This window comes from Vibrio zhugei (genome assembly GCF_003716875.1).
GTDB lineage: Bacteria > Pseudomonadota > Gammaproteobacteria > Enterobacterales > Vibrionaceae > Vibrio > Vibrio zhugei.
This window is the reverse complement of record NZ_CP033078.1, coordinates 2595216-2710558: the sequence shown is the minus strand read 5'-3', so window position 1 is coordinate 2710558 and position 115343 is coordinate 2595216. Positions and strand designations below refer to the sequence as shown.

General features: G+C 47.0%; 106 protein-coding genes and 1 pseudogene (2 of these 107 cut by a window edge). 55 read left to right on the top strand and 52 right to left on the bottom strand.

Going from position 1 to position 115343, the window contains the following annotated elements; all coding sequences use genetic code 11:
• The 4 genes from typA to EAE30_RS17730 all read left to right on the top strand — a co-directional run.
• Positions 1–54, top strand: partial view of a translational GTPase TypA gene (gene typA / locus EAE30_RS17745; protein WP_123017116.1) — the 3' end only. Its footprint begins 1776 nt before the window's first position; the window shows 54 of its 1830 coding nt (coding positions 1777–1830); the start codon falls outside the window, past its left edge; the stop codon is at positions 52–54.
• Between the two features lie 157 nt (positions 55–211).
• A complete protein-coding gene (locus EAE30_RS17740) occupies positions 212–1120 on the top strand; it encodes a virulence factor BrkB family protein (RefSeq protein ID WP_123017115.1) in 909 nt (302 codons plus the stop codon).
• Positions 1092–1526 carry a D-aminoacyl-tRNA deacylase gene (gene dtd / locus EAE30_RS17735; RefSeq protein WP_123017114.1) on the top strand — a complete coding sequence of 145 codons (435 nt, stop codon included), beginning with the start codon at positions 1092–1094 and terminating at the stop codon, positions 1524–1526. The genes EAE30_RS17740 and dtd overlap by 29 nt, the downstream gene beginning before the upstream one ends.
• 104 nt (positions 1527–1630) lie before the next feature.
• The gene (locus EAE30_RS17730) at positions 1631–2557 is read left to right on the top strand and encodes a bifunctional GNAT family N-acetyltransferase/hotdog fold thioesterase (RefSeq protein WP_164711888.1); all 927 of its coding nucleotides are present in this window, start codon (positions 1631–1633) and stop codon (positions 2555–2557) included.
• Here EAE30_RS17730 and EAE30_RS17725 read toward each other — a convergent pair.
• The 4 genes from EAE30_RS17725 to hslR all read right to left on the bottom strand — a co-directional run bounded on the left by EAE30_RS17725 (position 2554) and on the right by hslR (position 7789).
• Positions 2554–4449: an AsmA family protein gene (locus tag EAE30_RS17725; protein ID WP_164711887.1), complete on the bottom strand. Its 1896-nt coding sequence runs from the start codon at positions 4447–4449 to the stop codon at positions 2554–2556. The two genes, EAE30_RS17730 and EAE30_RS17725, sit on opposite strands and share 4 nt — an antisense overlap.
• Positions 4450–4561: 112 nt before the next feature.
• The gene (pckA, locus tag EAE30_RS17720; protein ID WP_123017111.1) at positions 4562–6190 is read right to left on the bottom strand and encodes a phosphoenolpyruvate carboxykinase (ATP); all 1629 of its coding nucleotides are present in this window, start codon (positions 6188–6190) and stop codon (positions 4562–4564) included.
• A 313-nt stretch (positions 6191–6503) separates the two neighbouring features.
• Complete coding sequence (gene hslO, locus EAE30_RS17715; RefSeq protein ID WP_123017110.1) at positions 6504–7382, bottom strand: Hsp33 family molecular chaperone HslO; 879 nt, start codon at positions 7380–7382, stop codon at positions 6504–6506.
• Between the two features lie 17 nt (positions 7383–7399).
• The gene (gene hslR / locus EAE30_RS17710) at positions 7400–7789 is read right to left on the bottom strand and encodes a ribosome-associated heat shock protein Hsp15 (RefSeq protein WP_123017109.1); all 390 of its coding nucleotides are present in this window, start codon (positions 7787–7789) and stop codon (positions 7400–7402) included.
• Between the two features lie 206 nt (positions 7790–7995).
• On the opposite strand from hslR, the gene gspC reads away from it, so the two are divergent.
• From gspC to EAE30_RS17650, 12 genes are read left to right on the top strand one after another with little or no spacing between them, the layout of a single operon-like run.
• Positions 7996–8904, top strand: coding sequence for a type II secretion system protein GspC (gene gspC, locus EAE30_RS17705; RefSeq protein ID WP_123017108.1), 909 nt, complete (start codon positions 7996–7998; stop codon positions 8902–8904).
• A gap of 29 nt (positions 8905–8933) precedes the next feature.
• Complete coding sequence (gene gspD, locus EAE30_RS17700; protein WP_123017107.1) at positions 8934–10955, top strand: type II secretion system secretin GspD; 2022 nt, start codon at positions 8934–8936, stop codon at positions 10953–10955.
• A complete protein-coding gene (gene gspE / locus EAE30_RS17695) occupies positions 10955–12466 on the top strand; it encodes a type II secretion system ATPase GspE (protein ID WP_123017106.1) in 1512 nt (503 codons plus the stop codon). Before gspD ends, gspE begins: the two co-directional genes overlap by 1 nt.
• Positions 12466–13695 carry a type II secretion system inner membrane protein GspF gene (gspF, locus tag EAE30_RS17690; RefSeq protein WP_123017105.1) on the top strand — a complete coding sequence of 410 codons (1230 nt, stop codon included), beginning with the start codon at positions 12466–12468 and terminating at the stop codon, positions 13693–13695. The genes gspE and gspF overlap by 1 nt, the downstream gene beginning before the upstream one ends.
• 41 nt (positions 13696–13736) lie before the next feature.
• Positions 13737–14183, top strand: a complete 447-nt coding sequence (gene gspG / locus EAE30_RS17685) for a type II secretion system major pseudopilin GspG (RefSeq protein WP_123017104.1) — start codon at positions 13737–13739, stop codon at positions 14181–14183.
• A 37-nt stretch (positions 14184–14220) separates the two neighbouring features.
• Complete coding sequence (gene gspH, locus EAE30_RS17680; RefSeq protein ID WP_123017413.1) at positions 14221–14811, top strand: type II secretion system minor pseudopilin GspH; 591 nt, start codon at positions 14221–14223, stop codon at positions 14809–14811.
• Entirely contained in the window at positions 14804–15163 is a 360-nt protein-coding gene (gene gspI, locus EAE30_RS17675; protein WP_123017103.1) for a type II secretion system minor pseudopilin GspI, read from the top strand. Before gspH ends, gspI begins: the two co-directional genes overlap by 8 nt.
• Positions 15150–15848 carry a type II secretion system minor pseudopilin GspJ gene (gene gspJ, locus EAE30_RS17670; RefSeq protein ID WP_123017102.1) on the top strand — a complete coding sequence of 233 codons (699 nt, stop codon included), beginning with the start codon at positions 15150–15152 and terminating at the stop codon, positions 15846–15848. Before gspI ends, gspJ begins: the two co-directional genes overlap by 14 nt.
• The gene (gene gspK, locus EAE30_RS17665) at positions 15838–16881 is read left to right on the top strand and encodes a type II secretion system minor pseudopilin GspK (RefSeq protein WP_123017101.1); all 1044 of its coding nucleotides are present in this window, start codon (positions 15838–15840) and stop codon (positions 16879–16881) included. Before gspJ ends, gspK begins: the two co-directional genes overlap by 11 nt.
• Positions 16850–18064, top strand: coding sequence for a type II secretion system protein GspL (gspL, locus tag EAE30_RS17660; protein ID WP_123017100.1), 1215 nt, complete (start codon positions 16850–16852; stop codon positions 18062–18064). The genes gspK and gspL overlap by 32 nt, the downstream gene beginning before the upstream one ends.
• Positions 18065–18073: 9 nt before the next feature.
• The gene (locus EAE30_RS17655; RefSeq protein WP_123017099.1) at positions 18074–18583 is read left to right on the top strand and encodes a type II secretion system protein M; all 510 of its coding nucleotides are present in this window, start codon (positions 18074–18076) and stop codon (positions 18581–18583) included.
• Between the two features lies 1 nt (position 18584).
• Positions 18585–19343, top strand: coding sequence for a type II secretion system protein N (locus tag EAE30_RS17650; RefSeq protein ID WP_123017098.1), 759 nt, complete (start codon positions 18585–18587; stop codon positions 19341–19343).
• Between the two features lie 65 nt (positions 19344–19408).
• Here the strand turns inward: EAE30_RS17650 and cysQ are convergent, their stop codons facing one another.
• The 4 genes from cysQ to EAE30_RS17630 form a co-directional block, all read right to left on the bottom strand.
• Positions 19409–20236 (bottom strand): 3'(2'),5'-bisphosphate nucleotidase CysQ, encoded by an 828-nt coding sequence (gene cysQ / locus EAE30_RS17645; RefSeq protein ID WP_123017097.1) that lies wholly within the window; start codon positions 20234–20236, stop codon positions 19409–19411.
• A 28-nt stretch (positions 20237–20264) separates the two neighbouring features.
• Positions 20265–20822 carry an ADP compounds hydrolase NudE gene (nudE, locus tag EAE30_RS17640; RefSeq protein ID WP_123017096.1) on the bottom strand — a complete coding sequence of 186 codons (558 nt, stop codon included), beginning with the start codon at positions 20820–20822 and terminating at the stop codon, positions 20265–20267.
• Between the two features lie 93 nt (positions 20823–20915).
• Entirely contained in the window at positions 20916–21503 is a 588-nt protein-coding gene (nfuA, locus tag EAE30_RS17635) for a Fe-S biogenesis protein NfuA (RefSeq protein WP_164711905.1), read from the bottom strand.
• A gap of 94 nt (positions 21504–21597) precedes the next feature.
• Positions 21598–22317 carry a ComF family protein gene (locus EAE30_RS17630; protein ID WP_241967693.1) on the bottom strand — a complete coding sequence of 240 codons (720 nt, stop codon included), beginning with the start codon at positions 22315–22317 and terminating at the stop codon, positions 21598–21600.
• A gap of 76 nt (positions 22318–22393) precedes the next feature.
• Between EAE30_RS17630 and bioH the strand changes: the two genes are divergently transcribed.
• Together bioH and EAE30_RS17620 are read left to right on the top strand one after the other, a co-directional pair.
• Positions 22394–23164: a pimeloyl-ACP methyl ester esterase BioH gene (gene bioH / locus EAE30_RS17625; protein WP_123017094.1), complete on the top strand. Its 771-nt coding sequence runs from the start codon at positions 22394–22396 to the stop codon at positions 23162–23164.
• Between the two features lie 135 nt (positions 23165–23299).
• Positions 23300–23773, top strand: a complete 474-nt coding sequence (locus EAE30_RS17620; RefSeq protein ID WP_123017093.1) for an ATP-dependent Lon protease — start codon at positions 23300–23302, stop codon at positions 23771–23773.
• Between the two features lie 201 nt (positions 23774–23974).
• Here EAE30_RS17620 and EAE30_RS17615 read toward each other — a convergent pair.
• The 3 genes and pseudogenes from EAE30_RS17615 to EAE30_RS17605 all read right to left on the bottom strand — a co-directional run.
• Positions 23975–26177: pseudogene (locus EAE30_RS17615) on the bottom strand (Tex family protein); the annotation flags it as partial.
• Positions 26178–26428: 251 nt separating this feature from the next.
• The gene (locus EAE30_RS17610; RefSeq protein ID WP_123017091.1) at positions 26429–27796 is read right to left on the bottom strand and encodes a sensor histidine kinase; all 1368 of its coding nucleotides are present in this window, start codon (positions 27794–27796) and stop codon (positions 26429–26431) included.
• Entirely contained in the window at positions 27789–28460 is a 672-nt protein-coding gene (locus tag EAE30_RS17605; protein ID WP_123017090.1) for a response regulator transcription factor, read from the bottom strand. The genes EAE30_RS17610 and EAE30_RS17605 overlap by 8 nt, the downstream gene beginning before the upstream one ends.
• A gap of 133 nt (positions 28461–28593) precedes the next feature.
• Between EAE30_RS17605 and EAE30_RS17600 the strand changes: the two genes are divergently transcribed.
• The 6 genes from EAE30_RS17600 (at position 28594) to envZ (ending at position 34657) form a co-directional block, all read left to right on the top strand.
• The gene (locus EAE30_RS17600; protein ID WP_123017089.1) at positions 28594–29589 is read left to right on the top strand and encodes a Bug family tripartite tricarboxylate transporter substrate binding protein; all 996 of its coding nucleotides are present in this window, start codon (positions 28594–28596) and stop codon (positions 29587–29589) included.
• Positions 29590–29653: 64 nt separating this feature from the next.
• A complete protein-coding gene (locus EAE30_RS17595; RefSeq protein ID WP_123017088.1) occupies positions 29654–30127 on the top strand; it encodes a tripartite tricarboxylate transporter TctB family protein in 474 nt (157 codons plus the stop codon).
• Between the two features lie 9 nt (positions 30128–30136).
• Positions 30137–31657: a tripartite tricarboxylate transporter permease gene (locus EAE30_RS17590; protein WP_123017087.1), complete on the top strand. Its 1521-nt coding sequence runs from the start codon at positions 30137–30139 to the stop codon at positions 31655–31657.
• A 251-nt stretch (positions 31658–31908) separates the two neighbouring features.
• Complete coding sequence (gene greB / locus EAE30_RS17585; protein WP_123017086.1) at positions 31909–32394, top strand: transcription elongation factor GreB; 486 nt, start codon at positions 31909–31911, stop codon at positions 32392–32394.
• Between the two features lie 153 nt (positions 32395–32547).
• Positions 32548–33267: an osmolarity response regulator transcription factor OmpR gene (gene ompR, locus EAE30_RS17580; protein WP_123017085.1), complete on the top strand. Its 720-nt coding sequence runs from the start codon at positions 32548–32550 to the stop codon at positions 33265–33267.
• 70 nt (positions 33268–33337) lie between these two features.
• Positions 33338–34657: a two-component system sensor histidine kinase EnvZ gene (gene envZ, locus EAE30_RS17575; protein ID WP_123017411.1), complete on the top strand. Its 1320-nt coding sequence runs from the start codon at positions 33338–33340 to the stop codon at positions 34655–34657.
• Between the two features lie 32 nt (positions 34658–34689).
• On the opposite strand, the gene EAE30_RS17570 is transcribed toward envZ, so the two are convergent.
• The 7 genes from EAE30_RS17570 to gmk form a co-directional block, all read right to left on the bottom strand.
• Positions 34690–36063 carry a uracil-xanthine permease family protein gene (locus EAE30_RS17570; RefSeq protein ID WP_123017084.1) on the bottom strand — a complete coding sequence of 458 codons (1374 nt, stop codon included), beginning with the start codon at positions 36061–36063 and terminating at the stop codon, positions 34690–34692.
• Between the two features lie 275 nt (positions 36064–36338).
• Positions 36339–36905 carry a hypothetical protein gene (locus EAE30_RS17565; RefSeq protein WP_123017083.1) on the bottom strand — a complete coding sequence of 189 codons (567 nt, stop codon included), beginning with the start codon at positions 36903–36905 and terminating at the stop codon, positions 36339–36341.
• Between the two features lie 96 nt (positions 36906–37001).
• A complete protein-coding gene (recG, locus tag EAE30_RS17560; protein WP_123017082.1) occupies positions 37002–39080 on the bottom strand; it encodes an ATP-dependent DNA helicase RecG in 2079 nt (692 codons plus the stop codon).
• A gap of 130 nt (positions 39081–39210) precedes the next feature.
• Positions 39211–39897, bottom strand: a complete 687-nt coding sequence (trmH, locus tag EAE30_RS17555) for a tRNA (guanosine(18)-2'-O)-methyltransferase TrmH (protein WP_123017081.1) — start codon at positions 39895–39897, stop codon at positions 39211–39213.
• A gap of 56 nt (positions 39898–39953) precedes the next feature.
• Positions 39954–42080, bottom strand: a complete 2127-nt coding sequence (gene spoT, locus EAE30_RS17550; protein WP_123017080.1) for a bifunctional GTP diphosphokinase/guanosine-3',5'-bis pyrophosphate 3'-pyrophosphohydrolase — start codon at positions 42078–42080, stop codon at positions 39954–39956.
• A gap of 36 nt (positions 42081–42116) precedes the next feature.
• The gene (gene rpoZ, locus EAE30_RS17545) at positions 42117–42389 is read right to left on the bottom strand and encodes a DNA-directed RNA polymerase subunit omega (protein ID WP_123017079.1); all 273 of its coding nucleotides are present in this window, start codon (positions 42387–42389) and stop codon (positions 42117–42119) included.
• Between the two features lie 119 nt (positions 42390–42508).
• On the bottom strand, positions 42509–43132 hold the full coding sequence (gene gmk / locus EAE30_RS17540) for a guanylate kinase (protein WP_123017410.1): 624 nt from the start codon (positions 43130–43132) through the stop codon (positions 42509–42511).
• Between the two features lie 406 nt (positions 43133–43538).
• On the opposite strand from gmk, the gene EAE30_RS17535 reads away from it, so the two are divergent.
• Positions 43539–44210 carry a 7-cyano-7-deazaguanine/7-aminomethyl-7-deazaguanine transporter gene (locus EAE30_RS17535; RefSeq protein ID WP_123017078.1) on the top strand — a complete coding sequence of 224 codons (672 nt, stop codon included), beginning with the start codon at positions 43539–43541 and terminating at the stop codon, positions 44208–44210.
• A gap of 13 nt (positions 44211–44223) precedes the next feature.
• On the opposite strand, the gene EAE30_RS17530 is transcribed toward EAE30_RS17535, so the two are convergent.
• The 5 genes from EAE30_RS17530 to EAE30_RS17510 all read right to left on the bottom strand — a co-directional run bounded on the left by EAE30_RS17530 (position 44224) and on the right by EAE30_RS17510 (position 51760).
• The gene (locus tag EAE30_RS17530; protein ID WP_123017077.1) at positions 44224–44853 is read right to left on the bottom strand and encodes a response regulator transcription factor; all 630 of its coding nucleotides are present in this window, start codon (positions 44851–44853) and stop codon (positions 44224–44226) included.
• 146 nt (positions 44854–44999) lie between these two features.
• Positions 45000–46787, bottom strand: a complete 1788-nt coding sequence (locus tag EAE30_RS17525) for a protein-disulfide reductase DsbD (RefSeq protein ID WP_123017076.1) — start codon at positions 46785–46787, stop codon at positions 45000–45002.
• A gap of 188 nt (positions 46788–46975) precedes the next feature.
• Positions 46976–48415, bottom strand: coding sequence for an aspartate ammonia-lyase (gene aspA, locus EAE30_RS17520; protein WP_390258059.1), 1440 nt, complete (start codon positions 48413–48415; stop codon positions 46976–46978).
• Between the two features lie 24 nt (positions 48416–48439).
• A protein-coding gene (locus EAE30_RS17515) for an IS3 family transposase (protein ID WP_123017074.1) occupies positions 48440–49599 on the bottom strand; the annotation gives its coding sequence in 2 pieces (ribosomal slippage) (positions 48440–49341 and positions 49341–49599; 1161 coding nt in all).
• Positions 49600–49855: 256 nt separating this feature from the next.
• Positions 49856–51760 carry a sensor domain-containing diguanylate cyclase gene (locus EAE30_RS17510; protein WP_123017073.1) on the bottom strand — a complete coding sequence of 635 codons (1905 nt, stop codon included), beginning with the start codon at positions 51758–51760 and terminating at the stop codon, positions 49856–49858.
• Positions 51761–51960: 200 nt separating this feature from the next.
• Here EAE30_RS17510 and EAE30_RS17505 point away from each other — a divergent pair, with 200 nt between their 5' ends.
• Complete coding sequence (locus EAE30_RS17505; protein WP_123017072.1) at positions 51961–52446, top strand: FxsA family protein; 486 nt, start codon at positions 51961–51963, stop codon at positions 52444–52446.
• Positions 52447–52477: 31 nt separating this feature from the next.
• On the opposite strand, the gene EAE30_RS17500 is transcribed toward EAE30_RS17505, so the two are convergent.
• From EAE30_RS17500 to EAE30_RS17485, 4 genes are all read right to left on the bottom strand, one after another.
• Positions 52478–52954 carry a tRNA (cytidine(34)-2'-O)-methyltransferase gene (locus tag EAE30_RS17500; protein WP_123017071.1) on the bottom strand — a complete coding sequence of 159 codons (477 nt, stop codon included), beginning with the start codon at positions 52952–52954 and terminating at the stop codon, positions 52478–52480.
• Positions 52955–53071: 117 nt separating this feature from the next.
• Complete coding sequence (locus EAE30_RS17495; protein WP_123017070.1) at positions 53072–53677, bottom strand: superoxide dismutase; 606 nt, start codon at positions 53675–53677, stop codon at positions 53072–53074.
• A gap of 77 nt (positions 53678–53754) precedes the next feature.
• Positions 53755–55134 (bottom strand): envelope stress sensor histidine kinase CpxA, encoded by a 1380-nt coding sequence (gene cpxA / locus EAE30_RS17490; RefSeq protein ID WP_123017069.1) that lies wholly within the window; start codon positions 55132–55134, stop codon positions 53755–53757.
• Positions 55135–55138: 4 nt separating this feature from the next.
• Positions 55139–55828 carry a response regulator gene (locus tag EAE30_RS17485; RefSeq protein WP_123017068.1) on the bottom strand — a complete coding sequence of 230 codons (690 nt, stop codon included), beginning with the start codon at positions 55826–55828 and terminating at the stop codon, positions 55139–55141.
• A 179-nt stretch (positions 55829–56007) separates the two neighbouring features.
• Between EAE30_RS17485 and fieF the strand changes: the two genes are divergently transcribed.
• Entirely contained in the window at positions 56008–56937 is a 930-nt protein-coding gene (gene fieF / locus EAE30_RS17480; RefSeq protein WP_123017067.1) for a CDF family cation-efflux transporter FieF, read from the top strand.
• Positions 56938–57149: 212 nt separating this feature from the next.
• On the top strand, positions 57150–58112 hold the full coding sequence (gene pfkA / locus EAE30_RS17475) for a 6-phosphofructokinase (RefSeq protein ID WP_123017066.1): 963 nt from the start codon (positions 57150–57152) through the stop codon (positions 58110–58112).
• A gap of 50 nt (positions 58113–58162) precedes the next feature.
• On the opposite strand, the gene glpX is transcribed toward pfkA, so the two are convergent.
• Entirely contained in the window at positions 58163–59170 is a 1008-nt protein-coding gene (glpX, locus tag EAE30_RS17470; RefSeq protein ID WP_123017065.1) for a class II fructose-bisphosphatase, read from the bottom strand.
• 316 nt (positions 59171–59486) lie between these two features.
• Between glpX and zapB the strand changes: the two genes are divergently transcribed.
• A complete protein-coding gene (gene zapB, locus EAE30_RS17465) occupies positions 59487–59729 on the top strand; it encodes a cell division protein ZapB (RefSeq protein WP_123017064.1) in 243 nt (80 codons plus the stop codon).
• 93 nt (positions 59730–59822) lie between these two features.
• On the opposite strand, the gene EAE30_RS17460 is transcribed toward zapB, so the two are convergent.
• Positions 59823–62234 (bottom strand): bifunctional aspartate kinase/homoserine dehydrogenase II, encoded by a 2412-nt coding sequence (locus EAE30_RS17460; RefSeq protein WP_123017063.1) that lies wholly within the window; start codon positions 62232–62234, stop codon positions 59823–59825.
• Positions 62235–63401 (bottom strand): O-succinylhomoserine (thiol)-lyase, encoded by a 1167-nt coding sequence (locus tag EAE30_RS17455; RefSeq protein ID WP_123017062.1) that lies wholly within the window; start codon positions 63399–63401, stop codon positions 62235–62237. It lies immediately after the preceding gene.
• A gap of 198 nt (positions 63402–63599) precedes the next feature.
• On the opposite strand from EAE30_RS17455, the gene metJ reads away from it, so the two are divergent.
• Positions 63600–63917 (top strand): met regulon transcriptional regulator MetJ, encoded by a 318-nt coding sequence (metJ, locus tag EAE30_RS17450; protein ID WP_077315144.1) that lies wholly within the window; start codon positions 63600–63602, stop codon positions 63915–63917.
• 84 nt (positions 63918–64001) lie between these two features.
• Here metJ and EAE30_RS17445 read toward each other — a convergent pair whose 3' ends face one another.
• Both EAE30_RS17445 and rpmE read right to left on the bottom strand, forming a co-directional pair.
• Positions 64002–65270, bottom strand: a complete 1269-nt coding sequence (locus EAE30_RS17445) for a malic enzyme-like NAD(P)-binding protein (RefSeq protein ID WP_123017061.1) — start codon at positions 65268–65270, stop codon at positions 64002–64004.
• Between the two features lie 298 nt (positions 65271–65568).
• On the bottom strand, positions 65569–65784 hold the full coding sequence (gene rpmE / locus EAE30_RS17440; RefSeq protein WP_123017060.1) for a 50S ribosomal protein L31: 216 nt from the start codon (positions 65782–65784) through the stop codon (positions 65569–65571).
• Between the two features lie 306 nt (positions 65785–66090).
• Between rpmE and priA the strand changes: the two genes are divergently transcribed.
• The 7 genes from priA to rraA all read left to right on the top strand — a co-directional run bounded on the left by priA (position 66091) and on the right by rraA (position 73974).
• Positions 66091–68295, top strand: a complete 2205-nt coding sequence (gene priA / locus EAE30_RS17435) for a primosomal protein N' (protein ID WP_123017059.1) — start codon at positions 66091–66093, stop codon at positions 68293–68295.
• A 262-nt stretch (positions 68296–68557) separates the two neighbouring features.
• Entirely contained in the window at positions 68558–69604 is a 1047-nt protein-coding gene (gene cytR / locus EAE30_RS17430) for a DNA-binding transcriptional regulator CytR (protein WP_261809166.1), read from the top strand.
• A 117-nt stretch (positions 69605–69721) separates the two neighbouring features.
• Complete coding sequence (locus EAE30_RS17425) at positions 69722–70276, top strand: SPOR domain-containing protein (RefSeq protein WP_123017057.1); 555 nt, start codon at positions 69722–69724, stop codon at positions 70274–70276.
• A 119-nt stretch (positions 70277–70395) separates the two neighbouring features.
• Positions 70396–70959 (top strand): ATP-dependent protease subunit HslV, encoded by a 564-nt coding sequence (gene hslV, locus EAE30_RS17420; RefSeq protein ID WP_123017056.1) that lies wholly within the window; start codon positions 70396–70398, stop codon positions 70957–70959.
• A 45-nt stretch (positions 70960–71004) separates the two neighbouring features.
• The gene (gene hslU / locus EAE30_RS17415) at positions 71005–72339 is read left to right on the top strand and encodes an HslU--HslV peptidase ATPase subunit (protein WP_123017055.1); all 1335 of its coding nucleotides are present in this window, start codon (positions 71005–71007) and stop codon (positions 72337–72339) included.
• Between the two features lie 104 nt (positions 72340–72443).
• Complete coding sequence (locus EAE30_RS17410; protein ID WP_123017054.1) at positions 72444–73361, top strand: 1,4-dihydroxy-2-naphthoate polyprenyltransferase; 918 nt, start codon at positions 72444–72446, stop codon at positions 73359–73361.
• A 73-nt stretch (positions 73362–73434) separates the two neighbouring features.
• The gene (gene rraA, locus EAE30_RS17405; protein ID WP_123017053.1) at positions 73435–73974 is read left to right on the top strand and encodes a ribonuclease E activity regulator RraA; all 540 of its coding nucleotides are present in this window, start codon (positions 73435–73437) and stop codon (positions 73972–73974) included.
• Positions 73975–74045: 71 nt separating this feature from the next.
• On the opposite strand, the gene EAE30_RS17400 is transcribed toward rraA, so the two are convergent.
• Positions 74046–75401: an MATE family efflux transporter gene (locus EAE30_RS17400; RefSeq protein WP_123017052.1), complete on the bottom strand. Its 1356-nt coding sequence runs from the start codon at positions 75399–75401 to the stop codon at positions 74046–74048.
• Between the two features lie 145 nt (positions 75402–75546).
• A complete protein-coding gene (gene tpiA, locus EAE30_RS17395; RefSeq protein ID WP_123017051.1) occupies positions 75547–76320 on the bottom strand; it encodes a triose-phosphate isomerase in 774 nt (257 codons plus the stop codon).
• 217 nt (positions 76321–76537) lie between these two features.
• Between tpiA and EAE30_RS17390 the strand changes: the two genes are divergently transcribed.
• Together EAE30_RS17390 and EAE30_RS17385 are read left to right on the top strand one after the other, a co-directional pair.
• Complete coding sequence (locus EAE30_RS17390; protein WP_123017050.1) at positions 76538–76891, top strand: 5-carboxymethyl-2-hydroxymuconate Delta-isomerase; 354 nt, start codon at positions 76538–76540, stop codon at positions 76889–76891.
• 9 nt (positions 76892–76900) lie between these two features.
• Positions 76901–77368: a DUF805 domain-containing protein gene (locus tag EAE30_RS17385; protein WP_123017049.1), complete on the top strand. Its 468-nt coding sequence runs from the start codon at positions 76901–76903 to the stop codon at positions 77366–77368.
• Positions 77369–77457: 89 nt separating this feature from the next.
• On the opposite strand, the gene EAE30_RS17380 is transcribed toward EAE30_RS17385, so the two are convergent.
• A complete protein-coding gene (locus tag EAE30_RS17380) occupies positions 77458–78078 on the bottom strand; it encodes a helix-turn-helix transcriptional regulator (protein ID WP_123017048.1) in 621 nt (206 codons plus the stop codon).
• Between the two features lie 300 nt (positions 78079–78378).
• Between EAE30_RS17380 and EAE30_RS17375 the strand changes: the two genes are divergently transcribed.
• Both EAE30_RS17375 and groL read left to right on the top strand, forming a co-directional pair.
• Positions 78379–78669, top strand: a complete 291-nt coding sequence (locus EAE30_RS17375; protein ID WP_123017047.1) for a co-chaperone GroES — start codon at positions 78379–78381, stop codon at positions 78667–78669.
• A 51-nt stretch (positions 78670–78720) separates the two neighbouring features.
• Positions 78721–80367, top strand: coding sequence for a chaperonin GroEL (gene groL, locus EAE30_RS17370; protein ID WP_123017046.1), 1647 nt, complete (start codon positions 78721–78723; stop codon positions 80365–80367).
• 354 nt (positions 80368–80721) lie between these two features.
• Here groL and ppsR read toward each other — a convergent pair whose 3' ends face one another.
• A complete protein-coding gene (gene ppsR / locus EAE30_RS17365) occupies positions 80722–81555 on the bottom strand; it encodes a posphoenolpyruvate synthetase regulatory kinase/phosphorylase PpsR (RefSeq protein ID WP_123017045.1) in 834 nt (277 codons plus the stop codon).
• A gap of 171 nt (positions 81556–81726) precedes the next feature.
• Here ppsR and ppsA point away from each other — a divergent pair, with 171 nt between their 5' ends.
• Both ppsA and EAE30_RS17355 read left to right on the top strand, forming a co-directional pair.
• Positions 81727–84108 (top strand): phosphoenolpyruvate synthase, encoded by a 2382-nt coding sequence (ppsA, locus tag EAE30_RS17360; protein WP_241967692.1) that lies wholly within the window; start codon positions 81727–81729, stop codon positions 84106–84108.
• A gap of 62 nt (positions 84109–84170) precedes the next feature.
• Positions 84171–85282 (top strand): IS3 family transposase gene (locus tag EAE30_RS17355; RefSeq protein ID WP_241967546.1). Its coding sequence is split into 2 segments (ribosomal slippage): positions 84171–84432 and positions 84432–85282, totalling 1113 coding nucleotides; the frame shifts between segments, so codons are not numbered across the junction.
• A gap of 393 nt (positions 85283–85675) precedes the next feature.
• On the opposite strand, the gene EAE30_RS17350 is transcribed toward EAE30_RS17355, so the two are convergent.
• From EAE30_RS17350 to EAE30_RS17340, 3 genes are all read right to left on the bottom strand, one after another.
• Positions 85676–86623: an IS30 family transposase gene (locus tag EAE30_RS17350; RefSeq protein ID WP_123014135.1), complete on the bottom strand. Its 948-nt coding sequence runs from the start codon at positions 86621–86623 to the stop codon at positions 85676–85678.
• Between the two features lie 274 nt (positions 86624–86897).
• Positions 86898–87335 carry a hypothetical protein gene (locus EAE30_RS17345; protein WP_123017044.1) on the bottom strand — a complete coding sequence of 146 codons (438 nt, stop codon included), beginning with the start codon at positions 87333–87335 and terminating at the stop codon, positions 86898–86900.
• Positions 87325–87645, bottom strand: coding sequence for a hypothetical protein (locus EAE30_RS17340; RefSeq protein ID WP_123017043.1), 321 nt, complete (start codon positions 87643–87645; stop codon positions 87325–87327). The genes EAE30_RS17345 and EAE30_RS17340 overlap by 11 nt, the downstream gene beginning before the upstream one ends.
• A gap of 396 nt (positions 87646–88041) precedes the next feature.
• Here EAE30_RS17340 and EAE30_RS17335 point away from each other — a divergent pair, with 396 nt between their 5' ends.
• Complete coding sequence (locus tag EAE30_RS17335) at positions 88042–88989, top strand: IS30 family transposase (RefSeq protein ID WP_123014135.1); 948 nt, start codon at positions 88042–88044, stop codon at positions 88987–88989.
• 315 nt (positions 88990–89304) lie between these two features.
• Positions 89305–90753, top strand: coding sequence for an ATP-binding cassette domain-containing protein (locus EAE30_RS17330; protein WP_123017042.1), 1449 nt, complete (start codon positions 89305–89307; stop codon positions 90751–90753).
• Between the two features lie 18 nt (positions 90754–90771).
• On the opposite strand, the gene EAE30_RS17325 is transcribed toward EAE30_RS17330, so the two are convergent.
• Together EAE30_RS17325 and epmB are read right to left on the bottom strand one after the other, a co-directional pair.
• Positions 90772–91260 carry an MgtC/SapB family protein gene (locus tag EAE30_RS17325; RefSeq protein ID WP_123017041.1) on the bottom strand — a complete coding sequence of 163 codons (489 nt, stop codon included), beginning with the start codon at positions 91258–91260 and terminating at the stop codon, positions 90772–90774.
• 104 nt (positions 91261–91364) lie between these two features.
• Complete coding sequence (epmB, locus tag EAE30_RS17320) at positions 91365–92387, bottom strand: EF-P beta-lysylation protein EpmB (protein ID WP_123017040.1); 1023 nt, start codon at positions 92385–92387, stop codon at positions 91365–91367.
• Between the two features lie 32 nt (positions 92388–92419).
• On the opposite strand from epmB, the gene efp reads away from it, so the two are divergent.
• Entirely contained in the window at positions 92420–92986 is a 567-nt protein-coding gene (gene efp, locus EAE30_RS17315; protein ID WP_123017039.1) for an elongation factor P, read from the top strand.
• A gap of 71 nt (positions 92987–93057) precedes the next feature.
• On the opposite strand, the gene EAE30_RS17310 is transcribed toward efp, so the two are convergent.
• The 5 genes from EAE30_RS17310 to frdA form a co-directional block, all read right to left on the bottom strand.
• Complete coding sequence (locus EAE30_RS17310; RefSeq protein WP_123017038.1) at positions 93058–94506, bottom strand: DASS family sodium-coupled anion symporter; 1449 nt, start codon at positions 94504–94506, stop codon at positions 93058–93060.
• Between the two features lie 146 nt (positions 94507–94652).
• Entirely contained in the window at positions 94653–95018 is a 366-nt protein-coding gene (frdD, locus tag EAE30_RS17305; RefSeq protein ID WP_123017037.1) for a fumarate reductase subunit FrdD, read from the bottom strand.
• A gap of 10 nt (positions 95019–95028) precedes the next feature.
• Complete coding sequence (gene frdC, locus EAE30_RS17300; RefSeq protein WP_123017408.1) at positions 95029–95412, bottom strand: fumarate reductase subunit FrdC; 384 nt, start codon at positions 95410–95412, stop codon at positions 95029–95031.
• Positions 95413–95415: 3 nt separating this feature from the next.
• Positions 95416–96150: a succinate dehydrogenase/fumarate reductase iron-sulfur subunit gene (locus tag EAE30_RS17295; RefSeq protein WP_123017036.1), complete on the bottom strand. Its 735-nt coding sequence runs from the start codon at positions 96148–96150 to the stop codon at positions 95416–95418.
• Position 96151: 1 nt separating this feature from the next.
• Positions 96152–97945: a fumarate reductase (quinol) flavoprotein subunit gene (frdA, locus tag EAE30_RS17290; RefSeq protein ID WP_123017035.1), complete on the bottom strand. Its 1794-nt coding sequence runs from the start codon at positions 97943–97945 to the stop codon at positions 96152–96154.
• A gap of 319 nt (positions 97946–98264) precedes the next feature.
• Here frdA and epmA point away from each other — a divergent pair, with 319 nt between their 5' ends.
• From epmA to cysE, 5 genes are all read left to right on the top strand, one after another.
• Entirely contained in the window at positions 98265–99248 is a 984-nt protein-coding gene (epmA, locus tag EAE30_RS17285) for an elongation factor P--(R)-beta-lysine ligase (protein WP_123017034.1), read from the top strand.
• A 129-nt stretch (positions 99249–99377) separates the two neighbouring features.
• Positions 99378–99812 (top strand): rhodanese-like domain-containing protein, encoded by a 435-nt coding sequence (locus tag EAE30_RS17280; protein WP_123017033.1) that lies wholly within the window; start codon positions 99378–99380, stop codon positions 99810–99812.
• A 161-nt stretch (positions 99813–99973) separates the two neighbouring features.
• Entirely contained in the window at positions 99974–100438 is a 465-nt protein-coding gene (gene secB, locus EAE30_RS17275) for a protein-export chaperone SecB (protein ID WP_390258212.1), read from the top strand.
• Between the two features lie 116 nt (positions 100439–100554).
• A complete protein-coding gene (gpsA, locus tag EAE30_RS17270) occupies positions 100555–101592 on the top strand; it encodes an NAD(P)H-dependent glycerol-3-phosphate dehydrogenase (RefSeq protein WP_123017031.1) in 1038 nt (345 codons plus the stop codon).
• 81 nt (positions 101593–101673) lie between these two features.
• Entirely contained in the window at positions 101674–102495 is an 822-nt protein-coding gene (cysE, locus tag EAE30_RS17265; RefSeq protein ID WP_123017030.1) for a serine O-acetyltransferase, read from the top strand.
• A gap of 111 nt (positions 102496–102606) precedes the next feature.
• Here cysE and EAE30_RS17260 read toward each other — a convergent pair whose 3' ends face one another.
• The 3 genes from EAE30_RS17260 to argE form a co-directional block, all read right to left on the bottom strand.
• Positions 102607–103146: a PadR family transcriptional regulator gene (locus tag EAE30_RS17260; RefSeq protein ID WP_123017029.1), complete on the bottom strand. Its 540-nt coding sequence runs from the start codon at positions 103144–103146 to the stop codon at positions 102607–102609.
• A 335-nt stretch (positions 103147–103481) separates the two neighbouring features.
• Entirely contained in the window at positions 103482–106115 is a 2634-nt protein-coding gene (gene ppc / locus EAE30_RS17255) for a phosphoenolpyruvate carboxylase (RefSeq protein ID WP_123017028.1), read from the bottom strand.
• 208 nt (positions 106116–106323) lie between these two features.
• Positions 106324–107463 (bottom strand): acetylornithine deacetylase, encoded by a 1140-nt coding sequence (gene argE / locus EAE30_RS17250; RefSeq protein WP_123017027.1) that lies wholly within the window; start codon positions 107461–107463, stop codon positions 106324–106326.
• Positions 107464–107619: 156 nt separating this feature from the next.
• Between argE and argC the strand changes: the two genes are divergently transcribed.
• The 4 genes from argC (at position 107620) to argH (ending at position 112727) form a co-directional block, all read left to right on the top strand.
• The gene (gene argC / locus EAE30_RS17245) at positions 107620–108624 is read left to right on the top strand and encodes an N-acetyl-gamma-glutamyl-phosphate reductase (protein WP_123017026.1); all 1005 of its coding nucleotides are present in this window, start codon (positions 107620–107622) and stop codon (positions 108622–108624) included.
• A gap of 9 nt (positions 108625–108633) precedes the next feature.
• On the top strand, positions 108634–109425 hold the full coding sequence (gene argB, locus EAE30_RS17240) for an acetylglutamate kinase (protein WP_123017025.1): 792 nt from the start codon (positions 108634–108636) through the stop codon (positions 109423–109425).
• A 66-nt stretch (positions 109426–109491) separates the two neighbouring features.
• Positions 109492–110706: an argininosuccinate synthase gene (locus tag EAE30_RS17235; RefSeq protein WP_123017024.1), complete on the top strand. Its 1215-nt coding sequence runs from the start codon at positions 109492–109494 to the stop codon at positions 110704–110706.
• Positions 110707–110852: 146 nt separating this feature from the next.
• Entirely contained in the window at positions 110853–112727 is a 1875-nt protein-coding gene (gene argH, locus EAE30_RS17230; protein WP_123017023.1) for an argininosuccinate lyase, read from the top strand.
• A 140-nt stretch (positions 112728–112867) separates the two neighbouring features.
• Here argH and EAE30_RS17225 read toward each other — a convergent pair whose 3' ends face one another.
• The 3 genes from EAE30_RS17225 to EAE30_RS17210 form a co-directional block, all read right to left on the bottom strand.
• Positions 112868–113125: a DUF3624 domain-containing protein gene (locus tag EAE30_RS17225; protein ID WP_123017022.1), complete on the bottom strand. Its 258-nt coding sequence runs from the start codon at positions 113123–113125 to the stop codon at positions 112868–112870.
• A gap of 169 nt (positions 113126–113294) precedes the next feature.
• Positions 113295–114752, bottom strand: coding sequence for a dihydrolipoyl dehydrogenase (locus EAE30_RS17215; RefSeq protein ID WP_123017020.1), 1458 nt, complete (start codon positions 114750–114752; stop codon positions 113295–113297).
• A 120-nt stretch (positions 114753–114872) separates the two neighbouring features.
• Positions 114873–115343, bottom strand: the 3' portion of a protein-coding gene (locus EAE30_RS17210) for a glutathione peroxidase (RefSeq protein ID WP_123017019.1). 258 nt of this gene lie beyond the right edge of the window; only the last 471 of its 729 coding nucleotides appear in the window; the start codon falls outside the window, past its right edge; it ends in the stop codon at positions 114873–114875.

The following is a 115343-nucleotide window of genomic DNA, read 5'->3' as shown; positions in this document are numbered from 1 at the left end:
AAGAAATTCTTAACTGAAAACGATCGCAAACGTGCTTACCGTGGTGGCAAATAAGCCTTAACCACGTTGCTATAAAAAAGAATATAAAGCCTTTGGATATCCAAAGGCTTTTTTTTATCTTTGATTCATGGTGTTATTAATCCGGTGACGATTTTAGCAAGGACGTTAACAATCGCTTAGACTAAGGGAACCTCCTATTTGAGTAAGTACTATGCCTAATTATCAACAGCTATCAAAAGAGAGCATGAACTTTGTCCGCTATGTCTCTCATCGCATGAATCAGGATCGCGTGAATGTCACGGCAGGATACTTGGCGTATATTACGTTGATTTCTCTTGTGCCAATGCTGACGGTATTGGTCTCTATTCTGTCTTCTTTTACGGTGTTTAAGGATGTGAGTGACGTGATTCAAGATTTTGTCATCACACATTTCGTGCCCACAGCAGGCGATGCCGTCAGTGGTGCGTTAAGACAATTTGTTGCCAACACTGGGAAAATGACCATTGTGGGCAGTATTTTCTTGTTCGTTGCGGCCATCACATTGATCTCGAATGTGGACCGCAGCCTGAACTTCATATGGCGAGTGCGCAATAAGCGACGTTTCGTGTTTTCCTTATCGATGTATTGGATGTTTCTGACTTTGGGGCCTTTATTGATTGGGGCGAGTATCGCGTTGAGTTCTTATATTACCTCGCTAACCGTGATCGATAATGAAACACTGACTGGAGCGTATAATCTCTTTTTACGATGGTTACCTGTTTTGTTATCGTTTCTTGCTTTCACGGTGCTGTATTTACTGGTGCCCAATAAAAAAGTGAAGCTACAACATGCCTTCATTGGCGCTGTGGCTGCGGCGATATTGTTTGAATTCAGTAAAAAAGGGTTTGCCTTTTATATTACTAACTTTCCGTCTTATCAGCTCATTTATGGCGCGTTAGCGGCGATCCCTATCTTATTTGTTTGGGTCTATTTATGCTGGTTGATAGTATTGTTTGGGGCTGAAGTCACCGCCGCTCTCGGTGAAGAGGTGCAGTGGCGTGCCCGGTATCAAGAGGCAATAGAGAAAGTGACACAACCAGAGGACAGTAAGAGTGATAGCGCTAATACAAAGAGTGAGTGAAGCATCAGTACGTGTTGAGGGCGAAACGGTTGGCGCCATTGAGCAAGGGCTGTTGGTGTTGCTTGGTGTCGAAAAAGGCGATGATGATGCCAAAGCTCAGCGCTTAATGGAGCGGGTAACGCAATATCGAGTGTTTGAAGATGACGCTGGGAAAATGAACCTGAGTGTGAAAGATATTGGCGGCAGCGTGCTGGTGGTTTCTCAATTTACACTCCCGGCGGACACCAAAAAAGGCACGCGAGCGGGCTTTTCCAAGGGCGCTGCGCCTGATGACGCGCGTCGTTTGTATGAGCGATTTACCCAATTATGTGCCGATCAGCTACCGACAGAAAGCGGGCGCTTTGCTGCAGATATGCAAGTGTCTTTAACCAATGATGGTCCTGTGACGTTTTGGTTGCAAACGTGATTTATTGCATCGTAAAACTGTGCTAAGCAAAGAGTAGGCGTCGTTATTATTCTAGGATAGGATCGACATTATCGAGTTAAAAGGATACTTAACCGGAAATTTGTATGTTTAAACTGATTACACCGCGAACGGAAAAGCAAATCAAAAAGTATTATCAGTTCCGCTGGCAGATGTTACGCGAACCTTGGCAAATGCCGCTCGGCTCGGAAAGAGATGAATACGATGGTATGAGTCATCATCGCATGATTGTCGATGGTCGTGGACGTCCGATTGCGATAGGAAGGCTGTACATCACGCCAGACTGCGAAGGCCAGATTCGCTATATGGCAGTGAAAGCAAACCGTCGTGGTAAAGGGATGGGATCATTGCTACTCGTTGCGCTCGAGTCGTTTGCTCGCCAAGAAGGGGCAAAACGATTGGTCTGTCGAGCCCGTGAAGCGGCCATACCGTTTTATCAAAGTAATGGGTTTGAATGCCGAGGTGAGCTGGTTAGTGGGCGTGGTCCGTTACTGCACCAACAGATGGTGAAGCCTCTCGATGTGCGCGCAACGGTACTCCGTAAACCTGAGTGGTGTGCGGAGTTGCAAGATCGTTGGCAGGAGCAAATTCCCATTTGTGAAAAGATGGGCATTAAAATTCAAGAATACACTGGCTATCAATTCCAGTGTAGTGCGCCGTTAAACCCCAACCTGAACCCACATAATACGATGTTTGCCGGTTCGGCATTTACTTTGGCGACATTAACAGGCTGGGGGATGGCGTGGCTACTCATGAAGGAGCGTGATTTATCCGGCGATATTGTCTTGGTTGATAGTCATATTCGTTACCATCAACCGTTATTCTCTAACCCGCTGGCCTCTACTTCGATGGATGGTATCAGTGGCGATTTAGACCGTTTAGCCGCTGGCAGAAAAGCGCGTATTGTCGTGCAAGTGTCGATTACCAGCGATGGTCATGATGCGGTCGATTTCTTTGGCACTTATATGCTAATGCCTGACTACAAAGCCACGTTAGAGAGTATGCCGCACTAAGGTGATTGTGGCGTTGTTGTCTTTTCCTCTGGTGTGGTGTCTTTAGGGTGCAGCAAGTCATACACCGTGGTTTTGCCATGAGCGGTCTCGCGGATTTCTAGCTTTCCTGTTTTTAAGTCCACTAAGTCTAAGTCGCCAAATAGGATGGCATTGAGCGTGGTCCCTTGAATGGTCGTCTCGGGAAGAGAAATCTTTCCGCGATCGGCCGTAACGTCAATCCCATTGATAGCAAAGGGTTGGATCGTTGTCGTATTGTCTTGTTGCATGGTCATGACACCACGATAGACACTGCCCTGTGCCTGACCACTGAGAGTGTGCTTCATGATCGTTGGGCTGCCCGCCATTCCATTTAAAGACAGGTTCGCTTCAGCGAATCCACTGAGCGATATGGGTAACGACACCCACTGAGTCAGTGGCTCTAAGGGTAAGCCATCGCTTTGTACGTGCAAGGACCATGGCGCCTCATTGCTGTCTATCGGCCAAGAGCCTTGTGCTTTGAGGTAGCCATATTTGAGTGGTAGGAAAGCTCGGGTGAGCGACCACGTGTGTGCGTCACTTGTCATTTCTATAATCGCTTGACTGGTATGCAGTTTCCCAATACTGGCACTATTCGCACTGACACTGAGTTGCCCTTGCCATAAACCCCATTGATTATTGTGACGTAGCGTTAGGTCCGTTCCGCTGACGTTAAGTCCGGTCAGTTGCCAGAAAGGACGGTGTTTGAGTTGGATTATTTGAGTATTGCTGATATCCAGTTGATCTATCGCAATGGTTGGCCAATGGAGATCCGTGAATGAGAAGGTCGGGAAATCGTCGTCCTGCTCGCCGTACCAGCGAACACCGTTGAGGCTAAGGTTGGAAAGGTGTAACGAGTCTGGGGTGAGTGCACCACTCAGCTGTAATCTTCCTTGCCAAATGTCCGCGAGAAAATCATTGATGGTAATTTTCCCAGGAGTGAGAGACACCGTGACATCTGGGTTTACCCACTGGAGATGCTTCCACTGCGCATTATCGGCATGCAGAGAAATGGACCCTTGGTTTTGCCATAATGACGTGACATCCATATTTTCAATCGACACATCAGCATTGTTGAGAGTAACAGCACCGATCTGCAGATTGCTATTAAGGATATCGAGGCTATTGATATGTTGGATCATCTTGGTTTGAGGTGTGTCCGACCACTTGTAACGCAGTTGAGCAATCACGTCTTGAGTTAAAGACAAATGATTCATGGTGACGTTAACCAGAGACCAACCTTGCGGATAACGTTCTGCTTGTCCGGAGATTAGTCCATTGCGCCAATGAAAAGAAAAACCATTGATTCGGCTGTCAGTGAGTTGATGATCGGCATCAACTAAGAGTTGAGTCATGGTTTCGCCTTGCCATTGCAAAGACTCTGCAGAAAGCTGAATGGTGCCATAGGGTAACCATTGCTCATCTCGATACCAGTGGGGATCTTTTATTTGTACATTGAGCGCGGTGGCACTGACCTCGTCAGTCTCCAGTGACAAGTTGTGGATGGCGAGCTGGTGGATATGAAAGGTCGATGGCTCTGAAAAGTGCGGTAGCGTGTTATCAATGGTGACCCCATCAAACAGCGCGCTCTCTATTTGCCATTGGTCATGATCATAAATTGACGGATTGAACCACAAATCCAAATGCCGAAAGGTGAGTGAGGTATGGTTCAATTGGATGGTTGGCTGAGTAAAGCGCAGGTGCAACGGGTAATCATATTCGACGTGTTTGAATGAGAGCCGTTCATCACCGATGAGCTGATTTATCCATTGTGCTATTGGTGTGGCATAAGAGGTGTTGAGTAACCCAAACAGAGTGGCCAGTGTGATAACCGCCAATAACAACGCAGAGATAATAAAAGTAAGCAGCTTTTTCATAGGAAATTCAGAACCGTAGTCAACCTCAGCATAGAGTGTAGTAAATCTATGCGGCATTCAACCTATATAGCAAAAAAAGCCCCTGAAAGTAGGGGCTTTTTGAGTCTTGGTTTTACTTGATTTGTGGTCCGGCGCTGACTAACGCTTGGCCTTCTTCGGTATCGGTATATTTATCGAAGTTATCAATAAACCGTTTCGCAAGATCGTAGGCTTTGCTTTCCCACTGCAATGGGTCCACATAGGTATCACGAGGATCCAAAATCTCGTTATCCACATCGTGCAATTGCGTTGGAATCTCGAAGTTAAATATCGGCACGGTTTTGGTTGGGGCTTGTTCAATCGATCCATCTAAAATGGCATCGATGATGGCCCGCGTATCTTGAATGGATATCCGTTTTCCTGTGCCATTCCAACCCGTATTCACGAGGTAGGCCTGAGCCCCAGCTGCTTCCATGCGTTTAACCAGCACTTCTGCATATTTGGTGGGGTGCAAAGTCAAAAACGCGGCGCCAAAACACGCTGAGAATGTTGGGGTCGGTTCGGTGATCCCACGCTCTGTTCCCGCTAGTTTGGCTGTGAAACCGGACAAAAAGTGATACTTGGTTTGCTCGGGGGTTAACTTCGACACTGGCGGTAAGACGCCAAAAGCATCCGCTGATAGGAAGATCACTTTTTTCGCATGGCCGCCTTTCGAGACCGGCTTAACAATATTATCGATATGATAAATTGGGTAGGAGACACGCGTGTTTTCGGTTTTTGAACTGTCATCAAAATCAATCACACCCTGCGCATTCACCACGACATTCTCAAGTAACGCGTCACGGCGAATCGCGTTGTAAATGTCCGGTTCCGCCTCTTTGGATAACTTAATGGTTTTGGCGTAGCACCCTCCTTCAAAGTTAAAGACACCTTCGTCGTCCCAACCATGTTCGTCATCACCAATGAGGGCACGTTTAGGATCGGTCGATAAGGTGGTTTTACCCGTACCGGATAAGCCAAAGAAGATTGCCACGTCCCCTTCTATTCCTTGATTTGCCGAGCAGTGCATCGCGGCAATATCTTGCAAAGGAAGGAAGTAATTCATCATGGCAAAAATGCCTTTTTTCATTTCGCCGCCATACCATGTGCCACCAATGAGTTGCATTTTTTCGGTGAGATGGAAGGCGGTAAAGTTTTCTGAATTCAGACCATGTTGTTGCCAGTTCGGGTTGGTGCATTTGGCGGCGTTCATCACGACAAAATCTGGCGTAAAGTGTTGCAGCTCGTCTTCTGATGGTCGAATAAACATATTCTTCACAAAATGCGCTTGCCAAGCGACCTCAGTAATAAAACGCACGCAAAGACGAGTTTCTGGATTGGCCCCACAAAATCCATCGACCACAAACAACCGCTTATTGGACAGCTGTTTGGCTACTGTTGCTTTCAGATCATCCCACACTGCTTGCGACATGGGTTTATTGTCATTCTTCGCTTGTGGCGAGGTCCACCACAGTGTATCTCGCGTCGTCTCATCTTCGACAATGTACTTATCTTTCGGCGAGCGCCCCGTAAAAATACCAGTATCGACCGCTACAGCACCAAGCTCAGTTACGATCCCTTTTTCATACCCCGCGAGGGTCGAATCGGTTTCTTCTTCAAAGAGTTGTTCATAACTGGGATTATGCAGAATTTCTGTTACGCCAGAAATACCGTATTCAGAGAGTTCTAAGTTTGCAACCATGGCATGGTCCGCAGTGGTCATAAGGTGCTCCTCATAGAATATTGTAGGGTTTTTTGTCGAGATGTTAGTTATTTTTATAATATTGATGGTAGCAATGGAATAAAAATAAAACAGGGTGTGTGTTCAAAAAAAACACAAAAAACCAGAGAGGAAAAGAGCGTCATTGAAAAGTGAGAAGTCAGGCCTGGCTTATATTCACGTAACTGATACGGACTGGGGGATGAGGTAATGAGAATCGCGGGATGAAAACGTGCTTTGGCTGTTCAAGGGGTAGCAAACATAAAAAAGCCAGCATCATATTATGCTGGCTTAATCGAATCGACGGACACATTCATTAATGTGTCTGTTGGCTACCTTGTTGGTTTGCCTGAACAAACAGTTCGGCCACTTCCATTGGATCGAATGTATAGTTGGTACCACAGTAGTCGCAGTGCAGAGAAATATGACCTTCTTCTGCTAGGATGTTCTCGACTTCTTGACGATTTAACGTAATGATTGCGGCGGCGCTGCGCTCATGTGAGCAGCTACAGAAAAACGTGATAGGCTTAGGTTCATACAGCTTAACCGTTTCTTGGTTGTATAAACGGTACAACAGTTCATTCGCTTCTAAGGTAAATAACTCTTCATTTTTGATGGTGTCCGTTAACTGCTCTAAACGCTCAAAATCTTCGGCAGAACCGGTGCCATCAGGCATCACCTGGATCAGCATACCGGCAGCGTGCGCTTGGCCGTTGTGTTCTCCAACACGTAACCACATACGTGTTTTCAGTTGTTCAGAACGTGCAAAGTAGTTTTCAATGATTTCTGAGAGGTCGTTACCTTCTAGGCCCACGACACCTTGATAGCGCTCACCATCTTTCGGTTCGATAGTAATCACGATATGCCCTTTACCCAGCATGTCATGAATAGAGGCATCGTCTGGAATATCATCGCTGCAGCGCGCGACACCACGTACGTTGTGATTGTTATCGCCATTAATCACCGCGAGGGTCAACGGACCATCACCTTGCAGTTGTACTGTGATCGAGCCTTCAAATTTTAATGTTGCAGTTAACAAAGAAGTGGCGACAACCAATTCGCCAAGTAGGCGTTGAACGGCAGTTGGGTATTCCTTACTGGTAATAATTTTCTGGTACGTTTCATCCAGTTGTACCAGCTCGCCACGCACTGATAAGTTCTCGAAGAGATAGCGATTAAGCATGTTATTTGCCATGGAGGACATTCCGCCTTTTAATTTTGGTTTTTGAATCTAATAATATCTCGTCGCTGTTTTTTATCTGGGCGACGATCTGGGCTAGGGTTTTGCGCATTGAGTTTGCGTGCTAATGCATTACGCTCACGTTTTGCGATACTCTCTGCCGTTTCACTGTATAGTGTTTGTGCTTCTGGGGCGCCACGTCGTTGAGCGGAGATATTTTCAATCACCACTGTTTTCTCTTCGTGACCTTGGCGAAGCGTAATATGGGCTCCTAGCTCTACCACTTTACTCGGCTTGCTACGTTGGCCATTATAATGGACTTTACCGCCGTCGACCATATTCCTTGCGACAGAGCGTGTTTTATAAAATCGAGCAGCCCACAGCCATTTATCTAGCCTAACTGCCTCAGAATTGGAACTCATGTCGGCAAATTTCCTCTAACATTTGTTTTGTTTTACTTATTAGTGGTAACAATGGAGTCTGGGGTACGTGTTTTCAAGCAGCACTGGCGAATTAATCACCTCACATGAATATGTCATGAGGCTATGCTATATTATTTTGCCTTGTCACATTTCAAGTTGCTTTGATTTCCTATTATTGATTTCCCCCTCATAAGGATATTTGGTTCGTGGAGCGGATAGATTTGAATTTGTTTTCATCGACTCGCCTAAATACGGCGATGACTTACCTAAAAGGACCTCGCTGGCATCGTTCAGTGAGCTTAGGGTGTAGTGTGGTTTTCATCGCGGGTTGTGCATGGGTGTTAGGAGAAACCGTGTGGTTTTTTCCTGATAAAGATCATAGCGTACCAGCCTGGACCGCTAGCCATGTTGTGGTTAATCAACCGTCATCAGGCCTCAATATTAATGACCTAAAGCAAGCGAATTTGTTTGGGCGTTATACTGAGAAGCCCTCGGATGATGAGCTTCAGTCCGTTGCGGTCGATGCCCCTAAAACGCGTCTCAACCTTAATTTGGTCGGAGTGGTAGCAAGTTCCAGCTCCCGTTCCAGTCTTGCCGTCATTTCTCATCAAGGGTCACAAGATACCTATGGTATTGGTGAAACCGTCGATGGCACAAGCGTGAAACTCAAAGCCGTTTTGCCGGATCGGGTGATTATTGACAATGCCGGACGCGATGAAACACTCATGCTCAGTGGATTAGATTACAGCAAACCGAGATTGAATCGTGCAAGTCGCGTCCCCGAGCAAGAGTCTCCGACTGAGATTCAGCAACAATGGCGTGCCATTCGCGATGAAATTAAGCAAAGTCCTAGCGCCATTTTGAAGTACGTTCATGTCTCACGCATAAAAAATGATGCGAACGTGAAAGGATTTCGACTGACTTCTGGCAAAAATAAAGTCTTGTTCACATCTTTAGGTCTGCAATCCGGTGATATTGCTACTAAAATCAATGGCATTGATTTGACTGCACCCGATGCACTGACGAGAGTCATGAGTGTATTATCGAATAATAAAGACATTAATCTTATCGTCGAACGTAATAACCAAGTACGTACTATTAAGTTCGAGTTATAAATCTGATGCATCAAGTTTAGGAGTAATCAGTGAAGCATTGGCTCAAGAAAAGCACGTGGCTACTAGTCGCGGCCACTATGTTTGCGCCTGCCGTATCGGCAAGCGAGTTTAGTGCCAGTTTTAAAGGGACAGATATTCAAGAGTTTATCAACATTGTTGGCCGTAACCTTGATAAGACGATCATTGTTGATCCCTCGGTGCGTGGCAAGATCGATGTACGCAGTTACGATACGTTGGACGATAAACAGTATTACAGTTTTTTCCTTAATGTCTTGCAGGTATACGGCTTCGCGGTTGTGCCGATGGATAATGGCATTCTGAAAGTCGTGAAATCAAAAGATGCGAAAACGGGAGCGATTCCAGTATTGGGGGATGGCCAGCATGCCTCTGGCGATAATGTGATTACTCAAGTGGTGTCGGTAAAAAATGTCTCCGTACGTGAACTGTCTCCTTTGCTGCGCCAACTGATTGATAATGCAGGTGCTGGTAATGTGGTGCATTACGATCCCGCGAATATCATTTTGCTGACTGGCCGTGCAGCGGTGGTGAATCGACTCGCGGATATTATTCATCGCGTTGATCAAGTGGGTGACAAAGACGTTGATGTTGTGGAGTTGAAGAATGCATCGGCCTCTGAAATGGTTCGCATTGTTCAGTCTCTTAGTAAAAACAATGAACGTAAGAACACGCCCGAATATTTGCAGCCTAAGTTTGTTGCCGATGAACGTACGAACTCTATTTTGGTTTCTGGTGATCCGAAAGTTCGCCAAAGAATGATCAAATTGATTAAAAAGCTCGATGTCGAAATGGCGGTTAAGGGCAACAGTCGAGTCGTGTATCTTAAGTACGCCAAAGCCAAAGATTTAGTGGATGTGCTTAAAGGGGTGTCAGACAGCATGTTGAAGAGTAAAGGGGATGGTAAAAAGTCGTCTAGCTCACGTAACGATGTGGTGATCGCCGCGCACAAAGAAACCAACTCTCTTGTCATCAGCGCTCCTAAAGACATCATGAAGTCTCTACTCAATATTATCGATCAGTTAGATATTCGTCGTGCGCAGGTATTGATTGAAGCTCTGATTGTGGAAATGTCAGAAAGTGATGGGATTAAGCTTGGGGTGCAGTGGGGCTCTTTAGAAAGTGGCTCTGCGATTCAGTATAACAATACTGGCGCTTCTATTGGCAAAGTGATGGTGGGTCTAGAAGAAGCCAAAGATACCGAAACGACCACTTATTATAATGATGCGAATGGGATTCGACGCGCACAAACCAATAAAGAATCTGGGGATTATGACACATTAGCCTCTGCGCTTTCAGGCATTAATGGTGCGGCGGTCAGTATTATGATGGGTGACTGGACAGCGCTGATTAATGCGGTAGCGAGTGATTCCAGTACCAATATTCTGTCTTCACCAAGCATTACCGTGATGGATAACGGGGAAGCCTCATTCATTGTCGGCGAAGAAGTCCCTGTGATCACCGGTTCAACGGCGGGCGCTAACAATGATAACCCATTCCAAACGGTTGACCGTAAGGAAGTGGGGATCAAGCTGAAAGTGGTACCGCAAATCAACGAAGGTGATTCCGTACAGTTACACATTGAGCAAGAAGTCTCGAATGTACTCGGCGCTAATGGTGCCGTTGATGTGCGCTTTGCTAAACGTCAGCTTAATACCTCGGTGATGGTCAAAGATGGACAAATGCTTGTCCTCGGTGGTCTGATTGATAACCGTACCGCTGAAAGTGAATCGAAAGTGCCGTTATTAGGTGATATTCCGATCATCGGGCAATTGTTCCGCTCGACCAGTTCACAGTCAGAAAAGAAAAACTTGATGGTCTTTATTAAGCCGACGATTTTGCGTAATGGCATGACGGCGGATGGCGTGACTCAGCGTAAGTACAACTATATTCGAGCTGAGCAGTTATATAAGTCGCAGAAAGGCATGAAGCTGATGGACGATGCGAATATTCCGGTGCTACCGAAGTTTGGCGATGATCGTCAGCATGCGGCAGAACTGCAAGCCTTTATTGATCAAATGGAAGAGAATAAATAATGAGTGATAGAGTCGCAGACGACGTCACTCAACCAGTGTTACGTCGTTTACCATTCAGTTTTGCCAATCGCTTTAATGTGGTTTTAGAGTGGGATGCGGATTTCTCTCAGTGCCATCTCTATTACGTGCCGCCGATTCCGATTGCGGCATTGATGGAGGTAAAACGGGTCGCCAAAACAGCGTTTGTATTACATGAGCTATCCAGTGACGAGTTTGAAACGAAACTGACCGTGGTGTATCAACGAGATTCTTCAGAAGCTCGTCAGTTGATGGAAACCATTGGTATTGAAAGCGATGACTTTTTCTCGTTAGCCGAAGAGCTGCCGCAAAGCGAAGATTTGCTCGAGTCGGAAGACGATGCGCCGATTATCAAACTGATCAATGCCATGCTTGGCGAAGCGATCAAAGAGGGCGCGTCTGATATTCATATTGAGACGTTTGAGAAAGTCCTATCGATCCGCTTCCGGGTGGATGGTGTATTACGTGAAGTGCTGGAACCGAGCCGCAAACTTGCCCCGTTATTGGTGTCGCGCGTCAAAGTCATGTCGAAAATGGATATCGCGGAAAAACGCGTTCCTCAAGATGGCCGGATTTCACTGCGCATCGGTGGGCGAGCGGTCGATGTGCGTGTGTCGACAATGCCTTCCTCTCATGGTGAGCGTGTGGTGATGCGTTTATTGGATAAAAATGCCACCCAACTGGATTTATACAGTTTAGGGATGAATGAGGTTGTGCATCAGCGTTTTCAACAATTAATCAGCCGGCCACATGGCGTGTTGTTGGTGACCGGCCCCACCGGCTCTGGTAAATCCACGACGCTCTATGCGGGACTTCAGGAATTGAACAGCTCAGAGCGCAACATTCTGACGGTCGAAGACCCTATTGAATTTGATATTGCTGGCATTGGGCAAACGCAGGTCAACCCCAAAGTCGATATGACGTTTGCGCGAGGTTTGCGGGCCATTTTACGTCAAGACCCCGATGTGGTTATGGTTGGGGAAATTCGGGATTTAGAGACCGCGCAAATTGCGGTGCAAGCCTCGTTAACCGGCCACTTGGTGATGTCTACGCTGCATACCAATACGGCGATTGGTGCGATAACGCGAATGCGCGATATGGGGATTGAACCGTTTTTAATTTCTTCGTCGCTATTGGGTGTTTTGGCGCAACGGTTGGTGCGCACACTCTGTGTTCATTGTCGTGAGCCCTATGAGGCCAATAGTGAACAGAAAAAATATTTTGGCTTGAGCGAAGACGATGCGTGTACCTTGTATCGTCCTAAGGGATGCGAACATTGTAGCCAAAAAGGGTATCAAGGACGTACCGGCATCCACGAGCTACTTGTCGTCGATGACAATGTACAAACGCTGATTCACAAAGAAGCGGGCGAGCAAGATATTGAACATGCCATTCGAGCACACACTCCGAGTATTCGCCAAGATGGACTGGATAAAGTACGCCAGGGCATTACGTCACTTGAAGAAGTGATGCGCGTGACTAAGGAGTCGTAATGGCGGCATTTGATTATAAAGCACTGGATAAATCCGGGCGCCAGAAAAAAGGGGTGATTGAAGGGGATAATGCTCGTCAAGTGAGGCAACGCTTGAAAGAGCAAGGTTTGATTCCCATCGATGTGATTGAGAATCGCGGCAAGCGTTCGGCTGGTGCTGGCGCGGCGCAACCTGCGTTTACCTTGCAGCGTGGTATCAGTACGCCGGATTTAGCGCTGATCACACGTCAGCTTTCCACTCTAGTTCAATCCGGGATGCCGTTAGAAGAGTGTTTACGAGCCGTGTCTGAACAATCGGAAAAGCCTCGTATTCGTTCAATGATCGCCGCAGTGCGCTCGAAAGTGACAGAAGGGTATACCTTAGCGGACAGCTTTGGCGATTATCCGCACATCTTCGATGAGCTGTTTCGTTCGATGGTGTCGGCAGGCGAAAAGTCCGGACACCTTGATACCGTATTAGCTCGCTTAGCTGATTACGCGGAAAATCGTCAGAAAATGCGCTCTAAGTTATTACAAGCGATGATTTATCCGGTAGTGCTGGTGGTATTTGCTGTCGCGATTGTTTCGTTTTTGTTGGCGGCTGTGGTGCCAAAAATTGTCGGCCAATTTGTGCAGATGGGACAGGAACTGCCACAATCAACAGAAATTCTCTTAGCGGCCAGCGGATTTATTCAGCAGTGGGGCATTGCGATTTTAGTTGTGTTCATCGTCGGCACTTTTGTTATCCGGCGTTTACTCAGCCAGCCGAATGTACGTTTGAAGTGGGATGAAAAAATCATCTATCTACCGATTATCGGCAAAATAGCGCGTGGGTTAAATACATCGCGTTTTGCACGAACGTTGGCCATTTGTACTTCAAGCGCCATTCCTATCCTAGATGGCATGCATGTCGCTGTCGACGTGATGACGAATCGCTTTGTTAAACAAAAAGTGCGAGAGGCGGCAGAGAACATTCGTGAAGGCGCAAGTTTACGTAAGTCGCTTGATCAAACGCGTCTTTTCCCCCCAATGATGCTGCATATGATTGCCAGTGGTGAGCAAAGTGGAGAGTTGGAAGCGATGCTGACCCGAGCCGCCGATAACCAAGATGAAAATTTTGAGTCGGCCATCAATATTGCTTTGGGAGTGTTTACCCCAGCGTTAATCGCGTTAATGGCGGGGTTGGTGTTGTTTATCGTTATGGCAACATTGATGCCCATTTTAGAAATGAATAACTTAGTAAGTCAGTAAGTGTGCTTGAATCGTTCAAGGCGCGTATTAATGGAGTGATTATGAAACAAAGAACAGCAGTGAAGCAATCCGGTTTTACCCTTCTAGAAGTCATGGTTGTCGTGGTTATTTTGGGTATTTTAGCCAGTGTGGTTGTACCTAACCTTTTAGGAAATAAAGAGAAAGCTGACCAACAAAAAGCCATTACTGACATTGTTGCCCTAGAAAATGCATTGGATATGTACAAACTTGATAACAGTGTCTATCCGACTACCGACCAAGGGTTGGATGCGTTGGTGAAAAAACCAAGCAGCCCTGAACCTCGTAACTACCGCTCTGGTGGTTATATTAAGCGTCTTCCGCAAGACCCATGGGGTAATGATTATCAATATTTAAGCCCTGGTGATAAAGGGACCATCGATGTGTTTACATTGGGGGCCGATGGGCAAGAAGGCGGTGATGGCGTTAATGCCGATATTGGTAACTGGAATATTCAAGATTATCAATAATTGGCAGGGGCGAGCACGGTTCGCCCCCACGATGACGATGCACTCAACACGCGGATTTACACTCATTGAAATTATGCTGGTTCTGGTGCTGTTGGCACTGGGATCCGTCGCCGTGATTTCAACGCTTCCCAGTAATCAAAGCGATTTAGCGGAAAAAACCGCCCGACGTTTTTACCAGCGAGTGCAACTCATGAATGAAGAATCGGTGCTCTCCGGTGTGGATTATGGTTTGCGAGTGGAGGCATCGGCGACTCCCGCGACGTTAACGTTTTTAGAGTTAACGGAGAAAGGGTGGCAAAAGGTCCAGCGTCAGCAGTTTCGTGCTCGCTTAACGTTAGATGACCGCCTGAGTATGGATTTTCAGGTGGGAAGTAGTGCTTGGCAGAAAGATGATGATCGCTTGTTTGAAGACAAGCCGCTCTTTGACGAAAATATGTTTGCCAAAGAAGAAAAGAAAACCCATCAACAGCCAGCTCCGCAAGTCGATATTCTTTCCAGCGGAGAAACGACCCCGTTTACCGTGCATTTTTATCTGACGGATCAAGACGTTCAACAGGCGTGGAGTGTTCAAGTTAAAGAAAACGGGCAGATAGTACTCGAGCCACCGGGAGACAGTCGTCATGAATAAGCGATGCGGCCGTGGTTTTACGTTGTTAGAAGTGCTGGTGGCATTAGCGATTTTTGCTATAGCAGCGATCAGCATTATGCGCTCGGTGACCCAACACATTAATACGCTGAATTATCTAGAAGAAAAAATGTTTGCATCGATGGTCGCGGATAACCAAATGGCGAACACGTTACTGCGTGAGCCGCCCTTAACCGCCCGTACAGGAACGACCAAGATGGCCCATCAGCAATGGTATTGGCAGGTGAAACCGGTGAAGACCGCCAATGACGCCTTACAAGCGTTCGATGTTATGGTCGCGAAAGACAAAAAATCTAGCCCTATCGTTACGGTACGCAGTTATGTTGCCCAGTAGATCGCAGTTAGCTCGTTGCTCGGTATTACGCCTTGCTCGTAAGCACTCGGGATTTACCTTGATCGAAGTGCTGGTGGCGATGGCTATTTTTGCCAGTATGAGTATCGCCGCTTATCAAGTGCTCAATCAGGTGCAGCGCAGTAATGAAGCGTCGCAACAGCGTACCGAGCGGGTGAGCCGATTACAGCGGGCCATTGTGATTATGGATGCGGACTTTAGGCAAATGGCGAATCGACGCTTTCGTACCAATGGTCAAGCGCCGAATCAAAGCCCGCTCATTTATCAAAACTATCTCTTGGACTCAGACAGTTACGGAGTGATGTTCACTCGGCTTGGTTGGGCGAACCCGCAGCAGAGGTTTCCACGAGGGCAAGTGGCAAAAATTGGCTATCGCTTAAAAGAAGAGGTTTTAGAGCGCGTTTGGTGGCGCTATCCCGATACCGTAAGAGGCGATGCAGGCGTGTCTCAACCCCTGCTGACCGGTGTGACGTCTTGGTCAATGAGCTTTTATACCAAGAAAAAGTGGATAGATGAGTGGGAGGATCAAACTGGCCTGCCGCAAGCGGTAAAAGTAACGTTGGTCTTAAAAGATTATGGAAAAATTAGCCGAACGTATCTGATTGCGCACGAAGCGGCTAAGCAAAAAGACGTTCGTGCGGTTTCGGGAGACGGCAATGAGAAATAAACGTTCTCAGCAAGGTGTGGCGTTGATCGTCATACTGTTGATTGTCGCTATTATGGTGTCTCTGGCGGCAACGATGTCTGCGCGTATGTTTACCCAATTTCAGCGAGCCACGCATCAAATCAATTACCAGCAAGCCTACTGGCATAGCATCGGGGTCGAAGAATTGGCGACGTCGCTGTTAAAACAGACACGTAAACAAGACAGTAAGACCATTAATTTGAGCCAAGTGTGGGCAATGAAAGATCGCACCTTTCCTTTGGATTATGGCAGCGTGTCTGGACAGATTTACGATAAACAAGCGTGTTTTAACGTCAATGTATTTGCGGGGCTTGTGAGCGCGCCTGGAGTGTCGGTATCCCCCTATTCGGCGCAAGTGTTCACTAACTTATTGCAATATTTGAATGTGGATAGCAACAAAGCCAGTGTGATTACCGATTCCCTGTGGGAGTTTGTGGATACCAACGATACCGTGACCACCACCAATGGTATGGAAGATAGCTATTATGATTCGTTGTCTCCGGCTTATTTGCCTGCCAATGGCATGATGATTGATACCAGTGAATTACGCGCGGTACAAGGTATGAGTGGGAAAGTGATGCAGCAGCTCAAACCGTTTGTGTGTGCTATACCAACCGCAGAGTGGAAGGTGAATATCAATACCCTTACCCAAAAACAGGCGTTGTTGCTGGTGGCGATGTTTAGTCCGAATTTAACGGAAGGTGGCGCGAAAGCGCTGATAAAAAATCGTCCGGAAAAAGGGTGGAGTAATGTGGCCGATTTTATGAGTGAACCTCAGTTGGCGCAAAGTAGCCAAGCAAATCGGCAGTCCAACTCCCAATCAGGGGCGGAGAATGCCCGCCAACATTTAACGGTGAATAGCCACTATTTTGAATTAGATGCGCAAGTACTTGTTGATAAATCACGAGTCAGAGTGCGCAGTTTGATCCACAACGAAGATAAAAGTCACGCTACGGTTATTCGCCGTCGCTATGGAGGAATCAGTGAACGAATTTCTGACCGTTCGACTGAGTAGTCAACTGGACGCGCCGATCGAATGGTTGGTGTGGTCTACAGAACAGCAAGACATCATCGCTAGCGGTGAGCTATCGTCTCGCCACGAGCTGGCAGACCTTGCGCCTTATGCTCATCAAAGGACGACCATTGTCTTGTTATCCGCGAGTGATTTGGTTTTGACTCAGGTTGAGATTCCAGCTGGCGGTGCTCGTCAGTTTGAAGCCATGTTACCGTATTTACTGGAAGATGAAATTGCCCAAGATGTGGATGATCTGCACTTTACCGTGTTGAACAAGCAAAATGGCTTAGCACATGTTGTGGGCGTTGACCGTCAGTGGTTCGAACAATGTTTAGCGGATTTCCATCACGCAGGTATCGAGATCAAACGGGTGATGCCTGATGTTTTCGCCTTGCCCACGGCAGAAACCCCCTTGGTTGCCGCTCAACTCGGTGCCCATTGGTTAGTCCGTAAGGGGCTGTGGAGTGGTATGGTGATGGAAGCGGATTGGTTGCCATTACTGGTGGAGTCAGATTGGGTTCGTGAAGGGGACGAGTTTTTAGCGTTGACGGCGTATACACCACTACCCGCGTTAACGCTAAAAGACGACCAGCATTGGGGCGTACAGCCCGCCAATATGGTGATGCAGTTACTGGCACAAGGCGCGATTGCTTCACGTTTGACACTGCTGACAGGGAGCTTTAAACCAAGCTCATCTTGGCTCAAGTATTGGAAAGTGTGGCGGTTACCGGTGTATTCCGCAGTCGCCTTCTTGGTGTTATCTTTGCTGTACAGTACCTTGCAGGCTAATCAGTATGAAGAGCAGGCACAGGCGTACCGACAAGAGAGTAAACGTATTTTTCGGACGGTGTTCCCTGATAAACATCGTATTCCGACCGTCAGTTATCTCAAGCGTCAATTTACCAGTGAATTGAATATTTTGGCTGGAAGCAATAATCAAGATGGCGTGTTGACTTGGTTGAATCAGCTGCCAACGACGATAGGTACGATTGAGGATATGACGATCACCAGTCTCAAGTATGATGAGAATAAGAAACAGCTTAGAGTGGACGCCGTCAGTAAGGATTTCCAAAGCTTTGAGAAAGCGCGAGTCAAGCTTGAGCAGTCTTTTCGTGTCGAGCAGGGTCAATTAAACAAAGACGGAGAAACGGTTCTCGGCTCTTTTGTGCTGAAAGCGAAGTAGGAGCAACGGATGGCAAATATAATCGGACCGTTAAAAGGACAATTGAAACAGTGGTGGAATTCCATTACACAACGAGAACAACGGCTTGTAATTGTAGCGGTTATCTGTCTGGTTGTTGGGATTCTTTACTGGGGATTTTATCAGCCCCTCAATCAACGTATTGCATCTGCACAAGCCCGTGTCCACTCTGAAAAACAGCTTTTAGCTTGGGTGGCAGATAAAGCCGATCACATTGTTGCGCTGCGCAAACAAGGAGGGCGAAGTGCAAGGTTAGAACCTTTAAATCGTGTCGTGGCTAATTCATCAGGGGAATTTAAAATTCGTTTGATCCGCGTTCAACCGCGTGGGGAAGATAAAATGCAGGTGTGGGTTCAGCCGCTACCGTTTTCACAATTGCTCAATTGGATTGCCTTCTTGAAAGAGAAGCAAGGCATCTCGGTTGAATATCTCGATATCGATAAAGGCTCTGTGCCAGGCATGGTGGAAGTGAAACGTTTACAGTTGAAGCGGGGAGTTTAGAATGAGATTAAAACTCCTTGGGAGCGTCCTATTTGTTGCTGTGTTCATGGTGAGTGTGATTGTTCACCTTCCGGCCGCGTTTGTGCTCAAGCATGTGCCCCTGCCAAGAGCACTCCAAATTGACGGTGTGAGCGGCAGTTTATGGAAGGGCCGAGCGACACAGGTTCATTGGCATAATCAAGGATTCGGCGCGCTGAGTTGGCGCATGAACACCGTTGCGTTATTGACGGGTCGTATTGAAGCGGATATCCGAATCGGCCGCGGCAGCGCAATGCAGTTGCATGGGAGAGGAGTTGTCGGTTATGGATTGGATGGCGTGTATGCCAATAACGTCATTGCGTCATTGCCAGCAAGTCAAATACTGCAATATAGTCCTCAGCCGCTACCGGTTGCGGTCAAGGGGCAAGTTGAACTGTCGTTAAAACAATTTCAGTATGCTCAGCCGTGGTGTCAAAGTGCGAAGGGGAGTCTTGTGTGGTCAAAAGCGTCATTGGAGACGCCAGCCAGCCCACTGCAATTAGATCAGGTCCTGGCTCAGGTCGATTGCCTTGATAACAACCTTTCTATTGAGGGGCAGCAGAAAAGCGCTCAAGTGAGTAGCGAATTCTCCGCTACGGTGTATAAGGCCTATCACTATAAAGTGACGTCATGGTTTCATCCTGAGGCGCAATTTCCGGCTGAGTTAGGGCAATGGCTGGATCGCTTGCCGACACCGGATAGTAAAGGGCGTTATCATTTTTCCCCTTCAGGGCAACTCTAACGCGCGCTTCAAACTAGCGAGACAAAAGGCAAGCCAATGGGCTTGCCTTTTTTATACTTCAGCGTTTAAGTGGCGCGATTTAATATTTCGCTCCAAGGAAGAGAGTGATCGCCTAAGACAATGAAATTGGGGTTTTCGAGGGTATCCCGTTCGTTATAAGAGAGCGGGCTAAGATAAGTATTTAAAATTTTGCCCCCGGCTTCTTCAACAATGCATTGTGTGGCCGCGGTATCCCACTCTCCTGTCGGTCCTAAGCGCAGATAACAATCTACGGCGCCTTCTGCAACGAGGCAGGCTTTAAGGGCCGCGGAGCCAAGTGGGACTAAATCATAATTCCAGCTGTCACTGAGTTTATTGGTAATACGGTTGATATTTTGGCGACGACTGATGGCAATCGCAATGGATTGGTTCGGTGTTTCATGCTGGTGAGTTTGAATGCGAATATTGTCTGACATGTCTGGTATTTTCCATGCCCCTTTCCCCGCATACGCATAATAGGTCACACCAGACACGGGACCATAAACGACGCCCATCACTGGCTGATTATGCTCAACTAAGGCAATAACTGTCGCAAAATCACCGCTTCGCGCAATAAACTCTTGCGTACCGTCCAACGGATCGACCAACCAATAGCGATCCCATGTTTCTCGGGTGGCGAGATCAATATTGGCCGCCTCTTCTGACAACACCGGAATATCGGGCGTCAGTGCGTGAAGCTTTTCAACAATGAGTTTATGGGCGGCATAGTCGGCAGTGGTGACGGGGGTATCGTCGCTTTTTACAAATGCTTCGTAATCGTGATTTTCATAAATGTCGAGAATGACTTGCCCGGCAGATCGCGCTATCGCAATAACATCAGGAAGCAAATGAGAAAGATCTTTTGCAGTCGGCATACCAAGAGATTCCTATTTATGTCAGAGATTAAGCCTCAGGAGTGTTGAGAACTCTTAAAGCCAGCAATAAGGCGGTAATACAGCGAGCTTCACTAAAATCAAGGTGGTTGAGTAGCTCTTCTGCTTGGCTTAATGGCCAGCGAACAATATCGAGTGGCTCTGGCTCATCGCCTTCTAACTTTTCTGAGTATAGATCTTCTGCAATGAAAAGTGTCATGCGACTGGAAAAATACGAAGGGGCAAGAATCACTTCTTTTAGCATGGTCAGTTGATTGGCACCAAAACCAATTTCTTCTTTCAGTTCGCGAACCGCAGCGAGTTCCGGAGTCTCTCCAGGATCGATTAACCCTTTGGGAAAACCAAGCTCGTAGTTTTCTGTGCCGGCGGCATATTCACGAACCAACAACAAATCCCCGTCTGAGGTGACGGGCACCATCATGACAGCATTACGTCCACTCGGCTTCATTCGTTCGTACGTACGTTCAACACCATTCGAAAAACATAAATCGAGTGATTCAATGGCAAAGAGTCTTGAGCGTGCCACGGTGTCTTTAGCAAGGATTTTGGGAGGATGTTTCACGGCCATAGCGGTATCCTGATCGAATTGGTATTAGCGGAATGCACAAAGCTGCGGAGAATAAAAAAGCTGATGATAACACATCAGCTTTTTTGAGCGATTTTAGAAGTAAGAGTGATCGCCACGCGCATGTTCAGTGGAGTCTTTAATCGCGCTAAGCTCTCCTGCGAACTGTTCAAGTAGCTGTTTTTCGATACCATCTTTCAACGTGATATCGACTTGAGAACACCCATTACAACCCCCACCAAATTGAATGATCGCCACGCCATCATCGGTAATTTCTAGCAAACTGATGTGGCCACCATGGCTTGCCAATTGCGGGTTGACTTGAGTTTGGATCGCATACTCCAAACGCTCAAGTAGTGGTGCATCATCAGCGACTTTACGCATTTTGGCGTTAGGCGCTTTCAATGTAAGCTGAGATCCAAGCTTGTCGGTGACGAAGTCAATGACGGCTTCTTCAAGGAAGGGCAAGCTTAACTCATCCACATACGCAGAGAATTGTTCAAACCGGATCTCAGTGTCAGAGGCTTCGACAGCTTCTGGTGGACAGTAAGAGACACCGCACTCGGCATTTTGTGTTCCTGGATTCACCACAAACACACGAATGTTAGTTCCTTCTGGCTGTTGTCCCAGTAGTTTCCCAAAGTGATTGTGGGCTTCTTCTGTAATAGTAATAATTTCTGACACGACGAATACCTGAGTAAATTTGTAGGCTATTGGTCGATATTGTACTCTTGTCTTACGCATGATCCAGTCCTTTTTCGCGCACTTTTGTCGGCGATCAAGCTTCACGGGGCTCAGGCGTCCTGCATAAGCAATAGATATCAATCTGGGTCACTCCAATGGCAGTGAGCAGGTGACACAACGGTTTTAAAGTGCTCCCCGTCGTCACGACATCGTCGACTATCGCAACATGAGAGCCTAGCGTATGAATGGGCGTGGTAAAGTGAAACGCCCCCGCCAAATTGTGTCGGCGTTGGCTTTTATGGAGACCCTTTTGCGGAATCGTGGCTCGTCGGCGATGAAATAACGACGGCCAGTATTGGACGTGTAATTCAGACGCAAGTTGTTGTGCTAATTGATCACTTTGGTTGAAACCGCGCCATAGATAGCGTCGCCAGTGCATGGGGACGGCACACAATAGCGGAGCCGGCTCAGTGATGGTGGTGGCTAATTGCTGGGCTAACGGTTGGGCGAGCCAAAATTGGCGCTGATATTTGAGCTGATGGATGTAGTGATCGAGCGGATAGCGATAGTCACCGATGCAATACAGGGCGTGCCAAGGGGGAGGCTGTTTAAGGCAACGACCACATTCACGCATCGGCGATAGGGTTGTTAATCCGCAGCGTTGACAACGAGGCTGCGGAGTGAGCGCTAACTGACAGGCCGCACACAGTGTCATGATGCTATCACTATCCAGCGATAATCCGCACAGGTCACAACATTGCGGTATTTGTCTTTTAATGTTTTTTTGCCACCAATTCGCTAACATAATCATCATGTTTATCATCCGCATCGTCATAGTATGCGTGCATATTCCTTAAATAAGGGATGAAAAAAGTTGGAGAGGTTGTGACATGTCTTCACCATTATATTGGCAAACGATTGGGGCCGGACCGGATGTAGTGCTTCTGCATGGCTGGGGAATGAATGGGGCGATTTGGCAACAAACGGCCGAACACTTAAGTGCCGACTTTCGTGTGCATATGGTCGATTTGCCCGGCTATGGATACAGCCAGGAAGTCAGTGCCAGCGGGTTATCTGCGATGGTCGACTGTTTGCTCGCTCAAGCACCGCAAAAAGCGGTGTGGATCGGGTGGTCGTTAGGTGGATTGATCGCTTCTCATTTGGCGGCGACTCATCCGCAGCGAGTCACTCAATTAATTACCGTTGCTTCGTCTCCCAAGTTTGCCGCGGAACGTCCATGGCGAGGGATTCAGCCCAAGGTGTTAGCCAGTTTTACTCAACAACTGCAAGAAGATTTTGAAAAAACCATTGAACAGTTTATGGCGTTGCAGGTGATGGGGAGCCCGTCGGCACGTGAGGATGTCAAAAGGTTAAAACACGCCATTTTATCTCGGCCCTTCCCGAATCAACAGGCTCTGCATGAGGGGCTCAATCTATTGGCTGACTGCGATTTAAGACAAGAGTTAAGCGTCATTCAACCCCCCTTTTTACGAATCTACGGGCGTTTAGATGGATTAGTGCCAGTGAAAGTGGCGCAGGATCTTGATAGTCATTTGCCCGCCAGTGCGAGTGTCATCATGACGCAATCCGCTCATGCTCCGTTTATCACTGAACCACAGCGATTTTGTCAGGAAGTGAGCGACTTTATTCGGGATTCTTAGCCCAATAGCACAAATTGACACATTATTTACCGATTGAGGCTTATTTTTTTAGCGACTTGGCCGATACAACTCATACCTCAATAGACTTAGACGCTCCAAGTTTATTGAGTTGGGCGAAACTTGGAGGATATTGCCATGGTTGTGTCACCGACCAATGTCAGTGTGCCACTGATCGCCCCGTCAGTGAATGTGCAAACAGAGCAAGTTGCACGAGATAATCGTGTTAAGGAGCCTGTGACGGCCACTGAAGAAATGGCCAGAGCAGCCGCCGAACGTAAGCTGAAAGAAGATGATAAACGTCGTCAACAATCCGCTTGGGATCCGTCTGAGCATCCGGGTTATGACCATACGCATGACGAGTCAGCGTATGAAAAGTCGGATCAAGATCCTCAGGTTAGTGACCTAGAGCGGCTGTTTGAGTTGTTATCTTTGGCGTCTTACAGTGAAAGTCAGGGGAAAGGGTATGCGATGCGTTTCCGTCTTCCTCGGCGCATTATTGATGCGGTGATCTCAGAGGGGGAAATGGCGCATAGAAGAACCGTGATTAAATTTCATTATGGTCATGCTATTGCTCCTAACACGCCTTCTGAAGTGATAGCCATCTTGTAGCAGTCTTAAGAGGTCAGCCTCCTTAGATAAAGACGGCCAATAAAAACCCCCACAGCGATGTGGGGGATTTTTTTATCACAGATTACCGTTTCGCTTTGGCAAATGCGGCCGCAAATGCGCCGCCCATCGCACCGTTGGTCTCCTCGGTTTTTTGCGAGGAACGCTTACCTTTAGGGTGTGCGGCCGGTTTATGGGAGGTTTGGCTGCGGCTTGCGCGGTTGTCCTGTCCTGGCTCATCCGATAAACGCATGGATAAACCAATACGTTTGCGCTGAATATCCACTTCCATGACTTTGACTTTGACAATGTCACCGGCCTTAACCACTTCTCGTGGATCGGACACAAAGCGATCGGTGAGCGCTGAAATATGCACTAAACCATCTTGGTGGACCCCAATATCGACAAAGGCGCCGAAATTGGCCACGTTAGAGACCACGCCTTCTAAAATCATCCCGGGCTCAAGATCAGACACTTCGGTAATGCCATCGGCAAATGTCGCCGTTTTAAATTCTGGACGAGGGTCGCGACCTGGCTTATCCAATTCTTTAATGATGTCCGTGACCGTTGGGACACCGAAGTGTTCATCGGTGTAGTCTGAGGCTTGCAAACCACGTAAGAACTCTGTATTGCCAATGAGGGTTTGAATCTGTTGCTGATTCTTCTCTGCAATGATTTTAACGACAGGGTACGCTTCAGGGTGCACGGCGGAGGCGTCGAGTGGATTCTTACCATCCATGATGCGCAGGAAGCCGGCACATTGTTCAAATGCTTTGGGACCTAAGCGTGCCACTTTCTTCAGCTCGGTTCGTGCGTTAAAACGACCGTTTTCATCGCGGTATTTGACGATGTTGTCGGCTAATGTGGTGGAGAGCCCTGCAACACGAGTCAATAGCGCGGCAGACGCGGTATTGAGATCGACCCCGACCGCATTCACACAGTCTTCTACCACCGCATCAAGGCGTTTGGATAACCAAGATTGGCTGACATCGTGTTGGTATTGACCCACACCAATAGATTTCGGGTCAATCTTCACTAGCTCAGCCAATGGATCTTGGAGGCGACGAGCGATCGAAACCGCACCACGCAATGACACATCCATATTAGGAAATTCGTTGGCAGCCAGCTCGGACGCTGAGTATACCGAGGCTCCAGCCTCGCTGACGGTGATTTTCTGCACATTCAGATGGGCACGTTTGATTAAGTCTGCGGCAAAGGCATCGGTTTCTCGTGACGCGGTGCCATTACCAATGGCAATCAAATCGACATTATGGCGTTTGATAAGCGCTGTCACCGAATGCATGGCTTTATCATATTGCTTTTGCGGCTGGTGAGGATAAATCGTATCGGTGGCCAGCACTTTCCCAGTCGCATCAACCACTGCGACTTTGCATCCGGTGCGTAATCCGGGATCTAAACCGAGTGTGGCCTTCGGCCCAGCCGGCGCCGCCATCAGCAAATCTTTTAAATTCGTGGCAAAGACATCAATCGCTTCGATTTCGGCGCGTTCTTTCATCGCGCTCATCAACTCCGTTTCCATGTGCATGGCAATCTTAATACGCCATGCCCAACTGATGACTTGCTGACGCCACCCATCTGCAGGGGCGTTGTTGAGATGAATGCGATAGTGATCGGTGATCAGTGTTTCACAGTGTGATTGGCGCACTGACTCTTCTTGACCCGGGTCGGCATTCAGGCTTAAAGATAAAAACCCTTCATTGCGACCACGCAGCATCGCGAGCGCGCGATGCGATGGCACTTTCGCGATGGCTTCATTGTGCTCGAAGTAGTCTTTAAATTTTTCGCCTGCCACTTCTTTACCGGCAATCACTCGGGAAACCAGCTCTGCGTTGCGATTGAGGTAGTGACGAATTTTTTCGAGCAGATCGGCATCTTCTGCAATACGCTCCATCATAATAGAACGTGCACCGTCCAGAGCGGCTTTGGTGTCGTCAATCTTGTGTTCAGGGTTGAGATAACGCTGTGCTTCGCTATCTGGGTCTGTGTCGGGTGTTTGCCATAACGTCAATGCGAGCGGCTCTAAGCCGGCTTCGATAGCAATTTGCCCCTTGGTTCGGCGCTTCGGCTTGTAGGGTAAGTAAAGATCTTCAAGACGCGTTTTGCTATCAGCGGTTTGAATGGCTGCGGTTAACTCTGGGGTTAACTTTCCTTGATCATCAATGGATTTTAGAATCGTCTGACGACGTTCGTCCAATTCCCGCAAATACGTTAAACGACTATCCAAGGCACGTAATTGGGTGTCATCAAGACCGCCGGTTACTTCTTTACGATAACGTGCGATAAACGGAACGGTATTTCCGTCATCAATTAAGGTTACGGCTGCATTGACTTGCTCGGTGCGAACATTCAGTTCTTGGGCAATCAACTGACAGATAGCTTTGCTCATCCGTGTCACTCTTTATTTTTTGAAATTCAGCTCTATTTATGGGGGGGATAAGCGCGATTTTCTAGAGCAGACCCGCGACTTTCTACGATTTTGTGGGCTTAGACCCAAATTTTGATGGTTTTACTAGGACTTAACCGACGTGAAATGTCGCCATCAGGCCTTGGATGTGGCTCATAACGTTATCGATCCTCGCTTGGCTAGCGCATGGTGTCGCTTCACCATCCGTTAAAGCGATATAATACCACTGGGCGTTAATCTTCGCAGAGGATGTGCAAACCGCTGAGCGTGACTTTTAATCCTCTAGGGAGCGCATTGACGATGTGCAACTGTCCACCATGCATTTCCACGACCTGCTTGACGATGGCTAAGCCAAGGCCAAACCCCTGCTTGGAGCGATCCAAGCGGACTTTTCTTTCTAGCATTGACTGGAGTGCTTGTTGGTTGACCCCATGACCTTGGTCGGTGATTGAGATCGATACGGTTTGGTTATCGCGAGTTAATCGCATGATGATTTCCCCCTCGCGATGGGTTGGACTGCCATACTTGAGCGAGTTTTCAATCAGGTTCAGTAACGCGCTTTCTAGTAAGGTTTCATCGATGTGACATTGCACTGATGCCACGGTGGTTTCAAAGGCGATCGATTGGCCTCGATTAAACACCATAGGTGCATGTTTTTGGCAGAAATGTCGGCAGAACGCAACAATATCAACGTTCGTCCAATATTCACTCGACACAGTACGGTTCTGTATTTTGGCGTAATGAAGCATTTGTTCGGTCAACCGAGTCATTAAGGCAATATTACGTTCCAATCCGTTGAGATCCTCGGTTTGCGGGGAGCGATGATACATATCAAGTTGCATTTTCATTTCAGCTAGTGGGGTTCTCAATTGATGAGAGAGATCGGAATTAAAGTTGTGGCTGATCTCGATACTTTTTTGCAGCCTTGCCATCAGGTTGTTGAGAGATTGAACCAGCGCTTCCACTTCGGGTGGGACGTTGGTATCAATGGGATTTAAGTTGGTTTCTGACCGCAAACGAATTTCTTGCTGCAGTTGATTAAGAGGCTTGAGTCCTTTACGTACAATGAACGCGACCAGGATGAGCGTACCAATGCAGGTGAATAAAGCGACCAAAATGATTTGGCGCTTTAATCCCGACAGGGTCGCATGGCGTCCGTGCTTCGATTCCGCAATCACAATAATGGCATCGCCGATGAGGGTGCGCGCCGTATACTGAGCCGCGCGTAAGGGGGTTCCAGAGTAGACGGTGTTGTAGAGTACGATGGATTGCTCTTTTGGTTTAGGGGCGAGAGGAAGCCCTTCGAACCCCGCCAGCAGATCACCATTCGGTGCAATGATGCGATAGAAAATCTTTTCACTTCTTACATCACTTAACGTATCGATGGAGAAGTAATCCATATCCAGATGTATTTTGTTATTTTTAACGACCAACTTATCATCGATTTTTTTGGTGACGGCAATCAACATATTGTCGTAAAGGCGTTCAGACTTTTCTTCCAATACCCAAGTGCTGATAAAAAAGATGAATAACGTGAGTAAGATCAGCGCACTGGCGATCGCAAAATATAAACGCTGTGACAGCGATTGCAGATTAATCACTGTTCGGCTTTCCCAGCATATACCCTAATCCTCTGACAGTCCGAATATTAAGATCGGGCATGAATTTTTTGCGTAAACGTGAAATGTAGGTCTCGATGGCGGTTTCACTGAGTTCGTCCTCAAAAGAGGAGATATGTTGCACAATTTGTGGTTTGCTCACCACGCGCTCGACATTGGCGAGCAAATATTCCAATACCGAAATCTCACGACGATGCAGCACCACATCTTGGCCATGAAACGTGATTTTTTTGCTCTCCATATCCAAGGTCAGTGGACCATGTTCGATAACGTTACTGGCTCGTGATGTCGCCCGTCGCAGTAATGCATGGACTCTCGCCACCACTTCTTCGGGCTCAAAGGGTTTACACAGGTAATCATCTGCGCCTTCATTCAGACCTAAAATCCGTTCCTCGAGCGACGCTCGCGCTGAAATGATCAAGACGGGTAGATTTCTCTTAGCCTGCCGAAAGTCACGAAGAATTTGCAGCCCGTCACAGTCTGGCAGCCCTAAGTCGAGCAGTAAGAGGTCAAACTGCTGGGTTTGGATAGCATGCAAAGCTTGTTCACCAGAATGAAACAAATCGACTGCAAACCCTTTACTTGAAAGGATTTTTTTTAAACCTTCAGCGATAACAACACTGTCTTCGACGATTAATATGCGCATGACTTACTTCAAAAATTTGATTTAAAAACGCGAGCCTGTCAGCGGTGCAAGGTTAATGACAGGGAGTATGGTTAGGGTACAAAGTGTAAACAAAAGGTTAATACAAATATAATTAAAACTAAGGAATGGTAAAATGAATATGCTTAACAAGACAATCCTACGGCTCTCAGCTGTGACAGGGCTAACACTCTCTATACTGCTCCCACATACCGCGCTAGCGGATAATTATCCCAAAAAACCAGTGAACATTGTCGTTGGTTTAGGGGTGGGTGGAAGCGCTGACCGTATGACGCGAACGATGTCGACCTATTTAGCCGAAGAGCTCGGTCAACCGGTTAAGATCATTAACAAAAAAGGGGCGGGTACACAGATTGCGGCGAACTATGTTCTGAATCGCCGTGATGATGGTTATACAATCTTTGCCTCTACGTTTGCCCCTTATCTGTCCAATACAATTTTAAAAGGTAACGCGAGTTATACCATCAATGACTTTTCTTATATTAATTTTCAATGGTTTGACTTTGAGTTGATTGCAGTAAACAAAGACAGCGCTTACCAAGATTTGCCAAGCTTATTAACGGCGATTAAGGAAAAACCCAAGTCCATTAAAGCCGCGGTTGTACAAGGTTCAGGCGGACATTTAATGGCAAAACTGTTGCTCAATAACTATGACATCCCACAAGAAAACCTGAACCTCGTGACTTTCAATAGTGGTGGTAAAGCGCGCTCTGCCGTCGCGGGCGGACAGGTGGATTTTATCATTATTAGCGCGCAGGGCAGCGAAGGGATTCGAGAGTTTATCCGACCACTTGCTGTCGTTCGCGATAAGCGCAGCGAGCGTTGGGATGTGCCGACTGTCAATGAGGCGCTTAAACCATTAGACGTTAAAGTACCGGTGTTAACTGGCTCCATGCGAGGTTTTGCGGTCACTCATGCTTTCAAGGAAAAATACCCAGAACGCTACGCCAAACTGACGCAAGCATTCGAAAATACTTTGGCTCGGCATGATGTACAAAAGCTACTGAAAAGTAATGAGATTGGTGGCGTATGGGTCGGTCCTGAGCGCTCTAAAAAATTGATGAAAGAGAATTACGAGACTTTCAACAAGTACAAGAATCTTCTCAACTAATCCTTTCCATCGCTGACTAGCGCGTCACGAGGCTAGTCAGCCATTTCAGATTTTGGAGTTCTTTATGAGATTGTTCAATCAACGATCGGCCGACGCCTGCGTGGTGATCGTCTTGGCCTTGTTTGTGGGTTGGTATTCTTGGGATGCTTACCAAGCGTCACCTGCCATTGAAAACCTGATTCTCATTGCGCCTGTCGCACTGATTGCGTTGACCTTGTGTCTTATCGAGCTGATTCGCCAAGTGATTGCGAAACCGGAAGTGGTCATCCAAGAGGATGTTGTCCCGAAGGAGGTGCATAGCATCAAATCCGAACTGCCCATCATCGGTTTGTTTACGGTGTATGTGTTGTCTCTGGAAACCATTGGATTTGATATCGCAACGGCCTTGTTTGTGGGGGTGTTCCTGTGGGTACAAAAGGAACGCCGCTTTGTATGGTTGATTGGTTATAGCATTGCGTTTGCTCTGTTGATGTCGACATTCTTCGCGCAGATGCTGCCATATCCTATGCCAATGACCTTACTTCCCACTGAATACTAGGAGAACAGAATGTTAGATTTTTCCGCAATTACTGCCGGAGCGGATTTGCTTTTCTCTTCGGTAGGACCGTGGTTGTACGTCTTCCCCGGCATTATTATTGGTTTGGTATTTGGTGCCATTCCTGGCTTACAGATCTCGATGGCGATGGCGATATTTTTGCCTGCTACTCTCTACATGAGCTTTTTAGAAGCGATGTTGTTTTTAACGGCCATTTTTACTGGTGGTTCTTTTGGGAGTGGGATCCCAGCTATTTTAATGAACATACCCGGCACATCTTCGGCGATCGCAACGGCGTTTGATGGCTATCCGATGGCAAGAAAAGGGCAACATAATAAGGCACTGGGTATCGCTCTGGGGTCTTCTTGTTTCGGTGTGCTGTTTGGCTACATTATCCTGTTCTTACTCATTCAACCGATTTCAGTGCTTGTCTTGAAATTAGGACCATCTGAAATGCTGATGGTCATTTTTTGGGGAATCACGCTGATTGCCAGTCTTAGAGGTGACGCGATGCTTAAAGGGTTGATCTCTGGCATGGTGGGGTTGCTTATCGGGACCATCGGTTTTAGTGAAGTTGGTGTGGCGAGAGGGACATTGGGCAATGAATATTTGCTCGATGGTGTGCCAGTTATCCCAGCAATGATGGGGATGTTCGCCGCTTCTGAGCTCTTCAAACTCGTTAATACCAATTATTTAGTGGCAGATGAATCGGCGCGTAAAGTGAGTATTCGAGAGATTCTTGGCGGGGTAACCCATGCGTTTAAGCATCCCAAAGTGATGTTACGCGGCAGCTTAATTGGCGTGTTTGTCGGAGCGGTGCCAGGGGTTGGCTCATCGGTTTCGAACCTGTTGTCTTACATTGAAACGAAGCGTCGCGACAAGGATCCGCAAAGTTATGGCAAAGGCAATCCCAAAGGCGTGGTGGCGGCCGAGTCGGCCAACTCAACCTCCGAAGCGGGGTCGATGGCTACGCTACTGGCCTTAGGGATTCCTGGTGGCGGGGCTACCGCTGTGATGCTCGCTGCCTTCGCGATGCATAACATTACCGGTGGGCCTCAATTCATTCGTGAACAGACGGATATCGTCTATGCCATCATTCTGGCGAACTTTGGTCAGGTGGTGTTACTCATCGCACTTGGATTGATGTTTATTCCGTTATTGGCGAATGTGGTCAAAGTTCCGATGAACATTTTGATTCCATCGGTCCTGTCGATGGCCGTGTTCGGTTCGTTCGGTTTAACCGGTAATATTGCGGGTCCTGTTGCTGTGCTCGTTTTCGCGATTGTTGGCTGGGTGTTTACTCATCTTCATTATTCCGTTCCTGCTGCGGTGATTGGCATTTTATTAGGGGGAATGGCGGAGAGTAACTTCCTGCACACCTATCAGATCAGTGGCGGGGAAATCAGCTACATTTTTGAACGTCCGATCACGTTACTGATTATCGGTTTACTGCTGCTGTCATTGTTCGGTTCGAAAGTGACGGGGATGCTGAATCGTACCGCAGTCAAAACGTCCAGTGATTCGTCGTCGTAAATGGCATTTACAACGGCTTATGCAAACGCCTTTCCTGTTGGAAGGGCGTTTTTCGTTAAGCCCGCCCGAGAAACCGAGTACAGCATGGGTGAGTGGGCTGCTTTGCCCAACGAAAAGCCATGGTGATTTCACAAAAGGTGAGCATTGATAGGGTGTTATCGATGGTTTCCTTTTATCATGACTAGAAAATACGCCATAAAAACGCTATTTTCGTCGCTTAACTATCGTGATCATCATCGTGGAGTATTGCAGTGAAAACAAAGCTGATTACGCGAGAAGGCTATCAACAGCTTAAAGAAGAGCATGATTACCTGTGGAATGAGCGTCGCCCCGAAGTCACTAAAATTGTTACTTGGGCTGCCAGCCTAGGGGATCGCTCGGAAAACGCGGATTATACGTTTAATAAGCGCCTATTACGGCAAATTGACCGCCGAGTGCGCTACTTACGCAAGTTATTACCCGAATTGACCATTGTCGACTATTCGCCGCAACAAGATGGCAAAGTGTTTTTTGGCGCTTGGGTTGAGATTGAAAACGAAGAGGGGGAAACCAAGCGTTTTCGCATTGTCGGCCCCGAAGAAATTTATGGGGATAAAAAAGAGTATATTTCGATTGATTCCCCGATGGCACGAGCGCTCTTGAAGCGAGAAGTCGATGACGATGTCGAAGTGGTGACGCCTTCAGGTAAGAAAACGTGGTTCATTAACCGTATCGAGTATCGTAGCAGTTCATCTTAGCGGTGGCGTCTCATCGCGGTGAACTGCGCCATGCATCGGCTGGCTGGTTTGGTAGGAAACAAACGTTAACAATTGTTTATTACCCTGCGGTGCGCTTGGTGATACATTGATACTCATAGAAAAAGAGATTGGCGTGAGTCAATGAGGGATATCATGCAAGAAAGTTATAAAGTTCTGGTGGTTGATGATGATGCGCGTTTGCGCTCTTTGTTAGAACGTTACCTCTCCGAACAAGGATTTCAAGTTCGTAGTGTGGCCAATGGCGAACAAATGGATCGCTTGTTAACTCGTGAAAACTTTCACCTGATGGTGTTGGATTTAATGTTACCCGGCGAAGATGGACTCTCGATATGTCGTCGGCTGCGTAACGCCAATAATATGTTGCCCATTTTGATGCTGACGGCAAAAGGGGATGAGATTGACCGCATTGTCGGATTGGAAGTGGGCGCGGATGATTATCTGCCTAAACCTTTTAATCCACGTGAATTGTTAGCTCGGATCAAAGCGGTATTGCGACGCCAAGTCATTGAAGCCCCTGGTGCACCAAGCTCGGAAGAGTCGATGGTTGAGTTCGGCGAATTTCGTCTGAATTTGGGGACTCGTGAGATGTATCGTAATGACGAGCCAATGCCGTTGACCTCGGGCGAGTTTGCGGTGTTGAAGGCGCTAGTCTTAAATGCGCGTGAACCCTTGTCGCGTGACAAGTTGATGAATATGGCGCGCGGTCGTGAGTACTCGGCAATGGAGCGTTCCATTGATGTGCAGATCTCGCGTTTACGCCGCATGTTAGAAGAAGATCCCAGCAAACCCCGCTATATTCAAACCGTGTGGGGGCTCGGCTATGTTTTCGTTCCCGACGGTAAATTAAAATAGTCAGCGATGACGAGCAGTGTATGAGCACTGCTCGTGTTTTATTCTCAGATATTAAAGAGTACTTATGCGCATTAAAATTCGCAGTACCTTCACCCAGTCCATTCTCCTTTTTCTGTCATTATTGATTGCGAGTCAGCTGTATTCCTTTTATGCGGTGTTTAACTACGCTTTAATGCCAAGTTTGCAGCAGTTTAATAAAATTCTCGGACATGAAATCAACCTGATGTTGGATGATTCGATTCGCCACAACCACATTGCTCTTGATGCGCCGCAACGCCAGCGAGTATTAGAACAGCTCGGTGTCACCATCCATTCCGATCACAGTCCGGCTGCACAAGAGTTTCAGCGTGGCGTGAGTATTGATTTGATGAGTGAGGAAATGACTCAAGATTTAGGCTCGCCCACCGAAGTGCGTATGGCGTTAGGTAAAGAAAGCTATGTTTTGTGGATTCGCATTGCCGAGCTACCTGGCCAATTGATCCGCATTCCGTTATCTGAGCTGCAAGAAAAAGATTTTGCGCCGTTATTTAGAAACAGCATCATTATGGCCTTTTTGATTGTGGCGGGAGGGTGGTTATTCATTCGTTTACAAAATCGACCGTTATTGGCGTTGGAAAAAGCGGCCAAGCGAGTAGGACAGGGCGAATTTCCAGCGGCATTACCCGAAAAAGGAGCCACTGAAATTCGTTCGGTGACGCGCTCTTTTAATCAAATGTCGCGAGGCATTCAAGCATTAGAAGAAGACCGTGCATTGCTGATGGCCGGCATTAGTCATGACTTAAGAACGCCATTAACACGAATTCGTTTAGCGACCGAAATGATGTCACCCGAAGACAGTTATCTTGCGGAAGGCATCATCAGCGATACGGAAGAATGCAATGAAATCATCAGTCAGTTCATGGATTATTTGAAACCGATGAATGTGGATGCCTTTGAAGCGGTCGATCTCAATGAGATTGCCAGTGACATTGCGACAGCAGAAGCCTTTGCGGGAGAAAATAAGGTCGAATGGTCTCTCAACGATGCCATATTGCCTGCACGGGGTAACCCGATCGGTATTAAGCGCGCGGTCACCAATTTGGTGGTTAATGCTTATCGCTATGGTAATGGCTGGGTGCGATTATCATCGGGTATGACTGCCGATTGTAAAATGGTGTGGTTGACGGTCGAGGATGATGGTCCGGGAATTCCCGCAGACCAAGTGGCGACCTTGTTTGAACCGTTTACACGTGGTGACCGAGCGCGAGGCAGCGAAGGTACCGGGTTAGGCTTGGCGATTGTCAAACGGATTGTGACGCAGCATCAAGGGCGAGTTGCCATGACCAACCGCAGCACTGGCGGACTGAAAGTACAACTGAGTTTTCCCGTTGCGACAAAAACGGGAAGCTGAGCTTCCCGTGATGGCGTGAGACGAAAGTGCGCTTACGCCTCTTCTTCATGATGATGGACAGGTAAAATCAGGTTCATCACGATGGCTGTGATCCCACCGGCTGCAATGCCTGTAGAGAATAAGTTTTTCACAAATTCTGGCATAAATTGCAGAATTTCGGGTTTTTGAGCAATGCCTAATCCCATGGAAAAAGACAGAGCCATAATCAATACCGCACGGCGATCCAACTCAACACGAGAAATAATGCGGACTCCAGCCGCCGCAATCGTACCGAACATGACGATGGTTGCCCCGCCTAATACGGGTTCTGGGATCATTTGGACAAAGTTCGCGACGCCAGGGAAAAGCCCCAGTAACACCAACATAGCGGCAATAAAGTACCCCACATAACGACTGGCGACTCCCGTCAGCATGATAATGCCATTATTCTGGCTGAACGTTGAGTTGGGGAAGCTGTTCAGACAAGCGGCTAAGGCCGAGTTGATGCCATCGGCTAATACGCCGCCTTTAATTCTTTTGAGGTAAAGGGGACCTTTCACTGGTTCACCGGAGACTTCAGACGTCGCGGTAATATCCCCAATTGCTTCAAGGGCGGTAATCAAGAAGATCAATACCAAAGGAATGAACAGTGACCAATCGAAGCTCAAGCCAAATTGCATCGGAATCGGCAAGGCGATCCAATGACTTTTTGAGGTCGTCGAGGTCTCTACCATGCCCATCATGTACGCCATGACATAACCGACCAGCATGGCGATGACAATTGAAGATACTCGGATATAGGGGTTACGAGAGCGGTTTAAGAGGACAATTAACCCCAATACTACTCCTGCTAGAGCCAGATTCGATAGACTACCAAAGGTATGCTGGCTCATGGCAGAGTACCCCCCACCCATCGAAACCAATCCTACTTGAATGAGGGTCAGACCAATCAAGGTCACCACGATGCCAGAGACCAGCGGCGTGATGATTTTTTGTGCGTATTGCAAGACGCGCGAAAGCAAAATTTCAGCCAGTGAGGCGACCAAAATGGTGCCAAAGATGGCAGACATCATGGTGGGCACATCCGCGCCTCCGGCTTTTAATGACATGCCGGCACCAATGATCGGGCCTAGAAAGTTAAAGCTGGTCCCTTGAATGGAAAGTAGCCCTGAACCGATGGGACCAATGGTGCGAATTTGGATGAATGACGACACGCCCGATGCGAATAACGACATACTGATGATGACATTGGTTTGCTCTGCCGGAACGCCGAGCGACTGACAAATGATCAGCGATGGGGTAATGACTGCCACAAACATGGCCAATAAATGCTGAAGCGCAGCAAAGAGCGTTTGTGGAAGTGGCGGCTTATCATTCAATTGATAGACCAACTCAGTTTTTCGTGGCGTGGTATTCGTTGTTGTCATGTTCTGTGTGTCCTACCGGTCATAGTGATCACTTTGTCGACGCTGAATGGGTAAACAAAGTCGAGCAGACACAGTCTCTGTGATTGCTGTTAGTCAGAGTCTGCTCAGGATTGGTTTTTGGCGAAGTCGCAACCAAATAAGGGCGAGATTATAGAGGCTTTACACGGAAAAGCAATCGTTTGCTAATCAGAGGTAACGTTGGCGTGAACTCAGAGGGGGCGTCTGCATGAGAACTCGCCATGCCGTTCTGTCATGACGAGTAGTCGTTTGAGGAATTAATCGAGGCGATAATGGCTGTTGGCGGTTTGTTTGACCGAACCGGTTAACGATACGGCTGGAAAAAGTAAGGCTCGCACATACAGACAATAGCTCAGGAGTGCGAGTGCCGCTAACAGGCCGACAACAATGCCCCATGACCATGAGATGGCATGTTGTTGCATGGTGATGATGGTCATCACAATAAAGAGAAAGCCAAAGGTTAAAAAGTTCGTAAACGCATGCAGGCGTAGCCGCCACATTCCAATGCCATTAATGACGGGAAAGAGTAGACCAATACAGGCGGTAAAAAACCACTCAAGAGGGCCGCGTTGTTGTTGAATGTCGGTGACAAAGTAATGAGCTAACCACATCATTGGAATGGTTAACAGGAACACTAAGCCAATCAGGTTGCGGTGCGCTAGGCGATGCTGAGCAGCACGTTCAGGAGACACCACCGAGGCGATCATCAAGGCTAAGCGATGTTCTTTATCGACACGGGAGCGCAGATGGGCAAAAATCGCCTCTTTACTCTCTCCTTGAGCCATGCGTTGTTTGATCTCATTAATCAGTGTAGGCGTATTCATAGCATCCTTAATTGGTCATTATACGTGGTTGTGTACGTCATGTTATCTCCACCTCGGGTAAGCATTGGTTAACAATCATAATCATAAAAGAGGGGATCAAGCATGCGAATAATGTTCTCGACTGCCAAGCCAACGGTCGATAATCGCTTGGGCATTCGTTGGGTAGTGATCGTGAAGATAACGCGCAATTCGTTGCACTTCTGGAATGAGCGATTGATCTCTGAGTAAATCGGCGATTTTAAAATCCGCAATCCCAGTTTGTTTCGTGCCCAGCAGTTCTCCGGGGCCGCGAATATCCAAATCGCGCTGCGCAATGACAAAACCATCATTACTTTCGCGTAAGACACCCAGCCGTTTTTGCGCGGTTTTAGACAGGGGTGCATGATAGAGCAAGACACAATGACTGGCGACGGAGCCTCGGCCGACTCGGCCACGTAATTGGTGTAACTGCGCCAGCCCTAAGCGTTCTGGGTTTTCAATGATCATTAAGCTGGCATTGGGCACATCCACACCGACTTCAATCACAGTGGTGGCCACCAATAAATTGAGTTCGTTGTCTTTAAACGCTTTCATGACGGCTTGCTTGTCTGAGGCTTTCATCCGTCCATGTACAAGACCTATTTTCACATCTGGCAGTGCGGTTTGCAGTTCTTCGGCGATGTCGGCGGCGGCTTGAGCTTCTAATACTTCCGATTCATCGATTAATGTACACACCCAATACGCTTGTTTGCCTTCGGTAAGGCAGGCATGCCTGACGCGTTCAATAATCGTATCGCGCTTGGTATCCGGAATCGCCACCGTTTGTATCGGAGTACGCCCAGGTGGCAGCTCGTCAATGATGGAGGTTTCGAGATCGGCATAGGCGGTCATTGCCAGTGTTCGAGGGATCGGGGTGGCCGTCATAATTAATTGATGAGGAAAAGCCCCTTGTTGAACGCCTTTCTCACGTAGCTCTAAACGCTGGTGGACACCAAAGCGATGTTGTTCATCGATAATGACTAATGCGAGATTATGGAATGTCACATGTTGTTGAAATAGCGCGTGCGTCCCCACTACCATCTGCGCTTCACCACTGGCAATACGTGCTAATTCACTTTCTCTGGCTTTGCCTTTTAACTTTCCCGCTAACCAACCAACTTGGATATTCATCGACTCAAACCAGCCCGCGAAGTTGATGGCATGTTGTTCGGCGAGTAATTCCGTGGGCGCCATGAGAGCCACTTGGTAGCCACTCGCAATGGCATGAACGGCGGCTAAAGCGGCCACAAGAGTCTTGCCCGATCCCACATCTCCTTGGACTAAACGCATCATTGGGTAGGGTTGGCTTAAATCCGCTTCAATCTCTTTGACTACGCGATCTTGCGCGTTCGTTGGGGTAAAGGGCAGTTGATTTAATAGGTCCGTTTTCCATTCAACCGACGTTGCAATCGGTAAGGCTTTATCTTGTTGGCCTTGGCTACGCACAGCCAGCATGGATAGATTCTGAGCCAGTAATTCTTCCATAATCAGGCGAATTTGCGCCGGATGGCGACCGTCATCAAACAAAGAGAGATCGATATCTGTCGATGGACGATGAATGATATGCAGTGCTTCTCCCATCGTCATTTGATGATCATAGAGACCCGCTGGCAATAATTCTTGAACGGCGGCCTTATCCAATAGCGCTAAGGCTTGATCGGTCAGGTTACGTAGAGTGTTTTGTCTTAAACCATCAGTGGTTGGATAGACGGGTGTCAGGTTGGGTTCGACATCGGGTTGGGTGGCTGGTGTGAAAAATTTATACTCAGGGTGCACAATTTCAAGGCCATATTGCCCGCGCTTTATTTCGCCATAGGCGTACACCAATCGCCCTTCGGTAAAGGTGTTTTTCATGCCTGCGGTAAAGTTGAAAAAGCGTAGTGTGATTGAGCCATTGCCATCACTGAGGCGAACTGCCAACATTTTACGCCGCCCAAAGACGGTATCCACGCTCATCACCTTACCTTGTACCGCAACCCAAATACCGGGGTGAAGTTTGTTGATCGGGTAGATTCTGGTTCTATCTTCGTAACGTAGCGGCAGATGAAATAGCAGATCTTGTACCGTGACTAAGCCGACTTTTTCTAGTTTTTCAGCCACTTTGGCGCCGACACCAGATAAAGAGGTTAGAGGAACAGCAGAAAGCAATTGAGACATAAGGTTGAGCTCTTTACGCACTATACTGCCATTTATTCAAACACTAGACTGTATTTTTGTACAGGGAAAAACCGGACTAATTGCGAGAAATAGCACAGTTATGCGTCTTTTTTCGGCATTGGTGTTGGAGTTAAGCGCGTTGCATTTCTGCCCACCAAGCAGGATCGGCGACAATCTGTCCTTGGTCATCCAATTTGGGGTAGGCCAATCCTTTCCGTTTGGCGACTTTCGCTAATACGGGGTGACCGCGCTCAAAGAGAATACGCTGAATGGTCTCGGGGGGCAGCGGACTGTGTGTCCGTTGATACATTCCCGCTAACTGACGTTGGCGCTGCGCTTCATATAAAATGAGGGCGCTGGCAACGGATACGTTCAGCGATTGCACCATCCCGACCATAGGAATCACGATGTCTTGATCGGCAAGCGCGAGTGCTTCTGGGGTGATGCCGGTTTTTTCGCTGCCGAGAATGATCGCGGTGGGTTGGGTATAATCAACGTCGCGAAAATCGACCGCGGTGTCGGACAGGTGGGTAACGAGTACCTGCATCCCTTGGCTTTTTATTTCAGTCAGCGCCTCTTGAATGGTGTCGTGAGTGTCGACTTCGACCCAGTTACGAGCGCCTGCCGAGGTATGTGCCAGTGTTTTCATTTGTTTATTAGGCCACACAGCATGAATGCGGTGTAATCCAGTGGCATCAGCGCTGCGAATGATCGCCGAAACGTTATTCGGCTTATGCACTTCTTCTAAACACAGGGTTAGATCGGGTTGGCGTGCGCGCAGCACAGTTTGAATTCGGGCGTAACGTTCTGGGTTCATAACACTGGCGTTCCTGATGGAGCGTTCCCTGCTATGCGCAGGGAACCGGGGACGAATTAATGTTTTTTACGTCTGACTTTGAGGGCATTCGGCATTGCGCGAATGCGGCGCATGATACTCGCCAAATGTACGCGGTGTTGCGTCGTGAGCAGAATCGTTACGGTATAAAGTCTACCGTCGCGCTCCTCAGTGGACAAACCTTGAATATTGGAGCCGGTCTGAGAAATGACGTTCGTCAGTTCCGCAAGAACGCCTTGGCGATTAAGAATATCGACGGTGAGCTCTGCAATAAACTCTTGCTCATAATCTTGACTCCATTCCACCGCCATGTACTTCTCTGGTTCGCGCTGATAGCCACGAATATTAGGGCAGGTTTCACGGTGTACCACGAGGCCACGGCCAGGTGACACATGAGCAATGATCGAATCATCTGGGATAGGATGACAACAGTTCGCAAAGGTCAATAAGATCCCTTCAGCACCACGGATTGGCATCTTGCGTTTTGAGGCAACGGCATTTTTGTCGACCGTGTGATTCGCGAGTTCTTCCGTATCGCCTAATAAGCGCCGTGCAATCACAATGCTCATCAGCTCACCCAAACCAATGGAAGCCAGCATATCATCAATTGAGGCGACTTTGAGCCCAGACAGTACCTGCTGGATCGTATCATCATTGATGTCATCTAATGAGTAGTCACCGAGAGCGTGATTCAATAGGCGGCGCCCCAGCATCACGGAATCTTCACGTCGCATGGTTTTGAGCACTTGGCGAATCTTAGTGCGAGCACGCGAGGTTACAACATAGTTCAACCAGGCTGCATTCGGCCTGGCGCCTGGCGCATTAATCACTTCAACGGCTTGGCCACTTTTCAGCGGTTTACTCAATGGATAAGGCAGCCGATCAACACGGGCGCCAACGCAAGAGTTACCGATATCGGTATGCACCGCGTAAGCAAAATCGACCGCGGTTGCACCCACCGGTAATTCTACGATGCGACCTTTGGGGGTAAAGACAAAGATTTCGTCAGGGAACAGATCGGATTTAACGTTTTCGATAAACTCAAACGAGTTACCGGCGCTTTGTTGTAATTCGAGTAAGCTTTGCATCCAGCGCTGTGCTTTGATCTGCGCAGTGGTTCCGCCGCGTTCGCCATCGGATTTATACGACCAGTGAGCCGCGACACCTTTGTCGGCCATTTGGTCCATATCTTCGGTACGAATTTGTACTTCGACGGGGACGCCGTGTGGGCCAACCATTGAGGTATGAATCGATTGATAACCGTTGGCTTTTGGTACCGCGATGTAATCTTTCATCCGGCCTGGGCGTGGTTTGTATAAGCTGTGGACTTGACCGAGAGCGCGATAACACGTATCGGCTGTATCAACGATGACTCGGAACGCGTAGATATCCATAATGGTATGGAAACGTTGTTCCTTGGTCTTCATCTTGTTGTAGATGGAGTATAAATTCTTCTCACGTCCAACGACACGCGCTTGGAGTCCCGCTTCTTCAATGCGGCCTTCAATTTCATCGTGAATACGCTGAATCATTTCTTTGCGGTTACCGCGAGCGGCTTTCACGACTCGTTTAATCACGCGATAGCGGTTCGGATACAATGCTTCAAAGCCCAGCTCTTCGAGTTCGGTTTTGATGTTATGAATACCTAAGCGGTGCGCGAGGGGAGCATAGATTTCTAGGGTTTCTCTGGCAATACGACGGCGTTTGTCTGGACGCAGAGCGCCTAGCGTACGCATATTATGAGTACGATCGGACAATTTAATAAGAATGACGCGGATATCCTGAACCATCGCCAGTATCATTTTACGAAAGTTTTCCGCTTGTGCTTCTTTGCGATCGCGAAATTTTAACTTATCGAGTTTGGATACCCCATCGACGAGCTCGGCCACAGCATGTCCAAACTCACCTTCGAGTTCTTCCTTACTGACGTCAGTATCTTCGATGACATCATGCAACAAAGCGGCTTGCAGTGTTTCCAAATCCAAACGCATTTCTGCGAGAAGCCGTGCAACCGCAACGGGATGGATGATGTATGGTTCTCCGCTTGAGCGGTTTTGCCCTTCATGGGCATCTCTTGCTACCTGATAAGAGCGACGTAGAGCCTCAACTTGAGGCTCTGTCAGATACTCTTGGGCAACATCCTTGAGACTATCAAATAGATACAAATTTCAGGCCCGAGTGTTAATTGATGCCGTACAGAATTAACGGTTGTGAACGATGCTGCTTACAGCGGCCAATTCTGCTGCTTCTTGTTCTTGCTGCTCTTGGCGTTCACGTGCATCAAGCACGTCTTTTGTGATAAGACCTTCTTCAATCTCACGTAGAGAGATAACGGTTGGCTTATCGTTTTCTTCTGGCACTAATGCATCTTTGCCGCCAGTTTGAATTTGACGTGCGCGGCGAGCCGCAATAAGAACTAAGTCGAAACGGTTACCGACTTTTTCAACAGCGTCTTGAACAGTTACGCGTGCCATGGGAACTCCAAATATATAGTTAACTAAAATATTGAATGACGAGAAAGTATACAGTCTAAACTAACGATATACTAGCATCACACTGTGTGTATTTTTAATGGGGACTCAACAAAAAAGGTTCAGTCCGCCAAAAGAGCAGCAAACATAGCACTATATTTAGCAGCTTGTTTATCTTGCTTCAATCTTTCCGCACGTAGAATGGCTTTAAAATCCATAATCGCGAGGTCAAAGTCATCATTGATGATGACATAGTCGTACTCATCATAGTGTGAAATCTCAGCTTGAGCTTTGCTCATGCGTGCACTAATGATGTCTTGGCTATCTTGGCCGCGTGCGGTGAGGCGACGCTGCAGTTCTTCACGGGATGGTGGAAGAATAAAGAGGCTTTTGGCATGTGGCATCTGTTTACGAATTTGGCGAGCCCCCTGCCAATCAATGTCTAAAAACACATCGACACCTTGCTCTAAGGTCTCTTCAATCCAAACGCGTGATGTCCCATAGTAATTACCAAAGACTTCGGCGTATTCTAGGAATTCGCCTTTCGCAATTAAGGATTCAAAATGCGCTTTTTCTACAAAGTGATAATGTTTGCCATCTTGCTCACCAGGTCGCATATCACGTGTGGTATGTGATACAGAAACTTTCATTGCATAAGTTGGGTTACGCTCCAACAAAGCGGCAATTAAACTCGATTTACCAGCACCACTCGGCGCTGAAACGATATAAAGCGTGCCTTTGCTCATCTGTTCGGTTCCACGTTGGTTGTGATTGCGTGTCATAAAGTGATTTATCACACCCTAAAGATAGCACTGACTCCATAAAAGCGTCGAAGAGGGCCTTACGGAAGTCAGAAAAATGGAGGCGAAGATTAGCACGATCCGAAGGATCTTCTCAAGAAAAAGCGTGTTAAACGTAAGGGAAATTAGCACACGACATTGTCGAATAAATCCGCACACGACGTCAGCAAACACACCAGTAAAAAAGTGGGTAAGGGAACCGTTTGCTATTGCAACGTGTATTGAACCTTGATGATAGACGCGTATAATTCGCCTGCTTAGCTAATATCCGGTCATCGAATGACGTGATATTGGAACAATTTATTCTATTTTTGGGTTCCCTCGCCCCCAAATCAAACTAAAAAGGTTCATAATGACTTCTTTTACTGCTGTTCAACAGCGCAAAGCGCTGACCTATCTTGTTCTCTTCCATTTGTTGGTGATTGCATCGAGTAACTATCTCGTGCAGATCCCATTTACCGTGTTTTCTCTGCATACCACGTGGGGAGCTTTTACCTTTCCGTTTATCTTTTTAGCAACGGACCTGACGGTGCGGATCTATGGGCCCAAGTTGGCGCGTCGCATCATCTTTTTTGTCATGCTACCCGCGTTAATGATCTCGTATGTCTTGTCGGTGGTGTTTGCGCAAGGCAGCTATCAAGGGTTTGCCGATATGAGCACCTTTAATGTCTTTGTTGCACGTATTGCGGCAGCAAGCTTTATGGCGTATCTATTGGGGCAGATCATGGATATCCATGTGTTTAACCGCTTACGTCAGATGAAGCAATGGTGGGTGGCTCCTACCGCGTCGACATTATTTGGTAATGCGCTTGATACGATCGCTTTTTTCAGTATTGCTTTTTATCAAAGCCCCGATAGTTTTATGGCTGAACACTGGACTGAAATTGCGCTTGTCGATTACAGCGTTAAGCTGATCATTAGTTTGGGGTTATTTGTACCAATGTACGGTGTGTTATTGAACTTCTTAATTCGTAAGCTCACCACCGTGAATGGTCAGGCGTTCGTCGCCAGTGCGAGATCATAGGCATGGCTTGCCATTAGCTGTGGTGTTCTTGGAGTAAAATGACGGCTTGTGTGCGATTTTTTACGTCTAATTTACGGAAAATCGCAGTTAAATGCGCTTTGATGGTGGCTTCCGAGACATGCAATTCATGAGCGATTTGTTTATTGAGCAGGCCGTCAGAGAGCATGTTGAGGACTTTGTATTGCTGTGGGGTGAGAGAAGCAATACGTTCCGAGACATCATCGAACGCATGGCCATTGTTTAACATCTCTTCTGGAAAATAAGGCGCGCCTTCCAATACCTGACGTAAAGCGGCAATGAGGGTTTTCATGTCGCTTGATTTGGGGATAAACCCAAAAGCACCATAGTGTTTCACTTGCGATACGATAGCGCTCTCTTCACTGGCTGAAATCACCACAATCGGTAAATCTGGATATTCCGCACGCAACTGAATTAACCCAGACATCCCATTGGTGCCCGGCATCTTTAAATCCAATAGCACCAAATCAATCTCTTCTTCTTGGTTTAATAAACGTACCAACGTATGCAGTGAATCCGCTTCCAGCAGACGGGTGTGCGTGAACGCCATTTGAATGGATTGTAATAAGGCATTGCGAAACAGCGGATGGTCATCGGCAATGAGAATAGAGTAGGTTGCGTTCATGGTGTGCGGTACTGGTTACTTAATCCTTGGTGTTCCAGTATGTTGCGGTTTTGGGTTGTGAACAATATATGAGTTTGAAAAGTCTGCACTAGCTCTGATTTTGTGCGGCGTGCCCCATCAAGTTGAGAGATCACACCGCCTACTTTTTATAAAGCATGTTGCTGCAGATGCTGTATGAAATGCTCAGCATTTTTAAACCCACTGATGCGAGCGTCGGGTAGCGCTTGGCCCTCGGCATCCCAAAAGTCGAGGGTGGGTAAGCCGAGGACATGTAAATGCTTGAGTAAGGCGATATCGGTTGGGGTGTTGCCCGTGACATCCGCCTGCAGCACGACGAAGTCGTTCAAATGTTCAATGACCTGACGGTCTTGGAACGTGTATTTTTCAAATTCTTTGCAGGCGACACACCAATCTGCATACAGGTCGAGCATCACGGGTTTGCCTTGCTGCTGGGCGAGCGCCAGCTGTTGTTTGAGTTCCGCGAGGTTGTGGACTTTGTGTTTAGTGAGTTTCATCACTGGCGCATTGGCATTTTGCTGAGTCGCAAGAGGCATCACCTGCATGAGAATTGGCAAGGCTGAGCCACACAGACCAATGATGGCGATAATCGCCAGTACGCTATTTTTCCATGTGTTCGTCGCTGTTGCATTGTGCACATGATAAAGCCAACCAAAACTGACCAGACCGAGCGCAGACCACAGCCACATGATCCATTCTGTCGGCAGGATACGTTCAAGTAATAATAAAGGCGCCGCCAATAAAATGAAGCCAAATAGCGTTTTAACATGGGTCATCCATTGGCCTGCTTGTGGCAGTAATTTTTGTCCGAATACGGCGACTAAAATTAAGGGAATTCCCATACCGAGCGACAGGGCATAAAGCGTGACCGCACCGGTCAGCAAGTCACCCGTTTGCGACACATACAACAATGCACCCGATAACGGCGCAGTGGTACAGGGCGAGCAGACCAACCCTGAAATCGCCCCCATCACAAAAACGCCTAGGCTATGCCCACCCCGTTGCCCATCACTCCATTGATTGAGGCGAGTTTGCAATGAGCTTGGAAGCTGTAAGGTATACAGACCAAACATTGAGGCCGCCAACACCACAAAGACAAGACTGGTGGTGATCAGAATCGCTGGTTGCTGCAACGCGGCTTGAAATTGCATGCCGGCTGATGCGACTAATAATCCTAAGAGGGTGTAAGTCAGAGCCATACCTTGTACATACAGCAAGCTCAGTCCCCATGTCCGCTTGGTACTTTGTTGGCGGTTACCCAAGACGATACTGGTTAGAATTGGGTACATAGGCAGAACACAGGGAGTGAATGCCAAGCCAATCCCAAGGAGCAGGAATAAGATGGGGGTCCACCAATGCTCAACCAGCTGCTCCGTCAGAGAGGCGGTATTCTTCGGTGGTGGGGCGCTGGCCTGACTGGACGTCGCTTGGCCCGAGGTCTGCACGGTTGATGGTGGTGTACCGCTCTGAGAGAGGGGCTTAACGTCAATGGTGCGAGTCTCGGGGGGATAACAAAATCCGGCTTCGGCACAGCCTTGATAGGTAATGGTGAGGCTGGCTTGGTTACCGACCTTTTTGAGCGGGAGACGCAGCGAGGTCGGCTCGGTATAAATGTGGACATCCCCCATGAACTCATCATGATGCGGCGTCGCTTGAGGGAGCGAATAATCGCCGAGTGTTAACTGCTTGCCTTGTAGGTTGATGCGTTCTTGATAGAGGTAGTAGCCAGACTGAATTTGCCAGTCAAGATAGATTTGGTCGCCTTGCTGATAAGAGCTAAACGCAAAGGCCTGATCAACAGGAAGAAACGCGTTATTGTGCGAAGATAAGGAAAATGAGCTTTTGGAGAGAGCAGCATGCGCAGGGCTCAGGTAGAGCAGCGCCCAAACGAGAATCGCTAAACAACGTATGATCATGGTAGTTAACAGGCCTTGGTAGTAATAACATCATGGCTCATGAATAGGTCGGTGTACGGTCGACCGACATTCACGATGGCGTTTCACTGAGTTAAGCATAGTTAAAAAAGCACCGTCAATAAAAAGCTCCCTTACGGAAGCTTTTCATGGCAGTCTTTGATGCGAGCTCTCAAGTCCGCGATTCAGACTTAATTGTAACGCTTTCCTTTATACGACGGATTCATTAAGTTACTGGAAGAGAAAATCTCATCAAGTTGCTCACTGGTCAGCAACCCACGTTCCAGTACAACTTCGCGAACGCTTTTGCCTGTTTCCGCACAAATCTTACCAACAATATCGCCTTCATGGTGACCGATGTAAGGATTCAAATACGTCACGATACCAATCGAGTTAAAGACATAACCCTCACAGACTTCTTTATTGGCTGTGATGCCGTGAATGCATTTATCACGCAGATTAATACAGGCATTAGAAAGCAACGAAATCGATTCAAACATACATTGCGCGATAACCGGTTCCATCACATTCAGCTGTAATTGGCCGCCTTCGGCTGCAATAGAGATGGTGTTGTCATTGCCCATGACTTTAAAGCACACTTGGTTGACCACCTCGGGTACCACAGGGTTAACTTTTGCAGGCATAATCGATGAACCCGCTTGTAATTCCGGTAGGTTTAACTCATTCAAGCCTGCGCGTGGGCCTGAAGACAGTAACCGCAAGTCATTACAAAGCTTCGACATTTTTACCGCAAGGCGTTTTAGCGCACCGTGAGCCATCACATACGCGCCACAGTCAGACGTTGCTTCAATTAAGTCTTCTGCTGGTACCACGGGCAAGTGGGTGACTTCGGCTAAATGGCGGACGGCCATTTGCTGATAACCCGGAGCCGCGTTCAAGCCTGTCCCAATAGCGGTTGCCCCTAAGTTCACTTCTAGCAACAGCTTTGAGGTGTATTCTAAAGCACGAATTTCTTCGTTTAAGGTGACAGACCAAGCGTGAAACTCTTGTCCCACGGTCATAGGAACGGCGTCTTGTAGCTGAGTCCGACCCATTTTTAAAATATGGTCAAACTCTTCACTCTTAGCGGTAAATTCCGCTTTTAAATAATTGATAGAGTGAATCAACTGCTTAATGCTGTTATACACGGCAATACGAAACCCAGTCGGATAAGCACAGTTGGTTGATTGGCTGCGGTTCACATGATCGTTAGGGTTGATAATATCGTAACGACCTTTTTCATGACCCATAATCTCCAGTGCCAAATTAGCAATGACTTCGTTAGTATTCATATTGACCGAGGTACCCGCTCCCCCCTGAAACACATCAGAAGGAAACTGATCCATGCACTTTCCTGTGGTTAAAATACAATCACAGGCTTGAATGATCGCTGTCGCCACATCTTTAGGGAGCACGCCAAGTTCTTGGTTGGCGAGCGCCGCCGCTTTTTTCGTCATGACCATGCCACGAATAAATTCTGGAACATCTGAAATGGTCACACTAGAAATTTGAAAGTTTTCCATCGCACGGAGCGTGTGAATGCCATAATACGCGTTGGCAGGCACTTCACGTTGACCCAGCAAGTCTTCTTCTAGTCGCATTGGAGTTTGATGAGCAGGAGCTGTCATCATTTCGATAGTCATTGAGTGTAGTGGTCAATAAATTCCGGACACAGATTTAAGCCGATTTTCGGCATTTACTGGAGACATCCCATCGTTCGCTTGATGAGGCCGTTGCCGATTATAGTAGGCCATCAAGTAGTAGCTGATATCTTTCTTCGCTTGAGTCTGAGTCAAATAGCCTGTTGCTGGTACCCATTCCGTTTTCAGGCTTCTAAAGAGCCTTTCCATTGGAGCATTATCCCAACAGTTACCTCGACGACTCATACTTTGAGTTATGCGATATCGCCAAAGTCTCTGTCTAAATTTACGACTGCTGTACTGGCATCCTTGGTCTGAGTGGAACATCACGTTCATAGGACTTCCTCGTTGCTCCCAAGCCATATCAAGGGCTTTAGACGCTAACTCAGCATCAGGCTTATCCGATAGAGACCAACCCACGACACGTCGACTAAATAGATCAAGCACTACAGCTAGATAACTCCACTTCGAGCCTGCCCAAATATACGTGATATCACCGCACCATACTCGATTCGGAGTAGTGACAGAGAATTCACGCTTCAACAGATTCGGAATATCCGGCCGCTCTGATTTTGCATGCTTATATCGATGAGAGCCCGGCTGTTTGCTCATTAGACCGGCTTCTTGCATTATTTTTCGTACTTTAAATCGACCGATTTCGATGTTTTTTGAACGCAACATAGAGACCAGAGTACGACTGCCAGCAGAGCCTCGGCTCATGTTGAAGAGTTCTTTAATTCGGATGGCTAGCCGAATGCGATTCGCATCCGGCTTTCTATGCTTAAATTCGTAGTAACAGGACGAAGCCACATTGAACAGCTTGCAAAGTACCTTGACCGATTCACACTCCCTCAGTTGGTCAATTAACGAGAACGTTCGAGTTCGTCCGACATTAAGAGAGCGGTAGCCTTTTTTAGTATGGATTTCTCTCTTTCCAAACGACTAATTCGGGCTTCTAATTCCTGGATTTTCTGTTGTTCAGGAGTGATTGCTTTGGTTGCCGGAGTCGCACCACCACGCTCAATCTTGAGCTGGTCGACCCATCGTCGTAAAACGGTTTCACTAATATCCATGGAACGTGCTGCTTCTGGTATTGAATATCCTTGGTCAAGAACCAAGCTTGCAGCATCCATTTTGAATTCAGCAGAAAATGTACGTCGTTGTCGTTTTGTCATTGAACACCTCATTTATGGTGGAGATTTTACCACCTAATTTGGTGTCCGGGATCATTAAACCACTACAGAGGATCCTTCATTAGTCGATTGCTAATATTTAGAACTCCGTTGAGCCAGAATAAGAGAAGCATACTCTCCCACTGAGGCGCAGACGGTCCTAAATGTGTCGTATCGAATCATACTCAACATCAGTGATGAAAATAAGTAGGCGGATCAACTTTTTACTATTAAGTGATGTGGACGTTTGTTTACATGTTTAGGTCGGCGTTCCTCGCTCATCATGGGTAGAAATGCAGTTGCGACCTTTACGTTTGGCACGATACAAAGCTTTGTCCGCGTTGGTGAAACTACTGACAGGGTCATTAGACAGCGCCGCGATACCAATACTGATACTGACGTTGTACTCTGGCCAGCTGGCAACCGCCACACGCACTCGATTCATCATATGGCATACGGTACTCATGTCTTTACTTTGAGTGATGATGGCGAATTCATCCCCCCCAATACGGGCAATAAAATCCGATTGTCTGAGCAAGGTGGTCATTTGGATGGCGATATACATAATGGCCTCATCGCCAACTCGGTGTCCGTGCGTATCATTGAGCGTCTTAAAACAATCAATATCGACGATAGCGAGGAAGTTGTGATTAAGTTCATCGTCATCGTCTGAGGGTTGATGGCGTGCCATAATTTCCAGTATTTCTTCGAATTTTGGTTTGTTCCAGAGTGATGTCATCGGATCGCGATGATTTTTATCGGTTAATGCATCGATAACATGATGATGGTTTGATACATCGGCAAGCGAGTAAACATAATTTTCCACCCGTTTGTTACGAGAATCCATATGCGCTTGAATGGAGGTTTGACAAACCAGTTGCTCGCCATTCGGGGATAGAAAAGCCAGATCGCCAGACCATCCTTGATGCGTGTTTAAGGCGGTGATGACGTTCTCTTGATCTCTTGGATCCGAGATAAAATGGAGTAAGTGTTTGCCGATTAAGTGCTTCGGTTCAATTAAGAATAATTCACTAAATTTATGATTACATTGAATTATGTCATGATTTTTATTGGTAATTGCGGCGGCCATACCATTTTCCAGCACAAAACTCGCAAACTTTTTGCTTTGTTTATTGGCTTGAATGTGTTCCCAGCCGAGACTACCAAGAATGCTCACCAAGCCGAAAATGAGCCAGAGAATCACACTTTGTGCGAAAATAATGCTATTGCGTGTGTTCAGCATGGCATCAAGTTCTGCATGAGAAAAATGCGAGACCATGAGTAAGGGGCCAGCGTTGGCGAAAACGCGATTAATAAAAGGTTGATAAAAAAACAGGCCTTGTTCGGTTAAGACGACATTTTTACGATTCGGATATTCGGACATCACTTTCCACAGATCAGGGTACTCTGCTGGAATGTTATACTGTGCTCGCTCTGAAATGATATCTCCGAACAATTTAGAAGGATCACTACTGATGACATAGAAACCGCTGCGGTCGACAAAATCGACCAGCAAATTTTGTTTGTTTTCGGTAATCCGTTTGATGATGGGGAGCACATCTAAGTTGGCGACAAAATACCCGAACCGCTCTTGGTCTGCATGGATCGGAACAATGATACGTAGTCCAGGTTTATAGGGAATAATCGGTTTCTTATGTTCATATTCGAGATCAATCCCAAACTGGCCCTGTTCACCGTTTTTGAGTGTGGTCGCATACTGAAAGTAGTCGCGCTCACTTTTATTTTGTAATTGGCTATCTGGAACGATTTCCGGGAGTTTTTGCTTTTTTGTATCGTAATTGATGCGGATACGCTCTTCGCCATGCACATCAATATAACGAAGTTGATAAAACAGTTGTGAGGTAAAAGCGGTAATCAACCACTGATCCTCGATGTACTTTTTGAGTTGCGGTTGAGCGTGTTGGGCATAGTGATTGAGCAACGTTGAGTGGCTAAGTTGGTCAACGCTTTGCTGAAGGCGTGCGGCGGCATCATGTGCCTGACTTTCGACGAACGATAAAAACTGAAAGCCTTGTGCCTCCATTTGCTCATAGACAAACTCGGATACCTTGTTTGTTTGATAAGCATAATAGCTTAAGGGGATGAGGGAGCAGAGAATCCATGCAATAACGCCTTTGGACAAGGTTTTACTTAAGCGTTTCATGTTGGACTCCCCTCCGTGTAATAAACTACTTTAAAACGTAGTGTATAAGTCCTCGTTTTGCCAATGGATTTCTATGGCATATTCCGTTGGTTTTATCATATGGTAATGGATTGCAACATTTATCATTGGCTGGGTTTTACCGGATATCTTGCACCTCTGAAGACGAGAGGCTATGGTGGGTATCTGACTGAGGAGGGCGTGTGTTCCCAATTATCTTATTATTATTTATTGCAGTGCCTATTATTGAAATCGGTTTGTTTATTCAAGTCGGTGGTTTTATTGGTTTGTGGCCAACCATTGGTCTCGTTTTGGTGACGGCTTTTGTGGGGGCATCTCTAGTGCGTAGCCAAGGCTTACAAACATTGATGTCAGTGCAGCAGCGCGTCAAGCAAGGCGAAATCCCCGCGCAACAGATTCTGGAAGGGGTGTTATTAGCGGTGGCTGGCGTGTTATTACTCACCCCTGGTTTTATGACCGACATTCTCGGGATGACGGTATTGTTACCCGCACCACGCAGAAAGCTCGCTGCCTATTTATTGACAAAAGTGGTGGTCAAAACAGGCGGTCAGTTTCAAGGTGGATATCATCAAGATGGGGCAGGGCGAGGCCGAACGTTTGATGGGGAGTTTGAAGAAAAAGACAGCGATGATGACCAAGATAAACATGATCATCACCGCTTGCGCTAACTCTTCGCTTCATTCTCCGCGATAAGGTGGGCTATTGCCCGCCTTGAAAATCTAACTGGCGCCATGCTTCATAGGCAATAATTGCCACCGAGTTGGATAAGTTTAAGCTACGGGCATCGGGCATCATCGGAATTCGAATCCGTTGTGACATTGGCAGCGACTCAATCAAGTCCGCTGGTAATCCACGGGTTTCTGGCCCGAAGAGCAAGACATCACCACGTTGATAGCTTGCATCAACATGATGGCCGGTTGTTTTGGTGGTGCAGGCAAAAATTCGATAGTGCTCGCGCTCTGTTTCGAGGTATTGAATAAACGCTGAGTAGTCTTTGTGGCGCGTCACTCGGGCGAGGTCATGATAATCTAAGCCAGCACGGCGAACTTTTTTCTCTTCTAAATCAAATCCTAATGGCTCAATTAAGTGTAGATTCGCACCACAGTTTGCGCTGAGGCGAATAATATTACCTGTATTCGGTGCGATTTCTGGTTCGTATAACGCGATATCAAACATAACGTGTGAGCTTCCTTAAAGAGATAGGGCTCAAAGTATACCGAGATAGGGGGCCGTGTACAGAGGTGTCGAAGGGTGAAAAGTCAGGCATTACGCTGACGTAATGCCTTTTTTACCTTATTGGGCGCGCTGGAAATGGTTGGCAACACTTGGCCAATCGACGACATTCCACCAAGCTTGGATATAATCGGGGCGACGATTGCGATAACTTAAATAGTAAGCATGTTCCCAGACATCCAAGGCAAGGATAGGAGTGCCGTTAACCGAACAGACATCCATCAACGGATTATCCTGATTACTGGTAGAGACAATCTTGAGCTCTCCATTAGCCACGACTAACCAGACAAAGCCTGAACCAAACGTGTTGATCGCTGCTTGAGTAAAGGCGTCTTGGAACTGATCAAAACTGCCAAACGTTTCATTGATCGCTTGTGCCAGTTCCCCCTCAGGCTCGCCACCGCCATTAGGGCTCATGCACTCCCAATAGAGTGTATGATTATAATATCCGCCACCATTGTTACGAATGGCTGGTGGCCTTTCTGACACATTGGCAAATAGTGTTTCTAAGGACGTATTTTCGTATTCAGTGCCGGCAATGGCGGCCATGAATTTATCAAAATAGGTGCGATGATGCTTGCTGTAGTGAACTTCCATCGTTTGTGCATCGATGTAAGGTTCGAGTGCATTATACGCATACGGTAACTCTGGAAATGAATGTGACATAATCTAACCCTCCTTGAGAAGAGTTTAAATATTATTGTAAATCATTCTCATTATCAACTGTAGTCTTTGTGTGGTTTTTAAGCATCGATTGGTAACGTAAAGGTGATAAGTAACCCGCCAAGTTGACTTTCTTTCGCGACAATTTGTCCATTGTGCTGGCGAATGGCGCTTTCCGTAATGGCGAGACCAAGACCCGTGCCGCCGCTGTCACGATCACGCGCTTCGGATACGCGATAAAATGGACGGAATATCTGGCGAAGTTGTAATGAAGGCACGCCCGGCCCGTCATCTTCTACGGTCACCGTTAGGGCTAAATCTTCCAGTTGAAAGTGCACTTGCACTTGCGAGTGCCCATATTTGATGGCGTTGCGTACAATATTTTCTAAGGCACTCATTAACAGTTTTGGGCTGCCAGTAATCGGTACGTCCGGTATGGCATTAAAAGATAAGGTCTTATTGAGCTGTTCGGCCTCGAACTGTGCATCGTCGAGCAACTCTTCCCACAAACTGGTTAGGGGTTGCGTTTCTCGTTGCAGGTGGCTGTCGGTTTGCACTCGTGAGAGTTCTAATAGCTCGCTGATCATTTGTTCCAAGCGTTGTGCTTCGGTATCAATGCGTTCAAGTTCAGAGCTTGACCCTTGTTTACGTACCGCAAGACCGGTCGCCATCCGTAATCGAGTGAGCGGGGAACGCAGTTCATGGGAGATATCGGAAAGTAACCGTTGTTGTCCTGAAATCATCGTATTCACCGCTTGCACCATCTGGTTGAAACTTCGTCCTGCGACCCGAAATTCATCGGGCCCTTTTTCCAACTCTGGCTCCGGAATAAAGTTACCGCGGGCGACTCGGTTCGCGGCTTGAGCTAAATATTGGGCGGGTTTACTTAACGCCCATGCCAGCCAAAGTAACAGCGGTGTACTGATCAGCATGATCACAAGGAGCAATTGGATGGGGTGGTCGAGTAGGTGAATCACAAAAGGAGGGGGACCATTCCAATCAAAACCGACAAATAACAACAAGGGTTGCTGCGCTAAGATAATCGGAATAGGGCCTGAAATGCGATATTTTCCATACGCTCTTTGCGTCGGTTCATCCGAATAATCAATGCTAGAGGTAAAGTTTTTTAGGGCGCGATAGGTTTCTGATGAGGCGATGCGACCGGAGAGGATTTTGCCACTTTGTGTGGTAATAAAAAAATCTGGACGATTACGATCGCGATGTGGTTGAATACGATGCCGATCCAGATCCTGCAAGATAAACGTCAGGTTGCGGTCGTATGCATAGCGATTTTCAATCATATCACGAGCATCGAGCATGCTTTGGTACATGTCCGATGGAATCTCTTTTGACTTACGTGGATCCAGGTTGGGAATGGCCAATACCCCCACCACGATGATGGCAATGGTCAGCCAAAAAATAGCGAAAATGCGGGCATACAGACTGTTGAATTTCGGCACAGGCTTAACTCTCTAGTAACAACATGTAGCCACGACCGCGTAGCGTTTTAATTCGTGGTTTATCATCGGCACGAGGTGGCAGTTTTTTTCTTAAGTTGGATACATGCATATCGATAGCACGATCAAACGCCGAGAGATGTTTGCCCAGCACATCCATACTTAACGTTTCTTTTGATAACGTGCTGCCCGGGTTTTCAATGAAGTGAGTCAGCAGTGCGAATTCAGTCGTCGTGAGTTCCAATAATTCGCCTTGGCAATAGGCTTCTTGTTTGCCTGTGTTGATTTGGATATCGCCGTATTCTAAGAATCGATTGCCTTTATTGGTGTCAGTTGTGCTCTGTGTACGACGTAAAATGGCTCGAATGCGTGCGAGCAATTCTCTATCACTAAACGGTTTCGGTAAATAGTCGTCTGCGCCTAATTCTAGTCCAATCACCCGATCGACTTCTTCCCCTTTGGCGGTCAGCATGAGTACCGGAGTTTGCCACTGCTCTCGCAATTTTTTGAGCGTTTCTGTGCCATTGAGGTTAGGCATCATCACGTCTAACAAAATGAGGTCGATGGTTTCGTCAATGATCGCCAGTCCAGTTTGCCCGTCATGGGCTTCAGAGACAGTGAAGCCTTCGTAGCTGAGGACTTCCTTGAGTAGCGAAGTTAGCTCATTATCATCATCAATTACTAGAATATGGGGCATAGGATTCTCACTTTTCGTCGTGTTCTATCGTTATTTTATCTTGATTACGCTGATGTCCTTAGTACTAATTTTCGTATTTACGTTCATTTACGCAGCACTGTGATTGTCTTGTCGAACTGGGCGACTACTGCAATAATGCAGTCAACGCCATCGATTCTATTTTTTATCAGGGAAAGACAATGAAACATGACTATGCACGTTTGGTCACCGCCGCCGCTTGGCTTGCTACAGGAGTGGCAAGTGTCTTGCTAATTATTAAAGTCGTGGCTTGGTGGATGACCGGTTCGGTGAGCTTATTGGCTTCCCTGATTGATTCTATGATTGATATCGCAGCGTCGGTTGTCAATCTGATTGTCTTAAAATATGCCTTACAACCTGCTGATAAAGAGCATAAATTCGGTCATGGGAAAGCTGAGTCGTTAGCCGCTTTAGCACAAGCGATGTTTATTTCTGGCTCTGCACTGTTTTTGATATTAAATGGGGTGCAACGCTTTTTCCACCCGCAGGCGTTGGTTGCGCCGCAATGGGGGGTCTATGTCAGCCTTTTCGCCATTGTGGTGACCTTAGGATTAGTGCAGTTTCAAAAATACGTAGTAAAGAAAACCGGAAGTCAGGCCATTGCGGCGGATTCGTTACATTATCAAACCGATTTGTACATGAATATTGCCATTGCCTTTGCGCTAGGCTTGAGTTGGTTTGGTATTGGTCAGGCGGATGCGGTCTTTGCTATCGTGATTGGGGTGTACATTTCGTATAGCGCGATAAAAATGGCCAATACGGCGGTACAAACGTTGTTGGACCGTTCGTTACCGGAAGAAGATAACCAACGCATTATTGATATTGTTTTGTCAGTGGATGGCGTCATGGGGATGCATCAGTTACGTACTCGGATGTCAGGGCCAGTGCGATTTATCCAATTACACATTGAATTGCAAGATGAGATGCCATTGCTGCAAGCCCATGAGCTTTCTGACATTGTCGAGGCCAAACTCATGGAAGCGTTCCCTGATTCGGACATTTTGATCCATCAAGACCCGTTATCTGTGGTATTGAATGCTCAAGATGATCTCAAACCTCAGGATTGGTATGGCACCTCGGTCATCAGTTGAGAATAACTGGCTTGATTCTGATGTGTATCAACAATCACCGCGATTATGAGTGACATACTTTCGTTTCATCATACCATCATGAAAGTGGTTTTATAGTAGTATTCTGGTTGAAGACAGGTAACATAGATCAACAATAAGAATTTTATTGCTTGGCAACAGTTTCAAGCAACGTAGAAATATTTGGATGAGTTCCCAACATGTAGAGGGTGAGCATGATTAAAAAAATCGGGGTTTTGACCAGTGGCGGTGATGCACCTGGCATGAATGCAGCGATTCGTGGTGTGGTAAGAACCGCATTAGGCGCGGATCTAGAAGTGTATGGCGTGTATGACGGTTACTTAGGTCTGTATGAAGATCGTATTGTTAAACTCGACCGTTCCAGTGTCTCGGATGTGATTAACCGTGGTGGTACGTTTCTAGGTTCAGCACGTTTCCCAGAATTCAAAGAAGAAGCGGTTCGTAAAGTTGCCATTGAAAATCTGCAAAAGCATGGCATTGATGCATTAGTGGTTATTGGCGGCGATGGTTCTTACATGGGCGCAAAAAAACTGACCGAGATGGGCTATCCATGTATTGGTCTGCCAGGCACGATCGATAATGACATTGCTGGGACGGACTATACGATTGGCTACTTCACGGCATTGAATACGGTTATTGAAGCCATCGACCGCTTGCGTGATACGTCTTCTTCACATCAGCGTATCTCGATTGTTGAAATTATGGGCCGTCACTGTGGTGATTTGACCTTAATGTCGGCTGTGGCGGGCGGTTGTGAATATGTGATTTCTCCAGAAACGGGATTGAATATGGACGAGCTCATTAAGAGTTTGCAAAATGATATCCGCAGAGGGAAAAAGCATGCCATTATCACGTTGACGGAATTGATGATGGACGCCAATGAGCTTGCGAAGAAAATTGAAGAAGCGACGGAACGTGAAACTCGCGCGACCGTATTAGGCCATATTCAACGTGGTGGTTGCCCAACGGCTTTCGACCGCATTCTTGCATCGCGTATGGGTAACTATGCCGTTCATCTACTGATGGAAGGCTATGGCGGTCGTTGTGTCGGGACGCAAAGAGAAGAATTGGTTCATCACGATATTATCGATGCGATTGAAAATATGCGCCGTCCTGTACGTAAAGAGCTGTATAAAGTGGCTGACGAGTTATCGTAAGCGGCTGTCTGCATGAGATAAAAAAGACCGCATCAGCGGTCTTTTTTATCTTAGATAATCAGTTCACGCACGGATGCGTCTTTCTTGTCTAAGTAATGCGTCGATTTGATCCGACGAATGGTCCGGCAATGACCACGAACCAGTAAGGTTTCCGTCGTGGCCATATTCCCTTGGCGGCTAATCCCCTCCACTAGGTCTCCTTTGGTGATCCCTGTTGCGGAGAAGATGACATTGTCGCTACTGACCATGTCATCGAGCGTGAGTACGGTATTCGCGCTGACGCCCATTTCTTGGCAACGCTGCAGTTCTCGCGCTCCCCAGATGCGATTGTCCTCGGTTTCTCCTTTCACTTGATGACGCGGTAGCAAGCGACCTTGCATGTCGCCATTCAGTGCGCGAATCACGGCGGCAGAAATCACGCCTTCAGGGGCGCCACCAATACAGTACATCATGTCCACATCGCTATCTGGCATGCAAGTCAAGATCGATGCGGCAACATCACCATCAGGCAGTGCATAGACACGAATCCCCATTGCTTGCATTTCTGCAATAATGGCGTCATGACGAGGTTTAGCCAGTGTGACGACAACCAATTCAGACAGTGGTTTATTAAGCGCTTGGGCGACATTGGATAGATTGACGGCCAATGGTTGCTCCAAGTCAATACTGCCTTTGGCTTGTGGTCCGACGACCAGTTTTTCCATATACATATCCGGCGCTTTCAAAAAGCTGCCTTTTTCGCCCGCAGCAAGCACGGCAATCGCATTGGATTGTCCCATCGCGGTCATACGGGTACCTTCGATCGGATCCACGGCGATATCCACGCCGTCTCCACCTTGGCCAACTTGCTCTCCGATATAGAGCATAGGCGCTTCGTCGATTTCTCCTTCACCGATAACAATCTCACCGGAAATATCCGTACTATTGAGTAGGAGCCGCATTGCTTCTACTGCTGCATTATCAGCGGCATTTTTATCACCGCGTCCGAGCCATTTGTGTCCTGCTAAGGCGGCACCTTCTGTCACTCGAGAGAACGCTAAAGCCAAATCCCGTTTCATGTTTACTCCAAACAAACGATTAAAGAGGGCGAAAAGTCTGAGAGGAATTCTAACATAATCCATTCTATGACAGGGTTTTCACATGAGTGAGATTTGTACTTGATCAAAAGCGGCTCAGAAATTAGGGTAGGCGTTAGCACAATTCACACGACAAAGCGCCGAAAAGCGAACTTTTTGTCAATAAAAGGTTTTTTTTTAACCGAATAGCGCAATTTCTCTAATATAGAGAGTGTTTATCGACGCGTGGCTGAGTAGAATGGGACGCATACAGTGACCGCTTGAGTCACGCTAAACGATTCATTAAAGGGTAAACAACATGTCTTTTGAAGTACTAGAACAACTAGAAGCAAAAATTCAGACTGCGGTCGACACCATTGCATTACTACAGATGGAAGTAGAAGAGTTAAAAGAATCAAAGCAGCAAGTTGAAAGTGAAAATAGCCAGCTAAAAGAAGAGCGTGCAGCCTTGGAGCAAAAAGCCGTTCAAGTTCAACAAGAACACGAAGCTTGGCAAGAGCGTATTCGTAACTTGCTTGGCAAAATGGATGACGTTGAGTAAATTCATGTCGTCGATTAAAAAAAGCGCTGGTATCTTACCAGCGTTTTTTTGTTGCCTGTATGCCCGAGGGGCCTAAGCGAGGGCCCAGAGTGATTACAGCAGGTGTGATAAGAGATTGAGATCCGACTGAATGGCGCCCGCCGTGACTTCACGTCCAGCACCAGGCCCACGAATCACCAATGGATTATCCTTATACCAACGGCTTTCAATAGCAAAAATATTATCGCATGGCAGTAAATTCGCTAAGGCATGCTCTTTATCTAATGCTTCAATACCGACCGAGGCTTGACCATTTTTTTCCAACCGAGCGACATAACGCAGTACTTTCCCCTCAAGTTGGGCTTTTTCAAGGCGCTCAGCGAGTAACGCATTGAGCTCATCACTTTGATCAAGAAACGCATCTAAAGACACTTCCGCCAAGGAGTCTGAGACCAGTGACTCGACTTTGATGCTTTCTGGTTCGATATGAAATCCTGCTTCTCTTGCTAAGATAACCAGTTTGCGCATGACATCCGAGCCATCCAGATCATGGCGAGGATCGGGCTCAGTTAACCCTTGTTGCCAAGCCAGATCGACCAAATGACTGAAGGGAACACTGCCATCATACTGTTGGAATAACCACGAGAGCGTGCCGGAGAAAATCCCAGATAACGCGGTGATGTCATCGCCACTTTCACGCAAGTCTCTGACGGTATGATTGATCGGTAAGCCTGCGCCAACGGTGGCATTGTAGAACCATTGACGTCCAATTTTGGCAAAGGCTTCTTTGACTTGATAGTAATATTCACTCGGTGCGGAACCAGCGACTTTATTAGCCGAAATCAGGTGCATACCATGCTGGGCAAAATCGAGGTATTGATTGGCAACAAAAGAACTGGCGGTGACATCCAGCACGACGATATCATCGTAATGTTGTAAGTCATTGACCGTGGTTAACCAGCTGTGTCCATCATGGCTGATGGCATCATCTTTATAGCGTTCTACGACGTCTTGCTCGCTAAGCCCAGCCTCATTAAACAGGTAACGCTGGCTATCGACAACCGCGACGAGTTCGAAATTCATGCCGCGCCGTTTTTCCAATTCGGCTTTTTGTTGATAGAACAACCGTAACCAGCTTGAGCCGATGTTGCCCTTGCCACACAACACGAGCGCGATGCGTTTTTGGGCTTGAAAAAGTTGGGTATGAATATTGTGCACTAATGGCGGTAAATCGGTATGGCGTAATACTGCCACCAAACTTAGTCCCGATTCTGTTGTGGAGATAAACTCGACCGGTTGGGCTTTTAATTGCTGATAGAACCCAAAATTATGATTGGCATTGTTACTGACCCCCGCACCGACGGCCGCCACTAATTGGAAGCCTTCTTTGAGTTTGATTTCCGCTTCGACTGCCGCATCCTGCAGACATTCCAACGCGCCTGAGGTGATTTCCTCGGTATAGGCTAAGCGCAGCAGGCCTTGATCTTCTAACGCTTCATAAGCCAGCGGTTCCAATTGCATGCGTTTCAAACGTTGCAACGTTTCTCGCTGAATCTGTTTGAAGGCATGATGACGACCGAAGGTCAGCTCAATTAATAACACATCATCAAGCGAGGTAATGATCTTGGCGCCTCGCCCTGAGGCAAGCACGCGTTCGATGCGAGTCGAGCCCGCTTCCGGCTGATAGCTGCAACGTAAGTGTAAGTCCATGGTACTTTGTGTGACAGGCTGCAGCGTGCGGCTATGCAATACTGGCGCGGCCAAACGGGCCAGTTCATTGGCTTCATCTAAACGCAGTAAGGGTAACAAACACGCCTCACCGACTAAGCGCGGGTCGGCGCTGAAGACGCCCGCGACATCACTCCAAATGGTCACACGATTGACATGCGCTAATGCGCCAATAATGGTGGCTGAGTAATCCGAACCATTTCGGCCCAACAGGACGGTATTCCCGGCTTTGTCTTGCGCCATAAAACCGGTGATGACCAAGCGTTTATTGGGATGTTGCGCCAGAATATTATCCAACAGTGGTTGGGAGGCGGCACGGTCAATTTCAGGTTGGATTCCCGCCTCTGCTCGCAGAAAAGCGCGCGCATCTAGCATGGCACAATCAAGCTGTAATTGGGTGAGTACCGCCGCCAGCAAACGGGCGGACCACATTTCACCGTGACCGAGTATATAGGCTCGTTTGTCGCTCGTGATGGGCGCGGTGATCTCGCCAAGTTCACTCATTTCTGCCATTAATTGCGTGAGGAGATGATCCGCCGTTTCGCCGTCCAGCAAAGTGGTAATTAATTCACTTTGATATTGTCTTAGGCTTAATAAGGTCTCATGCGCCACACGCCCATCTTTACTTAATGCGTCAATGAATGTGATTAAACGATTGGTCGTTTTGCCTGCTGCGGATACGACAATCAAATCACTGGGCTGGGAATAATCACACAGGATCTGCGCAACCCGCTGATAGCAATCAGCATCAGCAAGGCTGCTACCACCAAATTTATGTAATTGGCGCGGTGTTGTCATTTAACAACTCTCCTTCGCGGTAGTAAATGCTTGTTCTAAGTCAGCGATGAGATCGTCTGCCGATTCTAATCCAACAGAGACTCGCAGTAATAACGGGGAAATGCCAGCAGCGGCCAGCGCGTCTTCACCCATCGCTCGGTGTGTCATGGAGGCAGGGTGGCAAATCAGGCTTTCCACCCCACCAAGTGATTCAGCCAAAGAGAATAACTTCAGTGAGCTGACAAAAACTTTTAATTGTTCAAAGGTGGCATTGACCTCAAAACTTAACATGCTGCCAAAGCCACGCTGTTGCTGCTTGGCAATCTCATGTCCTGGATGATTGGGTAAACTAGGGTGATAAATGGTTCCAACCAGCTCTTGTTCACTTAAGTAATCCAGTAGTGCGGCGGCGCTTTCTTCGTGTTGGCGCATACGTACGCTCAATGTGCGCAAACCGCGCAATGTTAAATAGCTATCAAACGGTGTACCTGTTGCACCAATACAATTTCCCCACCAAGCGACGTGTTCTGCATGTGTTTTTTCTGAACTGATGAGCACGCCACCAATCACATCAGAATGACCATTAATGTATTTGGTGGTTGAATGAATCACAAAGTCCGCGCCCAGTGTAAGGGGTTGCTGATAAATGGGTGTCAAAAACGTGTTATCAACGGCGACTAACGTTCCGTGTTGTTTGGCTTGCTTGCACACCTTATTGATATCGACTACGCGAATCAGTGGGTTGGATGGGGTTTCAATCAAGAGTAATTTGGGTTGCTTGTTCAACGCGTTTTGCAGTTGTTGCTCATCACTTTGATCAATGAATTGAACGTTGAAATCGCCTTTTTGAGCGCGTGTGTTCAGTAAACGATACGTCCCACCGTAGCAGTCGTGCGGCGCGATAATCAGGTCATTAGGCCCAAGAAAAGCCGTGATCCATAAGTTAATCGCGGCCGTACCGCAGTTGGTAATCGTGGCGCCAGCCCCAGATTCTAACTCCGCCAGTGCTTCTTCTAATAAGCTACGATTCGGATTCCCTGAGCGAGTATAGTCGTAGGTAGGGACTTCCCCGAATGAGGGAAAACCATAGTTCGTGGATAAATAAATCGGCGGAACAACCGCATGATGTTGTGAATCAGATTCAATTCCAGTTCGAACGGCTATGGTGTCGGGGTTATATTGGCTCATAATGTATCCTTTCTTGAACGCAGAGGGTGGCTGTACCAAACTTATCGCCAAGGCAAATGTTTATCAATGTACTTTACTTTGTGTTTTTGTGGACGTCAACACATCTAGCCATCTATATGTCTTTGCTTGTAGCAGTAAATACCGTTAAAATTACCAGATTACTGATTTATTTTCTGAATGACTGAACGAAGGTGTGCAATGGCAGATTGGAGCGGCGACTATATAAGCCCTTATGCGGAACATGGTAAAAAAAGTGAACAGGTGAAAAAAATCACCGTATCCATTCCACTTAAGGTATTAAAAGTATTAACGGACGAGCGTACTCGTCGCCAGATTAATAATCTACGACATGCCACAAATAGTGAACTATTGTGCGAAGCATTTTTGCACGCGTATACCGGGCAGCCATTACCGACTGATGAAGATTTACGAAAAGATGGACCGGATGATATTCCCGTAGAAGCCAAAGAAATGATGACACGGATGGGGATTGAGTTTGAGTCGTTTGACGACTAGATCTTCGTGATTGTTATAGGAAGATAAGTGATACAAAAAAACCCAACCAAGCTGGGTTTTTGTATTTTGCACAGTCTGAATGTGTTATTCAGCCATGTAATTCTCAGGCATGTCGATGCGCGCAACACCAGAGTCAACTGCCGCTTGAGCAACCGCGCGGGCAACGCGAGGTAACAGACGAGCGTCCATTGGTTTTGGAATGATGTACGCCGGACCAAATTCAAGCTTATCAACGCCAGCGGCTTTCAATACGTTCTCAGGAACACTTTCTTTTGCTAATTGACGAATCGCATCCACTGCGGCCAATTTCATCTCAATGTTGATTTCGCTGGCACGCACATCTAAGGCACCGCGGAAGATGAATGGGAAACACAATACATTGTTTACTTGGTTAGGGTAGTCACTGCGTCCAGTACCCATGATCAAATCGCTACGCGTGTTGTGCGCTGTTTCTGGATTGATTTCTGGATCAGGGTTGGAACAAGCAAAAACAACAGGCTTGTCAGCCATTAATGCAAGTTGCTCGCTGCTCAACAGATCCGGTCCGGATACACCTAAAAATAGGTCAGCGCCTTCAATCACATCTTCAAGTGTGCGTTTATCGGTGTTATTGGCAAAACGTTGCTTATACTCATTAATATCGTCGCGACGTGTATGAATCACACCTTTACGATCCAGCATGTAGATTTTTTCACGCATCGCGCCACATTGGATCAACAGTTCCATACAAGCAATGGCGGCCGCACCCGCACCTAAACATACGATGGTACAGTCTTCGAGCTTTTTGCCTTGCAGTTCAATGGCATTGAGCATGCCCGCCGCAGTCACAATGGCAGTACCGTGCTGATCGTCATGGAATACTGGTACATCACAGCGTTCAATCAATTGACGTTCAATTTCAAAACAATCGGGCGCTTTAATATCTTCTAGGTTAATACCACCGAATGTATCAGCGATACTCGCAACAGTGTTAATGAACTCTTCCGTTGTACGGTGTTTTACTTCAATATCGATAGAATCCAAGCCAGCAAAACGTTTGAACAGTAAGGCCTTACCTTCCATCACAGGCTTAGACGCTTGGGGTCCTAAGTTACCTAAACCTAGTATCGCTGTGCCGTTTGAAATCACAGCAACCGTATTACCTTTGCCGGTGTATTTATAAATGTTGTCAGGGTTTTGCGCGATTTCACGAACAGGTTCAGCCACACCAGGGCTGTAAGCTAAGGCGAGATCATGTGCGGAATCAGCGGGTTTGGTTAGGGAAACGGCAATTTTGCCAGGTGTTGGGTAGGCGTGGTATTTCAGGGCTTCTTGGCGAAACGCTTCTTTGATGTTTGCTTGGTTATCAGACATTGGAGACTCTCTATTGTTTTTTTAGGAGTAGAAAGGCGGACATTTTAGAACAGGATGTGATGAGTGCCTAGTTGGCGACAGTCAATATAGCGAAGTTTTAATGGCTTTAATTGCTGATAAGACCAGATGCCATTCGCGCAAAGGTTTGCCTGATTTTTCTCTCTCAGGTGTGCTTTGGCAGCGTGTTGCCAATGAACGTCGGGCGTATAAAAAAGGGAAGAGGGGCGCCCAACCGCCAAGATCAAAAAAGGACGCTAAATAGCGCCCTTTTATTTCAGTAGTTACAACACAAATAGGCTTATTTGCTTGTAAGGTTACCGAAACGCTTGTTGAAGCGATCAACACGACCACCGGTATCAACGATACGTTGTTTACCTGTGTAGAATGGGTGACATTTGTCACACACGTCTAGGTGTAGAGTATCTTTGCTTAGTGTTGATTTGAAAGTGAAAGTGTTGCCACAAGAGCAGTTCGCGTTCACTTCATTGTATTCTGGGTGGATACCAGTCTTCATGGGATAACCTCAATATTAGGCCGTGTCGCTATCCAAATCTAAGTTGGACACCACACGTAAGTTAATGGTAAAAAAACGTTATGGTCTTTATAATCAAAGGCCAGACCGTTAAGGCGCGCTATGATAAAGAATCCACGTCTTACGATCAACTGGTTTGTTGTTATTTTAGTCGAATTCTAGCGGATTAGCCGTGGTTGGTTTGCTTTTGAACATGGAATATACCTAGCCCTATACGATTCATTCGAATTTATGCCTTTCATCCAGTAGACTAGCTACTAATAACGAGTGCCTCTAACGACAGTATTTATGCTCCCATCGATTGCCCGAGTGGCGTTACCCGTCCCTTTAGATAAACAGTTTGATTATATCATTCCAAGCCACCTGTTCCCGATTATTGGTGGGCGAGTCTCAGTCCCTTTTGGTCGGCAAACATTAGTCGGTGTTGTCACGGCGTTAGTGAGCCAATCTGACTTTCCGGTGGAACAACTGAAACCCATCTACCAAGTATTAGATAGCCAGCCAGTGTGGTCGGAATCTTTATATCAATTATTATCTTGGTGCAGCCAATTTTATCATCATCCATTGGGTGACACCCTAGCCAATGCGATGCCAACCGCGATTCGCCAAGGGAAAGCCGCGAGTTTTAGTCCGTATCGCGAATGGTCTTTGACAGAGGAAGGGCGCAATCAGTTTATGGTGGGATTGCCGTCGCGTGCGGTTCAGCAAAATCGCGTCATGCACCGTTTAGAGAACGGCCCGGTTTCTCACTCCATGCTACTGGATGAAGACATCACTTCGACCACATTAAAAGCCTTAGAAAAAAAAGGCTGGGTGACCATGGAAGAGCGGCAGCCTTCGGTTAAACCTTGGCCGGCTCAAGTTGAGGCGGATGTTGATAAGCCCACACTCAATGAAGAACAAGCGATCGCGATTGCTGCAGTAAATAGTGACCCCAATTTTGCCTGTTATTTATTGCAGGGCGTAACCGGTTCTGGCAAAACCGAAGTGTATCTGAATATGATTAAGCCCATTTTAGAACAAGGCAAGCAAGCGCTTGTGCTGGTCCCTGAAATTGGCTTAACCCCACAAACCATTAATCGGTTCAAACGCCGTTTTCAAGTGCCCATCGAAGTGATGCATTCGGGTCTCAATGATACTGAGCGATTGAATGCGTGGTTAAGTGCGCGTGATAAGGCCGCGGGGATCATTATTGGTACCCGTTCCGCTTTGCTCGCCCCGTTTGCCGATTTAGGCATTATCATCGTCGATGAAGAGCATGATGCCTCTTATAAACAGCAAGACAGCTTACGTTATCACGCGCGAGATGTGGCGGTGATGCGCGCTGCGAAAGAGAACATTCCGATTGTGCTCGGCTCGGCCACCCCAGCGCTGGAAACCTTACACAATGCCTTGTCAGGGAAATACCATCATCTGCACCTGACTCAGCGCGCGGGATTGTCGACGCCGACGACGAATCATGTTCTCGATGTCAAGGGCCTGTTTTTGGAAAGCGGTTTGTCGGCCCCTTTGATTGCACAGATGCGTCGCCATTTGCAAGCCGGCAACCAAGTTTTACTGTTTTTAAATCGCCGTGGCTTCTCGCCAGCATTAATGTGTCATGAGTGTGGGTGGATTGCCGATTGTCGACGTTGTGATGCCTACTATACCTACCACCAAAATAGCCGTGAAATGCGCTGTCATCATTGTGGCTCTCAACATCCGGTATTGCATCAATGTGGGGCGTGTGGTTCAACGCACCTCGTGACGGTGGGGGTCGGGACTGAACAATTAGAAACACAGTTAGGGGAATTATTTCCCGACTATAAATCGATTCGCATTGACCGAGACAGTACTCGTCGCAAAGGCAGTTTAGAAGCGGCTTTGCAAGCCATTCGAAAGGGTGAATATCAAATCCTGATCGGTACGCAAATGCTGGCGAAAGGCCATCATTTTCCGGATGTGACCATGGTGGGGCTTTTGGATGTGGATGGCTCTTTGTACAGTAGCGATTTTCGAGCCGCAGAACGATTTGCCCAGCTTTTTACTCAAGTCTCAGGGCGAGCAGGGCGCGCGAGTAAACCGGGCGAAGTCTTCTTACAAACGCACCACCCTGAGCACGCCTTATTGCAAGCGTTATTAACCAAAGGGTACAACGATTTTGCGATCACGGCTTTGCAAGAACGTAAAATGGCCGCGTTACCGCCATACAGTTATCTCACTTTGGTACGAGCAGAAGCGAACGATGCTCAGCAAGTCGAAGACTTTCTTCGCCAGATGCGTCATACCCTAGAAACCCATCCGCAATTTGATGAAACCTGCTTAGTATTGGGGCCGACACCGGCGCCACTTGCCAAGCGTGCCGGGAAGTTTCGTTGGCAACTTTTACTGCAGGTCGAGTCACGTTCATTGATGCAAAAGCTACTGCGCAGTGCGAAGCCTGCCATCCACTTATTGCCGTTAGCCAAGAAGGTCCGATGGACTTTAGATATTGAACCACAAGATCTTTCATGAAAAATCATAAATCTTTGCTAGGCTTAAGAAATACAATTTAACAAAGTGTGATTAATATCACTCTACTCATGTATAATTTGTTATGTTAAGCGTTATACAGTTGAAGTGAAATGCATAAACTGAGAAACACACATTGTGAAGCGCGTATCTGCGTGATGACTTCATCCAGCCATAACAATGGATAGTTTAGAGTCTATGTTATCTCAATCTGTTGCGGCCAATGCTGAGAACCTTATTGGATGATGCAAATGAGTATGTGTGAATTAACTATCCAGATTTTAATAAGAGGGTTTTTTGTATGGCGACAATGAAGAACGTTGCCCAGCTTGCCGGTGTATCAACTGCCACGGTCTCTCGTGCATTGATGAACCCGGAAAAAGTCTCTTCTTCGACACGCAAACGTGTGGAAGAAGCGGTTTTAGAAGCGGGTTACTCTCCAAATTCTTTAGCGAGAAACTTACGCCGAAATGAATCGAAGACGATCGTCGCGATCGTGCCTGATATCTGTGATCCTTATTTCTCTGAAATCATTCGTGGCATCGAAGATGCAGCGATGGAGCACGGGTATTTAGTTTTACTTGGTGATAGTGGACAACAAAAGAAGCGGGAACATTCATTCGTCAACCTTGTGTTTACGAAACAAGCCGATGGTATGTTATTGCTCGGTACGGATCTGCCGTTTGATGTTAGCAAACCTGAGCAGAAAAATTTGCCGCCGATGGTGATGGCGTGCGAGTTTGCTCCTGAGCTGGAATTACCCACCGTTCATATTGATAACTTAACGTCGGCCTTTGAAGCGGTGAACTATTTAACGCAAATGGGTCACAAGCGTATTGCTGAAATCGCGGGACCTAAGAGTGCGGCCTTGTGTTCTTTTCGCCACCAAGGTTATCAGCAAGCTTTGCGCCGAGCGGGTCTTACCATGAATGATGATTACTGTATGCACGGTGATTTTTCGTTTGATGCAGGCGCGCACATCGTGACGCAGTTGCTCGCGTTGCCTCAAGCGCCCACCGCCATTTTTTGTCACAATGACATGATGGCGATTGGTGCTATCCAAAAAGCCAAACGTCTTGGTTTGCGTGTGCCGCAGGATTTATCCGTGGTTGGATTTGATGACATCCAATTTGCTCAATTTTGCGATCCACCATTGACGACGATTTCGCAACCTCGTTATGAAATTGGCCGTCAGGCGATGCTTATGATGTTAGATGTCTTGCGTGGGCATGATGTTCAAGCCGGATCAAGACTGCTTGATACCGCTTTGGTAGTCAGAGAAAGTACCGCGCCGCCGCGCTCTGTGCAGTGATTTACCTCGTAAGTTCATGGTCAAATGTGCATTTCTGGATGAGTTTGTGTATCAATACTGTTCTATCTAAAGAAACTGCTTTACCATGTCCCATAAATTGTTAACGCTAGAATTCCTGTGGCTAATAAAGATTATGTAAGACGTGGTCGTAGTCAAAGTAAGCCGACCAAAAAAAATACGCCAAAGCGTAAGCCTTGGCGCAGTGGGCTCATTGCCTTGGTAGCGGTGGGCGCGTTTGGGTATGGGTTGTATATTTTAAACTCGGATCCCGCGCCTAAGCCCGAACCCAAGGTTAGGTCTGTGGCGAAACCGGTGACGCAAAAAGTCGTCAAAGAGGAAAGCAACTTACCGCCGCCGCCTACGGAAAAGTGGCATTACGTGGATTCTCTCCCCAGCCGAGAGATTGAAGTGGTGCCCAAAGAACTTAAAGTGTCAAAAATTCCGTATGTGATGCAATGTGGCGCGTTTAAAACGATGCAGCAAGCGCAACAACGTAAAGCGAATATTGCTTTCCAAGGGTTGAGCAGCATGATTCGTAAACGTGAAAATAGTAGCTGGTATAGAATTGTACTTGGTCCGTATAAATTTAAACGCGAAGCCGAGAGTGATCGACACAAACTGCAGCGCGCGAAAATTGAACCTTGTATCATCCTCAAAGATAATCAACAGTAATGAAACAATGCAATGTCGGGACTCTTGACGTTGCATTGTTTTTTCTCCCCTTGAATTCCTGCATCATGACCCTTATATAGATTCTAACTCCATAGAGAAAAAAGATAAGAGGCTCTGACGTGACTACCATCGTTTCTGTACGCCGTAATAATAAAGTTGTCATCGCAGGTGATGGACAAGTATCACTGGGTAATACCGTGATGAAAGGCAACGCGAAAAAAATTCGCCGTTTATACAATAACAAAGTACTGGCTGGTTTCGCGGGTGGTACGGCGGATGCATTTACTTTGTTTGAACGCTTTGAAAGCAAATTACAAATGCACCAAGGGCATTTGACCAAAGCCGCGGTCGAAATGGCGAAAGAATGGCGAAGTGACCGAGCATTGCGACGCTTGGAAGCGATTCTTGCCGTTGCTGACGAAACTGCTTCTCTCATCATTACTGGTAATGGCGATGTACTTCAGCCTGAACACGACCTGATTGCTATTGGCTCGGGGGGCAACTTTGCCCAGTCCGCTGCGATTGCCTTATTAGAAAATACGGATTTAGATGCGCGTACTATCTGTGAGAAATCGTTAAATATCGCAGGTGATATTTGTGTCTTTACTAACCATAATCACACTATCGAAGAACTAGAATATACCGATGATGGCCAGCCGATCGCCGCGCTACCAAACGGGTAATAAACAAAAGATAGTGATTTGTCACCGAATAAAAGGATTCTGTATATGTCTGAAATGACACCTCGTGAAATTGTTGACGAACTCAACCGTCACATCATTGGTCAAGATACCGCGAAACGCTCAGTGGCATTAGCACTGCGTAACCGTTGGCGCCGTATGCAGCTTGATGAAAGCTTGCGCTCAGAAGTCACGCCAAAAAATATTCTGATGATTGGTCCAACGGGTGTGGGTAAAACCGAAATTGCCCGCCGCTTGGCGAAGCTGGCGAATGCGCCGTTCATCAAGGTCGAAGCGACTAAGTTCACTGAAGTGGGCTATGTTGGTAAAGAAGTCGACACGATTATTCGTGATCTGACGGAAGTCGCGGTGAAAATGACTCGCGAGCAAGAAATGGAAAAAATGAAGTTTCGCGCCGAAGAGTTGGCCGAAGATCGCATTCTGGATGTGTTGATTCCACCGGCACGTGATGGATGGGGACAAGCGGATGAGAAAGAGCCGCAAGAGTCTTCTGCTCGTCAGGCATTCCGTAAGAAGCTTCGTGAAGGTCAATTAGACGATAAAGAAATTGAAATCGATGTGGCGGCCCCGCAAATGGGTGTTGAGATCATGGCGCCTCCTGGTATGGAAGAAATGACCAACCAGCTACAAGGTCTGTTCCAGAACATGGGCAATGACACCACGAAGAAACGTAAGTTAACCATCAAAGAAGCCTTTAAAGCTTTGACCGAAGAAGAAGCGGCCAAGCTGGTCAATACCGAAGATCTGAAAGAGCAGGCGATCTTCAATGTGGAAAACCACGGTATTGTCTTCATTGATGAAGTGGATAAAATTTGTAAGAGCGGCCAAGGTTCGGGTCCAGATGTCTCTCGCGAAGGGGTTCAGCGTGACTTACTGCCATTGATTGAAGGCAGCACGGTCACGACAAAACACGGTATGGTTCATACTGACCATATTTTGTTTATTACCTCAGGGGCATTCCAAGTGTCGAAACCCTCGGATCTTATCCCAGAGTTGCAAGGTCGTTTACCGATTCGTGTGGAATTGGATGCGTTATCGAGCAATGATTTCCGCCGTATTCTGACTGAACCAAAAGCGTCATTAACGGAGCAATACATTGCGTTGATGAAAACCGAAGACGTGGATGTGACCTTTACCGAAGATGGCATTAAGAAAATTGCAGAAGCGGCATGGCAGGTGAATGAAACCACCGAGAATATTGGTGCTCGCCGTCTGCATACGGTGATGGAACGCTTAATGGATGATATCTCCTTCGCCGCGACGGAAAATCCAGGTCAACGTTTTGAAGTGGATGCGGAGTATGTGACCTCTCGTCTGGGTGAATTGATTGAAGATGAAGATTTAAGCCGTTTTATTCTTTAATAAATTGATCAAAAACAAAGCTTTGAAGCCTGCCGCATCGGCAGGCTTTTTTATGTGTATCGTTCCGCATATACTGGCGACATGGTAACCAACTTATCGCCTATATGAATAATTCTTTGCAGATTTGGTTTGATGCGGCACGACCAAAAACATTGCCGCTTGCATTTGTTTCCATTTTAACCGGAAGCGCTTTGGCGTTTTCTACCGGACATTTCTCATGGCTGGTCGCATTATTGGCCTTGCTCACAGCGACGCTACTGCAAATCCTTTCCAACCTTGCCAATGATTACGGTGATGCCGTGAAGGGCACTGATAATGACAAACGACTCGGTCCGATGCGGGCACTGCAATCCGGAGCGGTGAGTTTGCAAGATATGAAGTACGCGATTTATCTTAATATCGCGTTGACCGTCATGATGGGGCTCGGTTTATTGCTGTTTGCACTCAATAGTGTGCAAAGTATTTTGGTGTTCATCGGGTTAGGACTGCTGGCGATGGCCGCCGCAATTGCCTACACCGTGGGTAATAAGCCTTACGGCTATGTTGGGTTAGGGGATCTTTCGGTCTTCACCTTTTTTGGTTTGTTAGGCGTGTCGGGCACGTATTTTTTACACACAGGTACAATTGATATGTCGTTGATTTTGCCTTCATTAGGCTGCGGTTTCTTAGCCGTCGCCGTTTTGAATGTGAATAATATGCGCGATATTGAAAATGATGAACAGTGTGGCAAGTTGACCATGGCGGTTCGCTTAGGGCAAGAAATGGCGAAGCGTTACCACTATTTATTATTGTTTGGTGCCGTGGTCGCTTTCAGTGGGTATCTGCTGATGCAAGGCAAGCCGGTATGGATCAGCGTGCCCTTTTTATTAAGTCTGGTGTCTGTGGTAAAACACAGCCGTGAGCTGTGGTTTACGCGTCAGCCTGCTGAGATTGCTCCAATGCTGCCAGTGATCGTGAAATGCTCGGTCATTACTAACTTATTGTTTGTTACGGTCGTCATTGTGCAAACTCTGACAAGTTAATTTGCTTAGAGTCATTGCAATGGCCTAGTGACTCGATATACTCGTATAAGGCTTTCACAAAGAGAACTCAGCTATGGAATACAACACCTCTGCACTATGTGATGTTTATCTTGATCAAGTAGATGTCGTGGAACCTCTTTTCAGTAATTTTGGAGGCAGTGCATCCTTTGCCGGACAAATCACCACAGTCAAATGTTTTGAAGATAACGGTTTGATTCGCACGACATTAGAGCAAGATGGTGTCGGACGTGTTTTATTGGTCGATGGCGGCGGTTCCTTGCGCCGAGCACTGATTGATGCTGAGTTAGCTGCATTAGCAGAAGAAAATGAATGGGAAGGCATTGTCGTTTATGGCAGTGTGCGTGAAGTCGATGATTTAGAAGAAATGAGCATCGGCATTCAGGCGATGGCTTCGATTCCAGTAGCCGCGGCTGGCCTCGCAACAGGGGAAGTCGATGTGGCCGTGAATTTCGGTGGCGTGACCTTCTTACCGGAAGATTATGTGTACGCGGATAATACCGGTATTATTCTGTCGCAAGAGCCATTAAATATGGACACGGTGGATGATGGTGAAGAAGACGATAGCGTGTTTGATGAGCTAGAGACGGTATAGCCTTTATCCCCAACAGACTGCCAGAAAAAGAAAAGTCGCACTAAGCTGCGGCTTTTTTTATGGCGATAATTCTACTCGGGTGCTGCATCACGCTGGAATGTATGATGATGTTTGAGCTTCAGTGCATAGAGATAACCCAACACCCCACCTAATACATTTCCGATTGCCGTACCGGCAAAGAGTCCCTCAGCATCATACAGATATGAGCCTAACCATGCGCATGGCAGCGACAACACAAACAAACGAATGACACTCCATATCAGAGCACGATTTGGCTGGTGCAGGGCATTCAATGCACAAATCAGCATCATGACAACACCTTGAAAACCGTAGCTTAATGGAACCAATACCAGATATTGGCTCAGATGATGCTGGACTTGATGATCGTCAGAGAACAGAGCCGCTAAGCCAGTAGCCACGGGCAGTAGTAGAATGCATAGCCCTAGCTGAAACAGCAAACTAAAACGCATGCTGAGAAACAGCCCCGCAAAGCTGCGTTGTGGATTGTGGGCACCGAAGTTTTGCGACATGAACGGGGTCAAGGCCGAGGTTAACGACATGGTGACCAAAATCAGAATCGATTCAATGCGTTGAGCAGCGCCATAGGCCGCTACCGCCGCATTGCCATGCTGGGAGAGTATGCTCATGATGATCGCGCCAAATAGAGGGGTCATGGCGGTTGAGCACCCAGCGGGGGTACCTATTTTTAAAATACAGCGCCAATGCCGAATGAGCGATGCGCTTTGCGGGCGGCATAATAGGTATTTGCGAGTGATTAACACAAACATGATGCCTAAAAACGCAAAAAGCCAGGCAATACTGCTCGCGATCGCCGCGCCTTGAATGCCTAACTTAGGAAAAGGCCCATATCCAAAAATAAGCAGTGGGTCGAGCGCCCCATTGATGAGTCCTGAGCCGATCATAATGATCGCAGGGGCTTTGGTATCGCCACTGGAGCGAATGGCGCTGCTCCCCACCATAGGAACAATCAGCAAGGGGATGGTGACATACCAGATTGACATGTATTGCTCTATCAGAGGAAGCAGTGTGGTGTTCGCACCGAGCAACGAGAACAGTGGCTCAATAGTGAGGCGTCCGAGTAAAGAAGTGAGAGCAATAAGCGTGAAAGTCAGTAATAGACCGTGAGTGGTCAACAGTGCGGCTTGGCGGTGCTGACCTTTGCCAAGCAACCGACCAACATGCGTAGAGACGCCCACACCTAACCCCATACCGATGCAGTTCAGTGCGAAAGTGATGGGAAAGGTAAAACTGACCGCGGCTAGTGGTGCGGTGCCTAATAGCGAGATAAAAAAGGTATCGACCAGATTGAACATCAATATTGCTAACATTCCAAGCGAGGTTGGAACCGCCATCTTACGTAATACAACACTGATGGGGGCGGATAGGAGTCCGTGTTTATCTAACATAGAAAATGCAATCTGAGGGAGTAAGGTGGCACAGGATACTTGATTCTCTGGTTAGCCTCTAGATACGTCGACATGTTTTTACAATAAAAAAGCGAGCTCGTAAGCTCGCTTTTGCGATAGAAATGGTTATCTATTCATTAAACCATTACGCTTTTTTCGCTTCAGCCGCAGCAGCAGCGATAGCTGCAAAGCTGTCTGCTTTAAGAGACGCACCACCGACCAAAGCACCATCGATATCTGGGTTTTGGAAGTAAGATTGTGCGTTTTCAGGTTTAACCGAGCCACCGTATTGGATGATCAGTTGCTCAGCAACTGCAGCATCGTGTTTTGCGATGTGAGAACGGATGAAGGCATGGATACGCTGTGCATCATCGGCAGTTGCGGCTTTACCAGTACCGATTGCCCAGATAGGTTCGTACGCGACGATCGCACCGTTGAATGCTTCAATACCACAATGATTGATGACGGCATCAATTTGGCGAGAAACTACAGCTTCGGTTTCGCCAGCTTCGTTTTGTGCGTCTGATTCACCGATACATAGTACAGGCGTTAGACCATTGTCTTTTAGGAAAGCAAATTTCTTGGCAACGAATTCATCAGATTCTTCGTGGTACTCACGACGCTCTGAGTGGCCAATGATGATATGAGTTGCGCCAAAATCTTTCAGCATTTCAGGAGACATATCTCCAGTGAACGCACCGCTGTTGTTGATGTCAGTATTTTGTGCACCAAGAATGAGCTTATTACCGCCTTCTTTAATCAAACGCTCTGCTTGATCAATATAAAGCGCGGGTGGAGCAACCACGATATCAACACCATCAATATCGGCAGTTGCAGTGTTTAGTCCGTTAAGAAGTTCAGTAACCATTGCTTTGTTACCGTTTAGTTTCCAGTTACCCATCACTACAGGACGACGCATAGGAATATCTCCGCTTGTCATTAATTAAAAAAATACTGGTTTTGAATATACCAGATAAAATGGGTCAGATCATGATGAGAGTCATGTCTTTCTCTGTTTAGCGCTACGCAGTGTGATGTGATGAAAAAAGAGCGGCTAAGTCTAATGTAGCTCTCGGCTTTTATTGTCACGATTGACTATAGTGGATCGTATGATAAGAGAAAGAGGGATAGGGAACATGCCGAATTTAATTATGGAGTACACAGATTCTGTCGAAGAGCGCGTTAATGTACCCAAACTATTAGAAGATTTGCATCTGTTAACACTCAAGAGCGGGTTATTTGCGAAAGAGGACGTCAAATCGCGTGCGATACGTTGCCATGATTGGCTGTTGGGAGAAGAGCAAGATTCACAAGATTTTATTCATATCACGTTGGAAATGTTAAGTGGCCGAACCGAGGAGCAAAAGCGGGCGCTGCTTGAGCCACTGATGGCCGTGCTCCAACAGGAAGCGAGTCAAATTCGTAGTTTGAGTATTAATATGCGCGATATGGATAAACAGACGTTTATGAAAACAACCAACGAGTTGTGAGGACAAGTTATGAAGGTAAAGTGGCTGCTTTTTTCATTTGAAGGCCGGGTGCCAAGGCAGATTTTTTGGATATGGAATGCGGTCTATTATGGGGTGATTATCTTCAGTTTGACGTTTGTCTCGCCTTTTATTCCGACGATGTCCGCTTATGTGATGCCCGTGGTTTTACTGGTGTTATTGATTCCCGATTTAGCGGTGACGGCGAAGCGCTGGCATGATCGTAATAAGAGCAACAAGTGGTTATTACTCAGCATGCCTTTGATCATCAGCCGCTTAATGATGCCGGGACAAATGGTGGATGACGCGTCAATGGCGGTTGGCCCTTCGACCGCGACGCAACTCTTGTCATTTTTTAGTTTGCTGTGCGGATTGGTGATTTTAATTGAATGTGGTTTACGCAAAGGGAACCCATTAGAGAATCGTTATGGTGAGCCTTACGAGCACGAACAGAATCATGAAAAAGAGCCCTCCATTTGATGGAAGGCTCACCGTTCGAGTCGCGGCCGTTTTCAGTGAGAACAAGGCTTTGAAGAGGAGCGGCTGGCTGGCCTTTGCATGAAACGCGATCAGTCACGCACGATAATGTGATAGGCACATCGTCTGTGACCATCAATGATGTGCTCGGTACGAGTCACTAGGCACTCCTCGCCCAGCAAGGTTTGGAAAATGGTCAATTCAGACTCGCACAAATTTCGACAGGTCTTGGCCGCTTTGCAGATAGGGCAGTGATTCTCATACAGCATGTAACCGTCTTCTGTGGCTTCATATTCCGCCATGTACCCTTCGCTTTCGCGCAGTTCCACCAATCGACGGAGTTTACTGTCGATTGAGTCACAAGACTGCATCGCTTGTCGGTAGGTGTGTAAGGTTTTCGCTTCTCGCTCGGCGGTCACTTTAGCAAGCCCGTCGGCGCCAAATAATTGTTCCACCGCCTCAATCACTTGAATGGTCAATTCGCTGTGTCTATCGGCGAATTTATCATGGCCAACTTGCGTTAAAGACCAGTGACGGGTTGGGCGACCCACTTTCGCTTTGACATCATGGAACGCTAACACGCCTTCTTCTTCTAAACTTTGTAAATGCTGACGAGCGCCCATGGTGGTGATATTCAGATCGTCGGCAAGTTGTTTTGCGGTGACTACACCTTCACGTTTAATCGTGTGCAAAATTTTGTCAACGGTTTTCATGCGAGTCCTCTATTGGGTGGAGAGATTGGAATACGCCTCGTTGGTTTAATTAGCAGTATTACCCAGTATTATGAAGTATCCCTACCGCTTGTTAAAGAGATGTCTGACCTTCGTTGGTACAAGGTAGGAGTGGGCGGGAGCGATGATAGAACTATTGAAGCTTTTTGTTAAATAAATCACACTTTTTTTTACTTGCCCCCTTGGGTTAATCCAATTTATCCCCCACATATCAAACACAAGCTGAGCGATCAGCGTTTCATTAACTACAAGACGTAAAATCTTAATCAGGAGAGACGACAGATGAACATTCGTCCATTACATGACAGAGTTATCGTTGAACGCAAAGAAGTTGAATCAAAATCGGCTGGCGGCATTGTTTTAACAGGCTCTGCGGCAGAAAAATCGACCCGTGGTGAAGTTATCGCAGTCGGTAAAGGTCGTATTCTAGAAAACGGTACAGTGTTACCTCTGGATGTAAAAGTCGGTGATACGGTTATCTTCAGTGAAGGCTACGGTACTAAATCAGAAAAAATTGAAGGCAAGGATGTCTTGATTTTGTCAGAAAACGATATTCTGGCGATCGTTGAGTAATTGCTCTGAAAAACGAACCAACAAAAACGAATTTAAAAGAGGAAATACAAAATGGCTGCTAAAGACGTAAGATTTGGTAATGATGCACGCATAAAAATGCTAGAAGGTGTCAATGTTCTAGCGGACGCAGTAAAAGTAACGTTAGGTCCAAAAGGACGCAATGTTGTGCTCGATAAATCTTTCGGCGCTCCAACGATTACGAAAGACGGTGTGTCTGTTGCGCGTGAAATTGAACTGGAAGACAAATTCCAGAACATGGGCGCACAAATGGTGAAAGAAGTCGCTTCTCAAGCCAACGATGCTGCGGGTGACGGTACCACAACCGCAACTGTACTTGCACAAGCTATCGTCAGTGAAGGTCTGAAAGCCGTTGCGGCGGGCATGAACCCAATGGATCTCAAACGTGGTATCGAAAAAGCGGTAACACACGCGGTTGAAGAATTGAAAAAACTGTCTGTTGATTGTACTGAATCAAGCGCAATTGCACAGGTAGGGACTATCTCTGCAAACTCTGACTCAACAGTCGGTGCACTGATTGCAGAAGCGATGGATAAAGTGGGTCGTGATGGTGTTATCACGGTAGAAGAAGGTCAAGGTCTGCAAGACGAACTTGATGTTGTTGAAGGTATGCAGTTCGATCGCGGTTACCTATCTCCTTACTTCATCAATAACCAAGAATCTGGCTCTGTCGATCTAGAAAGCCCATTCATCCTATTGGTTGATAAGAAAGTGTCGAACATTCGTGAACTTCTTCCTGTATTGGAAGCGGTAGCGAAAACGTCTCGTCCTCTACTTATCATTGCTGAAGATGTGGAAGGCGAAGCACTGGCAACGCTGGTTGTGAACAACATGCGTGGCATCGTGAAAGTCGCTGCAGTGAAAGCACCTGGTTTTGGCGACCGTCGTAAAGCGATGCTGCAAGACATCGCGATTCTTACTGGTGGTACGGTTATCTCTGAAGAAATCGGCCTAGAAGTAGAAAAAGCGGCACTTGAAGATCTTGGTCAAGCGAAACGTGTCACCATTACGAAAGAAAGCAGCACGATTATCAACGGTGCTGGCGAACAAGACATGATCGAAGGTCGTGTTGTGCAAATTCGTCAACAAATCGAAGATGCAACGTCTGACTACGATAAAGAAAAACTGCAAGAGCGTGTTGCCAAATTGGCTGGCGGTGTTGCGGTTATCAAAGTAGGCGCAGCCACTGAAGTTGAAATGAAAGAGAAAAAAGACCGTGTTGAAGATGCGCTACATGCCACTCGCGCGGCCGTAGAAGAAGGTGTTGTTGCTGGTGGTGGTGTGGCACTTATCCGTGCGGCGTCTAAGCTTGCAGACCTAACTGGCGATAACGAAGAGCAAAATGTTGGTATTCGCGTTGCACTGCGTGCGATGGAATCCCCAATCCGTCAAATCGTTAAGAACGCGGGTGACGAAGAGTCAGTAGTTGCCAATAACGTGAAAGCGGGCGAAGGTAACTACGGTTACAACGCAGCAACTGGTGAATACGGCGACATGATCGCAATGGGTATCTTGGATCCAACTAAAGTAACCCGTAGCGCACTACAATTTGCTTCTTCTGTTGCAGCTCTAATGATTACAACTGAAGCGATGGTGACTGACTTACCACAAAAAGATGCCGGTGCAGCCCCTGATATGGGCGGTATGGGTGGCATGGGCGGAATGGGCGGCATGATGTAATGCTCCCATTGCCAGAGAGAGTTCATTTGAACCGTCTCTGAGCACTATGCTCAAAAAGCCCCGTGATTCGTCACGGGGCTTTTTTAATGCCTGTTTTTATGAGCTGAGTATTGTTTCGTTGCTTGGTTGGTCATGGCAGTGTCAATGAAAGTGTATTAAGCTCAATAACTAACCCGTATATCGGTCAGAATAACGCGCTGCGGAAAAATTGTTAGCTTAAATCATTAACAAGAATGGGGAATGAAAAATAAAAAATGGATATTGTCGGCAATGATACTTATTGGTGGACCTTCACTCATGGTATTTAGCTTAGAAGTGCTCTCTCTGATATCAAGTGGCGCTAGATCAAGGGCGTCAGAATAAACGGCGTTTGAGGCCGGATTTTTCTAGAATACGGGCAGAAATTTCTTCAACCGACAGTGATGACGTATTGATGTAGGGAACGGCTTCACGCCGGAACAGGCTCTCTACGGTGGCGAGTTCAGTCTGGCACTGCTGAGTACTGGCATAGGTACTGCCCGCCATGCGATTTTCACGAATCTCGGTTAAACGCTCAGCGTCAATCGTCAGGCCAAACAGTTTGTGGCGATGCATTTCAAATTCAGGCAGCAAACGCAGAGCTCGGATATCATCAGCAATGAACGGATAGTTGACCACACGCAGACCAAACTGCATGGCCATGTAGAGGCTAGTTGGGGTTTTACCGCTGCGGGATACGCCGAGCAGAATAATATCCGCCTGTTCCAGACCTTTGAGAGACACCCCGTCATCATGCGCCAATGTATATTCGATCGCGGCAATGCGATCAAAATAGGTATTGGTGTCTTTGCCGACACTGCGTGAACGTTGCAGTTGCGGCACAGGATCCATTTGCGTGTCAGCTTGAATGTTCTGCACTATGCTGCCTAATACATCGTAACAGTATGCGGGGGCATTTTGCAGACGTTCACGCAGCTCAGGCACCACCATAGAAAAAAATACCAGCGGACGGACGCCATGACGCGCAAAAGATTGCTCAATTTGCCTGATAAGCTCGCTCAGTTTGTCGTTGGATTCAATAAACGGGAAGGTTTGTTCGTTGGCGCGAAATGGGAATTGCCCAAGCACAACGTGACCGACGGTTTCGCAAGTGATGGCCGTTCCATCGGAAACGTAGAATACATCACGACTTTGACTTTCTGTCTGCATTTTTGTTTAAAACTTAAAAATAACCTGATTAGATAATAGCCATGATACCGACAATAAAACCCGGCATACCATTACGCCCCCCACAGCTTTGAAAATTTCTTGCGGATTTTTGTCAAGTTGATGCGTGATTGAGTGCCACCCTACAAAGCTGCACTGTTTCTGGAGAAAGACATGCAAAATAACACGCTCTGGTATAATGGCCTGTCCATGGAAGATGTCGACAAAGTCGGCGGAAAAAACGCATCACTTGGCGAAATGGTGTCCAATCTCGCTAACGCTGGTGTTTCTGTCCCGAATGGTTTTGCGACCACCTCATACGCATTCAATCAGTTTCTCGACTTTGAAGGCTTAGACAAGCGCATACATCAGTTGCTTGATGATTTGGATACCAACGATTTGGATGCCTTGCGCAAAACAGGGGCAACCATTCGTCAATGGGTTCTGGATGCGCCTTTCCCTGACGATTTGGAACGCGATATCCGCGATAATTACGAAAAGCTGGTGGAAGGCAACCCTGAATTGTCAGTCGCGGTGCGCTCTTCGGCAACGGCAGAAGATCTGCCAGATGCCTCATTCGCCGGTCAGCAGGAAACTTTCCTGAACGTGAAAGGGATTGAGGCGGTGCTGGAAGCGACCAAACACGTGTACGCGTCGCTGTTTAACGACCGTGCGATTTCTTATCGTGTGCATCAGGGGTTTGACCACCGCGGTATCGCGCTCTCGGCCGGTATCCAGCGTATGGTACGTTCGGATAAAGCCGCTTCTGGTGTCATGTTCACGCTTGATACCGAATCGGGTTTCGATCAAGTCGTCTTCATCACATCCGCTTGGGGGCTGGGCGAGATGGTGGTGCAGGGGGCGGTTAACCCAGATGAGTTTTACGTGCACAAGCCGCTGCTTGAGACTAGCCAATCTCCCATCGTGAAGAAAACCTTCGGCTCAAAACACATTAAAATGATTTACTCTGCAAGCCAAGAAATTGGTAAGCAGGTCGAGATTGTGGATACCTCAGAGCAAGAGCGCAGCGAGTTTTCACTGACTGACGAAGAAATCAAAGAACTGGCCAAACAGGCGATGATCATCGAGAAGCACTACCAGCGTCCGATGGACATTGAGTGGGCCAAAGATGGCGTGGATGGCAAAATGTACATTGTTCAGGCGCGCCCAGAGACGATTTGCTCGCAAAATGCACAAAACGTTATCGAACGTTACGAGCTAAACAGCAAAGCTGAAGTTTTGATTGAAGGGCGTGCTATCGGTCAGCGTATCGGCAGCGGCACGGTGCGTTTGGTCGATTCGCTGGAGCAGATGTCACTGGTGCAAAAAGGCGACATTTTGGTCACCGACATGACCGATCCAGATTGGGAGCCGGTCATGAAAATCGCCTCGGCGATCGTCACTAACCGTGGCGGTCGTACCTGTCACGCCGCCATCATCGCCCGTGAATTAGGCATTCCGGCTATCGTTGGTTGCGGCAATGCCACCAGTACGTTAACCGATGGGGCCACGGTTACCGTGTCGTGTTCAGAAGGTGAAACCGGCTATGTGTATGATGGGTTGCTCGATTTTGACGTGCGCCGCTCTTCCGTTGATGAACTGCCATTGCTGCCAACCAAAGTCATGATGAACGTAGGTAACCCCGACCGCGCCTTCGATTTTGCGCAAATTCCCAATGAAGGAGTAGGGCTGGCACGTTTGGAATTTATCATCAACAAGATGATTGGTATTCACCCGAAAGCATTGCTGAACTTCGACGCGCAGAGCGATGAACTCAAAGCCGAGATCACCCAGCGCATTCGCGGTTACAAAGATCCGATCGATTTCTACGTCAGCAAACTGACCGAAGGCATCGCGACCATCGCCGCGGCTTTCTGGCCAAAACGTGTCATCGTACGTATGTCCGATTTCAAATCAAACGAATACAGTAATTTGGTCGGGGGAAGTCACTACGAACCACACGAAGAAAATCCTATGTTGGGATTCCGGGGTGCCTCGCGTTACATTTCGCCCGTGTTTGAGGAATGTTTCGAACTTGAAACTCAGGCGGTGAAGCGTGTGCGTAACGACATGGGACTGAAAAACGTGGAAGTTATGATTCCGTTTGTGCGAACACCAAGCGAAGCCGCATCGGTTATTGATCTGCTTGCTAAATTTGGTCTGCGCCGCGGCGATCAAGGACTGAAAGTGATCATGATGTGTGAACTGCCATCCAATGCGGTATTGGCGGATGAGTTCCTCAAATACTTTGATGGCTTCTCTATTGGCTCCAACGATATGACTCAGTTGACCCTTGGTCTTGACCGGGATTCCGGCGATGTGGCGCATCTGTTTGATGAGCGCAACCCAGCGGTGAAAGTGATGCTCAAGATGGCGATCGAGGCGGCCACCAAAGCCGGTAAATACATTGGCATCTGTGGCCAAGGCCCCTCAGATCATGAAGATCTGGCTGAATGGCTGATGGAACAGGGTATCAGTTCGGTGTCCCTCAACCCAGATACTGTGATTGATACGTGGATCAAACTGGGCCAAGTTGCCAATGTAATCATCCCCTAAAATAGTGGCATACCATTTTGGAGTTCTTCAGCATACACTGAATGAATCAGGGAGAACTCGCTATGAAAAAATCACGCTATACCGAAACACAGATCGTGAAAATTTTGAAAGAAGTCGAAGGTGGTCGCCTTATCAAGGAAGTCTGCCGAGAATACGGAATATCTGATGCCACTTATTACAACTGGAAATCTAAATATGGTGGTATGGAAGCATCGGACGTTAAACGGTTAAAAGAGCTGGAAGACGAAAATCGTCGTCTTAAATCGATGTTTGCCGAGCTGAGCTTAGAGCACCGAATTCTCAAAGATATCATCGAAAAAAAGCTGTAAAGCCAGCGATAAGACGTGAACTGGTTGACTATGTACGCCAGGTACACAAAGTCAGTTTGCGTCTAGCATGTCGCGCAGTTGGCATCAGTGATTCGGTTTATCGATATCAGCCTAAAGCGAGCGATGACCAAGAAGTGATAAGTGCATTACAACAAGCCGTTGAGCGCTATCCAGCATACGGCTTTGGTTTATTACTCAAGATCCTTCGTCGCTGGGGTAAGACATGGAATCATAAGAGGATTTATCGGATTTACTGCGAGTTGAAACTCAATAAACGCCGTAAAGGGAAAAAGCGTCTGCCAAATCGTCACCCAGAGCCACTGAGTGTACCGTTGTCAGAGAACCGGTGCTGGTCAATCGATTTTATGAGTGACAGCTTACAATGTGGACGTCGATTCCGAACCTTCAATGTGGTGGATGATTTTAATCGAGAAGCGTTGGCCATCGACGTTGATCTGAGTTTACCCACTCAGCGAGTAGTTCGAGTGCTTGAACGAGTCATTGCTTGGCGAGGCTACCCTGAGAAACTACGAATGGACAACGGCCCTGAGTTTATCTCCACAACATTAGCAACGTGGGCAGAAAAGCACGATGTTCAGTTGGAATTTATCCAACCAGGAAAACCCACTCAAAACTCGTACATTGAACGATTTAATCGCACATACCGCACTGAAATTCTGGATATGTACGTCTTCAAAACACTAACGGAAGTTCGAGAATTAACGGAAGACTGGATCAGAGAATACAACGAAGAGCGTCCTCATGGTGCACTGAATGATCTGACCCCATGGGAATATTTAATGAAATATGAACGGGTTGAAAACTCTAATTATGAGTGTAACTAATTAGGGGAGGTTTACACCAACAAATAATCATGGCGTAACGGAATAAAAGCGTTGGTCATGACCAGCGCTTTTTTATTCGAACGAGCCGCCAATCACAGAGTAAATAGGGCGGAAATATTATAAATATTAGCTATTTATTCTATACATAGCTTATGTTGGATCGTCGCTATACAGGCAGTAAAGTACTATGTCGTATTATCCTTATCCTAATGTTCATAGCGACATTTTTATTTGTGAGTATCAATTTGATTTATCTAGTTTTTCTTCCTCTTGCACTGACACTACTTAGTTGGCAAAGGCATCGTTACTATGATTGGCTATTTATTGTATATTATTTCATCTATGCCGTTAGTTTAGCCCGAATTCAACTGCGAAGTGCGACACTCTCCAATATCAAGAAGCTAAAGCCATCTCCTCAAATATAATGGCTGCCTGCTTGAAGCCTAAACACTTTCTCGGACGGTAATTTATCCGCGATAAAGCGAACTCTATATCGATGTCCGTCACTGTCGTTAGATCGGTTCCTTTCTTCACATATTGCCTTAAAAGACCGTTCGCATTCTCATTAGCACCACGCTCCCAAGAACTGTACGGATGAGCAAAGTACACATCAGCCTTTAATTCTTTTGCGATGGTTTCATGACCTGCAAACTCTCGCCCGTTATCTGCCGTAATGGTATGGACATGTTTCTTATAGGGCTTCAGTAGCTCTATTGTCGCTTTGGTGACATCATCCGCTGACTTAGATGGCACTTTCTTTACCACGTAAAATCGAGTCTTACGCTCTAAAATAGTCACCATTGCACCTGTACCATGCTTACCTAGCACAGTGTCGATTTCCCAGTCACCAAACCGCTCCTTACTGTCAACGATGCTTGGTCTATCATCAATCGAAACGGCATTTTTTATCGCTGGAGCTTTCTCTTGTTTACCTCGGCGATACCGCTTATGACCTTGTCTCAAGTGACGATATAACTTACCGCCCAAGCGTTTATCTTGAGCAACAAAGCGATAGATCCACTCATGACTGACAGATGCACCAATTTTCGTTAATACATTAGAAATCTGCTCTGGACTCCAATCTGTTTCTAAAAGAAGGCGGATAAAATCGACACGTTCCTTTGGTATTCGGTATTTACGTGCTGTTTTGCGCTTTTTGGTAGACGACATCTGGGCTTCGTTAGGGCAATAATGCTCTCCCTTCCGACCGCGTTTAAGCTCACGGTATACCGTCGAGCGGTGGCACTGAACTGTTTTAGCTATTTCAGGAACCGAAATTCCCCGTTCCAAAAGAGCAGAAATCTGGTATCTTCTGCCTTCGGTCAACTGTTGATAATTCATGGTAGTACTGCTTGTTTCTTTGGCGAGAAGAGCGTACCACTTTCAGCAGTTGGCTTCCTCTTCTACATATTTCCATGAATGTCGCACTTATTATCTGAAATCGGGAGTGACAAGTAATGACATTGGGCATAGCTCTAGACTCGGGGCTTTTTATCTAGGCGTTCCTGCCGTTTGCTATGTTCTATTCCTATTCCCTGAGTTAGTAGATAACGGCGAAGAAAAAACAATTAAAATTATGTGTTTATTAGGTATATCTATAGCCTTTGGGACAATGTTATTCATTTTTTAGACTATCCATTAATTTTAATATTTTAATTTCTAAGTTTTTGTTTTTAAATGATTTTTCTAAAGTATCCAGTTCTTTTTTTTCTTTATCACTAAGCGTGTTTAAACGGTGTTTATTATAAATGGATAGATATCTATCGCGTAAGTTTTTTGTATTAATAACATCATCTTTTAAACTCAACTCATCTACTAATGCCTGCATTTCCTCTTTATACGAGCATTTTTGTATTCTTAGATTTTTTAAAATAGATAGATATTTATAAATTTTTTCATATTCAATATGCTTTACATCATCTTTCGTAACTGAAGGTTTCTCTTTTTCAATAGCTATACATTTATTTATAGATTTTTCATATATGTCATAACTGCTTTGCGCAAAGCTGATAGGCGGTAATAAAAAAAGAAGTAGTATAATATTACATTTCATTATATAAACATCTCCAAAACACTTTCTCTTGATTTGATATACTAGATTTTAAATACATTCTTGCAGAAATATCCTCGACTTGGCGAATTAGTATTGGATTTGATGATCTCATTGATTTTGCTAGTAGCTCAAAATCAGTAGTTGATATTTTATAGGATGAACCTATAACACCATTACCTGCAAAAATATCAATCATAGCTGACATTCCAATAAAAACTGATAATGCATTAGCCATATCTTTTTTCTGTGAAATTTCATCTAAAGCTTCTTTACTTTCTCGGCTAAATTCAACCTCAATCTTGCAAGTCATTACCATTTTCCCTATCAATACTAAAGGTCACTAAAGTAACATTTATTTATATAAAATTTTGTCTGTTTTTTTTAATGAAAATCACAAAATTCATATTGTAGAGCCAATAATTAATAGGATATATGAAAATACATTTTTTATGTGGTTTGAGAAAAAGCATGACCTCTACATTACTAATACTAACTTTATTTAAGGAAACCAGATTTTTGTAGTCTTGTTTATATTGAGTTTGGACGGTGTCTAAATCTTACCTAGAGAGTAAAAGAGGCTTAAGAAATGGGAGTGGAAAGGCCCGATTTCAGATAATAAGTGCGACATTCATGGAAATATGTAGAAGAGGAAGCCAACTGCTGAAAGTGGTACGCTCTTCTCGCCAAAGAAACAAGCAGTACTACCATGAATTATCAACAGTTGACCGAAGGCAGAAGATACCAGATTTCTGCTCTTTTGGAACGGGGAATTTCGGTTCCTGAAATAGCTAAAACAGTTCAGTGCCACCGCTCGACGGTATACCGTGAGCTTAAACGCGGTCGGAAGGGAGAGCATTATTGCCCTAACGAAGCCCAGATGTCGTCTACCAAAAAGCGCAAAACAGCACGTAAATACCGAATACCAAAGGAACGTGTCGATTTTATCCGCCTTCTTTTAGAAACAGATTGGAGTCCAGAGCAGATTTCTAATGTATTAACGAAAATTGGTGCATCTGTCAGTCATGAGTGGATCTATCGCTTTGTTGCTCAAGATAAACGCTTGGGCGGTAAGTTATATCGTCACTTGAGACAAGGTCATAAGCGGTATCGCCGAGGTAAACAAGAGAAAGCTCCAGCGATAAAAAATGCCGTTTCGATTGATGATAGACCAAGCATCGTTGACAGTAAGGAGCGGTTTGGTGACTGGGAAATCGACACTGTGCTAGGTAAGCATGGTACAGGTGCAATGGTGACTATTTTAGAGCGTAAGACTCGATTTTACGTGGTAAAGAAAGTGCCATCTAAGTCAGCGGATGATGTCACCAAAGCGACAATAGAGCTACTGAAGCCCTATAAGAAACATGTCCATACCATTACGGCAGATAACGGGCGAGAGTTTGCAGGTCATGAAACCATCGCAAAAGAATTAAAGGCTGATGTGTACTTTGCTCATCCGTACAGTTCTTGGGAGCGTGGTGCTAATGAGAATGCGAACGGTCTTTTAAGGCAATATGTGAAGAAAGGAACCGATCTAACGACAGTGACGGACATCGATATAGAGTTCGCTTTATCGCGGATAAATTACCGTCCGAGAAAGTGTTTAGGCTTCAAGCAGGCAGCCATTATATTTGAGGAGATGGCTTTAGCTTCTTGATATTGGAGAGTGTCGCACTTCGCAGTTGAATTCGGGCGCATTTATCAATGTAATAAATCAATATACTTTTTCTATACAGCTAACGTACTTTAGTGCACCAGTTATAATTTTTTCTGACAAGGTCTTATGCAACGTAATCAGTCCTACACCACACTTATCGTTTGCTCTCAATTAATTTGCTTGATCTATGAATAATCATTACTTAGCCGTTTCTCGGCGGTTATACGATGAAATTTCTGAGTAGATATAGCGAGCGCGCTCAATACTCGGTATGGTTAAGGCATAAGTAGGGACGAGAAGTTAAGGATTGATATCATGAAAATTAGTCAGTTACGTCATACTGGCATGTCAGCTTCATTGCGGATTGACGAGTGGAACATCATGCCGGGCCAGCATTGGGGCGTTTTTGCTACGCATAGCCATACTTCAGCGCTATTGGTGAGTGTCTTATCCCAATCTCAAACGCCAGAGCAAGGCACGATTTGTGAGCCACCTGAACGGATTGGTTGTGTGTCCTTACAGGAACAGCAAAAGCTTTTAGATATCGAGCTGGCGCGTGATGAGACGGATTTTCTGGATCAAATTGATTACGGCACCAGTGTGGAAGGGCTGATTTTAGAAGCGGGTTGTCGGGCCGATGAGCTGGAAGGTCTGCTAGAGCAAACCGACTTAACCGAGCTACGTTTACGTGGTTTTCGGCAGCTTTCTACTGGGGAAACCCGTCGCTTAATGTTAGCGCGCGCTTTAGCGACGCATCCACACATGTTAATTCTCGATGAGCCTTATACTGGCTTAGATACCCACCACCGACATCAGTTATCAGCCTTGCTTGCTGAGCTTTCCCTGCACATGACCTTGATGATAGTGACCTCGCGTGAAGACGAGTTATCGGATTTTATCTCCCATATTGCGGTGTTTGATGAGCAAGCGCTGTCGCAAACGATGACACGTGCGCAGTGGTTTGAGAATCCACTACTTGAGCAAATGAAGGCACTGTCTGCTGACCGCAGTGAGGCGTTAGTGGCACTGATGAACGCAGCACCGAGCGATGATCGTTACCCGAACCCACGAGTGATAATGCGTGATGTCGCGGTAGAGTATGTGGATGCCCCGATTTTTTCGGGCGTGAATTGGGAGATCAACGCGGGGCAACATTGGCAAGTTCGTGGCCCGAATGGCTGTGGTAAAAGCACTTTATTGGGCTTGATATTAGGGGACCATCCGCAATGCTATAGCAACGACATTACCGTGCTGGGTATGAAACGCGGCCGCGGTGAAACCATTTGGGATGTGAAAAAGCATATTGGTTTAGTGTCATCTGCCTTGCACTTACAATATCGCGTGGATTGTTCGGCGCTCGATGTACTGTGTTCGGGGTTTTATGATTCGATTGGCTTGTACCAAAAACCGAGTGCGAAAGAAGTGCAATTGGCGCAGCAATGGTTAGCATTGCTGGAAATGTCAGAGATGGCGAAAGCCAGCTTTCGCAGTCTCGATTATGGTCGTCAGCGGTTATTGCTGATTGGGCGAGCGCTCATTAAACAGCCTGCCTTGTTGGTGTTAGATGAACCGTATCAAGGACTGGATTACTTGAGTCGTAAGTTGGTGTTTCATGCACTCAACCGCATTGCGATGTTACAGATCACGCAACTGATATACGTGACGCATTATGAAGAAGATGCGCTGCCCGCGATTCACCATTTTGTCGATTTTATTGCCAACGAAGATAGCTCTGGTTATCACGTTGATATTTATCAGGCGTAATCGCGGGCAAGGAGAGCGCTAGCGCTCTCCTTTGGAGGTGAAACGACCTAATTTTTGGTGCACACCACGACGCAGGCTTTTAAACGAGTTTTCGATTTTATCGACGCCTAACAGCACAGCTAACGCGAGTAGGGTGATGATCACCGACTGATACTGATAACCTAAACCGATCATTAGACCCAACGCAGACAGTACCCAGATGACCGCGGCAGAGGTCACGCCATGGATCTTACCGTCTTGTGTCATCATCACGCCCGCGCCTAAGAAGCCGACGCCAGTAATGATTTGACCGAGCACACGGGCTTGATCCATTTTTTCATGCGACAGTGATACCCCAAGCGCCATAAAGAGATAAGTCCCCGAAATAATCAGTACCGACGTCCGTATGCCGACTGGCTTACCGCGGGTTTGCCGCTCGATCCCAATGAAAAAACCGTTCAGAGCACAACAGAGCAGTGCTGACCATTGAAATGGGCCTAAATCTAATACGTCAGCCAATGTGGCCATGGTTACCTATCCTCTTGAAAAAGCGCAGTATGCCGAGCTTTGCGTGTGCAAACTAATGCGATTCTTTATGGTATAGATAACGATTTTAAATCGAGCAAGTCGAATTATTCTAAATGCAGATCTAACAGGGTTTTACTCGGACGTCCGCCAATTTCTCGGGTCAGTTTCGGCATTAAATAGCCAGACACTTGTTCAATGACCCCAGCCATAATGTCTTTTGCTTGGGCATCACTAATAAAAAAGTGTGCAGCGCCTTGGACTTTATCCAATACATGCATGTAGTAAGGTAAAATTCCCGCGTTAAATAAGGCTTCACTGAGCGCCACTTGTGCGTTCACGCTATCATTAACCCCTTTAAGCATGACACCTTGATTGAGCAAGGTGACATTGGCCTGTTTGAGTTTGCTCATCTGTTGGCGAAATTCGTGATTAATTTCTTGAGCGTGATTGACGTGGGTGACCATGATGGTTTGCAAGCGGGTATTGGCAAGCAGAGCACACAGCTCATCGGTCACGCGAGCCGGAATCACGACGGGTAAGCGAGAGTGGATGCGTAAGCGTTGCACGTGCTCGATGTTTTCTATTCGTTCCACTAACCAAGCAAGCTCTTGGTCTTTTGCCATCAAAGGATCGCCACCGGATAGGATGACTTCGTTGATCTGCGGATGCTTAGTGATGTAATCCAAGCTTTCTTGCCAGACTGATTTTGAGCCTTTGTTGTCTTCATAGGGGAAGTGACGGCGAAAGCAGTAGCGACAGTTAATAGCGCAGCCACCTTTTAATATCAATAAAGCGCGGTTTTGGTATTTATGCAGTAAGCCCGGCTGTTCATTGTTTTGTTCTTCAAGTGGATCGATGGAGAATCCTTCGTGCACGTCAAATTCTTCTGATAAGGGCAGAACTTGGCGTAATAAGGGATCCTGTGGATTGCCTTTTTCCATCCGAGCGACAAAACTGTGCGGTACACGCAGCGTAAATAGTCGGCGGGCAGCAAACCCTGATTCCCATGGTGATGGGTCGATCTCTAACTGTTGTAGTAACGTAGCGGGATCTGAGATCGCATTCGCTAATTGTTTGAGCCAGTTTTGCTCAACAGAATCGATTTTTCGGGTTATGATGTGCGACATTGATTGAAACTCTAAGAATGTAAAGAGGATATATGGCTACTGTTAGCACGAATGAATTTAAAGGCGGTCTTAAGATCATGCTTGATAATGAGCCTTGCGCCATTCTCGAAAATGAGTATGTGAAGCCAGGTAAAGGTCAAGCATTTAACCGTGTTAAAATCCGTAAACTGCTGAGCGGCAAAGTAATTGAAAAAACGTTCAAGTCAGGCGATACCGTTGAGGTAGCAGACGTACTAGACGTTGATCTCGACTACCTATACAACGACGGCGAATTCTTCCACTTTATGGACAGCCAAACGTTTGAACAGATCGGTGCTGATACCGCTGCAGTGGGTGAGAGCGCGAAATGGTTGGTTGAAAACAACTCATGCACACTGACCTTGTGGAATGGTAACCCAATTACTGTGACACCACCAAACTTTGTTGAGTTGGAAGTGGTTGAAACGGATCCCGGCCTGAAGGGTGATACGCAAGGTACAGGTGGCAAACCTGCTACATTAACCACAGGTGCTGTGGTTCGTGTGCCATTGTTCATCCAAATCGGTGAAGTGATACGCGTTGATACGCGTTCAGCAGAATACGTGGGTCGTGTAAAATAATCCTCGTTAGTAAAAAAAGGAGCACTTAGGTGCTCCTTTTTTTATGGGGATGTTTTATGGCAATGATTGCTTTAAATAATGCCGAGAATGTTCCACCAAGTGAGTCCAGTCACCATAAACAAGATGCCACTGCTGATGGCGATGACTAAGCCAATGCGCATCCACTCGCCATCCGTATGATAACCGTAACCGATCAACAGTGGGTTTCTGGCATGACTGTAAGTGGCGAGGTTACAGCCTAAAGAGCTGATACCCGCAATCGACAGTACCGCGAGCATTGGCGTGACATGCAAGGTGATCAGCGCGCCAATAAAGACTGGCGCAATGGCCACCACTTTGGCGGTCGCCGAGGCAAAAAAGTAGGCGAGGAATAAATAGAATGTCATCATCGCCAGCAAGAAGATCAGTGGGCTAGCACTGCCCAGGGTACTGCTGAGGAATCCGGAGATTTGATGGCCGACCCAATCAGTGAAACCTAAACGCTTTAAGTTATTGGCCATACCCATTAACACGGCGAACCACACTAAGGTATCCCAAGCGCCTTTTTCGCTCTTGATGTCGTCCCAATTTAATACGCCCAATAATAGAATCGCGGAAAGTCCGATGAACGCTGCTGCGGTTGAATATAACCCAAGACTCGAGCCGCCAACCCAGCCGATGATTAATCCAATGAAAACACAGACCAGTTTCCATTCCATCACACTCATTTTTCCCATTGCCGCTAATTCTGTTTTGGCAAATTGAGTGGCTTCAGGGGTTTCACGGGTTTCAGGTTTGATCACTTTATAGAGTAAGAACGGCAAAACCACGAGGATAAACAACGCGGGGACCAATAAGTACGCGGCCCAATGTGCAAAATCTAAATGAATGCCTGCCACACTTGAGGCAATCCCGATTAAAGCAAGGTTACCGGAAAAACCGGTTTGGAAACCGACCGCAGAGGCATCATTAATGGCGGCGGACGACGAAATCAGGAACTGTCCTAACTTGCGGTCATCCGCTTTGATGGTTTTCGCTAAAGAGTTGGCAATCGGAGATACGATCGCAGAGCGTGCCGTATTACTTGGTGTTGCGGGAGCAATCAAAAAATCGGCGACGCCCAAACAATACGCGACTCGCAACGTCGATTGACCAAATTTACTTAACAGTAATAACGCAATCCGGCGGCCAAGCCCCGTTTTTATGAAAGCACGAGCGATAGTAAAAGCAATAATAATCAGCCAAATTAATGGATTATTAAAATGTGTCATGCCATCGGTAACGGCTTCTTTAGGAGTGGCTGCGCCGCCTGCACGCAGCACAATAAAGAACGCGAGGCTCATAATCGCTAACGCGCCAGTGGGCATCACATTGGCAATGATACCCGCGATGGTGGCAATAAAGATAATGGCCGTATGGTAAGCGGGAATGGTAAGTCCTTCCGGAGGACTAAACTGCCAAGCGATGGCGGCAATCGCAAGAATGACGATGAGTGGGATAGGTTTCGCTGCGATCCAGTGACCAGCGTTAGAATTAGACATAAGAGAACACCTCGAATCAAATACGAATGTGATGATAGAACTGGATGATTGGACTTCAACACGCCATAGAGTAGGAAAACGATGTCCTACCGTTGGTGTGGATTAATAAAAAAGCGTCACTGCTTGTCGCAGTGACGCGGCCTTCATTACCACAAGAGTATGATAAAGAGGATGCTGACAACAGTGAATAGCGCACTGATGGCATAGCAGACGAATTTGCCTGTTTTTCCCGTATGGATTTTGAGATCGTGCATTCCGTGATGAACGCGGTGCATGGCATGCCACATCGGCAGAGCAATACTCGCAATCATGAATAATGCGCCGAACACATGCGTAACAAAATTCATGACTCGTTCATAGTCAAAGGCGGATTGATCGATCACCCCGAGAGGGACGAGTAAGCCAATCACGAGAATGGTAATCGGAGACAACATCGCAAACCAAGTGCCACCTGCGCCAAACAAGCTCCACCAAATGGGTTCATCTGAGCGCTTAGGTTGAGTATTAATCATAAGTGTCTCCTTAGACGAAATACAAAACAATCAGTGAAATCACGGCAACAATGCCCCACTGGGTTAAAATGATGAGTGTGTTACTCACTGGCTTGCCTTTGATGCGGATAGGCACAACTTGCGGCATCATCTTGAAGTACGTGAACGCATGGAACAGACTACCGGCTAGCGCAATGATGTTGATGAAGATAACGACGGGGTTTTGCATGAACTGCAACCAGTGTTGCCACGATTCTGGCCCTTTCACGAGCGAGCCTAAGCCGATCGTGAGAAAAAGCGTAAACACAATCAGTGGTAGGACAGTGGCTTCACGCACCATGTAGTATTGGTAAAATGGATGACCTTGCCACCAAGTACGTTTGGTTTCGCGGATATAAGGTTTACGGTTACTCATCACTTAGGCCTCCTGTGGTTTTAACATGGCAATCATGAAATCTTTGGTCGACTCCACTTTGCCTTGGTTGACCGCTGCAGCAGGATCCACGTGTTTAGGACACACTTCAGAGCAGTAGCCCACAAAGGTGCAGCCCCAAGCGCCGTTATCTCCGTTGATCAATTTCATCCGTTCCGCTTTGCCGTTATCACGCGTATCTAGGTTATAACGGTGCGCTAAGGTGAGCGCGGCTGGGCCTAAAAAGTCTGGGTTTAAGCCAAACTGCGGGCAGGCGGCATAACACAATCCACAGTTAATGCAGGCCGCAAACTGCTTGTAACGTGCCATTTGTTCGGGAGTTTGTCGGTTGGTCCCTTCTTCAACGGTGCGATCATTGCCTAAAATATACGGTTTGATGGCTTCTAAGCGCTCGATGAATGGGGTCATGTCGACAATCAAATCTTTCTCAATCGGGAAATTCGCGAGCGGTTCTAGCGTCACGCCATTCGGGTAATCGCGGAGAAAGGCTTTGCAGGCCAGCTTCGGCACATTATTGACCATCATGCCGCAAGAGCCGCATATCGCCATACGGCACGACCAGCGATAGGATAGATCTTTGTCGAGGTTATCTTTGATGTAACCAATCGCATCTAAGACCGACATGGTGTCATCGTAAGGAACGTCAAAGGTTTGCAGATGGGGCTCATGGTCAGTGGCCGGATCGTAGCGCAAAATAGTCACTGCTTTAATGTTGGACATATTATTTCTCCTCCGCGCTCGCTTTTTGAGCGGCTTTTTCTGCGGCATCACCATATAAGCGCTCTTGAGGTTGAGATTTAGTGATGGTTACAGGGCTGTAATCAATGCGAGGCGACTGCCCTGCATCGTAGAACGCCAACGTATGTTTTAGATAGTGTGTGTCATCACGAGTTTGGCAGCCTTCATCAAGGCGTTGGTGAGCGCCGCGAGATTCTTTACGTTGGAAGGCGGAGTGCACCATCGCTTCTGCCACATCTAAGCCATACCCGACTTCAATGGCGTACAGTAGGTCGGTGTTAAAGACCTTGCCTTTGTCTTTGATGCTAATGCGTTGATAGCGCTCTTTGAGCTCTTTGATTTTATCCATGGTTTGTTGCATCAAGTGCTCTTCGCGGTAAATACCACAGCCCGCTTCCATGCTGTGCCCCATTTCTGTACGGATATCGGCCCAGTTTTCATCACCTTCTTGCGTCATGAGTGCTTCAATACGCGCTTGTACGGCGGCGACTTGTGATTGAATGGCGTCTTCGTTCCAGCCGGTGAAGGCATTGGCATGTTCGACGGCGTTTTCTCCGGCTACTCGACCAAACACGACAAATTCGGCCAAGGAGTTCGAGCCTAAACGGTTGGCTCCGTGCAAGCCTGATGAGGCACACTCGCCCACGGCATACAGACCTTTAATACGGGTTTCACAATTGAGGTTGGCTTCAATGCCGCCCATGGTGTAATGCACGGTAGGGCGGATAGGAATCGGCTCTTTCGCGGGATCAACATTCACGTAGGCTTTCGCCAGCTCGCAGATGAAAGGCAGGCGCTCATGTAGGTAATCTTCCCCTAAATGGCGTAAATCGAGCAGAACCACATCGCCAAGCGGGTGTTCAATGGTGTTGCCTTTTTGCTGTTCGTGCCAGAATGCTTGTGAGACTTTGTCACGTGGGCCCAATTCCATGTATTTGTTTTTGGGTTGGCCGACGGGCGTTTCCGGTCCCATCCCGTAGTCTTGCAGGTAACGATAACCGTGTTTATTGACGATGATACCGCCTTCACCGCGGCAACCTTCAGTCATTAAGATCCCTGTACCTGGCAGTCCTGTTGGGTGGTATTGAACAAACTCCATGTCTCGCAATGGGATACCATGACGATAGGCCAGAGCCATACCATCACCCGTGACGATGCCGCCATTGGTATTACAGTGATAAACTCGGCCAGCGCCCCCTGTGGCTAAGACGACCGATTTGGCTTTAATCACCACAAGCTCGCCTTCGGACATATGCAGGCAAACAAGACCTTGAATTTCGCCTTCGTGCTTAATGAGATCGACGACAAAGTATTCATCAAAGCGTTTTATATTGCTGTACTTGATTGACGTTTGAAAAAGCGTATGTAGCATATGGAAGCCCGTTTTATCAGCGGCAAACCAAGTACGCTCGATTTTCATGCCACCGAAGCGACGGACATTGACGTCACCGTTTTCTTTTCGGCTCCATGGGCATCCCCAATGCTCCATTTGGATCATTTCATTGGTCGAGTGGGAGACAAAATAGTCAACGACGTCTTGATCACACAGCCAATCGCCGCCACCTACGGTATCGTTGAAGTGATTGTCGAGTGAATCTTCCTCTTTGACGACGGCGGCAGAACCACCTTCGGCTGCCACGGTATGAGAACGCATGGGATACACTTTAGAAATTAAAGCGATTTCCATGTCAGGGTTGGCTTCTGCTGCGGCAATGGCGGTACGAAGACCTGCGCCACCAGCACCGATAATTGCGATATCTGTGGTGATTGTTTTCACAGTTATCCTCCCAGTAATGAGTGTAAAACTGGTCCAGAGATTCTTTGCTCGTACCAGTGTGGTAATGGGCTGTCACCATGATGGGTATTGAGTTGTCAAAGGCATCAAATTGTGAGCAACACATACGTTTTTTCATCTTCTAGGCGTAGTGTATGGAAAGTCTCGTAGGCAAAAATTGATTCAAAAGGGTATTTACTTCGGTCTTTAATTTAGGAACATTAACGTCACAGATAAATGTGATAGAGATCTCTTTTACTCGTATTGTAAACGTGTTGAAGGGTTACTTACTTATATGCAGACATCCACCAAAAGGTCCTCCATGCCGTCATCACAGATTCACCGTTGGACGCCAACCGCGTCGATTGAACAATTAAAAGCGCGAGCCGCGCTCTTACAGACCATTCGCCAGTTTTTTTGCGCGCGTGATGTTCTCGAAGTTGATACACCTGCATTAAGTCATGCCACCGTGACGGACATTCATCTTCATGCGTTTAAGACTGAGTTTATTGGTCCCGATTATGCTAAAGGGCAGGCGGTGTATTTAATGACGAGCCCGGAGTATCACATGAAGCGCTTATTGGCCGCAGGGAGTGGCTCGATTTATCAAATCAACAAAGCGTTTCGCAATGAAGAGAATGGCCGCTATCACAACCCTGAGTTCACCATGCTCGAGTGGTATCGCGTGGGTTTTACGCACCGAGAACTGATGGCGGAAATGGATCAACTGTTAATGGAGGTTCTCGGGACAGAACCGGCTGAGTGGATGACGTATCAAGATGCGTTTCTCACGACACTGGGGGTGTGCCCGCTAGAGGCGCCTATGGACGAGCTGAAGAGTCAGGCCGGTGCACTTGGCTTGGCCGATATTACCGAGAATGAAACGGATAGAGACACGTTATTACAATTGCTCTTTAGTGTCGGCGTTGAGCCTAAGATAGGACAAACAGTGCCCGCTTTTGTTTATGACTTTCCAGCCTCACAGGCCGCGTTAGCGAAGATCAGCCCATTGGATAGTCGGGTGGCGGAGCGGTTTGAAGTGTATTTTAAAGGCATTGAGTTGGCGAACGGATTCCATGAGCTCGATAACCCGCAAGAGCAGCGAGCCCGTTTTGATGCCGATAATCAAAAACGCTTAGCCATGGGACTCAATGCTCAGCCGATAGACGAGCATTTATTAGCGGCATTAGAGCATGGATTACCGCAATGCGCGGGCGTTGCACTGGGAATTGATCGTTTGATCATGCTGGCGTTAGGTGAGGACCATATTGATAAGGTCACAGCGTTTCCTTTTCCACGTGCCTAATTGAGATCTCAGTTTGAGCCGATACCGATGAGTTTCGCCTGCTTAATGCATGGTAAGGGCTCGCGTCATGCGGGTAACCTCGGTATACTTCTACTCTGTTTTTGAACCGCTACTGAAAGAGCTCAGAATATGTCAGAGTACATTGATTTTTTCCATGAACATTTAGTTTTATCGGTCGTTTGGGTAGGCTTAGCCGGCGCATTGATCTTTAGCTACTACAAGTCAGCGACTCGTTCGTTTAAGACAGTGTCGCCCTCAGAGTTAACCAACTTAACCAACCGTGAAAATGGGCTTGTGCTGGATATCCGTAGCCGAGAAGAGTTTAAGCGTGGCCACATTGCCGGTGCGATCAATATCAAAGCGGCGGATTTAAAAGAAGGGAATTTTGCTGGAATTGAAAGCCACAAGTCGGATCCGATTGTTCTTGTGTGCAAAACTGGCCAAACCGCTCAGCAAACAGCCGACGTGCTGACTAAAGCTGGTTTCGAACAAGTCAGTGTATTGAAAAGCGGCCTCATTTCTTGGAATGAAGCAAATCTACCACTTGTTCGCGGTAAGAAGTAAATATCCCGCAACAGGTTTCGAGATTGTCGATGAAAAAGTGAGCGTGTCACGCATGGTTCTGTGATGTGTACCGCGTATTGCCGCTCACGAATCGTTATTTGCGGAGCTCTTCGATAATCTCTAGAACGTTATTTTGACCCGAATAAAATCGAATTAAGGACATGACAATGGCTGAAGAAGCACAACAAAACTTCACAATTCAACGCATCTACCTAAAAGATGTGTCTTTCGAAGCGCCAAACTCACCAGAAGTATTCCAACATGATTGGAACCCTGATGTGAACTTGGATCTGGATACGCAAAGCCGTGAACTGGGTGAGTCCACTTATGAAGTGGTTCTGCGTTTGACTGTGACTGTGAAAAATGCAGAAGACACGGCTTTCCTATGTGAAGTGCAACAAGCGGGTATTTTCACCGCAGAGCAAATGGAAGAAGGTCAACTTGCTCACTGCCTAGGCGCATTCTGCCCGAACATTTTGTTCCCGTACGCACGTGAAACGATTTCTAGCCTCGTAGTGAAAGGCACGTTCCCTCAGCTTAACTTGGCGCCAGTGAACTTTGACGCGTTGTTCATGAACTACTTGCAGCAGCAAGCAGCAGAGCAAGGTGTTGAACTCGACGCTTAAGCGTTGGTCTCACTCTCAAATATGATAAAAATGCACACCGTCATTGTTTTATAGCGATGCGATGTGCGTTTTTGTTTTAGACTCTTATTTCTATTCCCTCTCCGTCAGGCAACGCTATGCAAGATTCACAAATACATAATTCTTACGGCAAACCCATTTCGATGGTGGTCATCGGTGCAGGCTCTTATGGCACTGCGTTGGCGATTTCTTTGGCTCGTAATGGTGAAAATGTGGTACTTTGGGGTCATAACCCAGAGGCGATGGCACAGTTAGAAACGGACCGCGCCAATCATGCTTTCTTACCGGATGCGCCTTTTCCTGAGTCACTCATTATTGAGTCTGATTTGCAGCGGGCACTGCAAGCATGTCGTGATGTGCTGGTGGTGGTGCCAAGCCATGTGTTTGATGTTGTGTTGACGAACATGAAGCCATTTTTGCGTGCCGACACTCGTATTTGTTGGGCAACCAAAGGCTTAGAGCCGGGTACCGGTCGCTTGTTACAAGATGTGGTGTTTGACGTGCTGGGGGATACGTATTCTCTTGCGGTTCTCTCCGGACCTACGTTTGCAAAAGAACTCGCGAAAGGGATGCCAACGGCCATTTCTGTTGCCTCTCCTGATGCGGATTTTTTACAGGATTTACAAGAGAAAATTCACTGCAGTCGCTCCTTTCGTGTCTACGCCAACGATGACTTTATCGGCATGCAACTGGGGGGCGCGGTGAAGAATGTGATTGCCATTGGTGCAGGGATGTCCGATGGTATTGGTTTTGGTGCGAATGCGCGTACGGCACTCATCACTCGCGGCTTGGCTGAAATGACTCGTTTAGGCAGTGCGTTAGGCGCACACACCGAAACCTTTATGGGCATGGCAGGGCTGGGGGATTTAGTGTTAACCTGCACGGATAACCAATCCCGTAACCGACGTTTTGGTTTGGCATTAGGTGCCGGCAAGGATGTCGATGTGGCTCAAGAAGAAATTGGCCAAGTGGTTGAAGGTTATCGTAATACCAAAGAAGTGTGGCTGCTGGCTCAGCGAGTCGGAGTAGAGATGCCGATCGTTGAACAGATCTATCAGGTACTATATCAAGGCAAAGATGCTCACGTTGCTGCTCAAGATCTCTTAGCGCGCGATAAAAAGTCTGAGCGAAACTAAGATTAGGCCTGTGTCCGAATTATTAATCAGTGGATATTTCGATGTCCGTCTTAAGGGAACTTAGGGCAGAGTGAATTCATTATGAAGCAATGTGCACAAAAAAAAGTCTGGAAATATGTGATTGACGAATCTCGCAAGCAAGCAGAGCAAGAGCCCATGCTTGCGAGTTTTTATCATGCCACTATCATCAAGCATGATAGTCTCAAATCGGCGTTAAGTTATATTCTCGCCAATCGCCTGAATACGCCTTCTATGCCAGCGATGGCGGTACGAGAAGTCATTGAAGAAGCTTTTGCTTCCGATAGCCAGATCGCGGATGCCGCGGCGTGTGATATTTGCGCGACGGTCAATCGTGACCCTGCGGTCTCAATGTACTCAGTGCCACTGCTGTATTTAAAGGGCTACCATGCCTTACAAGGTTATCGCGTTGCCAACTGGTTGTGGAAACAAGGACGGATTGCTCTGGCCATGTATTTTCAAAACCAAATTTCAGTGGCATGCCAAGTGGATATCCACCCAGCGGCGACGATTGGTCGCGGTATCATGCTCGACCATGCCACTGGGATTGTGATTGGTGAGACGGCCGTGATCGCTGATGATGTGTCTATCCTGCAAGATGTGACGCTCGGTGGGACTGGCAAAGAATCTGGCGATCGTCATCCTAAGATTCGCGAAGGCGTCATGATTGGTGCGGGGGCGAAAATCTTGGGGAATATTGAAGTCGGAGAAGGCGCCAAAATTGGTTCTTGCTCTGTGGTACTTCAAGCCGTTCCTCCACACACCACTGTGGCAGGTGTCCCAGCTAAAGTGGTAGGACGCCCAATGTCAGAGAGACCTTCTTTTGATATGGATCAGCAGTTTAGCGGGCGTGCTCAAAACTTTATGTTCGGTGATGGCATTTAAGTGCCAGTCAGCCTGAACCGCTCCCTAGACGGGCGTTCGCGTTGAGTGGATGTATTAGAGAATTAAAAAAGGATGATGTTGACCATCATCCTTTTTTTATATTACCAATCATTAGCTGGTGGGTTCGAGTTCAGCGAGTGCTTCTTCTGCCCATTCAATCCAAGCTTCGCGAAGCAGTAAATTACGGCGCAAAGTGAGTCGTTCTAATCGTTGAGTTTTACCAAGCTCGGCCGGAGCTGAGTAGTGCGCCGCTTCAATGTCTCGATAGTGTTCGACTAATTTTTTTGATTCTTCAATCAAGTCAATTAGCTGTAATCGATAACGTGCAGAGGGTTGTACTGCACAAGCCATGAGTTTAGCGCTGAACTCATCACGCACTGTTGGGTGTTTGGTTGGCTTATCAAACCACTCGCCCAATGCATTGCGTCCTGAATCTGTGATTGAATACACTTTACGATCCGGCTTGCCTTCTTGTGGTTCTAATACACAAGTGACGAGGCCGTCTTGACCCATTTTATTCAATTCACGATAAACTTGTTGATGGCTTGCTTTCCAAAAATATCCGATGCTTGCTGAAAATTCTTTCGTAATATCGTATCCAGTTGCATCTCGTGTACTTAGAACAGTAAGGATTACGTGTGGTAATGACATGTGTTTAATCCAAGTATTAATCAAACTTTAAATTTGAGCTTAAACGGCAGTCGTGCTTCTTATGGCACTATTATTTGTTCGTTTAAGCGGCCTGGCGCACTTCCTGCTGTGCAGATGAACTATCTTCAAAGCCATTGCCACCTAGACATGCGACTTATAATTAGTAGAAAATATCGCGTCTGAATACTTAGTATATCTAAATAATACGCACAAAGTAGAACAGCAATGAGAGTCAAGGGGAAAAACTGATAATATTCTCATTAAAGAAATGATGGCAATATAAAAGGCCGAATCAGTGCGATCTTTTAGGTTTTTACAGAACAATATTCTGATTATTATCCGGTGTTTCGCATACCTGCCGCGATTCCTGCAATGGTTGCCATTAACGCTTCTTCCAATTCGGCAGAAGGCGTGTCGGTTTTACGCGTACGATAGAGTAACTCGGCTTGCAGCATATTGAGTGGTTCGACATAAATATTCCGTAAGTTAATCGACTCATGGCCCCATGGGTCACTTTGCATTAAATTATCGTTATTTTCGACATTTAATATGGCTTTAATGTCTTTTTTCAACTGTGCTCGCAGGCGTTCACCTAATGGACGTAATTCTTTATCCACTAAACGTTCGTCGTAATGCTGAGCAATATCGGCATTGCACTTGGTGAAGACCATTTCGAGCATTCCCAAGCGAGTGGAGAAAAAGGGCCATTCACGGCACATCTCTTCCAACAAGGCTTGATGCCCTTTATCAATGGAATATTGAATGGCTTCACCAGCCCCTAACCAAGCAGGGAGTACCAAGCGGTTTTGGCTCCAAGAGAAGATCCAAGGGATGGCTCGCAGACTTTCCACCCCGCCTTTCGGATTACGTTTCGATGGACGCGACCCGAGAGGGAGCTTGCCGAGTTCCAATTCAGGCGTTGCTTGACGGAAATACGGGACAAACTCCGGCTGCTCACGTACCACTTTGCGGTAAGCATCGCATGAGACTTGCGATAGTACTTCCATTAAATCGCGCCATTCTTGTTTCGGGGCCGGTGGCGGCAATAAATTGGCTTCGAGGATGGCACTGGCGTACATATTAAAACTATTGACTGCAATTTCGGGTAATCCCAATTTGAAACGGATCATTTCGCCTTGTTCCGTCACTCGCAGACCGCCTTTTAAGCTGCTTGGTGGCTGAGATAGTAATGCCGCATGCGCAGGCGCACCGCCGCGACCAATGGTGCCACCACGACCATGGAAGAGGCGCAAATCAACACCGGATTCTTCACACACGCGTACCAATGACTCCATGGCATGGTATTGCGCCCAACCTGCGGCCATGCCGCCAGCGTCTTTGGCTGAGTCAGAATAGCCAATCATGATCATTTGTTTGTTGTTGATAAAACCACGATACAGATCGATGTCCATCAGCTGTTGCGTCACTGCTTCTGCATTGTTTAAATCGTCGAGTGTTTCAAACAACGGACACACATCAATGCGGTAAGGACAGCCCACTTCTTGTAAAATCAAATGCACCGCTAACACATCGGATGCGGTTCTTGCCATGGAAATAATATAGGCACCAAAGGCATCTCGTGGTTGAGAGGCCACGATTCGACACGTATCAATGACTTTTTGGACATCCGCCGAAGGCTGCCAGTTATTGGGTAGCAGTGGACGTTTTGAAGCAAGCTCAGTGGTGAGGAAAGACAGTTTGTCTTGTTCACTCCAATGGGCATAATCGCCAATCCCAAGGTGACGCGTCAGTTCGGACAGGACATCAGAGTGGCGTGTACTTTCTTGACGAATATCGAGTTGTACGAGGTGAACCCCAAACGTTTTGATACGACGTAAGGTATCAAGCAGCGAGCCATTGGCAATTACTCCCATCCCACACTCGTGTAACGATTCATAACAGATGAGCAAGGGTTCCCATAACTGCTCGGCATAACGTAGTGGGGCTTTCTCGGCTAAGACTTTGCCGTTAATTTTTGCATCCAAGACATCTTTGGTTTGCTGGAGTAGAGTTCGCAATGTTTTCAGAATTTCACGATAGGGTTCGTGAGCGTCTTCTCCCGCCATTTCGCGAACTTTATCATTGCATTTGATCATCGATAACTCGCTGATCAACTCATTGATATCACTGAGGTATAAATCCGCTGCTTTCCAACGCGACATGCGTAACACTTCACGGGTAATGGTATGGGTGACATGCGGATTTCCGTCTCGGTCTCCCCCCATCCATGACGAAAAGTGAATCGGTCTTGCGTCGATCGGTAATGCTTCACCGTAATAAGTCTGACAGCGTTCACTGAGGTCTCTTAAAAAATCAGGAACGGCTTTCCAAAGCGAGTTTTCAACGACCGCAAACCCCGATTTTGCTTCATCAAGCGGCGTTGGACGTTGTTTGCGCACCACATCCGAATGCCACGCTTGGGCAATCAATTGCTCTAAGCGCAATTCTGTACGACGACGCTCTTTAGGTGACAGTTCACTGAGCTCAAGATCCGAGAGACACTCGTTAATTTTCACCAGCTTGTTGATCATGGTCCGACGCGTGATTTCAGTTGGGTGCGCGGTTAAGACGAGCTCGATATCGAGCTCACGGATCGCCTGAGCACTATCAAGTTTGCTGATGTTATTGTTTTCGAGTTTCTCGAGCAGAGCGTCGATAGGATCGACGGAGTGAGTATTCGCGTCGCAGTGACGAGAAATAGAATGGTATTGATCCGCGATATTGGTGAGATTGAGAAACTGGTTGAAGGCTTTGGCGATTGACGGCATTTGCTCGTCGGGAAGAGCTTCAATTTCTTCAATAAGACGTTGTCTATCCTCATCATTACCTGAACGTGCAGATTTAGACAGTTGTCTGATTGTTTCTACTTTTTTTAAGATAACATCGCCATCGGCATCTTGGATAGTTTTACCCAATAGATGCCCCAGCATGCTCACGTTACTTTTGAGAGCAGCGTAATTATCGTTCATGTTCTCGTCGTCCTGTATTTAAAAAATGACATCCAATGTTCTTTTTAGAACTTCAATCTAACCTTGTTTATGACTGCTCGTCAAATGAAGGCGCGTAAATACCGCCCGAATTCGGCACTACCTTGATATGGGACAGGCTTACTTGATTTTACTGACCTCAGCGGCATATTTTCTATTGCCAACTGAGGCCGGTCGTCTCCAGCGGCCGTTAAAAACAATAGTTCCACATCGCCTTAGATAACACATCAATGGTGGGGTCGATAAACTCGAAGGCGAGGAATTCATCTGGCTGATGCGCTTGCTCAATCGATCCCGGACCCAGTACGAGAGTCGGGCAAACGTCTTGAAGAAAGGGCGCTTCTGTACAGTAATTCACCGTTTCAGCTTCTTTTTGACTGAGCTGACTCATCTGAGTGACAAAGGGGTGGTCCGCAGCGCATTCGTAGCCCGGGATCGGGGCATGGAGTGGGATAATATCGATACGTCCTGGCCATTTTTCTGCGACGTCTTTGAGTGAATCTGTGAGCAAGTTGTGTAATCCATCCAAGCTCATGCCAGGCAGAGGGCGCACATCGTAATGCAGTTCACAGCAACCACAGATACGGTTTGGGCTATCGCCACCGTGTATATGGCCCAAATTGAGCGTCGGTGATGGAATTTCAAACCCAGGGTGGTGATAGGTTCGGGTCAGTTGATCGCGCAGCTGTAGAAGCGGCGCTAAAATTTCATGCATGATCTCAATGGCATTGACGCCATAGGCAGGGTTTGAAGAGTGTCCAGATTTACCCGTAATGCGAATCGCGTTGGCAACATGACCTTTATGGCCATAGACCGGCGTTAAACTGGTGGGTTCACCAATAATGCAGTAGTCCGGCTTAAACGGTGTGGTTGCAGAGAAATGACGGGCGCCTAGCATGGTCGTTTCTTCATCACAGGTCGCCAAAATGTATAACGGTTTTTTCTGATGAGACCAGTCTTCAATTTTCTTGACTGCTTCCATAACAAACGCGAAAAAGCCTTTCATGTCGGCCGTACCGAGTCCATAAAAGCGTTGATTATCTTGTGTCAGTGCGTGAGGGTTGTAGTTCCATCGGCCTTCATCAAATGGCACGGTATCGGTGTGACCTGCGAGCAATAAGCCGCCCTCGCCAGCGCCTTTTTTCGCCATTAAGTTGATTTTTCCTGGCTCAATTTCTTCGGTTTCTACTTGGAAACCGAGTGTCGTGAGCCAATCCGCCATTTTCTCACACACTTTCGCATTGCCTTCATCTAGGCTTGGATCTGACGAGCTAATTGAGGACGTTGCAATTAATTGTTCATAAACCTCGAGAAAACTGGGTATTTGCATAGAAACTTGGCTCCGACTATTGACAGAAATAGATTGAAAAGGTAAAAAACATATTAAATCACTTTTTATGAATAAAAAACCGAAATCAGCTTTATTTTAAAAATTTATAATCATAGTTGAGATCAGTTTTTATACGAACACAGCGGGTCTATCACGATGCTAAAAACGACAATTGTGGGTGCAAGCGGTTATGCTGGTTCAGAACTGGCGCTGATGGTGAAAAAACACCCAGAGCTCACGCTATCAGGTTTATTTGTTTCCGCCAATAGTGTTGATGCGGGCAAGCCCATGTCACAGCTTTATGGCAAGTTGCTCGGGTTGGTGGATGAGCCAGTTGAGCCTTTGACGGATGTGGTCTCCGTCGCGCAAGCGAGTGACGTAGTCTTTTTAGCCACAGCCCATCAAGTCAGCCATGATTTAGCTCCCATCTTTTTAGAACATGGGTGTCAGGTGTTTGATTTGTCTGGCGCCTATCGTGTGAATGACCCTGAGTTCTATACCGCTTATTACGGTTTCGAACATCTGCATGCGGATTGGCTAGACAAGGCCGTATACGGATTGGCTGAATGGAACCAAGACGCGATTAAGCAAACGTCATTGGTGGCCGTGGCTGGCTGTTACCCCACCGCGTCGCAATTAGCGATCAAACCTTTGCTTGCCGCACAGTACCTTGATACGCAGCAGTGGCCTGTCATTAATGCCGTCAGTGGCGTATCTGGTGCTGGGCGTAAGGCATCCATGACCAACAGTTTCTGTGAAGTCAGTTTGGCCGCTTATGGTGTGTTCACGCATCGCCATCAACCAGAAATTAGTGATCACCTCGGCTGTGATGTGATTTTCACACCGCACTTGGGGAATTTTAAACGTGGCATTTTGGCAACCATCACCATGAAACTCATGCCCGGTGTGACGGCTGATGATGTGGCGGAGGCGTTTCATTCGGTCTATGCCGATAAGCCTGCCGTACGGCTTGTTGGTGAGTCGCTTCCGAGCATTCAAAATGTCGTCAATACGCCATTTTGTGATATTGGCTGGAAGATTCAAGGTGAGCACATCATTGTGGTGTCTGCGATCGATAACCTACTGAAAGGTGCCTCTTCGCAAGCGATGCAATGTTTGAATCTCCATTATGGTTTTCACGAGCTCACCGCACTGGTGTAAGGATTGAAGATGTCAGAAGTAAAGCAAAGTCCATTAGTCATCAAACTTGGCGGTGCGGCACTAGAAAGTCACGATACGTTAGCTGCATTATTTGCTGCGCTTGCCGCTTATCAAGAACATGCTCATCGGCCGATGGTGATCGTCCATGGTGGCGGTTATCTGGTTGATGACCTGATGAAAAAATTGCACATGACGACCGTGAAGAAAGATGGTCTGCGTGTGACCCCTTATGAGCAAATTCCTTTGATTGCCGGTGCCTTGGCAGGAACTGCGAATAAAATGCTGCAAGGTCAAGCCATACAAGGTGGATTAAATGCTGTCGGGTTGTGTTTAGCCGATGGCGGGCTATGCCATGTTGAAGAGTTGGATCCAGAGTTAGGCGCTGTGGGTAAAGCGACCGCTGGCGATGCAACCGTACTCAAAGGCATTCTTAGCCAGCATACCTTACCGATTATCAGTTCCATTGGCTTAACCGCGAATGGGCAAATGATGAATGTCAATGCTGACCAAGCCGCTGTTGCTGTCGCGCAAGCATTGGATGCGGAATTAGTACTGCTTTCCGATGTGAGTGGTGTGCTGGATGCAAAAGGGCATTTATTGACCAGCCTGAATGAAGCTCAGGCCGATGCGCTGATTAAAGGACAGGTTATCACTGACGGTATGATCGTCAAAGTGAAAGCGGCACTGGAGGCTGCACAAGCGCTTGGTCGTCCTATAGAGGTGGCGACTTGGCGCTACCCAGAAAAATTAGCGGAACTGTTTGCTGGTCAAAGCATTGGCACACAGTTTTTACCCCAGTAATAAAACGAATTTAATACAAACAATCCTGAGCCATGTAGACATCGCTAGGAGATTTGGAGAAAGATTATGAGCAAAGTAGACGTGAAAAAAGTGGTTGTCGCCTATTCCGGTGGTCTTGATACATCGGTGATCATTCCATGGTTGAAAGAGAACTATGGCTGTGAAGTGATCGCGTTCGTGGCCGATGTCGGTCAGGGTGATGAAGAGTTAGTGGGTATTGAAGAAAAAGCGATCGCTTCTGGTGCTTCAGAATGTTACATCGCGGATCTTAAAGCGGAAATGGTGAAGGATTACATCTACCCAACGTTGAAAACGGGTGCTTACTATGAAGGTAAATACCTCCTTGGTACCTCAATGGCTCGTCCAATCATTGCTAAAGCGCAAGTCGAAGTCGCGCGTAAAGTCGGGGCCGATGCCTTAGCTCACGGATGTACAGGCAAAGGCAATGACCAAGTGCGTTTTGAAGGTGCGTTCGCGGCACTTGCCCCAGATCTCCATGTGATTGCTCCTTGGCGTGAGTGGGATCTGGTCAGCCGTGAAGAATGCCTAGACTACTTAGCTGAGCGTAACATTCCATGTACGGCGTCACTGACTAAAATCTATTCACGTGATGCGAACGCTTGGCACATCTCTACCGAAGGTGGGGTACTAGAAAGCACTTGGAATGCACCAAACGAAGACTGTTGGGTATGGACTGTCGATCCTGAGCAAGCACCAAACGAAGCGGAATACATTACGATTGGGGTTGAAAAAGGCGAAGTAGTTGCGATTGATGGCAAAACGGTGACGCCTTATGAAGCATTGGTAGAGCTAAACGCGAAAGGTGCTAAGCATGGCGTCGGCCGTATTGATATCGTTGAGAACCGTCTTGTTGGTATGAAGTCTCGTGGCTGTTACGAAACTCCTGGAGGCACGATCATGATGGAAGCGCTACGTTCGGTTGAGCAATTGGTACTAGACAAAGCGTCATTTGAGTTCCGTGAAGAACTGGGTATCAAAGCCGCACAATTGGTGTATGACGGTCGTTGGTTTACCCCACTGTGTGAGTCAGTCATGGCGGCATCAGAATCACTGGCGAAAGATGTCAATGGTGAAGTGGTGATCAAACTCTACAAAGGACAAGCCGTTGCGACTCAGAAACGCTCGGACAACAGCTTGTATTCAGAAGAATTTGCAACCTTTGGTGCCGATGAAGTGTACGACCAAAGCCATGCAGGCGGATTCATTCGTTTGTACTCGTTGGCAAGCCGTATTCGTGCAATGAACGCCGCAAAGAAGTAAGATAACTTACTGTAGTAAAAGCTATTTAATAACAATACTAAAAGGGAGCAGCAATGCATGCTCCCTCTATTCATCCACACTGGCAGTAACGATGTAATCTAGTCACCTCCTTAGTGATTAGGCACTAAAGTTTTAGGAGAAACGCAATGGCATTATGGGGCGGAAGATTCACCCAAGCAGCAGACACCAGATTTAAACAATTTAATGATTCATTGCGCTTTGACTACCGACTAGCAGAACAAGATATTGTCGGTTCGATTGCTTGGTCGAAAGCGTTGTTGTCGGTGGATGTGTTGACGGATGAAGAACAGCAGCGTCTTGAGTTGGCATTGAATGAACTCAAGATGGAAGTGATGGAAGACCCTGAGCAAATCTTGGCCTCCGATGCCGAAGATATTCACTCTTGGGTTGAGCAGCAGCTGATCAGCAAAGTTGGCGACTTAGGTAAAAAACTGCATACCGGCCGTTCCCGTAACGACCAAGTGGCCACCGATTTAAAATTATGGTGTCGTCAGCAAGGTCGTCAAGTCTTGATGACTCTGGATCGTTTGCAAAATCAATTAGTCCATGTTGCCTCGCAGCATCATGACACGGTATTACCCGGCTATACCCATTTACAGCGTGCTCAGCCAGTAACGTTCGCGCATTGGTGTTTGGCGTATTCGGAAATGTTTGAGCGTGATTACTCGCGTTTAGAAGATGCCATCAAACGTCTGGATACCTGTCCGTTAGGCTCAGGCGCACTGGCTGGCACCGCGTACGCGATTGATCGGGAGAATCTGGCGTATAACTTAGGGTTTCAACGTGCAACGCGTAACTCTTTAGATTCGGTGTCTGATCGTGACCATGTGATGGAATTGATGTCCGTGGCGTCCATTTCTATGTTGCACTTATCACGTTTGGCCGAAGACCTGATTTTCTATAATTCAGGAGAGTCGGGCTTTATTGAGTTGGCCGATACCGTGACGTCGGGCTCGTCGTTGATGCCACAAAAGAAAAATCCAGACGCACTCGAATTAATTCGTGGTAAAACCGGTCGGGTTTATGGCTCGCTTGCAGGCATGATGATGACGGTAAAAGCGTTACCACTGGCTTACAACAAAGACATGCAAGAAGACAAAGAAGGCTTGTTCGATGCCCTTGATACATGGAATGAGTGCATGGCTATGGCTGGGCTGTGTTTTGAAGGCATTAAGATTAATAAAGAACGTACCCTAGAAGCCGCGAAACAAGGCTATGCCAATGCGACCGAGTTAGCGGATTACTTAGTCTCGAAAGGTATTCCGTTCCGTGAAGCGCACCATATCGTCGGTGTTGCCGTGGTGGAAGCGATTCGTCGTGGTATGCCTCTGGAAGATTTATCGTTAGAAGATTTACAGGCGTTTTCTCCGGTTATTGACGATGATGTCTACGAAATTCTGACGATTGAGTCGTGTTTGGCAAAACGTCTGGCGAAAGGTGGCGTTGCACCACATCAAGTGCGTTATGCCGTAGAAGAAGCTCAGAAACGCTTGGATGCGCGCGATAGCTCTGATATTAAAGTGCGTCCAGCACGTCTTACGGATGTGGAAGCGCTAGAGGGGATGGTGACCTATTGGGCCAACATGGGCGAAAACTTACCTCGCTCACGCAATGAGATTGTGCGTGATATTGGTTCGTTTGCGGTGGTTGAACACAATGGTGAAATCACCGGATGTGCTTCATTGTATGTGTACGATTCTGGACTGGCAGAAATTCGCTCACTCGGCATTGAAGCGGGCTGGCAAGGTCAAGGTCAAGGCGCGGCGATTGTGCAGTATTTAGTCAACAAAGCACGTAAAATGGCGATTAACAAAGTGTTTGTCCTCACCCGCACCCCAGAGTTTTTTATGAAGCAAGACTTCTTGCCTACATCGAAAATGTTATTGCCGGAAAAAGTGCTGAAAGATTGCGAACAGTGTCCTCGTCAACATGCTTGTGATGAAGTGGCGTTGGAAGTGAACTTGAATGAGCAACTGATCATGCAAACGACCGCGGTATAATGTCGTAGATTGCTTTGATAACGTGTGACGTTATGGAACTAACTCAAAAAAGCAGGGTCTATTTAAGTACCACTGCTTTTTCTTAGATGATTCTAAGAGGCCTCATGACTACGGCTAGTTATGAGGCTTTTTTATTGGCGTTAATCTCGCTTGTCACCCTGACGCTTTTTGAATGGCAACACCACAAACTTCATCCAAAGATGCAAAAATAACAGAGCATTGCAGGCAAACCCTGCGATCAGTAGCGCGATAGAACCGGTACTACTGGGGGTGTCGCGAAACCAAAAATACCAGACAACCCAACATACGACCGATAATGAGGTTAGCTGATCCATGCAGCGTTTGCAGCGACCCAGTTTTTTCCAAAACCAGCCTTGTGAACAGTCATGACAAGCCATAAGAAAGCGACACCTTCGTTGAGTTTGTATCAGTATATCCTGTCGGTTGATCTGGTGACAAATCTCTTCCAGATAAGCGTGCATAAAAAAAGCCCGAGTGGATGGCTCGGGCAAAAAGTGCAGGGCGAGTTATTGGTTTGTTATTATTATTGGATGCTTACAAAGTGAATTAGCAACCAGGACCACAGTCGAGACAGTGTTTCACCATCTCTGGCCCCAAGTGCAATTTAGCATTGACATCTCGTAGGGCGGTACGCACACCTTCTTCGATTACCGGGTGGTAAAAGGGCATGTCCAGCATGTCGGAAATCGTCATTTGATTTTGATGAGCCCAGGCTAATAAGTGTGCGAGATGTTCGGCATTTGGCCCCATCATTTCGGCGCCCAAGAAACGTCCGGTTCCTTGTTCGGCATAAACGTGCAGTAAGCCTTTGTTACGCAGCATGACGCGAGAGCGCCCTTGTCCTTCAAAAGAGACTTCACCCACTTCAAAACAGCCACAATTGCCAAGACGTTGCTGCAATTGACGATGCGTCTCGCCCACCATGGCAATTTGCGGATCAGAGAAAACAGCGGAAATGGTGCTGCGGCGTAAGCCAGCTCGAATATCTGGGAAACGGCCAGCGTTATCTCCTGCAATGCGTGCTTGGTCTGCGGCTTCGTGCAGTAATGGCAACTGATTGCTGGCATCCCCAGCGATAAAAATGTGCTCAGTAGACGTTTGCAATGTGAATTTGTCGGCGGTTGGGACGCCTCGCTCATCGAGCTGTAATGAGGTGTTTTCTAATCCCAGTTGATCGACATTCGGACGGCGTCCAGTGGCGGCCAATACGTAGTCGGTGATAAACGTTTCTGATGTTCCGTCTAAATTGGTAAAGCGAATCATGACCTTATCGCTATTCTGTCCTCGCGTCATACTTTCGATTTGAACGTTTGGATCGAGGTAGAATTCCTCTTGAAAGGTCTTTTTGGCATAGCTCATTACGTCAGGGTCAGTGAGTGGACCCACTTGACCACCTAGGCCGAATACTTTGACTTTGACACCAAGGCGATGCAGCGCTTGCCCCAATTCTAGACCTATCACGCCTGGGCCAAATACGGCGATGGAATTAGGAAGGTCGTCCCATGCAAACACGTCATCATTGATGATAAGACGGTCACCCAGTTCATTCCACACAGCAGGATAAGCAGGACGTGAGCCTGTAGCGATAACGATGCGATCAGCGGTAATTTCGGTATGATCATCGACGATTAGAGTGTGATCATCTTTGAATTTGGCATAGCCAAGAATTTTATCACTGGCAGGGATTTCTTCGACCCCTTCTAATACGAACCCGACAAAACGATCGCGTTCGCGCTTAACTCGGTCCATGACTTCACGACCATTAATCACAGCAGGACCATTGGGATGCACACCGAACGCAGGCGCTTTTTCTATGTTGTGAGCACTTTCTGCAGCGGCAATAAGCAGTTTGGACGGCATACAACCAACTCGGGCACACGTAGTACCAAATGGACCGCCCTCAATCATTACTACACTATCGTTGTGAGCTTTGGCAGCACGGTAGGCTCCAAGGCCTGCAGTACCACCGCCAATAACGGCCACATTTACTTGAATTTTTTGCATAACGAGTCCCTAGCAATGAATCACTTCATTACTGATAATCATAACGTCTGAATATCGGACCCTTTGGGTCCTAAAAGAAAGGAGGGGAGAGAGCTTCTCTCCCCTAAATGTATCGATGAATTAAGCTAGGTAAGCTTCCAGTTCTTCACTACCACCGATGTGTTTGCCACCGATGAAAACTTGAGGAACGGTGTCGCGGCCAGTGATGGCACGAACACTTACAGTTGTGGCGTCTTGACCAAGGACCACTTCTTCATATTGAAGGTGTGCATCGTGCAGAGCTTGTTTGGCTTTAGCACAGTAGCTACAACCTGGTTTGGTAAACACGGTGATAGATTCTTGAGCTTTATGCTCAGGAGCGATGTAACGCAGCATGGTATCCGCATCTGATACTTTGAACGGGTCGTCTGGTTCGTTTGGCTCGCTAAAGATTTTTTCTACGATGCCATTTTTAACCAGCATGCTGTAACGCCATGAACGTTTACCAAAGCCTAGGTCGTTTTTCTCAACAAGCATTCCCATGCCTTCAGTAAATTCACCATTACCGTCAGGGATGAAAGTAATGTTGTTCGCTTCTTGGTTTGCTTTCCA

Bases quoted from the DNA above. Each gene is read 5' to 3' on its own strand.
- EAE30_RS17345 (WP_123017044.1), bottom strand. From the start codon at position 87,335: ATGAAATGTAATATTATACTACTTCTTTTTTTATTACCGCCTATCAGC.
- pckA (WP_123017111.1), bottom strand. From the start codon at position 6,190: ATGACCACTGCGGACCATGCCATGGTTGCAAACTTAGAACTCTCTGAA.
- rraA (WP_123017053.1), top strand. From the start codon at position 73,435: ATGGAATACAACACCTCTGCACTATGTGATGTTTATCTTGATCAAGTA.
- EAE30_RS17485 (WP_123017068.1), bottom strand. From the start codon at position 55,828: ATGCCCCATATTCTAGTAATTGATGATGATAATGAGCTAACTTCGCTA.
- EAE30_RS17445 (WP_123017061.1), bottom strand. From the start codon at position 65,270: ATGTCTGATAACCAAGCAAACATCAAAGAAGCGTTTCGCCAAGAAGCC.
- hslO (WP_123017110.1), bottom strand. From the start codon at position 7,382: ATGGCAAATAACATGCTTAATCGCTATCTCTTCGAGAACTTATCAGTG.
- EAE30_RS17340 (WP_123017043.1), bottom strand. From the start codon at position 87,645: ATGACTTGCAAGATTGAGGTTGAATTTAGCCGAGAAAGTAAAGAAGCT.
- EAE30_RS17630 (WP_241967693.1), bottom strand. From the start codon at position 22,317: ATGATGATTATGTTAGCGAATTGGTGGCAAAAAAACATTAAAAGACAA.
- EAE30_RS17390 (WP_123017050.1), top strand. From the start codon at position 76,538: ATGCCGAATTTAATTATGGAGTACACAGATTCTGTCGAAGAGCGCGTT.
- EAE30_RS17535 (WP_123017078.1), top strand. From the start codon at position 43,539: ATGACTTCTTTTACTGCTGTTCAACAGCGCAAAGCGCTGACCTATCTT.
- gspF (WP_123017105.1), top strand. From the start codon at position 12,466: ATGGCGGCATTTGATTATAAAGCACTGGATAAATCCGGGCGCCAGAAA.
- EAE30_RS17600 (WP_123017089.1), top strand. From the start codon at position 28,594: ATGAATATGCTTAACAAGACAATCCTACGGCTCTCAGCTGTGACAGGG.
- recG (WP_123017082.1), bottom strand. From the start codon at position 39,080: ATGTCTCAATTGCTTTCTGCTGTTCCTCTAACCTCTTTATCTGGTGTC.
- EAE30_RS17410 (WP_123017054.1), top strand. From the start codon at position 72,444: ATGAATAATTCTTTGCAGATTTGGTTTGATGCGGCACGACCAAAAACA.
- tpiA (WP_123017051.1), bottom strand. From the start codon at position 76,320: ATGCGTCGTCCTGTAGTGATGGGTAACTGGAAACTAAACGGTAACAAA.
- epmB (WP_123017040.1), bottom strand. From the start codon at position 92,387: ATGTCGCACATCATAACCCGAAAAATCGATTCTGTTGAGCAAAACTGG.
- gspK (WP_123017101.1), top strand. From the start codon at position 15,838: ATGAGAAATAAACGTTCTCAGCAAGGTGTGGCGTTGATCGTCATACTG.
- epmA (WP_123017034.1), top strand. From the start codon at position 98,265: ATGCCGTCATCACAGATTCACCGTTGGACGCCAACCGCGTCGATTGAA.
- glpX (WP_123017065.1), bottom strand. From the start codon at position 59,170: ATGAAACGGGATTTGGCTTTAGCGTTCTCTCGAGTGACAGAAGGTGCC.
- EAE30_RS17335 (WP_123014135.1), top strand. From the start codon at position 88,042: ATGAATTATCAACAGTTGACCGAAGGCAGAAGATACCAGATTTCTGCT.
- EAE30_RS17655 (WP_123017099.1), top strand. From the start codon at position 18,074: ATGGCAAATATAATCGGACCGTTAAAAGGACAATTGAAACAGTGGTGG.
- secB (WP_390258212.1), top strand. From the start codon at position 99,974: ATGACAATGGCTGAAGAAGCACAACAAAACTTCACAATTCAACGCATC.
- nudE (WP_123017096.1), bottom strand. From the start codon at position 20,822: ATGGCCGTGAAACATCCTCCCAAAATCCTTGCTAAAGACACCGTGGCA.
- fieF (WP_123017067.1), top strand. From the start codon at position 56,008: ATGAAACATGACTATGCACGTTTGGTCACCGCCGCCGCTTGGCTTGCT.
- argB (WP_123017025.1), top strand. From the start codon at position 108,634: ATGTCAGAAGTAAAGCAAAGTCCATTAGTCATCAAACTTGGCGGTGCG.
- EAE30_RS17725 (WP_164711887.1), bottom strand. From the start codon at position 4,449: ATGAAAAAGCTGCTTACTTTTATTATCTCTGCGTTGTTATTGGCGGTT.
- pfkA (WP_123017066.1), top strand. From the start codon at position 57,150: ATGATTAAAAAAATCGGGGTTTTGACCAGTGGCGGTGATGCACCTGGC.
- EAE30_RS17650 (WP_123017098.1), top strand. From the start codon at position 18,585: ATGAGATTAAAACTCCTTGGGAGCGTCCTATTTGTTGCTGTGTTCATG.
- gmk (WP_123017410.1), bottom strand. From the start codon at position 43,132: ATGAGCAAAGGCACGCTTTATATCGTTTCAGCGCCGAGTGGTGCTGGT.
- EAE30_RS17530 (WP_123017077.1), bottom strand. From the start codon at position 44,853: ATGAACGCAACCTACTCTATTCTCATTGCCGATGACCATCCGCTGTTT.
- frdC (WP_123017408.1), bottom strand. From the start codon at position 95,412: ATGAGTAACCGTAAACCTTATATCCGCGAAACCAAACGTACTTGGTGG.
- groL (WP_123017046.1), top strand. From the start codon at position 78,721: ATGGCTGCTAAAGACGTAAGATTTGGTAATGATGCACGCATAAAAATG.
- aspA (WP_390258059.1), bottom strand. From the start codon at position 48,415: ATGATGACAGCTCCTGCTCATCAAACTCCAATGCGACTAGAAGAAGAC.
- gspH (WP_123017413.1), top strand. From the start codon at position 14,221: ATGCACTCAACACGCGGATTTACACTCATTGAAATTATGCTGGTTCTG.
- hslU (WP_123017055.1), top strand. From the start codon at position 71,005: ATGTCTGAAATGACACCTCGTGAAATTGTTGACGAACTCAACCGTCAC.
- argC (WP_123017026.1), top strand. From the start codon at position 107,620: ATGCTAAAAACGACAATTGTGGGTGCAAGCGGTTATGCTGGTTCAGAA.
- EAE30_RS17280 (WP_123017033.1), top strand. From the start codon at position 99,378: ATGTCAGAGTACATTGATTTTTTCCATGAACATTTAGTTTTATCGGTC.
- argE (WP_123017027.1), bottom strand. From the start codon at position 107,463: ATGCAAATACCCAGTTTTCTCGAGGTTTATGAACAATTAATTGCAACG.
- EAE30_RS17590 (WP_123017087.1), top strand. From the start codon at position 30,137: ATGTTAGATTTTTCCGCAATTACTGCCGGAGCGGATTTGCTTTTCTCT.
- trmH (WP_123017081.1), bottom strand. From the start codon at position 39,897: ATGAACCCAGAACGTTACGCCCGAATTCAAACTGTGCTGCGCGCACGC.
- gspE (WP_123017106.1), top strand. From the start codon at position 10,955: ATGAGTGATAGAGTCGCAGACGACGTCACTCAACCAGTGTTACGTCGT.
- EAE30_RS17620 (WP_123017093.1), top strand. From the start codon at position 23,300: ATGGTTGTGTCACCGACCAATGTCAGTGTGCCACTGATCGCCCCGTCA.
- ppc (WP_123017028.1), bottom strand. From the start codon at position 106,115: ATGAACGATAATTACGCTGCTCTCAAAAGTAACGTGAGCATGCTGGGG.
- bioH (WP_123017094.1), top strand. From the start codon at position 22,394: ATGTCTTCACCATTATATTGGCAAACGATTGGGGCCGGACCGGATGTA.
- EAE30_RS17495 (WP_123017070.1), bottom strand. From the start codon at position 53,677: ATGTCACATTCATTTCCAGAGTTACCGTATGCGTATAATGCACTCGAA.
- EAE30_RS17605 (WP_123017090.1), bottom strand. From the start codon at position 28,460: ATGCGCATATTAATCGTCGAAGACAGTGTTGTTATCGCTGAAGGTTTA.
- gpsA (WP_123017031.1), top strand. From the start codon at position 100,555: ATGCAAGATTCACAAATACATAATTCTTACGGCAAACCCATTTCGATG.
- cysQ (WP_123017097.1), bottom strand. From the start codon at position 20,236: ATGCCGACTGCAAAAGATCTTTCTCATTTGCTTCCTGATGTTATTGCG.
- EAE30_RS17310 (WP_123017038.1), bottom strand. From the start codon at position 94,506: ATGTCTAATTCTAACGCTGGTCACTGGATCGCAGCGAAACCTATCCCA.
- EAE30_RS17400 (WP_123017052.1), bottom strand. From the start codon at position 75,401: ATGTTAGATAAACACGGACTCCTATCCGCCCCCATCAGTGTTGTATTA.
- EAE30_RS17215 (WP_123017020.1), bottom strand. From the start codon at position 114,752: ATGCAAAAAATTCAAGTAAATGTGGCCGTTATTGGCGGTGGTACTGCA.
- EAE30_RS17225 (WP_123017022.1), bottom strand. From the start codon at position 113,125: ATGGCTTGTCATGACTGTTCACAAGGCTGGTTTTGGAAAAAACTGGGT.
- EAE30_RS17740 (WP_123017115.1), top strand. From the start codon at position 212: ATGCCTAATTATCAACAGCTATCAAAAGAGAGCATGAACTTTGTCCGC.
- EAE30_RS17295 (WP_123017036.1), bottom strand. From the start codon at position 96,150: ATGTCCAACATTAAAGCAGTGACTATTTTGCGCTACGATCCGGCCACT.
- ompR (WP_123017085.1), top strand. From the start codon at position 32,548: ATGCAAGAAAGTTATAAAGTTCTGGTGGTTGATGATGATGCGCGTTTG.
- metJ (WP_077315144.1), top strand. From the start codon at position 63,600: ATGGCAGATTGGAGCGGCGACTATATAAGCCCTTATGCGGAACATGGT.
- cysE (WP_123017030.1), top strand. From the start codon at position 101,674: ATGAAGCAATGTGCACAAAAAAAAGTCTGGAAATATGTGATTGACGAA.
- EAE30_RS17235 (WP_123017024.1), top strand. From the start codon at position 109,492: ATGAGCAAAGTAGACGTGAAAAAAGTGGTTGTCGCCTATTCCGGTGGT.
- EAE30_RS17510 (WP_123017073.1), bottom strand. From the start codon at position 51,760: ATGAAACGCTTAAGTAAAACCTTGTCCAAAGGCGTTATTGCATGGATT.
- EAE30_RS17260 (WP_123017029.1), bottom strand. From the start codon at position 103,146: ATGTCATTACCACACGTAATCCTTACTGTTCTAAGTACACGAGATGCA.
- rpoZ (WP_123017079.1), bottom strand. From the start codon at position 42,389: ATGGCACGCGTAACTGTTCAAGACGCTGTTGAAAAAGTCGGTAACCGT.
- EAE30_RS17565 (WP_123017083.1), bottom strand. From the start codon at position 36,905: ATGAATACGCCTACACTGATTAATGAGATCAAACAACGCATGGCTCAA.
- EAE30_RS17460 (WP_123017063.1), bottom strand. From the start codon at position 62,234: ATGACAACACCGCGCCAATTACATAAATTTGGTGGTAGCAGCCTTGCT.
- priA (WP_123017059.1), top strand. From the start codon at position 66,091: ATGCTCCCATCGATTGCCCGAGTGGCGTTACCCGTCCCTTTAGATAAA.
- ppsR (WP_123017045.1), bottom strand. From the start codon at position 81,555: ATGCAGACAGAAAGTCAAAGTCGTGATGTATTCTACGTTTCCGATGGA.
- rpmE (WP_123017060.1), bottom strand. From the start codon at position 65,784: ATGAAGACTGGTATCCACCCAGAATACAATGAAGTGAACGCGAACTGC.
- EAE30_RS17330 (WP_123017042.1), top strand. From the start codon at position 89,305: ATGAAAATTAGTCAGTTACGTCATACTGGCATGTCAGCTTCATTGCGG.
- gspG (WP_123017104.1), top strand. From the start codon at position 13,737: ATGAAACAAAGAACAGCAGTGAAGCAATCCGGTTTTACCCTTCTAGAA.
- EAE30_RS17570 (WP_123017084.1), bottom strand. From the start codon at position 36,063: ATGACAACAACGAATACCACGCCACGAAAAACTGAGTTGGTCTATCAA.
- EAE30_RS17595 (WP_123017088.1), top strand. From the start codon at position 29,654: ATGAGATTGTTCAATCAACGATCGGCCGACGCCTGCGTGGTGATCGTC.
- ppsA (WP_241967692.1), top strand. From the start codon at position 81,727: ATGCAAAATAACACGCTCTGGTATAATGGCCTGTCCATGGAAGATGTC.
- EAE30_RS17350 (WP_123014135.1), bottom strand. From the start codon at position 86,623: ATGAATTATCAACAGTTGACCGAAGGCAGAAGATACCAGATTTCTGCT.
- EAE30_RS17525 (WP_123017076.1), bottom strand. From the start codon at position 46,787: ATGATCATACGTTGTTTAGCGATTCTCGTTTGGGCGCTGCTCTACCTG.
- EAE30_RS17375 (WP_123017047.1), top strand. From the start codon at position 78,379: ATGAACATTCGTCCATTACATGACAGAGTTATCGTTGAACGCAAAGAA.
- frdD (WP_123017037.1), bottom strand. From the start codon at position 95,018: ATGATTAATACTCAACCTAAGCGCTCAGATGAACCCATTTGGTGGAGC.
- hslR (WP_123017109.1), bottom strand. From the start codon at position 7,789: ATGAGTTCCAATTCTGAGGCAGTTAGGCTAGATAAATGGCTGTGGGCT.
- EAE30_RS17385 (WP_123017049.1), top strand. From the start codon at position 76,901: ATGAAGGTAAAGTGGCTGCTTTTTTCATTTGAAGGCCGGGTGCCAAGG.
- EAE30_RS17380 (WP_123017048.1), bottom strand. From the start codon at position 78,078: ATGAAAACCGTTGACAAAATTTTGCACACGATTAAACGTGAAGGTGTA.
- gspJ (WP_123017102.1), top strand. From the start codon at position 15,150: ATGTTGCCCAGTAGATCGCAGTTAGCTCGTTGCTCGGTATTACGCCTT.
- argH (WP_123017023.1), top strand. From the start codon at position 110,853: ATGGCATTATGGGGCGGAAGATTCACCCAAGCAGCAGACACCAGATTT.
- efp (WP_123017039.1), top strand. From the start codon at position 92,420: ATGGCTACTGTTAGCACGAATGAATTTAAAGGCGGTCTTAAGATCATG.
- EAE30_RS17325 (WP_123017041.1), bottom strand. From the start codon at position 91,260: ATGGCCACATTGGCTGACGTATTAGATTTAGGCCCATTTCAATGGTCA.
- EAE30_RS17730 (WP_164711888.1), top strand. From the start codon at position 1,631: ATGTTTAAACTGATTACACCGCGAACGGAAAAGCAAATCAAAAAGTAT.
- zapB (WP_123017064.1), top strand. From the start codon at position 59,487: ATGTCTTTTGAAGTACTAGAACAACTAGAAGCAAAAATTCAGACTGCG.
- EAE30_RS17500 (WP_123017071.1), bottom strand. From the start codon at position 52,954: ATGTTTGATATCGCGTTATACGAACCAGAAATCGCACCGAATACAGGT.
- EAE30_RS17455 (WP_123017062.1), bottom strand. From the start codon at position 63,401: ATGAGCCAATATAACCCCGACACCATAGCCGTTCGAACTGGAATTGAA.
- gspI (WP_123017103.1), top strand. From the start codon at position 14,804: ATGAATAAGCGATGCGGCCGTGGTTTTACGTTGTTAGAAGTGCTGGTG.